Source organism: Micromonospora aurantiaca ATCC 27029 (assembly GCF_000145235.1).
GTDB classification, from domain to species: domain Bacteria; phylum Actinomycetota; class Actinomycetes; order Mycobacteriales; family Micromonosporaceae; genus Micromonospora; species Micromonospora aurantiaca.
On the sequence record NC_014391.1, the window covers coordinates 4373708 to 4489050 of the forward strand.

The following is a 115343-nucleotide window of genomic DNA, read 5'->3' on the forward strand; positions in this document are numbered from 1 at the left end:
CGTCCACCGACACCGGCACGTACCGGCCGGCGAAGCCGAGCCGCATCTCCTCGGTGCGTCCCGCGTGCGGCAGCGACGCGTGCATCAGCGTCGACCAGAACATGATCGCCTCGCCGGGCCGCATCACCATCGACACCGCCTTGGACTCGTCGGGCTTCCAGTCCGGGTCGATCTGCAGCTCGCGGTAGTCGTAGCCGAAGAACCCGCGGCGTACGCCGTCCTTGTCGGTGCTGTTGATGGAGGCCGGGTCGTAGTGCATGCGCTTGGTCTCGTCGTAGTACATCGTCCGGTGGGTGCCCGGGATGAACTGGAGGCACCCGGTCTCCTCGTTGGCCTCGGTGAAGGCCGTCCAGACGGTGATCGTGCCGCCGAAGTCCTTCGCGTCGCCGGGCCAGAGGATCTGCGGCTTGCCGGAGGCGTTGGCGAACGTGTCGGCCTGGTGCCAGTCGGTGCCCTCGTCGCCCGGGTACTTGGGGAAGAACTCCGACCGCCAGCACTGCACGTCCGGGCCGAGCACGCTGACGACGCGGTCGACGATCCGCGGGTGGCAGATGTGGTCGGCCAGGAACTCGTTGTCCAGGTGCCGGTCGTAGTTGGAGATGTTGGTGTTCCCGGAGAGCGCGGCCTCGTCCTGGTAGACCGCGTGCGAGCGGTCCAGCAGGCGCAGCCGTTCCCGCCGCCACCGCCGCTGCATCTCCTCGACCTCGTACACCGGGAACGGGCCAAAGTACCCGTTGCGGTGGAAGTCGGCCAGCTCCTCGTCGGTGAGCGTGTAGTCGTCCTCCATGTCATCCTCCTACCTGTTGCAGGGAATGGTGGCGTCGGGACGCGTCCACCACCTCGGCGAGGCACCCGACCGTGGGCTCCTCCATCTCGGCGCCGGTCAGCGCGATGCCGAACCGGTCGTTCACCATGGCCACGATCCGGGTGAGGGCCAGCGACGTGGCGCCCAGGTCGAACAGGTCGCCGTCCACCGGCACGTCGCGCCGCAGCACCTCGTCGGCGATGGCCTTCACCCCGGACACCGCGTCGTCGCCGGCCGGCTCGGCCTGCTCGGCCGGCTCGGCCAGACGGTCCAGGACCGCCACGTCGGCTTTGCCCTGCACGGTGAGCGGGATGTCGGCGACCACGTGGAAGCGGGACGGCCGCAGGTAGCCGGGCAGGTCCGCCACGGTCACGGCGAGGTCCGCCTCGGTGAGCGCGGACGGGTCCGCGCCGGGCGGGGGCGCGACGTAGGCGACCAGGCGTACGTCGCCCTCGCCGAAGTCCTGGGCGGTCACCAGCGCGGTGCCGACGCCGGGGTGCGCCAGGACCGCCGCCTCCACCTCGCCCGGCTCGATCCGGTAGCCGCGGACCTTCAACTGCCTGTCGACCCGGCCGAGGTAGACCAGGTCGCCGTCGGTCCGCACGGCCCGGTCCCCGGAGCGGTACCAGCGTTCACCGCCGGACTCGGCGAAGCGTTCGGCGGTCAGCTCCGGCTGGTGCAGGTAGCCCCGCGCCAGCCCGGCGCCCGCCACGTACAGCTCCCCCGGCGTGCCGTCCGGCACCGGCGCACCGGTCTCGTCGCGCAGCTCGATCCGTACGCCGGGCAGGGGCCGGCCGATCGGGCTCACCGACGGCCGGTCGAGGTCCGCCGCGACGATCCGGCGTTCGGTGGCGTGCACGGTCACCTCGGTGATGCCGTACATGTTGACCAGTTCCGGCCGGTCGTCGCCGCGCCGGGCGATCCACGGCGCCAGCACCCCGACGTCGAGCCGCTCGCCGCCGAACACCACCAGGCGCAGCTCGTCCGGGCCCTCGTCGGCCAGGTAGGCGGCGGCGAACTGGCGGAACGCCGACGGGGTCTGGTTGAGCACGGTGACCTGTTCGCGCCGCACCAGATCCAGCATCAGCGCCGGGGTCCGGGCGACGCTCCCCGGTACGACGACGAGCCGGCCGCCGGACAGCAGCGCCCCCCACAGCTCCCAGACGGAGAAGTCGAAGCCGATCGAGTGGAACAGCGTCCACGTGTCGTCGCCGCCGAAGCCGAAGCGCTCCGCGCCGTGCTCCAGCAGCGCCACGACGCTGCGGTGCGACACCTCCACGCCCTTCGGCGCCCCGGTGGAGCCCGACGTGTGGATGACGTACGCGGGGTCGTCCGGCCCGGCCTCACCGGCGGGCTCCCGTACCGCGTCCGCGCCGACGGCCCGGTCCGCCGGGCCGGCACCGGCCGCGGCCTCGGCGGCCGTGCCCTCGCCGTCCTCGTCGTCGGTGTCGTCGTCGTCCTCGCTGTCGTCGGCCCACAGCACCGGACCCGACCACTCCGCGAGCGAGTCGGCGGTCCGGGTCACCGCCACCGTCACCGGAACCCGGCTTCCGGCCAGCACGGCCGCGACCCGCGCGGCCGGATGCTCGGCGTCCACCGGCACGTAGGCGCCGCCCGCCTTCACCACCGCCAGGACGCACACGACCAGGTCGACCGAGCGGTCCACGCACACCCCGACGTGGACGCCGGGGCCGACCCCGTACCCGCGCAGCCGCTCGGCCAGCTCACCGGACAGGCGGTCCAGCTCGCTGTAGGACAGCCGGTGGTCGCCGCAGGTCACCGCGATCCGGTGCGGCTGTTCCGCCGCCCGCCGGGAGAAGATCGTGTGCAGGCAGTCAGTCACGGGCATCGGTCACCGCTCCGTCTTGGTGGCGTACATGCCCCAGTGCTGGGGCGTGAGCGACAGGTCGGACAGGCTGGACTGGACGAACATCCGTTCCCAGCCGCCGCCGCCCTTCTCCTCCGGGATCCACTGGCGGGTGAACACCTCGCGGGTGGCCGGGTCGCTCATCGCGCGGACGCCCATCAGCGTGTAGTACGAGCTGAGCGACTTCAGGTGGATGAAGTGGTGGATGCGGTCGGACCGGCCGAACGCCTCCTCGTACAGGTAGATGGTGGCGTGGCCGGCGAGCGCCCGGTTCCAGCTCTCGCACAGCGCCCGGGCGAACGCGCGCCCCTCGGCCCGGAACTCGTAGCGCAGCTCGCCGGTGCGGTGCATGAGGATGCCGCAGGTGGCGGAGTTGAGCTGGTCCTCGACCGGCACGTCGGTCTGGAGCTGCGCGGTGGGTACGGTGAATGTGGCGGCGCCCTCGGTGGTCCGCACCGAGTCCGGCGTCTCGTCCGACGTGCCGTACATGCCGAAGGCCGACGGGATGAGCACCGTCTCGTGCAGGTCGCCGTCGAGGAACATCCGGTCCCACGTGCCGCCGCCGCGCGCGGGGTCGATGCGCTGGCGCATGATGATGTCCCGCCAGCCGGCGTCGCGGCTGCCCATCTCGATCAGCGTCTCGTACGCGTGCAGCGACTTCAGGTGCATCAGCCAGTGGAGGCGGTCCTTCGTGCCGAAGGTCTCCTCGTAGACGAACACCGTGATGATGCCGGCGTAGTTGGTGTTGAGGTACTCCGACAGCTCCCGGGCGAACTGCCGGGCCTCGGAGCGGAACTCGGCACGCAACTGACCGACCCGTTCGACGATCACGCCGGCGTTGCCCGAGTGCAGGATCGCGGCCCGGTCGATCGTGGTCTGGGCCTGGGCGGTCGGCAACACGAACGGCGGACTCGATGTGGTGGTCATCGGAGACTCCTTCGCTTCGGCTGGTTCGGTGGGCGCCCGGACACGCTAGTCAGCATCGGACCAGCGGCTCTGCTCACTAATGGCCACCGGCGGACGGTGCCGGCGCAGGACGTCGGCCGCCCCGCGCATCAGCAGTTCGGCTATGACGTCGACGTGCCGCAGCCGCCAGTCGGCCAGTTCGGTGCCGCGCACGTACCTGTTGAAGGCGCCTATCGCCGGTCCGGTGTGGACCTGGAAGTTCGCCCGTTCGGTGGTGTCGCCGCGCAGCGCCACCTCCGTGGCGTGGGCGAAGTACCACTTGAACGCCAGTGCCATCCGCCGTCGCGGGCCGGCGCGCTCCACCTCCGCGGCCCGGCCGGTGTCCCGGTAGTGCCGCTCGGTCTCCCGCCACACCTGCGCGAACGGCCGGCGGAAGGTGGTCCGTTCCACGGCGTCGCGGATCGCGGCGGGCACCTCGTCCCAGGTGTCGTAGCGGTGGTAGAGCTGGAGCAGCTGGGTGGCCCGCGCCGCGAACATCGTGCCGCGGCGCAGCACCTGCACGCGGGAGCCGAACTCGAACGTGTCACCGGCCGGCGCGTACGCCGTGTCCTGGATCCCGGCGCCTGCCAGCAGGTCCTTGACCTCGGGTGACGTCCCGGCCTCGGGCGTGGCCTGGTTGATCGACCCGGTGACCACGAAGTCGGCGCCGAGCACGAACGCCGCGGCGACCGCCTCCGGGGTGCCCAGGCCGCCCGCGGCGCCGACCCGGATCCGTTCGTGGTAGCGGTGCCGGAGCATCTCCGCGTCGCGCAGCAGGGCGAGGTCCGGCACGAGGGTGAACGGGGACCGCGCGTCGGTGTGCCCGGCCGAGTCGGCCTCGGCGCACAGGTCGCCGCTCACCGGCAGCCGCGCCGCCGCGGCTGCCTCCCCGGCGGACAGCGCGCCCTCGGCCACGAGAGCGGCGAGCATCGCCGGCGGCGGCGGGGCCAGGAACGCGGCCGCGACCTCGGGCCGGGACACCTTCGCCACGACGTGCCGGACGGCGACCGGGGTGCCGTCGGCGCTCAGGTGCGCGCCGGCGAAGCGGAACCGCACCAGGGCCGCGGTGACCCCGGTGTACCCGGCCGCCTCGACGTAGCGGACGTCGTGCCGGACGTACAGCTCCGCCAGCGCCGACTCCAGCGCCGGGTTGTCCGGCATCGCCAGCAGGTTCATGCCGAAGCGGCCCGGACCGGGATCCGCCGTGAGCGAGCGCAGGACCGCCTCGACCTCGTCGCGGTCGAAGCCGCCCGCGCCGAAGAAGCCGAGCAGGCCCGCCTTGCCCAGGCGGGCGACCATCGCCACCGAGCTGATCCCGCGGTACATCGAGCCGGCGAGGTAGGACCACGTGACGCCGTAGTCGGCGCGGAACCGCTGACAGCCGAGCGCCGCCGGTCCCGGATCGCCGCCGTCCGGCACGGCCGGCGCCGCCGCGAGCACCGGACGGAACAGGTCCGTCAGCACACGGCCCGGACCCAGCTCGCGCACCGTGCGCACGCCGCGGCCGACCAGATACGCCATGGTCTCGCGCCACCGCACCGGGCGACGCAGCTGCACGGCGAGCAGGTCGGGCAGCAGCAGCGGGTCGTGCGGCCGGGCGGTCACGTTGGAGATCACCGGCACCCGCGGCGGCGCGAAGCGGACCTGCGACAGCACCTCGGCGAACTCGCCCGCCGCGGCGCGCATGTACCGCGAGTGGAACGCGGCGGCCACCGGAAGCGGGACGCATCGGCCCAGACCGGCGCCGGTGACCGCCCGCGCCGCCGCCGACAGCGACTCGCGCGGGCCGGAGAGCGTCACCTGGCCGTCGGCGTTGTCGTTGGCCACGTCCACGTCGTCGACACCGGCGTCGGCGAGTACCCCGGGCAGCCGGTCCAGCCGTTCACCGAGGACGGCGAGCATGCCGCCGCCGGCCGCCCGGGCCATGATCTCGCCGCGGCGGCACACCAGGCGCAGCGCCTCCTCGAAGTCCAGGCAGCCGGCCGCGAACAGCGCCGCGTACTCGCCGAGGCTGTGCCCGGCGAGGTAGTCCGGCGGCGGCTCCTCGTCGCGTGCCGCCAGGTAGGCCAGCGCGCCGACGACGAACAGCGCCGGCTGGGCGTACCGGGTGTCGCCGAGCAGGTCGTCGTCCCGGCACAGCCGGGTCACCGGTACGCCGATGATCCGGTCGGCGGCGGCGCACTCGTCCGGGAAGCGGTCGAACAGGTCACCGCCCATGCCCCGGCGCTGCGCGCCCTGCCCCGGGAACACCCAGGCGGACTTCGGTCGTAAGGACACGACTTGGACTGTCCGGCCCGCCGGACGGACGTGCTGCCCAGAGTTGAGCAGCACGTCCGGTCCGGCGCCGCTTAGGTTGCGGCGAACGCCGGCCTTCGGAGCGGGGAGCGCATGAACGAGCAGACCGCCATCCCGGACCGCGTGGAGATCGTCCTGGACGTCCTGTCGGGCGTGCTGCCGGCCGGGGTCACAGCGGACGCCGACACGGCCCTGGGCGACCTGGGACTCGGTTCCCTCGCCGCCGCGCGGCTGCTGCTGGAGGTCGGCGCCGCGTTCGGCACCGAGCTGCCGACCGACGCGCTGCGCCGCTGCGCCACCGCCCGGGAACTGGCCGAGCTGGCTGCCCACGCCGCGCCCGCCGGCGCAGGGCTGCGTCCCGACGTACGCCCCGAGCCCGGGCGGCGGCACGAACCGTTCCCGCTCACCCCGCTCCAGGAGGGGTACCTGCTGGCCAAGGCGACCGGTCTGCCCGGCTGCCACCTCTACCGCGAGTACGACCTCCCCGACCTGGACGTGGACCGCCTGCGCGCGGCGTGGGGGCGGCTCGTCGGGCACCACGAGGCGCTGCGGCTCGTGCTGACCCCCGACGGGCGCCAGCGGGTGGCCGAGCGGCCGCCGGACTGGACCATGCCGGTCGGCGACGACGCCGAGGACGTACGCCGGCGCCTCTCCCACCACTCCTACGGCCCGGCCGACGAGCCGTTGTGGACGGTCGAGGTGACCCGGACCCCGGACGGCGGCGGCGTGCTGCACCTCAGCGTCGACGCGGCGATCGTCGACGGCGCCGGGCTGGAGCTGCTCGTCGGGCAGCTCCGGGCGCTCCACGACGACCCCGGGCGCGAGCTGCCCGCCCCCGGCGCCGGCCTGCGGGACCTCGGCGTGGCCCTCGCCGCCCACCGCGACGGCGACGGCTACCGCGCCGGCCTGGAGTACTGGGCCGACGCGCTGCGCGACCTGCCGCCCGGACCCGCCCTGCCCACCTCCGGCGTGGAGCCCGGCCCGGTGCGGGTGCCGTACACGGCGGCGCTGACGCGACGCGAGTGGGCCGCGGTGACCGCGTACGCGGGCGATCTCGGCGTCTCACCGACCGCTGTGGTGCTCACCGCCTTCACCGAGGCACTGCGGCGGGCCGGCGCCGACGCGGCGTTCTCGCTCGTGCTGACCACGAACAGCCGGCTCTGGCTGCCCGCCGAGGCGGCGGGTGTGCCCGGGCCGTTCACCTCGACCACCGTGTTCGTCGCCGAGGCGACGACCGGGCGGCCGTTCGCCGAGGCCGCCCGGGCGGTCCACGACCGGCTGCGCCGCGACCTCGAGCACGCCGACGTGCCCGGTGTGGCCGCGCTCCGTGAGCTGCGGTCCCGCCGGCTGCCGGTCCCGGCGCAGCTGCCGGTGGTGTTCACCAGCCTGCTCGACGTGGGCGGGACCGGCGCCGACGGCCGGTACGCGGTCAGCCAGACCACTGGCGTCACGCTCGACGCGCAGATCGGCGAGCGCGACGGCGAACTGCGCGTGCGGTGGGACGTCGCGGAGGACGCCTTCGGCCCGGGCGTGGTCGCCGCGACCTTCGCCTGGTTCGTCAACACGCTGCGCTGGCTACGGCCCGTCCCCGACGACGCCGGCCGGCCCCTGAACGACCTCCAGCAGGCGTACTTCGTGGCCCGGACCACGGGCGGCACCGGCCCGTGGAGCGGCTGCCAGGTGGTGCACGCCTTCGCCGTCGACCGGCTCGACCTGCCCCGGCTGGAGGCGGCCTGGCTGGGTCTGCTCGCCGCGCACGAGCCGCTGCGGACCGTCGTCACCCCGGACGGACGGCTGGTCACCTGCGACGACGTGCCGGACCGGTGGCACATCCCGGTGACCGGGCCGGACGCACCGGGCGGCGTGCCGTCGCCCGACGCGGTGCAGCGGGACATGGTGGGCCGGGCCTTCCCGCTCGGCCGGCTCCCCCAGGGTGAGCTGCGCGTCCAGGTGGACGAGGCAGGCGGGGCCACCGTGCACGTGGCGCTGGACCTGCTGGTGGCCGACGGCCGCAGCATCCACCTGCTGCTGCGCGAGCTGATGCGCCGCTACGCCGAGCCGGGCACGCCGGTGGCCGGGCCGCCCCGCGCACCGCAGGCGGCACCGGACCCGCACGCCCGCCGGTACTGGCAGGACCGCCTGGCCGACCTTCCGCCCGGCCCGCCGATCGAGGCGCGCACCGGGCCACGGCGGCGGCGTACCGCCCGGGTGCCGGGCTGGACGCGGATCCGGCGGCTGGCCCGGGAACGCGGCCTCGCCCTCGACGCGCTGCTCATGGCCGCGCTCACCACAGCGATCGGCACCTGCCACCGCGACCGCTTCGCGGTGCCGCTGGTGCGCTGGACGTCCCGGTCCGAGCCGTTCCGGCCCGCCGAACTGACCGCGCTGAGCTGGCTGGCCGCCGGCGAACCGGGCGAGGGCCTGCTCGACCTCGCCGGGCGCTACGACCGGCAGATCACCGCCGACGCGGCGGCGGACGGCGCCTCCGGCCTGGCCGAGCTGCGGCGGCTGGTGCTGCGGCGGATGCGCGACGGCGGCGCCGGGTACCCGGTCGTGTGCACCGGGCTGCTCGAACTCGGCGACGTGCCGCTGCCGGACGGCGTGACAGCCGGCCCGTGGCTGACGTGCACGCCCGACGTGGCGCTGGACTGCATCGCGATCGACGAGGGCGACGACACGCTGCGGCTGTTCTGGGACGCCACCGAGGGTGCGATCGGCGACGACGACCTGGACCGGATCTTCGACGCGTACCGGTCGGCGCTGGCCGAACTGGCCGACCTCAGCGACGTCGTGTACGGGTGGAACGACACCGTCGTCGAGTTCCCGCACGCCGGGCCGGTGCACCTGCTGTTCGAGGCCCAGGCCCGAACCCGGCCCGAGGCGGTGGCCGTACGCGGGCGCGGCGGGACCACGTCCTTCGGTGAGCTGAACGCGGTGGCGAACCGGATCGCGGTCCGGCTGCGCGCCGCGGGCGTCGGCGCCGGGTCCGTGGTCGGGATCAGCGTCGCCCGGGGGCCGCTCATGGTCGCCGCCGTGCACGGCGTGCTCAAGGCCGGTGGCGCCTACCTGCCGGTGGAGCCGTCGCTGCCGCCGGCGCGCGCCGCGCTGATGCTCGCCGACGCGGACGCGGTCGCGCTCGTCACGACGAGCGACCTGGACCTGCCGGCGCCGGGACGGCCGGACGGGATCGCCGTGGTCCACGCCGACCGGGTGGGTTCCGCAGCGGTGCCGGATCCGGAGCCGTGCACCGGCGAGGACGACCTCGCGTACGTCATCTTCACCTCCGGCAGCACCGGCCGGCCCAAGGGTGTCGCGGTCACCCACCGGGCCGTGCACAACCTTCTGCACTGGGCGCGCCGGACGTTCCGCTTCGGACCGGAGGACACCGGGCTGTGCGTGACCTCGCTCGGCTTCGACCTGTCCGTGTTCGACATCCTCGGGCTGCTCGGCTACGGCGCCTCGATCTACGTCGCCGACTCCGAGCAGCAGAAGGACCCGGCGCTGCTGCTGGACGTCCTGCTGCGGGAGCCGGTCACGTTCTGGAACTCCGCGCCGACCACCCTGGCGCACGTCGTACCGCTGACCGCCGCGCACCGCGGCCGGCCCGGCACGACCGACCTGCGGCTGGTGTTCCTCAGCGGTGACCACACGCCGCTGTCCCTGCCCGACGAGCTGCGGGCCTGTTTCACCGCCGCCGAGATCGTCAACCTCGGCGGGGCGACCGAGGCCACCGTGTGGTCGAACTGGTACCGCGTCGGGACCGTCGAGCCCGGGTGGCGCAGCATCCCCTACGGCCGGCCGATCGACAACGCCCGCTACTACGTCCTGGACGACGACCGGCGCCCGTGCCGGCCCGGCGTCGAGGGCGACCTCTACATCGCCGGGGAGGTGCTCAGTGCCGGTTACCACAACCGGCCGGACCTCACCGAGGACCGGTTCGTGCCGTGCCCGTTCGGGCCGCCCGGCGACCGGATGTACCGCACGGGCGACCGGGCGGCGTTCCTGCCGGACGGCAACCTGACCTTCCTGGGCCGGGCCGATCACCAGGTGAAGATCCGCGGGTTCCGGGTCGAACTCGGCGAGATCGAGCACCGGCTGCGCGGCCATCCGGGCGTCAAGGACGCGGTGGTGGTGGCCCGTGAGGAGGGCGGCGAACGCAAGCTGGTGGCGTACCTGCTGTCCTCCGGTGGCGCCGCACCGGCCGTCCGCGACCTGCGGGCCTTCGCCGCCGAGACGCTGCCCGACTACATGGTGCCGAGCCACCTGGCCGTGCTGGAGCAGTTCCCCGCCACCGACAACGGCAAGCTGGACCGCGCCCGGCTGCCGTGGCCGCTGCCGCCGGTCGGGCCGCCGGTCGGGCCGCCGGACCCACCGGGACCGGCGGACGCTCCGCACGAGCCCGGTGTCCGTCAGGTGCTCACGGAACTGTTCGGCGAACTGCTCGGCGAGGCCGTCGACCCGGCGGCCGACCTGTGGGACCAGGGTGCCACGTCGTTCACCATGGTCCAGGTCTCGGCCCGGCTGCACGAGCGTCTCGGCACGCGGGTGCCGGTGGCGGCGCTGCTGGAGAACCCGACGATCGACGGCATCGCCGCGCACCTGTCGCCCGGCACGCCCGCGCCCGTACCCGCGGACCCGTCCCCGGCCGTCGCGCCGCCTCCGCGGACGGTCGACGTGCTCTCCCCCACCGAACGGTCCGCCTTCGCCGCGGCCCGGCTCGACCTGCGCGACGACGGCGAGGCCGTGCCGCTGCCCGGGGAACACCCCGCGCCACGGCGGTACCGGCGACGGGCCTCGCGCCGCGACTTCCTCGACCGGCCCGTGCCGCTGTCCACTGTGGCGGACCTGCTGAGCCTGCTGCGTCCACTGTCCGACGGCGACCGGACGCGGCGGCTGTACCCGTCGGCCGGCGACACCTACGGCGTGCAGGTCTACGTCCACGTGCCCGGCGACCGGGTCACCGGGCTGCCGGCCGGCGTCTACTACCACCACCCCGACGAACACACGCTGCGCCGCATCGGCGACGGATCGGCCCTGGACCGCACCGCGCACTTCGTCTACAACCGGCCGGTGTACGACCGGGCGGCGTTCCAGCTCCTCCTCGTCGGGCAGGCGCGGGCGATCCGCCCGCTCTACGGCGACGACGCCGACCGGTACCTCGCGCTGGAGGCCGGCTACCTCGGCCAGGTGCTGATGGGCGCCCAGGCCGACCACGGGCTGGGGCTGTGCCCGGTCGGCGCGGTCGCCGAGGCGCCGGTCCGCGCCGCGTTGCGGCTGGACGACGGCCACGTGTTCCAGCAGGCGTTCCTGTGCGGTCCGGTGACGCGCGACGACGAGGCCGAGACGCCCGGCACCCCCGCCGCCGGTCCGCCGTCCGTCGCCGGGCCGGGCGAGATCGCCGTGGTCGGGGTGGCCGGCCGCTACCCCGGCGCGGACGACGTCGGTGCGCTCTGGCGCAACCTCGACGCCGGCCACTGCGCGATCACTCCGCCCCCGCCCGGGCGGGGCTCCGGACCGGCCGGCGGCTACCTGTCCGGCCTGGAGACGTTCGACAGCATGGCCTTCGGGATCGCGCCGGCCGAGGCCGCCGTCCTCGACCCGCAGGTACGCGTACTGCTCGAAGTGGTGTGGGCGTGCCTGGAGGACGCCGGCCACACCCCGGCGTCCCTCGGCCGGGTCGGTGTCTTCGTCGGTGTGATGTGGCACGACCACCGCCTCGCCGGCACCGACCGGTGGCGCGACGGCGACCCGGCCCGGATCTCCGGCACCGGCTCCGAGATCGCCAACCGGATCTCCCACACCTTCGACTTCCGCGGCCCGAGCGTCGCCGTGGACACCTCCTGTTCCTCCGCGCTCACCGCCCTGCGCCAGGCGGCCGAGAGCCTCGACCGGGGCGACTGCGACGCCGCTGTGGTCGGCGCGGTCAACCTGCTGGCGCACCCGTACCACGTGGCGGTGCTGCGCGGGCTGGGCCTGGTCGCCGAGACGCCGCACCCGGCACTGGACGCCACCGCCGCCGGCTGGTCGCCCGGCGAGGGCGCCGGCGCCCTGCTGCTGCGCCGGCTCGGCGACGCGCGCCGGGACCGCGACCGCGTCGACGCCGTGGTGGAGAGCACCTGGGTGGGGCACAGCGGCGCGACGAGCCGCTTCGGCACGCCCGACGCGGCCACCCTCGCCGGGTCGCTCGCCGAGGCGGTGAGCCGGGCCGGGCTCACCCCCGCCGACATCGGATACGTCGAGTGCGCGGCCTCCGGCGCCGCCCTGTCCGACGCCGCCGAGATCGAGGCCGTGGGCCGGTTCCTGGCCGCCGCCGCGCCCGGTCCCGAGGGGGTACGCGTGCCGATCGGCACCCTCAAGCCGAACCTGGGCCACGCGGAGGCCGCATCCGGGCTCGCGCAGTTGACCAAGGTGCTCCTCCAGCTGCGGCACCGCCGGCTCGTACCGACCCTGCTGGCGGAGACGCCCCACCCGCTCGTCGACCTCGACGCGCTGCCGGTGCGGTTCGTGCGCCGGCCCGAGCCGTGGAACGGCGTCCCGCTGCGCGCGCTCGTCACCGCGGTCGGCGCCACCGGCACTGTGGGGCACGTGGTGCTGCGGTCCGACGAGGAGGAACGATGAGCAACCAGTGGATCAAGGGCCCGGCCGACCGGGACGCCCCGATGCTGCTGTACTGCGTCCCGCACGCCGGGGGCGGCGGCTCGTTCTTCCGGCCGTGGCGCGCCGCGCTGGAGCCGTACCTGGGCGTCTGCCCGGTCGTGCTGCCCGGCCGGGAGTCCCGCCTGCGGGAGCCGCCGTACACCAGCATCGACCACCTCGTGCCCCCGCTGGCCGCCGCGATCAGCGCGCACGCGGACCGCCCGTACGCGTTGTTCGGCCACAGCATGGGCGCGGTGGTCGCCTACGAGACCGCCCGGCGGCTGTCCGCCGGTCCGGGCGGCGGCCCGGCACGGCTGTTCGTCTCCGGCCGGCGCGCGCCGCACCTGCCCGCCCGCCGGCCGGACCGGCACACGCTCGGCGCGGACGAGTTCCTGCCCGCGGTCGCGGCGCTCGGTGGCACGCCGGACGAGGTGCTGCGCCGGCACGACCTGATGGCGTTGTTCCTGCCGGGGCTGCGCGCCGACTTCGCGGTCAACGAGACGTACCGGCAGTTGCCCGGCCCGCCGCTGCGCTGTCCCGTGTCGGCGTTCACCGGGGACGCCGACCCGGAGGTCGACGTGGTGGAGATGCGTTCCTGGGCCGACGTCACGTCGGCCGGCTTCAGCCTGCGGGTGTTCAGCGGCGGGCACTTCTACCTGGCCGGCCCGCCCGCCGAGCTGGCCGAGGCGCTGCTGGCCGATCTCGCCGTGCGGTCCTGAGGCGGTCCGGAGACGACGGAACGGGACGGGCCTCTCGGCCCGTCCCGTTCCCGTTTCTCCGCGCTCAGGCCGGCAGTGAGGCCACGACCTCCTGCGTCGCCTGGAGCAGGATCCGCGCCATCGTGCGCAGTTCCTCCTCGGTCATCACCAGCGGCGGCACGATCACGATGGTGTCGCTCGGCGCCGAGTGGATGATCATGCCGAGTTCCCGGCACCGCTCGGTGATGCGCGTCGCGACTCCCAGCTCCATCGGGAACGGCTCGCGCGTCTCCACGTCGGCCACCAGCTCGACGGCGGCCAGCAGGCCGCACTGCCGGACGTCGCCGACGTGCGCCACGCTGCGGAACTTGTCCAGCTCCTCGGCCAGGACCACGGCCTGCGCCTGGCCGTGCCGGATCAGGTCGTCCTTCTCGAACAGGTCAAGGCTCGCCAGCGCCACGGCGACGGCGAGCGGGTTGCCGGAGAACGTGTGCCCGGACAGCAGCATCTTGCCGTCACCGCGGAACGCGTCGAACACCTCCGCCGACGCCATCGTCGCCGTCAACGGCATGTACCCACCGGTCAGGCCCTTGCCGACGCAGAGGATGTCGGGCGACACGCCGTCGGCCTGGCAGGCGAACATCGGGCCGGTACGGCCGAAGCCCACACCCAGCTCGTCGGCGATGAGCAGGACGCCGTACCGGCGGGCGATCTCGGCGACCCGGGCCAGGTGACCGTCGCGCGCCACGATCATGCCGCTGACGTTCTGCACGCGCGGCTCCACGAGCACGGCGGCGACCTCGTCGCCCTCACGCTCCAGCACCTCCTCCAGCGTGTCCGCGCAGGCAAGGTTGCAGTTGTTGTTGCACAACCCGCAGCGGTACGCGTACGGCTGGGCGAACGAGCTGGTCTCGCGCAGCAGCGGCTGGTAGAAGTTCTTCAGGATCGTCATCTGGCCCACCGACAGCGCGCCGATGGTGTCGCCGTGGAAGGCCCCGCCCATGGACACGAACTTGTTGCGCTGCGGCGATCCCTTGAAGACCCAGTAGGAGTACGCCATCTTCATCGCCGTCTCCACGGCGCTGGAGCCGGACTCCAGGAACAGCACCTTGTCGATGCCCTCCGGGGCGAGCCGGACCAGCCGGTCGGCGAGTTCCGCCGCGCCCGGGTGGGTCATGCCGTAGAGCGTGGTGTGCGCGATCTTCGCCGCCTGCGCGGCCAGCGCCTCGTTCAGTTCCCGACGTTGGTGGCCGTGGATGTTCACGCCCAGCGAGGAGCCCGCGTCGAGATAGCGGTTGCCGTCGCTGTCCACCAGGTAGACACCCTCGCCGTGGGTGATCACCAGGGGCTTGGCGTTGAGGTAGGCGTCGGTGGGGGTGTACGGGTGCCACACGCGCTGCTGGTCCAGCGTGCGCAGGCGTTCGGTCTCCGTGGTTTCGAGGTCCATGCGTCGGCGCTCCGTCATCGAAGGGAACCAGGACAACAGCACGCAGTCCACCGGAAGAGGGCCGGTGACGTCTGCGCAGTAGTGCGCAGGGTGGCCGGTGCTCAACTCTGAGCAGAGGTGTCGCCATGGCCCGGAAATGCTCATCCGGAGCCGGCGCCGACCGGTGCGGCCGAACGCTGGAGAGGGGACGCCGACGTGACGACCTCCGAACAACCGGACCTGATGTCACCAGCCGCACGGGAGACGGCCTACGACACCTACGCCGCCCTCCGCGACACCAACCCGGTCTCCCGGGTCCGGATGCCCACCGGCCAGGACGTCTGGCTGGTCACCGGCTACGACGAGTGCACCAGCTTCCTCACCGACTACCACCGGTTCAAGACCAGTCCGACAGTGATGCCCGAGGGCATGGAGGCGCCGGCGCTGCCCGAGGCTGTGGTACGGCTGCTCGGCGGCAGCATGGGCAGCGTCGACCCGCCCGAGCACACGCGGCAGCGCCGGCTGGTGCAGCAGGCGTTCACGCCGCAGTACGTCGAACGGCTGCGCCCCGGCGTCCAGCAGATCACCGACCAGCTGGTCGACGGGCTGCTCGAACGCGAGGGACGGACCTTCGACCTGGTCGAGGACTTCGCGGTGCCGCTGCCGCTCACCGTCATGTCCGACATGCTCGGCATCCCCCGCGCCGACCGGGACCGGTTCCGGCTCTGGTCGGAGCTGCTGCTGTCGCTGGATCCGACCTCCGCGCAGTCCGCGCCACAGGGCATGAGCCCGGCCGAGGTGATGGCGGAGATCGAGGAGTTCGTGCGCTACCTGGACGCGCTGATCCAGCGCAAGCGCGCCGAGCCCGGCGACGACCTGATCTCCGGGATGGCCCTGGCCGAGGCCGACGGCGAGCGGATGAGCGACGACGAGCTGCTGAAGATGGTGGCGCTGCTCGTGGTCGGCGGTCTCGGCACCACGCAGCACCTGATCGGCAACATGGTCCTGGCGCTGTTCCGCAACCCCGAGCAGTTGCAGCTGCTGCGCGACAAGCCCGAGCTGGCGCCGGGCGCCGTCGAGGAGATGCTGCGCTACCACGGCCCGATCGAGATCAGCTTCCCGCGGTTCGCCGCCGAGGACACCGAGATCGGCGGCGTGCCGATCAGCCGCGGCGAGATGGTCATCGGGGTCCTCGCGGCCGCCGACCGCGATCCCGGCCGCTACCCGGAGCCGGACCGGCTCGACATCGAACGGACCGCCAACCGGCACCTCGCCTTCGGCCGGGGCGCCCACATGTGCCTGGGCGCGCCGCTGGCCCGCGTCGAGGGGCAGGTCGCCATCACCACGCTGCTCGCCCGGATGCCCGACCTGCGCCCGGCGGAGAGCCTCGACGAGACGCCCTGGCGGCCCGGGCTCACGCTGCGCGGGCTGACCGCGCTCACGGTCGAGTTCTGACCGGGCCGGCGCGACCGGCTCCCACTGCGGTTCGGCCGGCCGGCCGGTGAGCATCCGACCGAACCGCAGAGGGAGGAGACGACGTGGCGAACGCCATCGTCGCTGACGGGCTACGCAGACAGTTCGACAAGGTGACCGCGCTGGACGGCCTGGACCTGGTGGTGCCGGAGGGCACCATCACCGGGATCCTCGGGCCGAACGGCGCGGGCAAGAGCACCGCCGTCCGGTTGCTCACCACACTGCTCGCCCCGACCGGCGGCCGGGCCGAGGTGGCCGGGTTCGACGTGGTCACCCAGGCCGCCGAGGTACGCCGGGTGATCAGCCTGTCCGGGCAGCACGCCGCCGTCGACGAGAACCTCTCCGGGTTCGAGAACCTGGAGATGCTGGGCCGGCTGCTGCACCTGGGCGCCCGGCAGAGCCGGCAGCGGGCCGACGAGCTGCTGCAACGCTTCGACCTCGTGGACGCCGCCGGACGCCGGGCGAAGGAGTACTCCGGTGGCATGCGGCGGCGCCTCGACCTGGCCGCCGCGCTGATCCGTACCCCCCGGGTGCTGTTCCTGGACGAGCCGACCACCGGCCTGGACACCCGGAGCCGGACGGCGCTCTGGGACACCATCGGCGAGCTGGTCTCCGGCGGCATGACGCTGCTGCTGACCACGCAGTACCTCGAGGAGGCCGACCGGCTGGCCGACCAGATCGTGGTGATCGACCACGGCCGGGTGGTCGCCGGCGGCACGCCGGACGAGCTGAAGCGGCGGGTCTCCGGCACCAGCCTGGAGATCACGGTCGGACCGGACGCCGACCTGACCGCCGCGCAGACGGTACTCACCTCGCTCGGCACCGGTCCGGCCAGCGTCGACGAGACAGCCGGCCGGATCTCCGTGCCGGCCGGGGACGGGGTGGACACGCTCCTGGCCGGCGCGCGGCTGCTGCGCCAGGCCGGCATACCGGTCCGGGACGCCGCGCTGCGCACGGCGACGCTGGACGACGTCTTCCTCGCCCTCACCGGCGGCCCCGGCCGGGGCACCGGCGACGAGCCCGTCAAGGAGACCGTGGAGGAGAAGCAGTGAACGCCGTCGTACTGGCCTTCGGTGAGGGCGTCGTCGTCGCGAAGCGCAACCTGCGGATGATCCTGCGCGTACCCGAGATGCTGCTCAACGCCGCCATCGCGCCGGCGATGATGACGCTGCTGTTCGGCTTCATCGTCGGCGGCGCGATCGACGCGCAGGGGGTGCCGTACCGCGAGTACCTGCTCGGCGGCATCTTCGTGCAGGCGGTCCTCTTCGGTGCCGTCAACACCGGCACCGCGATCGCCGCCGACCTGCGCAACGGCATCGTCGACCGGCTGATGTCGATGCCCATCTCCCGGTCCGCGGTGCTCGTCGGCCGCACCACGAGCGACCTGGTGAACAGCGGGGTGGTCATCACCGTCACCGCGCTGCTCGGCCTGGTCGTCGGGTGGCGCAGCCGCACGTCGCTGCCCGAGGCGGCGCTGGGGTTTCTGATCCTGCTGGCGTTCGCGTACGCGCTGTCGTGGCTGATGGCAGTGGTGGGGCTGGCGTCCCGGGCGCCGGAGGCGGTCAGCAGCACCGGCTTCACCATCGCCATCCCGCTGGGCTTCCTGTCCAACGCATACGTGCCGATCGACTCCATGCCGGGCGTCCTGCAACCGGTCGCCGAGTGGAACCCGGTCTCGGCGATCGTCCAGGCGGTCCGGGTCCAGTTCGGCAACGTCGACCCGTCCACCGCGCCGGACGTCTGGCCGCTGCAACACCCGGTCGCCGCCTCCGGGCTGTGGATCGGCGCTCTGCTGGCCCTGTCGATCCCCCTGGCGATCGCCCAGTTCCGCAGGTCCGCCGGGCGCTGAGGCGCCTCGCAGACGACGACTCCGCCCGCGCCGTCGGCGTGCGGGCGGAGTCGTCGTCCGTGGGGGCCTACTCCACCAGGACGCGGTCCGGCGCGCGGCGGCGCAGCCGGCTGGAGCGTCGCAGCGACCGCAGCCACATCAGGGTGCCGCCGCCGTCGAGCAGGAACGACAGCATCGCCAGCGCGAGGACGTCCGCCCAGGTGAACTGGCCGGTCATCTCGTCACCGCGGAAGAAGCCGACGACCCGGACCAGGTAGAACCACAGCAGCGGGATCGTCGCGGTGAACAGGACGGCCAGGGCCACGACGCGGCCCAGCACCCAGACGACCGCGTAGATCCGGATGGTGCGCATCTCGCCGCGCCCCACCCCGGACTGGTCGATGAGCCGGCGGCGCAGCACCCGCCGGACGAGGTTGCGCAGGTAGGCGCCGGTGTCGGCCATCAGGCTCCGGGTGTCCAGCGCCGTCGTGATCAGGTAGTAGAAGTCGGTACGCAGGAACAGGAACGTCTGCCAGAGCAGCCGGATGAACGAGGTGAACAGCACGCCGGCCACCACCAGCCGTACCGGCTCCGGCAGGCCGAGGACGCCGACGTCGTTCAGCCACAGCGTGATGAACAGCAGTGCCGCGCCGATCACGTCGACGAGCGGCCCGACCAGCACCGCGACGAAACGTTCCCGCTTGGACGCCATCCACATCCCGGACAGGTCGGTCTGCGCGACGATGGCGTACATCTGGTTGCCGACAGTCATGCGGGCCGACGTGCCGGCGGCGCGCGCCCCCACGACGTGGGCCAGCTCGTGCAGCCACACGCCGATCACCGCGATGCCGAGGACGACCAGCAGGTAGGCCCAGAAGTGGGAGTGGAACATGAGGCTGGACGGCCCGGGCACCAGCCCCGGCCGGTCGACGGCCATCGCGACCGCGACTCCGACGATCACCCCGCAGACGGCGAGCACGGGCCGGCTCAGCAGGCGCCGCGCGGCCTGCGGGGACAGCCACGCCAGATGCCCGGGGCGTGGCGGCCGGGCCGGTTCGGCGTCCGGTGGCGGGTCGTGCGCGCCGGCCGGGGCGAGGAACCCCTCGTCGGCCAGCGCCTGGAGGAACGCGTCGGCGTCCGGTGACGCCTCGTGCGTCGCCTCGAAGCGGCGGACGGCCTCACCGACTGTGGCGCCGTCGCGCAGCCACTCCAGCAGGTCGAGGCCCTCGGCCGGGATGGACAGGTAGACCTGACGACTGTCGTCACCGATCACGGCGAAGTCACCGTCTCTGCGGGCGGTGTACGGCCGGACCAGGACCGGTGCGTCGAGGGCGAACTCGGTCACTGTGGGACCTCTCCTCTGACGGTGCGGGACTGGGCGCAGGGGCGGGGGTCCGGCAGCCGGACCCCCGCCCCCGTGTCACCGGGTTCAGTTCAGCGCGGGCGCGCACGGGGCGACGGTGCTGGCCTTGATGGACTCCAGCTTGCGCACCGGGAGCGACTTCTTGGGCGCGGTCTCCTTGGTCATGGGAACACCTCCTCTCCACCTCTCGTCGGGACGGGGGGCACCCGCCGGCCGGCTTCGGCGGGAGATCGTGTGCCGAGGGCGTCGTCGCCGGCGACGAATCGCGCGGCGAGGTCGACGAGGCTCTCCTCGGCGTGGAACAGCGACAGGTGGTCGCCGTGCTCGGCGACGTGCAGGACGGACCCGGCGATCCGGGCGGCCACGGCCCGCGACCCGGCGGGGTGCGCCGTGTGGTCGTCCTCGCTGGTGACGACGAGCGTGCGCGTGGTCAGCCCGGCGAGGTACGGGCGCAGGTCCGTGCCCATGATCGCGCCGTTGAGCCGGCAGTACCGGCGCAGCAGCTCCGGCGTCGCGTACGGGTACGTGACCAGGTGCGCCAGCCGTGGCGGGGCGACGCCGAGCATGGTGTTGGTGAGCACCGCGTGCACCGCCGCGGCCTGCTGCGGGCTGCGGGCGGCCATCGCCATCAGGGCCTGCAGGTTCTGCTGGTGGTCGGTTTTCGGGCTCTCGTCGCCGAGGTCGAAGTCGCCGTGCCAGAGGCTCAGCGACGACACCCGCTCCGGCGCCCGCGCGGCCGCGACGACCGCGAGCACCGCGCCGCCGCACAGGCCGATCAGGTGCGCGCGGCGCAGCCCGAACCGGTCCAGCACCGCGAGGAGGTCGTCGGCCTGGGCCACCACGCCGGTGTCGGCGGAGAATCCGTCCACGTCCGCGAACAGGCCCCGCGTCTCGGGGACGAGCACGTGGAAGTCGCGGGACAGCCGGCCGGCCCAGCCCTCGGCGAGCCGGGCGGGCATCCCGCACGCGGACACCATCAGCACCGGCGGCCGGTCCGGGTCGCCGGCGGCGTACGTGGGCAGCACCACCCCGTCGCCGGTACGCACGTCGGTGCGCCGGAAGCGGCAGGTGAAGTCCTGTTCGCGCGCCTCGGCGACCACGCGCGGCTCGTCCGCCGGCGGCGGTGCCGGGTTCGCGTCGAGGTCCAGCAGGTCGCTCACCACCCGCTCGAAGGGGCCGAGGTCGGCGGCGTCGGTCACCGGCGTCGGTGCCGGCACGTCCAGCCGGTCGCACAGCCGGGCCAGCGCGGCCGCGGTGGCCGGGTCGGCGCACCGCACCCGTACCGGTGGCGGCAGCACCCGCAGCAGCGGACCCGCCGCCAGCAGCGCGGCGGCCAGATCCCGCCCCGGCGTCACGCGCCTGCTCCGATCCACTCGTAGCTGCGGTGGTAGGCGCGGACGCCGGTGCAGGCGAGCAGTGTGCGCGCACCGGCCACCCGGTCCAGCACCTCGGCGTACCGCCCCGGGTCGATCCGCTTGTCCGCCACCGGCACCAGGCAGTCGGCGTTGTCGGCGAGGATCCGCTTGTACTCGTCGAACGTCAGCTCGCACCGGCCGGCGAGGTGCTCGCCGATGCGCATCCGGCCGACCTCGGCGGTGGACCGGCCGTCGACCAGGCCGCTGTAGAACTCGGCGGCGCAGCCCGAGCCGTACGAGTACATCCCGACGCGTACCGGGTCGTCGGGCCGCAGGTGGTCGATCAGGCTGGCCAGGGCCAGGTAGACCGAGCCGGAGCAGAGGTTGCCGACCAGCCGCGGGTACTCCAGGCCGGGCGCGACCCGGCGGGCGAAGTCCGCGTCGGCGTCGGGCAGCCGGTGCTCGCGGGCGAGCTTGCGGTGCGCCGCGCGGACGATGCCCGCGAACGGCGTGTGCATGGCCAGCCCGGCGAACGTGGTGGCGAAGTCGACGTCCGCCACCTTCTCCGCGTAGTGCGCGTAGGCGTTCGTCAGGCAGTCCAGGTAGGCGAACAGCGAGCGGTCGGCGTCGGCGACGTCGAACGTCGGGCCCGGCCGGGCCGAGTCGAACGTCTCGTAGCTGTGCGTCCCGAACGCCCCGAGGTCCACGTCGAGCACCCGCGGGTCGTCGCCGAGCAGCACCGCGGCGGCGCCGGTGCCCATCGCCGGCTCGGTGTACGAGGCGTTCTCGTTCACCAGTGACACGTCCGTCGCGATCACCAGCGCCTTGGCGCCCGGTGACAGGCCGGCGGCGAGGTAGCCGCAGGCGAGCTGGAGCGCCCCGGTCGCGGCGTAGCAGGCCTGTTTCACCTCCAGCATCCGGCAGCGGCGGCTCAGCCCGAGGTGCCGGTGCACGTACGAGGCGATTGACTTGCTCAGGTCCAGGCCGGACTCGCTGGAGGTCACCAGCAGTTCGATCCGGTCGCGGTCGGCCTCGTCCATCGCGTCGAGGATCGGCTTGGCGGCGTTCACCGCATGCGTGACCGGATCCTCGAACGGCAGCGCGACCGACTTCGCGGTCATCATCAGGTTGCCGAGGCGGGCCGCGTCCAGACCGCGCCCCTCGAACAGGACCGGCACCGCGACGGAGGCCACCCCGCAGTACACGTTCAGGGCCTCGATGCCCACGTTCATGCCGTCACCTCGCAGAGGTACGCGACCAGGTGGTCGATGTCGGGCAGGTCGCTGAAGCTGCCGAGGGGCTCGTCGACGCCGAGCCGCTCACGGAGGGCCAGGATGATCTCGACCCGGTCGATCGAGTCGGCGCCCAGGTCGCGCAGGTGCGCGTCCCCCGGGATCCGGTCGCCGGGGACCGCCGGCAGGATCTCGGCGATCACCTCGTGGACCACCCGCCGGACCGCTTCGTCGCTGGGGCTCACGTCGTTCCCTCCGTCCGGGTCTGCGAAAGGGCCACCGCGAGCGGCCGTCCGGTGTCGCGGTCGGCGAGCACCACCCGGACCGTCTCGTCGGCGCCGGGCACGTCGCCGCCCGGCCGCCGGGACACCCGCACCCGCAGCACCGCGCCCACGTCGGCGTTGCCGAGGTAGCTCATCCGCTGATCCAGCACGATCCGCCGGAGGAAGCCGGCGTCGGTGCCGCCGCGGTGCCGCCACAGCCGCAGCGACGCCCAGTCCACGATGGAGAAGTAGGACGCGAAGTAGAGCAGTCCCACCCCGTTGAGGTCGCGGCTCGGATCGACCGGGTAGTCCAGCGCCAGCCGGTCCAGCGGGTCGGACGGGTCGGGCTCGGCGCCGAGGGCGCGCAGTTCGGCGTACGCGCGCCGGGGCGAGTGCCGCGCGGGCAGCACGGGCAGGTGCCCGTGCCGGAACCCCGGTGGGGACGCGCTGCGCAGGTCGCCGTTGCCGCCGGACGGGCCGCGCACCACCCAGCGGTTGAAGTTCTGCGCGTACAGGCATCCCGGGTCGGGGTGGGCGTAGAACTCGTCCGGGTCGACGACGCGTCCCGGCCGGTCGCCGCGCCGGATCTCGTGCAGCGTCAGCACCGACTCGCTGCCGGAGGCGAAGGACCGCGAGTCCACCCGCAGCACGTCGCCGAAGGTCATGCCGCGCACGTGCAGGTCCGCGCCGCCGCGCAGGTGGATGTAGTGGAACGCCAGGTAGGTCGGCATCCCGTCGGCGTCGCGGGCGGTGTAGACGTTGGTGTCGCAGAGCGCGCTGACGGTGTCCCAGGTCCAGTCGCCGACCTGGCCGACGAACAGCGACCCCGGCCCGCACATGCCGGGCCGCACCACAGTCGTACGGGTCGTCGCGTCGGGACCGAGCAGTTCCAGCTCGGGAGTCAGGACGTTCACGACCCCTCCCCTCCGGCGCCGCGCAGGAAGTCGGTCAGGATCCGGTTGCACTCCCGAGGGCTGGTCAGATACGGGAAGTGGCCGGCGTCGGCGATCTCCTCGTAGCGGGCGCCCCTGATGCCCTGGTGCAGCAGCCGCGCCGTCTCCGACGGGATGACTGTGTCGTGCCGGCCCTGCACCACGAGCGCCGGCAGGTCCAGCTCGCCCAGCCGGTCGCGGAGGTCCGGCCGGGCCGCGAACACGTCGAGGTAACGCAGCCCGGTCTGGGGGTCCATGCTCTCGCAGCGCAGCAGCAGCGCCTCCACGGCGGCCCGCTCGTGCCGCAGCCGGTCCGCGCCGGACCCCTCGATCGTGCGGTCGAGGTCCTGGGCGGCCACGACGGCCAGCCGGTTGATCTCACCGACCCGGTTGCCGATCTTGTAGGAGCTGCCGAGCAGGATCAGCGAGGCGGTGTCCTCCGGATGATTCAGGGCGAACGTGAGCGCGACCAGGCCGCCGAACGACGCGCCTGCGACGTGGACCGGGCCGTCGACCCCGATCTCCCGCAGCACCCGCAGTTCGAGGGCGGCGATCCCGTCCAGGGTGAGGTCGGCCGAGGCGGTGCTCGCCCCGACGCCGGGGTGGTGGACGCTGATCACCTGGTACCGCCCGGCCAGCGCCTCGAACTGGCGCGCGAAGACGCCCGCGCCGATGTTGAACGGGTGCGCGAGCAGCAGCGGCGGGCCGTCGCCGGCGGTGAAGACCTCCACCTGGGCGCCGGCCACCGGCACCACCCGTCGGCGTACGGCCGGCTGGTGTTCCCGCAGCACGCTGCCGTTGTCGTCGGCCGGCGCCTGGTCGCGCAGCGCCTGCCGGACGTCCTCGGGCACCCGGTCGGCGGGCTGGTAGACCGCCCGGGCCGCCTCCCCGGCCGTGCGGACCCCGCCGGTGACCAGTTCGGGCATCTCTCCCGGTGCGGCGGCGAGCGCGGCGACGGCGGCCACCACCGCCTCGGCGTCGTCGGGCCCGAAGCCGACCGGCACTGCCAGCCGGACGGTGCCGGCGAGCGGCCCTCCGATCGCCAGGTGCGGCGCGCCCCGGACTCCGGCGCCGGCGTAGAGCCAGGCCAGCCCGGACATCGTGGGGTGCTCCTGACCGGCCAGGCCGGGCATCCGGGCGAGGTCGAGCAGGACACAGTGGGCGCCGTCGACGTCCACGACCGGCAGGCCGGCCGCCCGCAGGCCGTCGCGGAGCACCGCGACCGCGGCGACGCGCCGCCGGACCAGTTCCGTGACGCCCCGGCGGTCCGCGAGGGCGGCCCGCAGCGTCATCCGGGTGGCCCGGTCCACCTCGGAGCCGCGCCGCGCCACGTGCTCGCGCAGCCGCGCCGCCAGTTCCGGGTCGCGGGTGGCGACCAGGCCGCCCGCTGTGACGCCGAAGTCCTTGGACAGGCTGAGCGTCGCCGTGTCGGCGACGGCGAGCAGGTCCCGCACCACCGCCCAGGGATCCCCGCCGGGGCCGGCGAGCGCGACGGCGTTGTCGACGACGCGGCTGGCGTCCAGGACGAGCGGCACCCCGTGCGCGGCGGTGACGCGGCGCAGCTCCCGGAGGGCGTCGGGTTCGACGGGTACGCCACCGGCGGCGTTGTTGGCCGCCTCCGCCACCACGAACGACACCGACCCGGCGGGCCGGCGGGTCAGCTCCGCCGCGAACGCCTCGATCGTCTCCGGGTCGAGCCGGCCCACCCCAACGGCGACCGGTTCGTAGCCGAGGTCGGCGAGCGTCGACAGCCAGGTCGGGAAGGCCGCCGCGTGCAGCACGACGCCGCGCGGGCCGGGGTGGCAGCGGCACAGCAGTTCCTCGGCCGTCCGCCCGGACCGGGTCGGCACCACCTCGGGCATGGGCAGCCAGTCGTGCGCGGTGAGCTCCGGCGGGCCGGACCGTTCGGCGAGCAGCCGCGTCCGGGCGGCGACGAAGCCGTCCGCCCGCTCCGCCCAGGAGTCGGTGAGCAGGTCGAAGGGGACCAGCTCGGTCGGCAGGGCGAGCGCGTTGTACCCGTGCGCGGCCAGCAGATCCGTACGTCCCGGCCGCAGCGCCGGGTCCGGCGGCGGGCCCGCGTCCTCCGGCGGCGCGGCGTTGTGCGACGGCACGGCGGCGTCCGGCGGCACGATGGCGTGCGGCGGCGGTGCGGCGTTCAGCGGCGCGGGATCGGCGGGGGCGCCGTCCACGAGGTCTGGATTGGCGATCATCAGGATGATGTCGGTGACCGACGTACGGTCGCCGGTCGCCGGCTGGCACAGGTAGATCGGCGTGTTCTCGGGCCGGAACTTGTTCTTGAACTGGAAGTTGCCCGGCCCGAAGACGCCCACCGAGTGCAGCTCCGCCAGCGCGTCCGCCACCGCCGGGTCGGCGTTCGGCGACTCGGTGATGGCGACGCCGAAGCTCGCCCCGAAGCTGAACGACGTGCAGCCCTCGGCGGCGGTCACCTCGATGATCCGGACGATCGCCCACTCCAGGCCACCGGCGGGCATCTCGTCGGCGTAGAACTCCAGATCGAGCAGGTATCCCCGCTCGGACGGGATCCGGGTGACGATGACCGCGTTGACGAGAACGTCGTCCACACGGGTGAGGAAGACCCGGTGCCGGGGGTCGAGCGTGCCGCCGCCGATCTCCTCCCGGACCACGCCGACGTACGGGTTCACCATCTGCTTGCGGCGACCCCAGGAGTCGATCAGACCGACGATCTGCCGGTCGGTCTCCGGCGACGCGCCGGCCTGATACTCCTCGATCCGGCAGTCACCGGCCCGCTCGAACCGGTGCAGGAGGCTGCGCAGGCGCTGCATCCGGCCGCCCCGTACGGTGAACGAGGCCAGGTCCGTCAGGCGCTGCACCGCCCCGAACGGGGTCGCGGTGACCGGTTCCCCGGCGACCTCGGTCAGGTGGGCCAGGGACAGGAAGTTGGGCCGCAGGCCGTTGCGCCGTGCCCACGCGATCCACTCCGCGACGAGGTCGTGGAAGTGGTCGTGGTGCCCGACGAAGCTCCAGGCGAACACGTCGTCGCCGCGGACCGAGAAGTTGACGTAGCCGGCCCGCGCCGAGTCGACGAACGCGTACGGTGCGATGTCCCGTCCGGCCAGCCCGCCCTCCTTGGCGTGGCGGCGGTCGAGGTCGGCCAGGAGGTCACGCAGCGCCGGGCGGCCGGGCAGGGTCCGCTTGCGGACGACTACCGGCTCGCCGTCGACCTCGGCGCCGCTCTCGATCGTCCGGCCGGTGGCCCGTGGACCGGTGCCCGTCTCGGTCCGGACGCCGGTCCCGGCGGACCGCCCGGCCAGGAACGCGGTGAGGTCGGGCATCGTGGGGTGGTCGAACAGCAGGGTCTTAGGCAGCGCGCCGTAGCGCTGTTCCAGGGCGCCGACGACCCGCAGCATGTCGAACGAGGTGAGGCCGCTGTCGGCGAACGTCCGGCCGGGCTCGACGGCACGCTCCAGCACCCCGGTCACGATCTCCTCGACGCCGTCTCCGGCCGGTGTGACCGGGCGTGATGCCTGCGTACCGGCGGCCACGAGCGCCGCCACCGCCTCGACCGTGTCGTGCTCGTACAGGTCGGCGGCGGTGATCTCCACGTCGAACGTCGCCACCACCAGCCGGGCCAGCTCCATCCGGAAGATCGAGTCGAGGCCGAGGTCGGCGAACGCCCGGTCGGCGGTGATCTCCGTACGGTCGGCGCCGAGCACCCGCGCCACACAGTCCCGTACCGCCTCGGCCACCTCCGCGGGCGCGGGCCCCTGGGCGACGGCGGCGGCCGGCCGCTCGGGGGCGGCCGGTAGCGCGGCGGCGGGTGGCGCGGCAGCAGCGGGACCGGCTCCGGCCGGGTGGGCGGCCGGTCGGGCCGGGCGGGCGAGCACGCCCACCGGGGCCGCGCCGTTCGACGCGGGTCCGCCGTTCACCGCTCCCGCGTCGGCGGCCGTGCGCCGGACCGCGCCGTTCCTGCGCAACGCCGACGGATCACGCAGCACGATCCGGTCGGCGGCGGTGCGCCGGACCGGGGCGGGCGGCTCCGCCGGAACACGCGGGGCGGGCAGCTCGGCCGGGGCGGGCCGGGAGGGTGCGGCGGCGCGGGCCGGGCCCTCGTCGAACCAGAACGGCCGGGCCTCCAGCGGCGGGGCGGGGACGGAGATCCGGGCCGGCCGGTGGTCCCAGGTCGCCGCCCAGTCGACGTCGCCGCCGGCCAGCCAGGTCTCGGTCTCCGCATCGAGGCGGGGCGGCGCCTCGCCGCGCAGCACCGCCACCGCCTCGGCGGCGTCGGCGACCACCGCGGCGAACCGGTGGGCCAGGGCCTCCCGTCCCACCTGGAGCGTGTACGTGGCACGGGCCATGTCGGTGCTCTCCGCGAGGTGGTCCGCGACCCGGCGCCGGTACTCCGCCAGCGCCGCGGGACCGGACGCGGACAGCACCAGGCGCCAGGGGCCCGACGCCGGGGACGCCGGCAGCGGCGGCGGCGACTGCACGACCACGTGGGCGTTGGTGCCGCCGAAGCCGAACGAGCTGACCCCGGCGACCCGGTCGCCGGTCCACGGCACGTCGTGGTCCAGCACTGTGAACGGGGTGCCGTCCAGCCGCAGGTACGGGTTGCGCCGGTGCTGGTGCAGCGTGCGCGGCAGCCGTTCGTGCCGCAGGCTCAGCAGCACCTTGAGCAGCCCGGCGATGCCGGCCGCGGCCTCCAGGTGGCCGATGTTCGTCTTCACCGTCCCGACCGCGATCGTGGCGTCCACGCCCTCGAACGCCTTCTTCAGCCCTTCGATCTCGATCGGGTCGCCGAGCCGGGTGCCGGTGCCGTGGGCCTCGATGTAGCTGACGCTCGCCGGGTCGACGCCGCCGGCCCGGTACGCCCGGCTGACGACCTGCGCCTGCGCCTGCGGGTTCGGGGCGGTCAGCGACGGCCCGCGGCCGGCGTGGTTCACCGCGCTGCCCCGGATGACGGCGATCACCTGGTCCCCGTCGGCGACCGCCGCACGCAGCGGCTTGAGCAACACGACGCCGCAGCCCTCGCCGCGGCCGTACCCGTCGGCGGAGGCGTCGAACGTCTTGCACCGGCCGTCGGCGCTGAGCATGCCCGAGGACTGGAACGCCACGAACAGGCCGGGGCTCAGCAGCACGTTCACCCCACCGGCGAGCGCCGTCGCGCACTCCCCGGCCAGCAGCGCCCGTACCGCGCGGTGCACCGCGACGAGGGAGCTGGAGCAGGCGGTGTCGACGGCCTCGCTGGGGCCGCGCAGGTCCAGCAGGTAGGAGACCCGGTTGGCCAGGATGCAGTCGGCGAGGCCGCTGGCGGTGTGGGCCTCGACCGGCACGTCGTGCGCGCGGAGCAGGTCGTCGTAGTCGCAGGCGGACACGCCGACGAAGATCCCGGTGTCGGTGCCGGCGAGGTCCGCCGGCCGGTATCCCGCGTCGGCGACGGCCTGCCAGGCGGTCTGGAGGAACAACCGCTGCTGCGGGTCCATCAGCACGGCCTCGCGCGGCGCGATGCCGAACAGGTCGGCGTCGAACGAGCGTACGTCGTCGAGGAAACCGGCGCGGACACCGGCGGTGGCCGGGTCGCCGAGCAGGTCGGTGCGGTCGGCCGGGACCGCGCGGACGAGGTCGTCGCCGGCGGCGAGGTGCCGCCAGAAGGCGTCGAGGTCCGGCGAGCCGGGCAGTACCCCGGCCATTCCCACCACGGCGACCGCGTCGGCCGGCAGGTCCGCCGAGGGCTCGGCGGCCTCCGCCGCGGGCCGGGCCGCCGTGAGCCCGGCGTCCACGGTGGCCGGGGCCGGCCGGGCCGGGAGTACGGTGCGCAGGTACGCGCCGAAGGCGGCGAGCGTGGGGTGCTCGTAGAGGACTGTGGGCAGCAGGTCGACGCCGAAGCGCTCGTTCGTCTCGTTCACCAGCCCGGTCAGCGAGATGGAGTCGAAGCCCAGGTCGAGCAGTTGGATGTCCGGGTCGACCTCGTCCGGTTCGACGAGCAGGAACCCGGCGGCGAGCGCACGCAGCTCCGCGTCCAGGTCCAGCTCCGGGTCCGGAACACCGGCCGGGGCCTCCGGCGCGACGTCCGCCGGGCGCTGCACCGCCACCACCGGTTCGGTGCCCGACACGACGCGGTCGAACGCCCGTACCGCGTCGGCCGTCGGCAGCGGGGCACTCCCCCAGCGCCGCGCGAACAACCGGCGGGTGGCGTCGTCGACGGCCATCCCACCGTCGGCCCACAGCGGCCAGCAGACGGACACCGTGCCGGGCCGGCCTGCGGCGAACTCGTCCAGGAACGCGTTGGCGTACGCGTAGTCGACCTGCCCGAGGTTGCCGGTGCGTCCGGCGATCGACGAGCACAGCGCGAGGAACTCCAGCGGTTCCGTGCCGAGCGCGTCCACCAGGTGCCGCAGGCCGAACACCTTCGGGGCCAGCACCGCGTCGACGGCGGCGTCCGGCTTCGTCAGGGCGCGGGCGTCGTCGTGCACGCCCGCGGCGTGAATCACCCCGTCGATGCGCCCGTAGCGGCGGCGGATCTCGGCCACGGCGCTGCGCACGTCGGACTCGACAGTCACGTCCGCGCGGACGAACGCGAAGGCGTCGTCGGTCGGCGCGGTCCGGCCGACCAGCACCACCGCCGAGGGCGTACGGGTCGCGGCGAGGTGCGCGGCGAGGTGCCGGCCGACGGCGCCGGTGCCGCCGACCACGACGTACACGCCGCCGGTGCGCCGGACGGCCGGGCCGGGCCGGAACGGCACCATCCGGCGTACCTCACGGACGCCGCCGGTCCAGCGGATGTCGTCGACCCGCTGCTCCGGCGGCCCGGAGACGTGCCACAGGTCCGCCTCGGCGGTCACACCACCCCGGACCACCACCCCGGAGAAGCCGCTGTGCTCCAGCGCGAGCGTGCGCAGCGCCGCCGTCACGGCGGTGTACGCGGGCCGCTCGTCCGGGCAGCCGACGACGATCCGCAGCGGCGCGGCCGGATCCGGGGTGAGCACCTCGACGGCGGCCCGCAGGACGGTGTGCAGGCTCTCGCGCACCTCGTCGGCGAGCCCGCCGGCACGGGCCGGCAGGTGCACCACGATCACGTCCGGGTCGGCCTGGTCGTGGCGGCCGCCGAACGTCGGGCCCTCGCCGATCACCCGGATGCGGGCCGGCGGTCGCCCACCCTCCGGCGGCGGCTCGGCCCGCCACTGCGGCCGCAGGTACACGCACGGGTCGCTCTCGGGCACGCCGGTCTCCCGCGCCGCCACGTCCGGCACGACGCTCCCCGGCACGACAATCTGCGGCACCGCCGCCTCGGGCACGACGGTCTCCCGCACCGCCGCCTCGGGCGCGGCGGTCTCCGGCGCCGTCGCCTCCGGCACCGCCAGGCCCGGCAGCACGGCGGTCCGGCCGTCGGCGGTCAGGTCACCCTCCGGTACGGACGGCGGCGCCGGCCGTGCGGTACCGGTCGGCTCGGGCAGCCACAGCCGCTGCCTGTCGAACGGGTACGGCGGCAGCGGCACCCGTCCCGGCCGTACCGGCCACCGGCCCGCCCAGTCGACCGGGACGCCGCGTACCCACAGCTTCGCCGACTGGTCGAGCCGGCCGCGGCGCAGCAGGTCGGCGGCGATCTCGGCGCCGCCGTCGCCGTCGAACAGCGGATCGGTGCCGGCGGTTCCGGTAATGACCTCGCCGGCTCGCAGCCGGCGGACCAGCTCGTCGATGTCGGACACGACGACGGCGAGCCGGTTGTCGAACTCCGCCCGCCCGACCTGGGTGCTGTACGCGAGCTGGTCGAGGCGCGGGCGCGTCCGCTCGGCCAGGTCGGCGAGGTCGGCCGTGAGCGTCCGCAGCTGCTCCGGGGTCCGCGCCGACAGCACCACGACGTGCGGCCCCGGCTGGACGGGCGCGGGCGGCGGCGCGGGATGCTCCCGGACCACGAGGTGCGCGTTCGCGCCGCCCGCCCCGAACGAGCTGACCCCGGCGCGCCGCGGCGCGGTCCACGGCTGTGCGCTCGTCGGCAGGAGGAACGACCCGGACAGGTCGATGCGGGAGTTGACAGTGGACAGGTTCGCGCAGGGCGCGATCGTGCCGTGCGCGAGTTGCAGCAGCACCTTCGTCAGGCCGGCGATGCCGGCGGCGCCTTCGAGGTGACCGATGTTGGCCTTGACCGAGCCGACCGGGATCCGCCGGCCGTCCGGCAGCGCGTTACCGAGCGCCCGGCCGAGACCGGCGATCTCGATCGGGTCGCCGAGAGCCGTGCCGGTGCCGTGCGCCTCCAGATAGCCGACGTCGCCGGGTGTCACCCCGGCCGCGGCGAGCGCCCGGACCACCAGGTCGGCCTGCGCGGTGGGGTTGGGGACGGTGTAGCCGGCGGTCCTGCCGCCCGCGTTGACGAAGCCGCCCTCGATGACGCCCCAGATCCGGTCGCCGTCGCGCAGGGCCGCGGACAGGGGTTTGAGCAGTACCGCGCCGACGCCCTCGCCGGGCACGAACCCGTCGGCGCGCTCGTCGAAGACCTTGCAGGCGCCGTCGGCCGACAACATGGTCATCGACGACAGCGCGATCAGGTGCGCCGGGTGCAGGACCAGGTTGACGCCACCGGCGACGGCCGCCGAACACTCCCCGCGGCGCAGGCTCTCACAGGCCAGGTGGACCGCCGTCAACGAGGAGGAGCAGGCCGAGTCGACGGCGAAGCTCGGCCCGGTCAGGTCGAGCGTGTACGACACCCGGTTGGCGATCGACCAGTACGCCGAGTGCCCGTCGGTGTAGCGGCCCTCCGGCCAGCCCTGCGCGGCGGCGATGCGGCCGTACGAGCCGTACATGGTGCCGACGAAGACGCCGGTGTCGCGCGGCAGGGCTCCGCCGAGGGCGCCCGCGTCCTCCAGCATCAGCCAGACGGTCTCCAGGAACAGCCGCTCCTGCGGGTCCATCGCGGCCGCGTCCTTCGGCAGGATGCCGAAGAAGCCGGGGTCGAACCGGTCGACGTCGGTGAGGAACCCGGCCCACCGGCTGTACGTGTGCCCCGGCCGGCCGCGGCGCGGGTCGAAGTGCTCGCGCCAGTCCCACCGCTCCGGCGGCACCTCCGTGATCGAGGTGGTGCCGGTGACCAGGTTCTGCCAGAACCGCTCCAGGTCCGGCGCGCCCGGATAGCGGCCGGACAGGCCGACGACAGCTATCGCGTCCGCGTCGCCCCGGGCGGCGGAGGCCGAGGTGACCGAGGTGACCGAGGTGACCGGGGCGGCCGGGGCGGCCGGGAACGCCGGGACGGCCGGTCGCTCCGGTTCCGCCGGGTGGACCGGCGCCGGCACGGCGTCCACCGCCGCGACGCCGAGCGTGGCGGCGAGCGGGCCCGGCCGTTCCCGGGCCAGGTGGTCGGCGAGCTGCTCGATCGTCAGGTGCTCGAACAGCAGGGTGGCCGGCAGGTCGCCGAGGTCGGCCGAGAACCGGCGTACGAGGTGCTGGCTGACCAGCGAGTCGACGCCGAAGTTGTCGAACGTGACGTCGTCGTCGAGCTGGTCGGGGCGGTACTTGAGGACCTCCGCGAAGACCGCGCGGACGTAGTCCCGGGCGGCGCGGGCCGGCACCCGGTCCACCGGCGCCGCACCGGCCGTCGCCACGAGCACGCACTGCTCCTGCTCGTCGTCGGGGACACCGGGCATGCCGAGGATCCGGCCGGTCAGGCCCGCCTCGGCGAGCGCCGCGCGCCACCCGGCCGGCGACAGCAGCGGGGAGTGCGGCAGCCGCCGCCGGGCGTCGGTGAACCGCCACCAGCCCGGCAGGAGGCCGAACGTCGCGGTGAGGAAGTCGGAGGCGCGGGTGACCTCGTTGAGCAGCAGCACACCGCCGGGGCGCAGCAGGGATCGGGCATGGCGCAGGCTGTGGACCACGTCCGCGGTGGCGTGCAGCACGTTCGTGGCGAGCACGACGTCGTACGAGCCGGCCTCGAAGCCCTGCCCGGCCGGTTCCCGTTCGATGTCGAGGACGCCGAACCGCAGGCCCGGATGGCGTCCGCCGAAGCGGTCCTCGGCCTCGCGGAGGAACGCGGTCGACAGGTCGGTGAAGTCGTACCGGACGCCCGGGCAGGCGTCGAGGACGAACGCCGAGCCCGCGCCGGTGCCGGCGCCGATCTCCAGCACCCGGCCCGGGCGGCCGTCCGTCCGTCCGAGCGCAGCGGCGGCCTGCGCCGCCACCAGGCGGTGGTAGAAGTCCGCGGCCTGCTGCCCCTGGTAGACGGCGGCGACCAGGTCGGTGCTGCCGCCGGGGAAGAGCACCTCGGTCGGTGAGGTCCGGCCGTCCAGGACGCCGGGCAGGGCGTCGACGCACCGGGCCAGCAACGCGACGTGCGGGGCGAGGTCGGGGTGCCGGGCGAGCACGGCAGCGGTGGACAGGCCGGCCGGGGGCGCGGACACGGCCGCGGCGACGGCGGCCGCCAGCGGCCCGGAGGCCGGCACCTGACGGTCCCGGAGCCGGTCGCGCAGCAGGTCGCGGGCCAGCCCGTCGAGGGTACGGAAGGCCGCGCTGGACCGGTCCAGCGACGGGTCGGTGTCCCCGGCGGCGGTGCCGTCCGTCGAGGGTGGTGCCGCGAGCGCGGTGACGGCGTCGTCGGCGGGCGCCGACGGGTGGACGCCGAGTGCGGCGAGCCCGTCCCTCGTGCCCTTGAGGACAGCCACCTGTGGGTGCGGGCCGGCGAGGATCCGCTCCAGCGCCGCGACGCCCTCGGCCGGCTCGATGGAGCCGATGCCCAGCGTCGCGAACCGGGCCGCGTACCCGGGGTCGGCGACCACGCCGACGCTGCCCCACCAGCCCCAGTTGACCACGCGTACCGGTTGTCCCCGGCGGTGCAGCGCCAGCCCGTACGCGTCCTCGAACGTGCTCGCGGCGGCGTAGTTGGCCTGCCCCGGGGCCGGAGCGAACGACAGCGCCGAGGAGAACAGCGCGAGGAAGTCCAGCGGCTCGCCGGCCAGCGCGTCGGCGAGCACACCGACACCGGCGACCTTCGGCCGCAGCACCTCGGTGAACGCCGCCTCGTCCATCGCGGACAGGGCACGGTCACGGAGCACGACCGCGGCGTGGAACGCGCCGTCGACGGGCCCGAACCGCTGTCGAGCCTCGGCCACCGCGCGGCGGACCGCGACGGCGTCGGTGACGTCGGCACGCAGGTAGACGGCCTGTCCGCCCAGCGCCTCGATCTGCGCCACCAGGGACCGGATGCGCTCGTCCTCCGGGGACCGGCCGAGCCACACGAGCCGGGCACGGCGGGTCCGGGCGAGGTGACGGCTGACTTCGAACCCGATGCCGCCGGTGCCGCCGACGACGAGGTAGACACCGCCGTCGCGCAGCGGCGCCACGCCTGCCGGCCCGGCCACCGGCTCCAGTCGGCGGACCAGGCGGCGGTCACCACGCAGCGCGACGAGTCGGTCGGTGCCGTCCTCGCGGCGGATCGCGTCGGCCGGGGTGACGTCGCCGGGACCGGCGTCGACACAGGTGACCCGCCACTGCGGATACTCGGCCGCGATCGCGCTCGCCAGCCCGGCCAGGCCGGCGGCGTGCGGGTGGACCGGCTCGCCGGGCAGGCCGGCCACCCCGGACACGACGAATGTGAGCGTCAGCGGTCCCCGGTCCGCGCCCAGGTCGAGCAGGCGGCGCAGCAGGCGGAACGCCTCGGGCGTCGCGGAGTCGTCCTGCGGCGGGGCGGCCGGGTCGGCCGTGCGGGCGAGCACGTACACCGTGTCGTACCGGCCGGTGGGCAGCTCGCCGAGCGGCAGCGTGTCGTCGGCGCCGAGGGCGGCGGCGAGCGCGGCGTCGGCGGGGCCGTGCACGGCGAGGGCCCGCCCGGCAGGCGGTTGGCCGGAGGGCGCACCGGCCGGCCGCCAGGCCGGGACGTACAGCAGGTCCTCCGGCGGCGCCGTCACGACCGGCCGGCTCTCGGCCGATGCGGCGCCGGACGCCATGTAGGGGCGCAGCGTCACACCGTCGAGCCGGGCCCGGACGTCACCGGTCAGGTCGGTGAGGACCACGTCGAACCGTCCGCCGTCCCGGCGTACCACGTGGACGCGGGCGGTCGTCGGCAGCCGGTCCGCGACGAAGACCGACTCGACGGCGAACGGGACGAGCATCCGGTCGGCGGGATCGACCAGCCCGGCGACCGCCTGCAACGCCCCGTCGAGCAGCTGGACGTCGCTGTCGGGGCCGGTGGCGAGCATGCCGAGCGCCTCACCGGCGCCCAGCCGCAGCTCCGTCAGCACCCGGAAGGACGGCCCGTAGCGCAGACCGGCCCGGGCGAATCCCGCGTACAGGTCGTCGACCGGACGGCGGACGGGGCAGCGGGCCTCGACTGACGGCAGGTCCACCCGCTCCGGCGGTGCCGGGTCGGGGGCGCGGCGGGTGGCGACGGCGTGCGGTGTTCCCCCGACGGTGAGGGTGATCCGGTCGTCCCGGGTGACGACAGCCGTCACCGGCTCGGTGACCACGACGGGCCGCAGCCAGGTCACGTCGGCGGCGCGGGCGGTCCCGCCGGCGGTGGCCTGGTGCAGGAACGCCGCGCCGGGCAGGACCGGGACGCCGTGCAGCGTGTGGTCGGCCACCAGCGGGTCGGCCGGGGTGAGGGCCGTCTCCCGCCGGTCGCGGCCGGTCCAAAAACGGTCGCGGTCGAAGGGGTACGTGGGCAGCGGGATGCGACGCCCGGCCGGCATCGCCGTCCAGTCCACGTCCGCGCCGGCCACCCAGCGCTCGGCGAGGGCGACCAGGTCGGCCGGCGCGTCGGGCGCGGGCGGCCCGCCGGCGAGCTGCCGGACCAGGTCGGCGGTGTCGGCGGCGACGAACGCGGCCCGGACCGCCAGGTGCGCCCGGCCCCGCGCGAGGGTCGCGGCGACGTCGTGGACGTCGGCCGGTTCGGTACGCAGGCGCCGGGCCAGCCGGTCCGTCAGGTCGCGCAGCGCGGACGCGGTACGGGCCGAGACGGGTACCACCACCGGCCCGGTGCCGGTGCCCGCCGTCGCGGCCGGCGCCTCGGCCACCACGAGATGGCAGTTGGTGCCGCTGAAGCCGAACGAGCTGACGCCGGCGACCAGCCGGTCGTCGTGCCACCCGGTGAGTTCGCGCACCACCGGCAGCCCGGGGATCGCCTCGGTGGCGTGCGGGGTCGGTGGCAACTGCCGGTGCCGCAGGCTGAGCAGCACCTTGATCAGGCCGGCCACGCCGGCGGCCATCGTGGTGTGACCGATGTTCGCCTTGACCGAGCCGATCCGGCAGTGCGGGCCGACGACCTGGGCCAGCGCCTTGACCTCGATCGGGTCGCCGAGCGCGGTGCCGGTGCCGTGCGTCTCGACGTACCCGACCTCGACGCCCGCCCGGGCGTGGACCTCACGCAGCAGACGGACCTGGGAGACCGCGCTCGGCGCGGTGATGCCGTTGGTACGGCCGTCGCCGTTCACGCCGCCGGCGAGGATGACGCCGTGGACGTGGTCGCCGTCGGCGAGCGCCCGGTCCAGCCGCTTGAGGACGACCACGCCGACGCCCTCGCCGAGCACGATGCCGTCGGCGGCGGCGTCGAACGGCAGGCACCGGCCGGTCGGCGACAGCATCCCCGTCTGGCTGGTCCAGACCTGCATCTGCGGCGTGCACATCACCGCGACGCCGCCGGCCAGCGCCGTGTCGCAGTCGCCCGAGCGCAGGCTCTCGCAGGCCAGGTGCACCGCCGTCAACGACGACGAGCACGCGGTGTCGATCGCCATCGTGGGCCCGGTCAGGTCGAGCAGGTACGCGATCCGGGCCGGCAGGATCGAGCTGGCCCCGCCGAGGAACGCCTCGCTGCTGTCGCTGCGTCCGTGCCGCTCCAGCAGCCGGGGATAGTCGCCCGCGCCGCAGCCGACGAAGACGCCGCACCGCATCGGCCGCCCGGCGTACCCGGCGTTCTCCAGTGCCGCCCACGCCTGCTCCAGGAAGATCCGCTGCTGCGGGTCCATCGCCTCGGCTTCGAGCGGTGAGATGCGGAACAGCCCGGCGTCGAACGCGTCCACGTCGTCCAGCAGCGCCGCCCACCGGCTGCGGGTGCGGCCGGGTGCGGCCGGGTCCGGGTCGTAGAGTCCCGTCAGGTCCCAGCGGTCGGACGGCACCTCCCGGATGGCGGACCGGCCGGCGGCGAGGTTGTCCCAGAACGTGTCGAGGTCCGGGGCGCCCGGGAATCGTCCGGCCATCCCGATCACCGCGATCGCAGTCGACGGGTCCGCGCCCGGCGACGCCGCGTCCGAGGCCGGTGTCCCGGCCGGTGCGGATGACGACGCCGGTGCCGGTGTCGCCGCCGGTGCCGGCTCTCGGTGGGAAGGCGACGCGGGCGGTGGGCGGACGGCGAACGTCAGCGGCGGGGGCTCCGGGGCCGTGGCGGGGGCGGCCCCGGACGGCGGGGCAGTCCCGGGCGCCGCGCCGGGCGCGGTCAGGACCAGTGGCGGCGGGCCCGCGGCGGCCGGCGAGGCGACAGCCGGCGCGGTGACAGCGGCCGCAGCGGGCGCGGCCACCTCGGCGACGGCCGGCGTAGCGGCCTCGGTGACAGCGGGCGCGGGTGCGGCGGGCCCGGGCACCTTGGCCGGGACCGGTTCGTCCACGACGGACGGCTCCGGGGGCGCGGTGGCCTGGGCGCGCAGGGAGGCGGACTCGGCCAGGTTGCGCAGCACCGCCTGGGCGAGATCGGGCACTGTGGGGTGGTCGTACACGGCTGCCGAGTCCAGGTCGGTGCCGAACCGGCGGTTGAGGTCCCGCACCAGCTCGACGGCGCCGATGGAGTCCAGTCCCAGGTCGGCGAAGGTGCGGGACGGCAGCACCTCGTCCGGGCGCAGGTACAGCAGGGCGCCCACGATCTCCGTCACCGCGTCGCCCACCGCGCCGTCGTCCGGTCCGGGCTCCGGCTGCGCGGCCGGCGTCGCCCGGCTACGGAACTCGTCGACCTTGGTGAAGTGCTCCCGTACCAGGGCGGCGGACTCCGCGCCGAGGACGTTCCCGTGCATTCGGACCTCGCTGGCGATGACCTCGGGCAGCCGGTCGAGGATCCGGCCGGCGAGTTCGTTCTTGAGCGACCGGATCACCGCCGGTGGCTTGTCCGCCATGGACCGGGCCAGGTCCAGCGCGGCCGGAACGACTTCCTGCGGCGGCAGCACGGTCACGCCGGCTCCGCGCCGGCTCAGCTCGGCGCCGGTCATCGACCGTCCGGTCAGCATCATCTCGGCGGCCAGGGCGGGGCCGAGGCGTTGCTCCAGGATGTAGGTGGCGCCCATGCCCGGGGTGAAGCCGTAGCGGGTGAAGTTCGCGCTGTACACCGACGTGTCGCCGAGGACGACCACGTCGCCGTAGCAGGCGAACGCCAGTCCCCCGCCGGAGGCGTGCCCGGCGGCGGCGGTGACGACCGGCCGGGTGCAGCGCAGGATGCCCTCGTACACGAGCGCGGCGTCGGTGAACGTGCCCTCGCCCTCGGCCAGCGCCCGCAGGGCCTCGGGAGTGCCGCCCATGCTGAATACCGAGCCGTGGCCGGTGATCACCACCGCACGTACGTCGTCGCGCCGCTCGATCTCCGCGAACGTGTCCCCCAAAGCCGCGAGCAGCCCGTCGGTGAACATCGGCGCGCGCATCGACACCAGCGCGACGCCCTGGTCCAGGACACGGAACTCCAGGTCCGGCCCGTCCGGCACGACCACGTCGCCGTCGACGGCCGGTGGCGGGCTCGCGGCCACCGCGACGGCGTCGCCACCGCCGGTCCCGGCGCGGAGCGTGCCGGCGGAGCCGGCGCGAGCGGCGTCCCAGCCGCCGATCCAGCAGGGCTCCTCCGGCAGCGGGCAGGTCGGCAGCGGTACGCGGCGGGGATGCCCGTCCGGGTAGCAGGCGGACCAGTCGACCGCGCCGCCGCCGACCCAGTGCCGGGCCACCTCGTGCAGGTCACCGGCCCGGAAGGCCGCCACCGGATCGCCGGTGGCGGGCGCGCCGGTGGTCACCACGTCCCCGGTGTCCGCACCGCGGGCGAAGCGTTCCAGCGCGCTGCGCAGCGCGTCGGTGCCGGACGTCACGACGGCGATGCGGACCGCCTGCGGCGCCCGTCCCACCTGCGTCGTGTAGGCGATGTCGCGGACGCCCCGGTCCGCGGCGAGTTCGTCGAGGCGCGTCGCAACGCTCAGCCGGCCGATCGCCTCCACCCCGACCAGGTCCGCCAGCCGCGCCGGGTCGAGCCCGAGATCGCCGAGGGTCGCCGACGTTTCCAGCGCCTCCTCGGGTACGCCGAGAAGGTCGGCCACCGCCGCGGTCGGGCCGGTCGACTCCGGCAGGCCGGCCGCCATCGCGCCCGCGTACGCCCGCAGTGTCTCGGCGGTCGGCGCGGAGAGCACCACGAGCGCCGGCCCGTCCGGCGCGGGTGCGGCGGCGGGGGCGAACTCCTCGACCAGCACGTGCGCGTTGGTGCCCCCGGCGCCGAACGCGCTGACGCCGGCCCGCCGCGGTACGCCGGGCGGCGGAGTCCACGGCTCCAGCGTGCGCTGGACCCGCAGCGGCACGGCGGCGAAGTCGATGTGCGGGTTGAGTTCCTCGGCGTGCAGCGACGGCACGAGCGCGCGGTGCCGCAGTTGCAGCAGCACCTTCGTCAGGCCGGCTATCCCGGCGGCGCCCTCCAGGTGCCCGATGTTCGACTTGACCGAGCCGATCGCGCACGCCCCGGCCGGCAGGTCCGCACCGTCGAACGCCTGCCGGAGGCCCTCGACCTCGATCGGGTCGCCGAGCGCGGTGCCGGTGCCGTGGGCCTCGACGTAGCCCAGCGTGGCGGGGGCCCAGCCGGCCGAGTCCAGCGCGGCGCGGACGAGCGCGGCCTGGGAGCCGGGGCTCGGTACTGTCGCCCCGGCGGTACGTCCGGTGTGGTTCACCGACGTCGCGCGGATGACGCCGTACACGTGGTCGCCGTCGGCGAGCGCGCGCGACAGCGGCTTGAGCAGCACCGCGCCGACCCCCTCGCCGGGCACGTAGCCGGTGCCGTCCGCGCCGAACGCGCGGCACCGGCCGTCGGTGGACAACCACTGCCCCTGCGCGAGCTGGAGGTACTTCTGCGGGTGCACCGTCACGTTCACGCCGCCGGCCAGGGCGAGCGTGCACTCGCCCCGCCGGATGCTCTCGACCGCGAGGTGCACGGCCATCAGCGACGACGAGCAGGCGGTGTCGACGGCCAGGCTCGGCCCGGTCAGGTCGAAGGTGTGCGAGACGCGGTTGGCGATCGCGCAGTGCATCGCGGTCGGGGCGACGCCGTCGGTGGCCCCGCCGACGAGCTGGTAGTGGTTCCACATGACGCCCGCGTAGACGCCGACGACCTCGCCGCGCAGGGTCTCGGGCGGATGTCCGGCGTTCTCCAGGGCGTGCCAGCAGGTGGTGAGGAACAGCCGTTCCTGGGGGTCCATCCGCTCGGCGTCGCGCCGGGACACCCCGAAGAAGGTCGGCGCGAAGCGGTCGACGCCGTCGAGGAAGCCGCCCCACCGGCCGTACGTACGCCCGGGGGTGCCCTTCTCCGGGTCGAACAGCGCCGCGTGGTCCCAGCGGCCGGCGGGCACCTCGGTGATCGCGTCGACGCCGCCGGCCAGGTTGCGCCAGAACGCGTCCAGGTCGTCCGCGCCGGGGTAACGCCCGGCCACGCCGACCACCGCGACCGCGTCGTCGCCCGGCCCGCCCACGGCCGGCTCACCGACAGCCGGTCCGCCGTCGGACCCGGCAGCCGGGCGCGAGGCGGCGGTGGCCGCAGCCGCACCGGCGGCCGGCACGAGTTCCCGCAGCCGGTCCGCCTGCCCGTGCAGGACCAGCACCGCGTCGTACGGACCGCGCAGCACGTCGCGCAGGACGCCCAGCGCGGTGTCGGTGGGCATCGGCTCCTGGCCGGTGTGCTCGGTCGAGCGGCGCAGGGCGTCGGCGGGCGCGCGCATGCCGCCCTCGGCCCAGTACGGCCAGCCGATGACGACGGTCCGGCCGCGACCGCGCCGCTCGACGTGCCGCAGGCCCGCGTTGGCGTACGCGTAGGCGGCCTGACCGGGGTTGGCCACGTCGGCCGAAGCGGAGGAGAAGGCGACCAGGAAGTCGAGCGCGTCACCGGCGGTGGCGGCGTCGACGTGGCGCAGGCCGTCGAGTTTGGGGGCGGCGACGGCGGCGAGGTCGCCCGGATCGCCGCGGAAGAACAGCCCGTCCCGGGTGACGCCGGCGCAGTGCAGGACCCCGTCGATCCGGCCGAACCGCTCCCGTACACCGGTCACCGCCGCGTCCACAGCGGCGGCGTCGGTGACGTCGGCGATGGCCACGTGCACCTCGGCGCCCGCCGCGCGGCACCGGTCGACGAGCGCCGCCGCGGGCGCGGTACGCGACAGCAGGGCGATCCGGGCCCGGTGCCGCCGCGCGAGGTGCGTCGCGAGGACGGCGGCGAGACCACCGGATCCCCCGGTGATCAGATAGACGCCGCCGTCGCGGAACGGCTCCCCGCCCGTGGCCCCGGCGGCCGGGTCCACCTCGCGCCATCGCCGCACGAGACGCCGGCCGCCGACGTGGCGGACCTCCGGCTCGGCGTCGCCCGCGCGCAGCTCGGCGCGTACCGCGGTGGCGAGGTCGCGGGCGTGATCGACCTGGACGAACCGGCAGCGCAGGCCGGGGATCTCGGCGGTCACGGTACGGGCCAGCGCCGCGGTCGCCGCCTGCTCGGCGGTGGTCTCACCGGCGTGCACGACGAGCAGGTCGCGCGGTCCGGCGTCAACGAGGGCGGTGGCGGCGCGCCACAGGTCGGCGGCCGGGTCGTCGGTCAGCAGGACGACGGCGGGCGGCAGGTCAGGGGCGTCGCGGAGCCGGTCGACGGAGTCCACGTGGGCGGCGGCGAGCCCGGCGGGGAGCGCGCCGCCCACCACGAGCGCCTCCGGGGTACCGGTGCTCGGCGGCGCCGGGTCCGCGGGCACCCAGGCGTCGACGAAGGACAGCACCGTCGACTCGGGGGCGGCCGGAGCCGCGGCGGCCACCGGCGCGTCGGACGACTGAGGGACGGCCGGCGCGGCCGGGGCCTGCCCGGTGGACAGGTGCGCGGCGAGCGCGTCGATGGTGGTGTGCTCGAACAACAGCGTCGGGTAGAGCTTGCGGCCGACGAGCTGCTCGACCCGCTCGGTGAGCCGGAGCAGCGCGACCGAGTCGAAGCCGAGGTCGTAGAACCCGGTGCCGGTCGCCACCTCGGCGGGCGGCCGGCCGAGCATGTCCGCGACGGCGGCGCGCAGCGTGTCGGTGAAGCCGTTCGCGGCGCCCGGCGAGGACGCCGCGGGCTGCCCGGGCACCGTCGCCGGTGGCGCGGCGGCGGGCCGGACCGGCGCGGCGTCGGCCGACACGTCGGCGAGCAGCCGGCGTACCAGCCCGGATTCGCGGATGCGCTTGCAGGTGAGGCCGGTGAAGCCGGCCAGGAACCGGCCGTCCGCGTCGCGGATCGTGTAGTCGGTGGTGATCACGTCGCCGGACGGCGCGAGCCGTTCCGGGCGCGGCACGTGGACATGACACGTCGGCGGCAGCGGCTCGGGTGCCCGGAACTCCTGGACGAACATCGGCACGAACGGGTCGTCGGTCGGCATCCCGACCTGCCCGAACCCGGCCAGCGTCGAGGCGTCCAGCGAGGCCGGGTGCAGGTGGAACCCGGCGGCTGCGGCCCCCGGTTGCTGCTCGCGGGTCAGGTCGGCCAGGAGCGCGCCGCCGCCGATGTGCAGGGTGCCGCGGCAGCGCATCGCCGGGCCGTGGCGGATGTGCTCCCGTACCGCCCGCTGGTAGAGCACCTCCACGTCGTCGTGCCGGTCGGCGGCGGCCCGCAGCGCGGCCAGGTCGAGCGGCGGCGGGACCGGCTCGTCGGTGAGGCAGATCAGCCCGTGAGCGTTGTCGTGCCAGCCGGACACCGGGTCGTCACCGCGAAGCCAGCGGCTGCGGACGGTGAACGGACGCCCCGCGTCCTGTGGTTCGCCGATGGTGAGCACGACCTCGCGGTCGAAGCCGTCGGTGGTGACGATCGCCTCGGCGAGCACTGTGTCCCGTACGCAGAGCCGGCGGTGGTCCCAGCCGGCCGCGACGGCGGTGCGGTAGACGAGGTCGAAGAAGACGACGCCGGGAAGCACCGACACCTCGTGCAGCCGGTGGTTCCGCATGACGAAGTCGTCGTGGGTGAGCCGGAACCGGCTCTGGACGTCGGCCATCGGGAACCTGCCTCCGGTCTTCTGGTCAGTCGGTGGTGACGAGTTGCAGTCGCAGCAGGGACGCCGTGAGCGGCTCGCCCGTGTCCGGCCGGGCCGGGGGTGGCGCCCCGGCCGGGCCGTCGCCGTCGAGCCACAGCCGCCTGCGCCGGAACACCGGGCGGGGCAGCGGCGCCCGGCGTACCGGCCCCGGCGGCGCGCCACTGAGTACGAGGTGGGCGTTGGTGCCGCCGAGGCCGAACGAGCTGACGCCGGCGACGCGTTCCCGTCCGGCCGGCCAGCCGACCGGTTCCGTGGTGGGGTGCAGCGGTGAGCGGTCGAAGTCGAACCGCGGGTTCGGGGTGTCGCAGAACAGCGTCGGCGGGATCGTGCCGTGTTCCAGGGCGAGCGCCACCTTGAACAGCCCGGCCATGCCGGCGGCGCTGAGCAGGTGGCCCAGGTTCGACTTCACGCTGCCGATCTCGATCCGGCCGCCGGGCCGGTCGCCGAAGACGTCGTTGAGGGCACGCAGCTCGATCGGGTCGCCGATGAGCGTGCCGGTGCCGTGCGCCTCCAGCATCGTGATGTCGGCGGGGCGCCGGCCGGCGGCGGCCAGCGCCTGCCGGACCACGTCGGCCTGGGCGGCGGGGCTGGGGGTGGTGACGCCCATCGTGTGCCCGTCGTTGTTCACCGCCACGCCGTCGATCACGGCGTGGACGCGGTCGCCGTCGGCGAGCGCGGCCGCCAGCGGTTTGAGCAGCACCACGCCGCAGCCCTCGCCGGGCACGAAGCCGTCGGCGCGTTCGTCGAACGTCCAGCACCGGCCGGTCGGGGACAGCGCCCGCGCGGCGCTCAGGTCGAGGTACGTCTCCGGGTCCAGCAGCACCTCGACGCCGCCGACGACCGCCAGCTCCGACTCCCCCGCGAGCAGGCTGCGGCAGGCGACCTGCACCGCGACGAGCGACGACGAGCAGGCGCTGTCGACGACCAGGTTCGGGCCGCGCAGGTCGAAGTGGTGTGCGACGCGGGCGGCGATGAAGTTCTGGTCGGAGCGCAGGACGTCGGTGCGGATCGGGACGCGTCGGCCGTAGTCGGACAGCCGCGCCCCGGCCACGACGGCGACGCGCCGGCCGCGCAGTTCGTCCGGGGCGTACCCGGCCTCGGCCAGGCACTCCGCGGTGCCCTCCAGGAACATCCGGATCGCCGGGTCCAGGCAGCGCGCCTCGTCGTCGCTCATGTCGAAGTAGCCGGGGTCGAACCACTCGATGCCCTCGACGAAGCCGCCCCACTTGCTGATCGACCGTCCGAGGCCGGGCTCGGGCGAGTACCAGCGGCGGTGGTCCCACCGCTCGGCCGGCACCTCGGTGACCGCGCAGCGCCCGTGGAGCAGGTTGTCCCACAGCGTCACGACGTCGGTCGCTCCCGGGAACCGGCAGGCCATGCCGATCACCGCCACCCGCCGGTCCAGGTCCGGCCGCGCGCCGCCGCCCGCGACCACCGCCGCCTGCGCCGCCGTCGGCACAGGCTCATCAACGGGTACGGGCGCAGTCACGGGTACGGGCGCCGTCACCGCGTCGGGTGGAGTCACGGGTACGGGCGCAGCCACCGGCCCGGGCGAGTTCACCGCCTCGGGCGCAGTCGGCGGCTCGGGCTCGGGAGTCGCGGCCTGCACGCCGAGGTGGGCGGTGAGGCGCTCCAACGTGGGGTGCAGCAGCAGCGTCGCCGGGTCGAGATGGGTGCCGAGCCGCTCCTCGATGCGGATCAGCAGCTCGCCGAGGAGCACCGAGTCCACGCCCAGGTCGCCGAACTCGACGGTCGGGTCGAGGTCGCGCTCGGGAATGCCCAGCGCCGCCGAGAAGATGCCCACGAGCCAGCCCGGCGGGGCCGCCGGCCCACCCGGCGCCGCCGGGGCCGTGGCCGTGCCCGTCGTCAGGGCCTGCGCCGGGGCCGGAATCGAGGCTGAGGCCGACGCCGGGACCGAGGCCGGGGCTGGGACCGAGGCCGGGGCTGGGACCGAGGCCGGGGCTGGGACCGAGGCTGTCGCCGAGCCCGGGGCGGGCGTACCGGCAGCCGGAGCGCCTGCCACGACGGGGGGTGACGTCGGCGCCGGGCGGCGCGGGCGCAGCCGCAGCAGGGCGTCGGGGTCGGGGGCGTCGCCGAGCGGCGGGCACGGCAGCACCACCGCGCCGGCCGGCAGGGCGAGCACGCGGTCGACGACGCGTAGTCCGGCGGCGTCGTCCAGCGGGGCGAGACCGGCCGGCGCGCACGGGTTGGGGCGTCCGCTCGTGGACCCGGTCTGTGCCCACTGCGGCCAGTCCACCGAGCGGAACTCCGTACGGCCGGCGGCGATCCGCGCGCGGACCAGCTCGTCGACGGCGATGTTCGCGGCGGCGTAGTCGGAGACCCCGGCGGCCAGCCCGGTCACCGTGGCGCACACCGAGGAGAACACCAGGAAGAAGTCGAGCGGGTCGTCGGCGCACAGCGGCGCCAGGGTCTCGAAGCCGTCCAGCTTGGGCGCCATCACCGCGCGGACGTCCGCCAGGTCCTTGTGCAGGAACGCCGGGTTGCCCCGGCTCTCCACACCGGCGCAGTGCACGACGCCCCGCAGCGGGCCGAGTTCGGCGCGGACCTGCCGCAGGAACTCCTCGACGCCGGGGAACCCGCCGGCGTGCTGGAGCACGCGCACGCCGCGGGCGCGCAGGTCGTCCGCGACGCCGGTGTCCGCGTGGACGCCGACCAGGGCGATCGACCGGGCGCCGTGACCGGCCAGGTGCCGGGCGACGAGCGCACCGACGCCCCGGGTGCCGCCGGTCACCAGGTAGGCCCCGTCCGGGTCGCACCGCAGCGGCGCGTGGGGCGCCGGTACGAGGTCCAGGCGCGGCCGGTACCGCCGGCCGTCGGCGTACCGGACCTCGCCGTAGGCGTCGGCCCGTACCCATTCGGCGAGGATCCGGGTGGCGAGATCGGCGTCGTCGCCGGTCCGGTCGGTGTGCAGCACGGTGGCGGTGACGCGGGCGTACTCGGCGCCGAGGACCTTGACGAAGCCGGCCGTGCGGACGTCGTCGACGGCCGTCTCCAGGATCCGCAACGGCGTGGTGGGACGCTCGGCCAGCAGCCGCTGCACCATCCGTACCCGGGTCTCCCAGCCGGGCCCGCCGGGCAGGCCGACCAGCCCGCCGACGTCGGGCACGCGGGACAGCACGGCGGCGAGGTCCGCCACGTCGCGCACGGCCAGGCCGCCGAGACGGGCGACGAGATCGGGACTGCCGCCGACGCACAGCATCACCCCGGCCACCGGCGACGCGGCCGGCCCGGGATCGGGATCCGGCTCCCACCCCTTGACGTAGAGCGGCACCTCGGCGCCCGGTGCCGCCGCGACGGTCGGCGCCTGCGTGCCGGAGGACACACCGGCCGGTGTGTCCTCCGGCGCCCAGCACCGCATGCGGGCGAACGGGTACGCCGGCAGGTCCACGACAGTCCGGCCCGGCTCGTGGAGCGCGGCCCAGTCGACGGCGCCGCCGGCCACCCAGTGCCGGGCGAGGTCGGTCAGGCTCGCGCCGGCCGGCGGCACGGCGTCCGGGTCCGGCGCGGCGGGCGCGCGGCCGCGCAGCACGGCGGGATCGGTGCGGTAGGCGGTGAGACGCTCGCACAACGTCGCGACGTCCTCGACCACGACCGCCAGCCGCTGCCGCAGCGGCTCCCGGCCGACCTGGAGCGTGTAGGCGATGTCGGCGAGGGCCGGCCCGTCGTGCGCCAGCAGCGCGGCGGCGTGGTCGGCGGCCGAACCGGGGTGCTCCCCGGCGGCGATCCGCCGGACCGCGGCGACGAGGTCCGCCGTGCTCGGTCCGCGGTCCCGGCGCAGGTACGCGACGAGCCGCCGCACCACCTCGTCGAGGCGGTCCTCGTCGTAGGCGGACAGGACGACGAGCTGCGGGCCGGGCGGCGCGGCCGGGCGGGTGCGGGCGGGTGGCGCGGCGACGACCGCGTGGGCGATGGTCCCTCCGGCGCCGAACGAGCTGACGCCCGCGACCCGGGGGCCGGTCCACTCGGCCCGCTGCCGCTGCACCCGGAACGGCACGGCGTCCCAGGGGATGTTCGGGTTGAGTTCGTCGGCGTGCAGCGACGGCGCGAGCACGCCGTGCCGCAGTTGCAGGATGACCTTGGTGAGACCGGCGAGTCCGGCGGCGGCCTCGGTGTGCCCGATCGTCGACTTCACCGAGCCGATCGGGATGCTGCCGGGCGGCAGGTCGGTCCCGGCCGCGTCCCGGTACGCCCGGGTCAGGCCGTCGATCTCGACCGGGTCGCCGAGCGCCGTGCCGGCGCCGTGTGCCTCCACGTAGCCGATCTCGGCGGGTCCGGTACGGGCGTCGCGCAGCGCCCGCCGTACCACGTCGGCCTGCGCGACCGGGCTGGGCACGATGTAGCCGTTCGTCCGTCCGGCGTGGACGACGGCGGTGCCGCGGATCACGGCGTGCACCGGGTCACCGTCGTCCAGCGCCCGCCGCAGCGGCTTGAGGATCAGCGCGCCGACCCCCTCGGCCGGCACGAACCCGTCGCCGCCGGCGCCGAAGGTCCGGCTGCGCCTGTCGGTCGCGGTGAGCTTCATCCGGTGCTGCTGGATGAACTTGTTCGGGTGCAGCGACAGGCTGACGGCCCCGGCCACCGCCAGTTCGGCCTCGCCGCGCCGCAGGCTCTGCACCGCCAGGTCGAGCGCGACCAGCGCGGAGGAGCACATCGTGTCCACGGTGAGGCTCGGGCCGTGCAGGTCGAAGCAGTACGACACCCGGTTGGCGATGCCGCCGAGCGTCGCGCCGGAGTCCTGCGGGACGCCGCGCAGCGTCCGCTCCGCCCCGAACAGCGGGTACTCGTTCCACATCGCGCCCGCGTACACGGCGACCGAGGAGTGGTGCCGCTCCCGTAGCCGGGCGCGGGTGTATCCGGCGCTCTCCAGCGCGGCCCAGGTCACTTCGAGGAACAGCCGTTCCTGCGGGTCCATCAGGGCGGCGTCGCGGGGGGTGATGCCGAACAGCAGCGGGTCGAACCGGTCGACGTCGTCGAGGTACCCGCCGTCCATGAGGTGGGTCGGCCATCCCGGTCGCGCGCGCTCGGGCGGGTGCGGGGTGACGCAGTCGCGGCCGCCGGCGAGGTTGTCCCAGAACGCGTCGAGATCGGGCGAGCGCGGGTAGCGTCCCGCGACGCCGATCACCGCGATCTCCGTCTCGCGCTCCTCCTCCGGCTCCCGCTCCACGGCGACGGCCGGCGCCGGCACGACGTCCGCAGCGGGCGGTGCGGCGGACTCGGCAGGTGCGACGGACTCGGTGCGTGCGGCAGGTGCGGCGGACTCGGCAGGCTCGGCGGGCTCGGCGGGAGCCGCGCCGGCGGGAGCCGTGCGGCCGGCCGCCGCCAGCGCCGCGGCGACCTCTCCAAGGGTGGCGTGCTCGAAGAACAGCGTCCGCGACCGCTCGCCCAGGTCGTTCTCCAGCCGGGCGGTCAGTCGCGTCACGAGGAACGACGACAGGCCCAGCTCGGTCAGCGGCAGGAGCGGGTCGACGGACTCGGCGGGCAGGCCGGACACCTCGGCGTACACCTCGACCAGATAGGCCCGCAGCGACCCGGCCGGGTCGCGCGGCCGTGCGGCGGGCGGGGCCGGCGGCGCCGCACCGAAGGGGTAGCCGGGCAGCGGCACCCGCGGGCGTGGTCCCGGCCAGTACCGCCGCCAGTCGACCAGGCCGCCGCCGACCCAGTCCGCGGCGGCGTCGGCGTCGGTCGGCGCGGCGGCCGGCGCGAACGGCGCCCCGGCGACGCCGTGCAGCACCCCGTCGCGGGCCTCGCCGCGCAGGTAGGCGTCGAGTCCGCCGACCAGGTCCGCGACGCTCGCGCACCGCACGGCGAGCCGGTGCGGCAACGGCATCCGGCCGACCTGCGTGGTGTACGCCACGTCGGCGAGGTCGAGCGCCGGGTCCGCGGTGGAGACGTGCTCGCGCAGCCGGTGCGCGGACCGGCGTAGCCGCTCCGGATCGGCGGCGGAGAGGACAACGGCGTGGGCTGGATCGGTCTGTTGCGTCACGGCACCTGCCCGCCTGGGAAGGGTCGACGGCCGAGGATCCCGGCCGAGTCATCACGCTAGGCAGTCGTACCGGCTTCGCCTGCTCAACCTTGAGCAGGCCGGTTGCTTCCGGCGCCCGCTCAACCGTGAGCAGACACGCCGTCGGCCGCCCCCGTAGAAACGGGCCGGAACCGGCGATCTCACCTGAGGAGCGAACCGATGACCACGACGGTCGAGCCGTACCGCGCGCTGAACCAATCGTCGCTGCCGCTGGAGCGGGTGCTGCACACGCTCAACTCCGGCTTCATCCTGCACCGGGTCGGCCAGATGGCCTACGGGTTCGCCGCCGAGGGGCGCCAGTTCAGCGTGGACCTGCTGCAGTACATCAACACCTCGCAGGAGGGCGTGGCGACGTCGTTCGCCTTCGAGGAGGTGTTCGGCGGCCGGGACCGGATGCACTGGTTCATCCACCTGAAGTCCCCGCAGGATTACCGGATCCTGCTCAACATGGTCGACCACGACCTGGAGTTCCGCCGGATCTCCGACGAGGACCGGCTGCCGCACAAGGGCGGCGGCAACTGGGACCGCATCTTCGTCCACCGCAGCCTGCACGAGGACGTGCTCGTACCGCAGCACGGGATGGACCACGACGGCGACGACGCCGAGCCGGCGACCTTCGTGCCGCCCGCCTCGTCCCAGCTCAACCAGCCGCCGGAGCAGCAGATCAACTCGGCGACGGCCGGCGCGATCGTCATGCGGACCTCGGACGTCAAGTACGAGTTCCGCGAGGAGGGCCGGATGTACGCGGCCCACTGGCAGCACTTCGTCAACGAGCGGCTCGCCGGCCGGGTCACCGCGACGCTGTACGAGCAGACCTGGGGCCAGCAGGACCACCTGTTCCAGCTGATCCACCTGCGCAGCGTCGACGACTACCACGAGCTGCGCGAGCTGGAGCGCGGCAAGGAGATGGCCACCGAGGTGTTCGGCCGGCGCCGGCTGCACGAGTCCAAGGGCGGCGGCACCTGGGACCGGCTGTTCATCGAGGGCAGCATCCGCGACACGCTGCTGCTGCCGCAGGTGCCGAGCGGCGCGGCCTGAGCTCCGATGGCGTACCGCACGATCGAGCTCCGGCGCGAGCCCGGGCTGTTGCGCGTCACGCTGGCCCGGCCGGAGCGGCGCAACGGCATCGACGACGAGACGCTGCGCGAGCTGCACGCCGCACTCGACGAGGCCGAGGGCGACGCCGCCTGCCGGGCGGTGGTCCTGGCCGGGCGTGACGGCGTGTTCAGCACGGGCATGGACTTCCAGAGCGCCGCCGGTGACGGTGGCGCGTCCGACGGGGGCGCGGCGTTCTTCGCCCTGCTGGAACGCTTCACCACAGTGCCGCGGGTGGTGATCGCCCAGGTGGACGGGCAGGTCGCCGGTGGTGGTGTCGGGCTGGTCGCCGCCAGCGACTTCGTGCACGCCACCGCCCGCAGCACGTTCGCGCTGCCGGAGGCGCTGTGGGGGTTGCTGCCCTGCTGCGTGCTGCCGTTCCTGGTGCGGCGGGTCGGGTTCCAGAAGGCGTACGCCGCGACGTTGAGCACGCAGACGATCGCCGCGGCCGAGGCGTACCGGATCCATCTCGTCGACGAGGTCGCCGAGCGTCCCGAGACGGTGCTGCGGCAGCTGCTGTTCCGGCTCAACCGCCTCGACCCGGTGGTCGTCGGCGACGCCAAGCGGTACTTCCGGGCGTTCTCCGGCGTCGACGACCGGCTGCGCGACCACGCGGTCACCGAGTTCGGCCGGCTGATGTCGGCGCCCGCGGTGCGGCAGCGGATCACGGAGTTCGTCGCGCACGGCCGCTACCCCTGGGAACGGTGATCGCCGTGCGCGCGTGGGTCTTCCCGGGGCAGGGATCGCAGCATCCCGGCATGGGCGAGGGTCTCCTGGACCGTTTCCCCGCCGAGTGCGCCACCGCCGAGCGGCTCATCGGCGTGCCGCCGGCGCAGCTGTGCCGGGACGCCCGGGGCGAGTACCTCGGCCGCACCCGGTACGTGCAGCCGGCCGTGTTCCTGGTCAGCGTGCTGGCCGCCCGGGCCGCGCTGGCGGACGGCCGTCCGCCACCCGAGGTGGTGGCCGGGCACAGCCTCGGCGAGTACGCCGCGCTGCACCTCGCCGGCTGCCTGGACTTCGACAGCGCGCTGAGCCTGGTCGTCCGCCGTGGGCGGCTGATGGAGAGCGTGACCGGCGGCGGCATGGTGGCGGTGCTCGGCCTGCCGCTGTCGCGGGTGACGGAGCTGCTGGCCGGGATCCCGGACGTCGACCTCGCCAACCACAACCTGCCCGACCAGTTCGTGCTGGCCGGCAGCACGGCGGGCATCCGCGCGGTCGTCGACGCCGTGCCGCGGCTCGGTACGGGCCGGTGCGTGCCGCTGGCGGTCAGCGTGCCGGCGCACTCCCGGTTCATGGCCGGCGCCGCGGAGGCGTTCGCGGTGGCCCTGCGCGACGTCACGCCGGGCCCGCCGTCGATCCCGGTGGTGAGCAACGTGACCGGGGCGCCCCACGTCCCGGGCGAGATCCCGGGCACGCTGCTGCGGCACTTCGTCGAGCCGGTCCGGTGGTGGGACACGATGTGCCTGCTGGCCCGGTCGGGGGTGACCGAGCCGGTCGAGGTCGGTCCCGGTGAGGTGCTGACCAAGATGTGGCGCCGGGCCGCCGGGAGCCTGCCGGCACCCGCTCCCGGCGGGCCGCTCGCGCCCGCCGCGCCCGTCCCGCCGCCCGCGCCGGTCCCGCCGCCCCCGCCAGCGACGTCGGTCGCGCCCGCCGCGCCGGCCGCGCTTCCGGTGACTGCGCCGGCCGCGCCGGTGGCGCGAGGTCCCGCCCTCGGCCCACCGCCGGCCACCGCGTCGCGTCCGCGCCCGGCGGGCTCGCCCGGGCTGCGGTCCGACTACGGCATCCGGTACGCCTGCCTGGCCGGGTCGTCCCCGTTCGGCGTCACGTCGCCGGCGTTCCTGCGACGGCTGTCGGAGGCCGGACTGCTCGGCTTCTTCGGCGCCCAGGGTCTGGCGCCGCCGGAGATCAGGGCCGCGCTGGCCGAGCTTCGCGACGTCCGCCGGTACGGCATGGCCTGGCCGTCCGGTGGTGACGAGCGGGCGCTGTGCGACCTGTACCTCGCCCACGACGTCCGCCATGTGGAGGTCACCGGTCCGCTCGCCGTGGTGTCGCCGCAGCTCGTGCGGTTCCGCTACGGCGACGGTCCCCGGCAGGTCCTGGTCCGTGCCCCGGATCTGGCCACGGCGGTCCGGTTCCTGCGCCCCGCCGACCCGGCGACGGTACGGGCGCTGGCCGCCGCCGGGCACCTGGACGGCGGAGCAGCGGGCGCGGCGGCACGGGAGGCGGTCGCCACCGACGTGGCAGTCGAACGGGACGCCCATGCGCTGGTGCCGGCTCTGGTGGCCCTACGCGACCGGGAGGCGCCGGGGGCGCGGATCGGGGTGGCCGGGGTGGGCACCCCGGCGGCCGTCGCCGCCGCCTTCGCGCTCGGGGCCGACTTCGTCGTCACGACGACGGTGAACCAGTGCACCGCCGAGGCCGCCACGTCGGACGCGGCGAAGGATCTGCTCGCCGCGCTCGACGTCACCGACATCCGTGAGGCGCCCGATCCGGACCTGTTCGAGCTCGGCGCGCGGTCTCCGGTGGCGCACCGGGGCACCCTGTTCGCCGCTCGTGCCGAGGAGCTGTACCGGATGTTCCTGCGCTACGACCGGCTGGCCGACGTCGGCCCGCGGCGGCTCGCCGAGTTGGAGCGGACGCACTTCGGCCGCCCGCTGGACGACGTGCGCGCCGATCTCGGCGTCGCGGGGCGGGACGACCGGCGCGTGCTCGCGTCGGTCTGCGCCGCCTACTGCCGGGAGGCCACCGCCGCGGCCCTGCGCGGAACGCCGGGTCAGCGGCTGAACTACCGGGTGCCGGCCTCCACCGACGTCGGGGCGTTCAACCGGCTCGTCGCGGCGGAGCCGCTGGCCGACTGGCGCGCCCGGCACGCCGAGTCGGTCACCGAGCGGCTGCTCAGCGAGGCAAATTGACCTAAATCATTAAAAAGGCCAGCCGACTCCCATTCCGCTGACAATCACCCCCTACGAACCCAACCGAGGTCGCAAAATGCCTGGTCATTGCGCTGCGTAGACACCCGCCACCCAATTAGTTACGATGGCGGCGGGCATTAATACGGCTCAATCAAGCAGTATGCGCAACCCTCGCCCACACCCCCGAAAGGCCCCTTGCATGCATTTGCTTCACTGGATGAACGCGTCCCGAACATGGAAGAAACCAGACACCACAGATAGATGGACATCGTAGGTCGCGCCATGCCGCCGCCCAGATCAAGCGCTCCTGCCTGCGGAAATGCAGGTGAGTCGCCTCAGCGCCGGGCGCGCGGCATGCCGAGCACGACCGACGGGACGAACGGCCGGCACGGGCCGTATTGCAATTCCGACAGTTTGCCGACACCGGCTGAAGAAATACTTGCCGGCGTTGCGGCTGTACTGTCAACGATTGATAGCGTCACGCATTTCACCAGCGAATGATCAGGAACCTGACAACACGCCCGAGCCACGACATCGGGCGCCAGGAGGCCTCCTTGCGAATCGCCGGCGCCACCACCAGTTTGCGTAACGAGCTGCATCGGCTGATCCGGGACGACCCGACTTTCGCCGTCCGCACACACGTCCCGCGAGGCGGGGCCGCGTACAACTCCGGCGACCACGATCTGCGGATGTACCTCGTGGAGGTCGGCCAGTTCAAGACCATCGCGTCCTCCGCGGACGGCAAGCAGTGCCTGCTGTCGATCCACACACGGGGCGACATGTTCGGCGAGCTCGGCCTGCTCGGCGGGCCACGCCACGACACCGCCCGGGCCATGCGCGACAGTGTGATCAGGAGAGTCAACTCGGCGAAGCTGTTCGACCTGCTGAGCAGCGACGAACAGCTCAACTGGCACTTCACCCGGTTCCTCATGGCCAAGCTGCTCGACCAGCAGCAGGCCATCACCCAACTGGTCACCATGGACAGCGAACACCGGCTGGCCGCGACGCTGCTGCGACTCGCCCGCAAGGTGGGCCGGCGGCTCAACCTCGGCATGCAGATCGACGCGAAGATCACCCAGGAGGAGCTGGCCAGCATGGTCGGCACCACCCGGTCCCGCGTCGGGCTGTTCCTCAAGCACTTCCGCGCGGCGAAGCTGGTGGATCAGCTGCCCGGCGGATATCTCCTGATCAACGAGCCGGCGCTGACCCGGTACGTGGAGTGCGGACAGTACGAGCCCGCCCGGTGGGGCGCCGAGCCGATCCGGCCGGTGAACGGCGCACGCCTGCTGCGCGGCGACCGGGAACTGTCCGCATGAGCGCCGTCCTGGTCCTCCTGCACGGAGCCGCGCTGCTCGTGGCGCTGCTGCTCGTCGGCGGGACCGGACGAGCCGTGGCGCGGCTGTTGCGGCAGCCGCCGGTGATCGGGGAGATCGTCGCCGGTCTCCTCGTCGGCCCGGCCCTCGTCCTGTTCGCCGGTCACGACGGGCTGGCGGCGGTGCTGCCGGAGGACATACGCGCACTCCTGCGCCTGGTCGCCGAGGGTGCCCTGGTGCTCTTCCTGGTCGGCCTCGCGCGTGAGCTGCGGGTCGGGCCGGCGCGCGACGACCGCAGGCTGGCCTGGGTGACCGCCGGTGCGCTCGTCCCGGCGCTGGCCTGCGGGGTGCTCGTCGCACTGTGGGTCCAGTTCGTCGCCGGACCGGCCGTACGCGGCGACGCGCCGATGCCGGCCTTCGTGCTGGGCGTCGCGGTGACGCTGTCCATCACCGCCGTACCGGTGCTGGCGCGGCTGCTGACCGAGCGGGGCCTGACAGAGACGACGGCCGGGGCCCTCGCGCTGGCCGCCGCCGTGGTCGTCGACGTCGTCGGCTGGCTGCTGCTGTCCCTGGCCGTCGGGCTGGGCGCCGGAGACCCCGCGACCTTCGGCCGCGCGATGGCGGTCCTCGCCGGCGCGTTGCTGCTGGCCGGCGGGATCCGATGGGTGCTGCGCCGCGCCCGGGCGGCACTGTGGTGCGGCCGGTGGCCGGCCGCCAGTGCCGTGGTGCTCGGCGTGGTGGCTCTCGTGGTCGGCTTCGGCGTCCACCTCCTCGGGCTGACCGCGGTGTTCGGCGCGATCCTGGTCGGCCTGGCGGTGCCGCCCGGCGAGCCCTGGGACGCGCCGACCGCCGCCGTGTCGCGGCTCGGGCGGTCGCTGCTGCCGATCTTCTTCGTGAGCGCCGGGCTCACCGCGCTGACCGGCGCGGTCGCCAGCACGCCGTGGTCGCTGGTGGTCGTCGTGCTCGTCCTCGGACTCGCCGGGAAGATCGGCGGCGGCTATCTCGGCAGCCGGCTCGGCGGCTGCTCTCCCGCAGAGGCGACACGGATCGGCATCCTGCTCAACACGCGCGGGCTCACCGAGCTCATCGTGCTCCAGGTCGCGTTCCAGGCCGGCATCCTCAGCCCGCCGCTGTTCCTCGCCCTGCTCATCATGGCGCTGGTCACGACGCTTCTCACCGGCCCGCTGCTGTCGTTGGCGGACCGGTTCGTGCGGGCCGCCGACGCCGGTGACAGCGCCTCGGGCGCCGTGTCCGGCCCGTCAATGGTGAGCCCGCGATGACGGGTACGCGGTCAGGACGCCGCCATGTCGCGCAGCTTCAGCACCGAGCGCCAGTTGCGGGTCGTCCCGACCACACCGGTCTTCTTCTCCACGAAGGCGTTGCTGAGCTTGCTGCGCCCGTACCCGTCGGGAACGTGCACGAACACGTCGCGGCCGAGCAGCGTCAGCGTGCCGCTCTCGCCGGGCGGGGCGGCGAGCGCCGCCTGCTTGTCCGCGCCGGGGTCGCCGCTGAGCATGGTGACGAGCAGCTTCGTGTGGTCCGTCTGCACGTCGAGATACGGGTTGGCGGCGATCATCGCGTCGAGCTCGTCCAGGCTGCGCAGCAGCACCGGCACGTCGCGACCCCACCGCTGCTTGATGCCCCTGTCGATCTCGGCCAGGATCGCGACCTCGTCGGTCTCGGGGCAGCCGAACACGACGTTGCCGCTCTGGATGTACGTGGCCACGCCGTCGAAGCCGCAGGAGACGAAGACCTCTTTCAGCTCCGTCATCACCATCGAGCTACCGCCACCGATGTTCACCGCACGCAACAGAGCGACGTATCTCGTCATGACCCGGGATGGTAACCGGCCGGGCCGATCGCGGGCGCTCAACTCTGAGCAGACACGCCCGGCCCGCGGTCGTACAACGTCAGGGACCGCGGCGGTGAGGGATCCACGAAGAGGAGAGGCCCGAGGATGATCACCACGGCGGTCGGCATCGAGGATCTCCACGTCTACCCCGGCCGGGCGTACGTCGACGTGCCCAGCCTGTTCGAGGCGCGCGGCCTGGACCCGTCGCGGCTGCCGAACCTGATGATGCGCCGCCGGTCGGTGAGCCTGCCCTGCGAGGACCAGGTGACCCACGCGGTCAACGCCGCCCGGCCACTGGTCGACGCCCTGTCGCCAGAGCAGCGGGAGGCGATCGAGCTGGTGGTGGTGGCCACCGAGTCGGGGCTCGACTTCGGCAAGCCGATCAGCACCTATGTCCACGACCTCCTCGGCCTGCCGCCGCGCTGCCGGTCGTTCGAGGTCAAGCACGCCTGCTACGGCGGCACCGCCGCCCTGCAGAGCGCGGCGGCGATCATCGCCGCGAGCCCGGCGCCGGACGCGCGGGCGCTCGTGATCGCCACCGACATCGCCGGCGTCGCGGCGGCCGGCAGCTACTTCGAGCCGTCGGAGGGCGCCGGCGCGGTCGCGATGCTGGTCAGCCGTACGCCCGACGTGCTGCGGCTCGACCTGGGCGCCAGCGGGTACCACACCCAGGAGGTGATGGACACGCTGCGGCCCCGGCCGGACGTCGACGTGGTGAACTCCGACCTGTCCCTGCTCGCCTATCTCACCTGTCTGGAACGGTGCTTCGCCGCCTACCGGGACCGCGTCGAGGGCGCCGACATCGTCACCACGTTCGACCACCTCGTCTTCCACATCCCCTTCGCCGGGATGGTCAAGGGCGCCCACCGCACGCTGCTGCGCAAGACCAAGCGCATGGCGCCGGCCGACATCGACAGGGACTTCGCGGCGCGGGTGGCCCCGTCGCTGTCGTACACGAGCCAGATCGGCAATCTCTACTCCGGTTCGCTCTACCTCGCGCTGTGTTCGCTGATCGACCACGCCGACTTCACGGTGGCCCGCCGGATCGGCCTGTTCTCCTACGGCTCCGGCTGCGGGTCCGAGTTCTTCAGCGGCGTCGTCACCGAGCGCGCCGCCGGCCGGCTCGCGGCCCGCCCGCTCGCCCGCGCCGTCGAGGAACGCCGCCGGCTCACAGTCGCCGAGTTCGACGAATGGAGCCGGCACACCGCCGACCGCGCCTTCGGCGTCCGCGACGCCGTCCTGGACACCGGCCCCTACCGGTCCGTCCTGGACAGCCACGTGGCCGGCCGGGGCCTGCTGCTGCTCGACCGGATCGAAGACTTCCACCGCGTGTACCGGTGGAGTTGAGCGCGCCATCCGAGGGAGGACCCATGAGTGTGCCCACGTCCGCGGTCGTCGTACCCGACCTGCTCCGGCACCGCACCGGCCTGATGCCCGAGCAGGAGGCGATAAACGTCCGCGGCAAGACGGCGATCACCTACCGGGACTGGGACCGGCGCTCGAACGCCGTCGCCCGCGCGGTGCTCGACCGGCTCGGCGGCACCGGGCGGGGCGCCCGGGTGGCGCTGCTGTTCGGCGGCGACGACTGGATCGACTACGCCGTCGCCTACCTCGGCGTGCTCAAGGCCGGCGCCACCGCCGTACACGTGAACGACACGATGCCGGCGGTGGAGCTGCGCCGCCGGTTCGACCAGTGTGCGGTGGCCGGTGTGATCCGCGGCGCGGCGCTCCCGCCGTGGCGGGACGACGCCGGACGCTGGTCGGTGGTCGTCGCGGACCTCGACCAGGGCGACTCCGCCGCCGTCGACACCGGCGTCACCCCCGAGGACATCTCCGACATCCTCTACACCTCCGGCACCACCGGCCCGGCGAAGCCGTTCACCAACCCGCACGGCAACCTCACGTACGGGCGCGGGTCCGCCGCCCTCGGGCAGCTGGTCGACCCAGCACCGCTGCTCGCGCCGATGCCGCTGGGCACCACGTCGAGCGCGACGACTGTCGCGGTGCTGGCCACCACGACGCCGTCACCGCTGATCGTGTGCTCACCGGACGACCCGGAGGAGATCGCCCGCCTGCTCGCCACGCACGGCTGCGCGACCCTCATCCTCACCCCGTGGACCGCGATCCGGCTCGCCGCCATCCGCCCGCAGGACCGCTACGACCTCGGCTCGGTCAAGACCATCGGCAACGCATCGGCGATCATGCCGCCGCGCATCGCCCGCGACCTCCTCGCGGCCATGCCGAACGCCACCATCGCCAACGCCTACGCGCAGTCCGAGGCGGTGCCGGCGATCATCCTGGGCAACGTCGACCCGGACCGGCCGATGTGGCTGGGACGCCCCGGACGCGGCACCGAGATGCGCGTCGTCGACCAGCAGGGCGAGCCGCTGCCGCCGGGCGAACTCGGCGAGGTGTGGCTGCGCTGCGAGGCGCCCAAGCGGCTGTACCTCGACCAGGCGCTCAACGCCCGCGTGCACGCCGGCGGGTGGACCCGCACCCGCGACCTCGGACGCGCCACCGCCGACGGCGAGCTGTTCCTGTTCGACCGGATGACCGACGTCATCACCACCGACGGGAAGCTCGTGTCGTCGCTGGAGGTCGAGGCCGCACTCTACGACCACCCCTCGGTACGCGAGGCCACAGTCGTCGCGCTGCCCGACCCCGAGCACGGCGAGATCGTCGCCGCCGTCGTGGCGGCCGACCCGGCCCTGGACGACGCGACGCTCGCCGCGTTCCTCGCCGAGCGGCTGGAGCCGCACCAGGTCCCCGCCCGCATCCACCGCCTCGACGCGCTGCCCCGCGGCGGCACCGGCAAGGTGCTGAAGTACCAGTTGCGGCAACGCTTCGGCGGCTGACCGTCGCGGTTGCCGCCGGCGCACGGCCTCCGCCGCGTACCCTGTCAGAGCTGGTGGCGGCACGAGCCGGCTGCCTCCGACCACCCCGGCCACCGGGGGGCTCGGGCCTGCGCAAGGGCCACTGACAGACATCGAGGTGGGAGATGCCGCAGTTGAACCCGGTCGCGGCGCAGCGCGTGGAGGCCGTCGCCGTCGCGGCCCTCGCCGTCGTCGTGACCGTCGCGGCCGGGTACCCGTGGTGGTCGCTGCTCGCCCTCTTCCTCGTCTTCGACCTGTCCATGCTCGGCTACCTGCGCGGGCCGCGCGTCGGCGCCGTCTGCTACAACGTGGCGCACTCGTACACGCTGCCGGCGGCGCTCGGCGCGGTGGCAGTGGCAGCGGCCGCGTCCGGCGACCGGATCGACTGGCTGGGAGTCCTGGCCGTCGCGTGGGCGTTCCACATCGCCGTCGACCGCGCCCTGGGCTACGGCCTCAAGACGACCGAGGGGTTCGAGCACACCCACCTCGGCCTGATCGGAAAGGCCCGGCGTGCCGGATCGTCCACCGACGAACGCTGACGGTTCCGGTCACGGGCGCGTCGGCCGGCAGTTCGCGCTCGTCAGCCGCACCGAGTACTCGCGGTCGTCGGACGTGATCCCGGACGGCACGCCGTCGAAGTATGCCTCCACCTTCTCCCAGCCCCGGCGCTGCTCGTAGTGCAGGTGCGGGGCGCCGGAGTTCCCGGTGCTGCCGACCCGTCCGAGCTGGTCGCCCCGGGCCACCCGCTGACCGGCATGCACCGACGGCGGTTCGAGCAGGTGCAGGTACTGCGTCTCCCATTTGCCACCGTGGTCGATCTTGACCCAGTAGCCGCCGCCGCGCCCCCGCGGCCCGTCCGGATCCTGCGGGGTACGTCCGCCCAGCGAGCCGTTGATCCCCGCCACCGTGACGGTGCCGTCGGCGGAGGCGAGCACCGGCCGTCCCCACGCGTCCCCGGAAGTCGGGAAGAAGTCGACGTCGTAGTCGTCGTGCCCCGGATAGGTGGACAGCCGCCACGTCTCGCCGCAGGCCACCGGGAGCTGGAAGTCCGGTCGCGGGCCTGGTGGCCGTACCAGCGGCACCACGACCGCCGCACCGGCGGCGAGCGCCGCGAGGACGCCGACGATCAGCAGGACGCGCGGGGCGCGGCGGCGCGGGCGGCGGGAACCGTGGGGACGCTCGGTGGTCATCCGGGCCTCAGCCCAGCTCGATGACGGGCCGGGTCAGGATCTCGTCGGCGTATCCGTCGTCGGAGGCGACCCACCGGCCGAAATCCTCGTCGCGGTACGCGGTCGCGAGGGTGAGCCAGCCCAGGAAGAAGCCGCTCCCGCCACAGGTGGCACCGCCGCCGTCGCCACCGCAGACGACGGTGCGCTCGGTCGTCGCCTCGTGCCGGTAGGGGTCCTGCCCGATCGCCAGACCCCAGAGGTTCTCCTGCCGGTGCGGGCCGGTCCTGTGGTCGTACGGATAGCCGTCTCCGGGGCAGTCGTCGCCCCAGCGGAACAGGGTCGTCGCACCGGCGCCGCACGCCCACTCCCACTCGTCCGGAGTGGTCGTCCGCACGCCGAGGCTCCCGAGCCCGGCCATCGCCTCGTCGTACGAGACCTCGCGGATCGCCCGGGCGCGCACCACCTGCCCGGTCGTCCGGTCGAACTCCACAGTCAGCCCGTCACCCGACCGGAAGGTGCGCACCCCGCCGAACCGGTTCCCGACCGACGCGACCAGCTCCCGCACCCGAGGGTCGTCCGGCGCCAGCGGCACCTCGCACGGGTCGAACGCGTCCACCGCGACCAGCATCGCCGGCATGTCGACGTCGCGTACGGGCGACGTCATCGCGTCGACGTACTCGGTCAGCGACGGAAGGCCGAACTCGGCGGCGCTGTCGGCGTAGTCGGCGGCCTGGTGCGCAGCGGGCCGGAAGCGGGCCGCGTCGTAGCCGAGCGTCGGCCGGCCGCCGGGTACGAGAGCGAACCGCATCCCGCCCCGGTCGAACAGCGCAGTCCGGTGCGACCGCCCCGCGTACGCCGTGTCGCCCAGGCCGGTCACTGTCAGCTCGTGCCGCGCGGCGACGTCCTGGGCGAGCCGGCCGGCAGCGCCGTCGGAGAGATCGTTCCACTGGGCATGACTGAGATCGGCGTACGACACGGCGAAAGGATAGCCACGGGCTCCGACAGAGCCGGATCGACGCCGGTGCGACCGGTCGGCCCGCCTCCGGAGGCGGGCCGACGCGAGCTGTCCGGGTGCGCGACGGCACGCCGCGACCCGTCGACGAAGCGGTCAGGCTTCGTCGGCGTCCGTGCTGAGCGCGAGTTCGCGGCCGGCCTCGATGTCGGCGAGCAGCGTCGCCACGCGGGCCTTGGCCAGGCCGTATGAGTCGGAGCCGAGCACCTGGTGCAGCGGCGCTCTGCCGCCGACGGCCACCTCGACGATGGCGGCCGCGGCCTTGACCGGGTCGCCGAGCTGGGTGCCGGGCATGGCCAGGTGCGCCTCGGTCATCTCGCGGATCGCCTCGTAGCCGTCGGTGGTGCGCGCCGGCAGGCCGAGGGAGGACGTCCGAAGGAAGTCGGTACGCGTGTACCCGGGTTCCACGACGGTGACCTTGATGCCGAGGTGTGCGACCTCGGCCGCGAGCGAGTCCGACAGACCCTCCAGGGCGTACTTCGCGGAGCAGTAGAGGCCCCAGCCGGGGAACGCGGTCAGCCCCAGGATCGAGGACACGTTGACGATGTGGCCGCTGCCGGCGGCGCGCATGCCGGGCAGGGCCGCGCGGAGCACGTTCCAGACGCCGAAGACCTGCACCTCGAACATCGTCCGGACCTCGGCGTCGCCTGCCTCCTCGACCGCACCGAGGAAGCCGTACCCCGCGTTGTTGACCACGACGTCGATCCCGCCGAAACGGTCGGTGGTGGCCCGGACGGCCGCCGTCACCGCGGCCTCGTCGGTCAGGTCGAGTTCGAGGGGAAGCAGTCGCTCACTGTCGACCGGCCCGAGGGCCGCGACGAGCCGCTCGGCCGACCGGGTCGTCGCCGCGACGTCGTCACCCCGCTCCAGCAACTGCTTGACCAGTTCGAGGCCGATGCCGCGGGACGTGCCGGTGACGAACCACGTGGCCGGACCTGCGGTGGGGTAGGGCATGGGAACTCCCGGATCTCGGTGTCGTCGTGTCCCCGGCCGGGGACGCCACTCCATCGTGGGTACGAGGGTGGGCCGAGAACACAGCCGGACGAGCCCAGCGCTGCCTGGGAACGGCGTACCCACCCAGGCGGTGTCGCGGACGACGTTCGCGGCGGATCATCGGGTCATGGCAGGACACTCCGACCTCGGCCGATTCCTTCGTCAGTGCCGGGCCGACCTGACTCCGGAAGCGGTCGGCATCGCCGCCGTGGCGCAGGGACGCCGCGTCCGCGGACTGCGCCGCGAGGAGGTGGCCCTGCTCGCCGGCGTGAGCGTCGACTACTACACCCGGCTCGAACAGGGCCGGCACACCAGCCCTTCGGCCGCTGTCGTCGACGCCTTGGCCCGGGTCTTCCGGCTCGACGCCGCCGCCCGCGCCCACCTCGCCGACCTCGCGCGGCCGGCGAGGCGCAGCAGCCGGCAGATGCCCGCCCAACGGGTACGCCCGGCGATGCACCAGCTGCTCGCCTCGATGACCGAACACCCCGCGCTCATCCTCGGACGGCGCACGGACGTGCTCGCCTCGAACGCCCTGGGCCGTGCCCTCCTCACCGACTGGACACTGCTCCCGCCGCGGCACCGCAACTACATCCGGTGGGTCTTCCTCGACCCGGGCGCCCGCGACGCCTTCCTGGACTGGCCGGCGGTGGCCGCCGACGTGGTCGGCACCCTGCGCCTCTACGCCGGACGCAATCCCGACGATCCGCAGCTCAGCGAGCTCGTCGGCGAGCTGAGCATCAAGAGCCCGGAGTTCCGGGCCTGGTGGAACGGCCGCCACGTGCACGAACGCACGCACGGCACCAAGCGGATGCACCACCCCGCGGTCGGGCCGATCACCCTCCGCTACGAGGCCCTCGTCCTGCCCGGCGACCCGGACCAGACGCTGTTCCTCTACACCACCGATCCCGGCAGCCCGTCGTACGACAACCTGCGCCTGCTGGGATCGCTGGCCGCCCGGACCGCGCCGGCCCCCGGCAGAGCCTCGTCCACGCCGCTGCCCGACGCGAGCAGGACCGAACCGAACCCGTCCTGACGCCGGCCGCGCGTCGATCTCAGGCCCGCGAGGCGTCCGCGGTCCGAGGGACTCCGGCCAGCCGGTCGCGGCAGAAGTCCCGGAACGTCCGGGGTGGCCGGCCGGTCACGTCCGCGACGGTCGTCGTGACCCGGTCCTCCGAGCCCGCGGCGACGGCCGTGTCCAGGCCCGCGAGGAAGCGGGCGTAGTCGGGCGCGAGGCCGTGAGCCTCGTGGTACGCGGTGAGCGCGTCCTCGTCGACCGCACGGTGCCGGACCGGGCGGCCGAGGAAGTCGGTGAGCGTGGCGGCGACGTCGGCGTAGCTCAGCCGCTCGGGACCGGTGATGACGTGCTCGGTGTCGTGGGGCGCGGGATCCGTGAGGGCACGCACCGCCACCTCGGCGATGTCGGCCGGATCCACGAAGCCCACGCGGGCGTCGCCGGTGGCGCTGACGATCTCGCCACGCTCCCGGGCGCTCGCGGCGTGCGGATGGTCGCCGACGAAGTTCTCCATGAACCAGGACGGTCGCAGCACCGCCCACTCGGGGATCATCTCGCCGAGCTGGGCCTGCACCTCGCCCAGTCCCGGCGTGCCGGCCTCGATCGCCGACGAGCTGAGCAGGACGGCCCGCCGTACCCGGGCACGCCGGGCCAGGTCCAGGAACGGCAGCATGGTCGGCGCCGGGTCGGCGTCGCCGAGGGGCGCGATCAGGTAGAGCGCTGTCACACCGTCCAGCGCCGTGTCGTGCGTGCTGCGGTCGTACCAATCGAAGCGGACGCCCTCGGCGGACGCCCGGCGGCTGGCGACGCGGGCCCGGCGGCCGGCGGCGGCGAGTCTCGCGGCGACGAGCCGGCCCGTCGTTCCCGTGCCTCCGACGACGAGGATCATGCCCGCACCCCCTCGCCGAACAGTTCCCGCACGGCCAGCGGGGCGAACAGGGCGATGAAGCCCGGCATGTCCTTGGCGAGCAGACGGTCCAGGGCCTGGTGGAACACATCGGTGGCGGTACTCGGCACTGCTGTTCCTTCCTGTCGGCGGCCGCCAAGCGGTGATCTACGATAAGCGGACGGCCGGTCCGCTTCACCATAGCGGACTGGCGGTCCGTTTGCGAGAGGGGGCAGAAGTGCGGGCTGACGCGGCGCGGAATCGGGAGGCGGTGCTCGCCGCGGTCGATCGGCTGTTCGAGGCGGCGGACGACCCCGACCGGATCTCCATGGACGACGTCGCCGCTGCCGCCGGCGTGGGCAAGGGCACGCTGTTCCGCCACTTCGGCGACCGGCTGGGCCTCGTCCGCGCCCTCTACGGCACGCGCGGCGAACAGCTTCGGGCGTCACTCGCGGCGAGCCCGCCCGGCGACTCGCCGGCGGACCGCGCCCTGCACCTGCTGCGGGAACTGGTCCGGTTCAAGCGGGCCAACCGCGTCCTCACGCTGGCCCTGGAGAACGCGGGAAGCGGAAGCCCCTATCGCAACGAGTCGTACGAGCAGTGGCACGCGACGCTGACCGCCGTCGTGTCCGAGGCCCGGGGCCCCGAGTCGGCGGAGTTCCTCGCCCACGCCCTGCTGGCCGCGGTGCGCAGCGATCTCGTCGAGCACCTTCGCGACTGGCCCGACGAGCGCTGGGATGCCGGGCTCACCGCACTGACCCGGTCGGTGCTGGCCTCCGGGCGGTAGTTCCTCCCGACGGGTGCCAGGGTGGCGGGGCGTGAGTCGTGCCGCGCTCACGCCCCTGCCCTCACCTGGTCCGCTCGATCACGGCGGTGAGGCGGAGCCCGGCCGTCGACACCGTGCCACTCCCCCAGAACGACGCGGTCCCCGGGATGTTGGCCAGGGCGTCCAGGCTCGGATCGTTGCCCTCGACCTTCGGCCCGTACGCGACGCTCCATCGCCCGCCGGTGTAGCGCAGCAGCAGCGTGCCCGGGTACTCGACGTACGGCGGGATCGGGTTCGTGCCGCTGATCCAGACGTTGCCGTTCGCGTCGCCCGCGACCGCGTACACCCAGCCGGCCGATGCCGGTCCGGCCACCCGCTGCCACGTCCGGCCGTCCCAGTGCAGGATGACCGGCTTGGGGGCGGAGTCGTAGTCCTGGGTGCCGACCGCCCAGGCGTCGGTCGACGAGCGGGCCCACACGCCGGTGAGCCGGGCGCTCGGGATCGACGGCAGCGGCGCCACCCGCCACGACCCGCCGACGCGCTGCGCGATCATCGGTTCCGGGTAGGGCGCGTCGGCGACGTACCGTTCCCCGGCGGCGAACACGCCGCCGTCCGGGGTACGCGAGACCGCCCGCAGGACGCCGTTGAGTCCATCGGTTCCCGGCACCGCGACCCGGCCGAACTGACCGGTGTCACCCTCGACGACCAGCGGCCGGCCACCGTCGTGGCCGACGAACACGGCCCGCCCGCCGCCGGTGGCGGCCACGTCCAGCAGCTCCGCGGTCCCGGCCGGGGCGGGCCACGGCGCGTGCGCCGTCCAGGTCGTGCCGTCGAAGTGCCCGGCGTACGACTCGCCGAGGCGCCGGGAGCCCACCGTCCAGACGTCCCGGGCGCTCGCCGCGTCCACCTTGTACAGCAGATACGCCTGGTGCGGCAGCCGCCGTTCCGTCCACGTCCGCCCGTTCCACCGGAGCAGGGCGTACGGCTGGTCGATCGAGTACCCCGTGTAGGTCGACGCCTGGTAGCCGACGGACCAGGCGTTGTTCGGGCCGGTGGCGGCCACGTCGGTCAGCCGGCTCTCGTGGATCAGCGCAGGGATCGTCGCCGTCCACGTCGAAGGGGCCGCGGCTGCGACCGGCGTGACGGGCGGGAGCAGTACACCTGCCGTCAGAGTGGAGACCGTCGCTACCGACAGCCCGTACCGTGCCAGTGATCCCATGGTGGCCCTCTTCCCCGATCGGTGGTCGGACCTCAGCATCGCGTTCCGCGAAGCTGTGCGCGTGCCCGGCTGCTGTCCCGTAAGGGAGTGGTAAGAACGGTCCCTCCGAGGGGGAATCGACTGTGGCCGGAACGGTGCCGCCCGCCGTCAGGCAGCGCGGCGGGCGCGGCGACGGGCTCGGAGAAAGACGGCGTCGCCCCGCTCGTCGCCCCACCAGCCCCACGGAACGCCGGTCATGTACCGGCCGATCGACGCGAACACCGGCGCGGCCTCGGCGTCGCGGCCGGTGCGCACCAGCCCGTACGCCAGGAAGTTCGCGTCGTCGAGCCAGGCGGCGTGCCGGGTCGCCGGCTGGTGGAACCACCGGGACAGGGCGTTGTCGAGATCCGCCTGCATGACCGGATCCTGTCGCCACCGCTCGCCGATCTCGTCGGGGGTGCCGCCGTGGGGTTCGCGATCCTGCTCCCACAGCGCCCACTCCGCGGCGGCCCGAACCGGCAGCACGAGCAGTGGTGAGCCGGTAGGAGCCGTGGCGGCGACCGAGCGGGCGAAGCCGAACATCGCCTCGTGCGAGCCGCTCCACTTCCGGCAGTGGTAGGTCAGCCGGAGCACGTGGCCCAGATGGTGCCCGGGATCCCGCTTGGTCAGCTCACGCCACGCCTCCTCGACGTCCTCCAGTGGCGCACTCGTGTCGATCATGAGGTCCAGGCGGTGCGCCCACGGCGTGGGGTCGTCCGGCGCGAGCCGCATCGCGACATCATTCACCTGCCGGGCCAGGTCCAGCAGGCGGCTGAACTCGACCCACTGCTCCCGGCGTACGCCGGCGGCCCAGTCGCCGCCGCGCACCTCCCACGCCCGTGCCATCAGGGAACGGGCACGAACGAGCTGGGCATCCGGGTCCGCGGGCGCGCGCGACGCCCAGCGATCGGTCCAGGCGTCCGTGGTGTCGACCCGGCCGGTCGTACGGTCGATCCGCGATCCCAGCCCGCGAGCTGTCGATTCGGCGAGCACACGGACGTACCGGGCCCGGCGGTCGTAGTCGTTCCGGGTGGCGACCAGCGCCGTCCGGGCCGGCCCGATGTCGGAGCCGTACCGCGCCTGCGTGCACGCCTCGCGCAGCACGGCGTCGTCCTGCGCCGGGTTGGGGTCGATCTGGCGGGTGAGTACCCGCCACACGGTCGAGATCATGATCAGGGATGGTAGATGTCGCGGGCCCCGCCGGTGAGCCCGTCAGCCGGCTGCCGCCCCGGCGGGACGGAGCACCGCGTCGAGCCAGCGCAGCTGCCGCCGGACGTGGACGGCCTCCCCGCCCTCGTGGCCGTTGAACGGGTACGTGTGGATCTCCCGTAGCGGCGCTGTCGAGCCGGCGGCGGCGTACTGGTTGTAGGCGGCGAACCCGGTGCTCGGCGGGCAGACGTCGTCCCGCAGACCGATCCCGAAGTGCGCCGGGGCGGTGGCCCGCCGGGCGAAGGTCACGCCGTCGACGTAGGACAGCGTGCGCCGGACCGGCTCCTCCGCCTCGCGGTGCACCGCCAGGTAGCGGGCGATCTCGCCGTACGGGGAGGCCTCGGTCAGTTCGATGGCGCGCTGGATGTCGCACAGGAACGGGGCGGTGACCAGGAGCGCGGCGAGGCCGTCGACGAGGCCCGCCGCCGCGAGGGCGAGCCCGCCGCCCTGGCTGTTGCCCACCGCGGCGACGCGGGCCGGGTCCACCCCGGGCAGGACACGGACGGCGTCGATCGCGCGGACCGCGTCGGTGATGAGGCGGCGGTAGTGGTAGTCGTCCGGGGACAGGATCCCCCGCGTGGCGGGGCTGGGCCCGCCGGGCGCGTCGTGCGGGTCCGGGGTGTCGCCGCGGCTGTACAGGCCGGCCTGTCCCCGGTTGTCCACCAGCAGGTGGGCGTAGCCGGCCACCGGCCAGGTGAGCCGCTCGCCCGGCAGGCCCCGGCCGCGTCCGTAGCCGGGGTACTCCACCACTGCCGGCAGCGGCGCCGGTACGCCCGCGGGTCGGGTGTACCAGGCCCGGACCGGTTCGCCGGCGTACCCGGCGAACGTCACGTCCCACACGTCGACCAGCCGCAGGTCGGTGGGTTCGGGACGGACGTCGACGAGCACCGGGATGGCCGCGGCGGCGGTGAGGGTGGCGCGCCAGAACCGGTCGAAGTCGGCGGGCTCGACAACGGCCGGTGTGTAGCGGCGGAGCCGGTCGAGGGAGATATCAATCGACGCTCTTGACACGCTGATAACGATACCCATAAATTTCCGAAAGGCTTACGACGTATTACCGGAAAGTTCCGGCCGACGGTCAGGCGGGAGGACGAGCTTGGCAGCCCCGACCCCGCGCAGTCGTCGTACGCCCTGGCGGCGGGCCCTGCGCCGGGACTGGCAGCTCTACTCGCTCGCCGTCCTGCCGCTGCTGTTCTTCCTGACGTTCCGCTACCTGCCGATGCTCGGCAACGTGATCGCGTTCCGGCGCTTCCAGCCGGGCGGCAGCATCTTCGGCGAGTACTGGACCGGGCTGCGGTACTTCCGGCTGTTCTTCACCGACCCGACCTTCTGGAGCGTGTTCACCAACACGCTCGTGCTGGGCGCGCTGACCCTGCTGTTCTGCTTCCCGCTGCCGATCGTGCTCGCGCTGCTGCTCAACGAGGTGCGCAACCGTGCCCTCAAGCGGTTCGTCCAGTCGGTGTCCTACCTGCCGCACTTCCTGTCGATCGTGATCGTGGCCGCCATGGTCCTCCAGTTGCTGTCGGTGGACGGCACTGTGAACCAGATGGTGCGTGCCGTGGGCGGTGAGCCGGTCCCGTTCATGCAGCAGGCCGGATGGTTCCGGACGATCTACGTCTCCTCCGAGGTCTGGCAGACCGTCGGGTGGGGCACCATCCTCTACCTCGCCGCGCTCACCACCGTCGACGGCGACCTGTACGAGGCGGCCCGCATCGACGGCGCCAACCGGTGGCGGCAGACCTGGCACGTCACGCTGCCGGGGATCCGGCCGACGATGGTCACCCTGCTGATCCTCAACATCGGCACCTTCATGGCCGTCGGCTTCGAGAAGATCCTGCTGCTGTACAACCCGCTCACCTACCCGACGGCGGACGTGATCTCGACCTACCTGTACCGGGTGGGCATCGTCTCCGGGAACCTCAGCTACGCCGCCGCGATCGGCCTGTTCGAGTCCGTGATCGGGCTGACGCTGGTGCTGTCGGCGAACGCGATCTCCCGCCGCACGGTGGGGACGAGCCTGTGGTGAGCACGCGCGCCCGTACGCGGGCACCGGCGGTCCGCCCGCGTGGCCCCCGGCCGACAGCGGGCTACCGGGTCTTCCAGGTCGTCAACGCCGTCGTGCTGACCGGCGTCGTGGTGGTGACCCTGTATCCGTTCCTCACCATCGTGGCCCGCTCGCTCAGCGACAACGCGTACATCGTCGCGGGTGAGGTGAACCTGGTGCCGCGCGGGTTCAACCTCACCGCGTACCGCGTGGTGACGTCGGACCCGACGTTCTGGATCAGCTACCGCAACACCGTCTTCTACACGGTGGTCGCCACGCTCATCTCCGTCGTGCTGACCACCTGCTACGCGTACGTGCTGTCGAAGCGGCACCTGCGGGGCCGGACCGCGCTGGTCGGGATCGCCGTGTTCACCATGTTCTTCACCGGCGGGCTGATCCCCAACTACGTCCTGGTCACCAGCCTGGGACTGAAGAACACCGTGTGGGCGATCGCCCTGCCCAACGCCATAAACGTGTTCAACCTGCTGGTGATGAAGGCGTTCTTCGAGAGCCTGCCGGTCGAGCTGGAGGAGGCCGCCGCCGTCGACGGGCTGAACACGTACGGCACGCTGCTGCGGATCGTCCTGCCGCTGTCGAAGGCGATGGTCGCCACGATGGTGCTGTTCTACGCCGTCTCGTTCTGGAACTCGTGGTTCGCCGCGTTCCTCTACATGGACCGCCAGGACCTGCTCCCGGTGACCGTCTATCTGCGCAACCTCATCGCGGGCGCGACCGACGCCACGCAGACCGGCGGCGGCCTCGGCAGCGCCGGCGACGTCGTCCAGTCCGCCGCCACCATCCAGTCCGTGACCATCGTGCTGACGATCCTGCCGATCCTCGCGGTCTATCCCTTCATCCAGCGCTATTTCGTCTCCGGGATCATGCTCGGCGCCGTGAAGGGATAGCCCCCCCCGCACCACCACCCCACCACCGGAAGGAAGAATCCATGGCCAAGCTGTCCCGGCGCCAGGTGCTGCTCGCCAGCGGCGCGGCCGCCGTCGCCGCCCTGGCGGGTTGCGGCGACGACACCCCGGACAAGAAGGACCTCGACCGCAACCGTACGGGCGCGATGGAGAAGTACGGCATCGGTGACCAGTTCAAGGCCACCGAGCCGGTCACGTTCTCGATCCTCTACAACAACCACCCGAACTACCCGCTCAAGCCCGAGTGGCTGTTCTGGGCCGAGCTGGCCCGGCGGACGAACGTCAAGCTGGACCCGGTCGCCGTGCCGCTGAGCGACTACGAGCAGAAGCGCAGCGTGCTGGTCGGCTCCGGCGACGCCCCGCTGATCATCCCGAAGACCTACCACCCGCAGGAGAGCTCGTACGTCTCGTCCGGCGCCATCCTGCCGGTCAGCGACTACCTCGACCTGATGCCGCACTTCAAGGACAAGATCGAGCGGTGGGGACTCCAGCCGGAGATGGACACGCTGCGGCAGGAGGACGGGAAGTTCTACCTGCTGCCCGGCCTGCACGAGAAGCCCTGGCAGGACTACACGCTCGCGGTCCGCACCGACGTGCTGGAGCAGTTGAAGATTCCGTCCCCGACCACCTGGGACGAGGTGTACGCCATGCTCAAGGCGATGAAGGCGGCCCACCCGGACGTCATCCCGTTCTCCGACCGGTTCGGCAAGCCCAACCCGGCCGGCAACCTGCTGAACATGCTCGCCCTGGCACACGGCCTGCCCGGCGCCGGCTGGAACTACCAGCCGACGAGCTGGGACGCCGGTGCCGGGAAGTACGTCTTCACCGGCGCCTCGGACGGCTACCGGCAGGTGGTGGCGTATCTCCACAAGCTGGTCGCCGAGGGGTTGCTCGACCCGGAGACGTTCACCCAGACCGACGACCAGGCCCGGCAGAAGCTCGCCAGCGGCAAGTCGTTCGTGATCAGCACGAACGCGCAGACCCTGGTGAACGACTACCGCCCGGACATCGCGAAGATCAACCCGAACGCCCGGCTCGGCAAGATCCTCTTCCCGGTCGGGCCGGCCGGCCCGGTCAACGCGGCGAGCCGGCTGGAGAACGGCGTGATGATCTCCAGCAAGGCCCGGGAGGGCAAGAACTTCGTGGCCATGATGCAGTTCGTCGACTGGCTCTGGTACTCCGACGCCGGCCAGGAGTTCGCCAAGTGGGGCGTCGAGGGAACCACGTACACCAAGGACGCCTCGGGCAAGCGCAGCCTCGCCCCGGACGTCAACGTCATCGGGCTCAACCCCAAGGGCAGCAAGCACCTGCAGAAGGACTTCGGCTTCTACAACGGCGTCTTCGCCTACGGCGGCAAGCTCGACCTGGTGCAGTCGTTCTTCTCGCCCGAGGAGCTGGAGTTCCAGAAGGAGATGAACGCCCGCAAGCCCGCGCCCTGGGTGACTCCGCCGCCCGCGCCACTCAGCGATGAGGAGCGGGAGCAGACGACGCTGTGGGCAACCGCGCTGAAGGACCACGTCACCCAGAACACGCTGAAGTTCGCCCTCGGCCAGCGGCCGCTGAGCGAGTGGGACGCCTACGTCTCGGAACTGAAGGGCAAGAACGCGCAGGCCTACACCGACCTGGTCAACAAGGCGTACGAGCGGTACCGCAAGAGCCACGGCTGACCGGCGATGCGCGGCACCGTTCCCGAGCGGCCCATCGGCCGGCTGACCGACGCCTGGCGTACCTGCGTGGGCACCGGCCGGTTCGACCTGGCCCTGCGACGCGACTATCAGGACTCGCTGGCGCTGGTGCAGCGGGACATCGGCTTCCGGCACATCCGCGGGCACGGGCTGCTCAGCGACGGCGCCGGCGTGCACCGCCCCTACTCGTACCAGGGCGAGCGCCGGGTGCGGCACGCCTTCACCTACGTCGACCAGGTCGTCGACGCCTACCTCGCGATGGGCGTCCGGCCCTTCGTGGAGCTGGGGTTCATGCCCTCGGCGCTCGCCTCCGGCGACCAGACGGTGTTCTGGTGGCGGGGCAACGTGACGCCGCCCCGGTCGTACACCGAATGGGGTGACCTGGTCCGCGCCACGGTGGCCCACCTGGTCGACAGGTACGGCCTCGACGAGGTGCGCGGCTGGCCCGTCGAGGTGTGGAACGAGCCCAACCTGACGGCGTTCTGGCAGGGTGCCGACCAGGACGCCTACCACCGCCTGTACGAGGTGTCGGCGCACGCCGTCAAGGACGTCGACGCGGCGATCCAGGTCGGCGGCCCGGCCCTCTCCCCCGGCGCCGACGAGTGGCTCAAGCCGTTCGCCGAGTTCGTCACCGGTCGCGACGTGCCTGTCGACTTCGTCAGCCGGCACGCCTACACCTCCGGCCCGGCCCGGCACCTGCCGTTCGGCACCCGGCAGACGCTGGCCCCGGCCGCGGACCTGCTGGAGCAGTTCGCCGCGCCCCGCCGGCACCTGGCCGGCACCGCGCTGGCCGACCACCCGGTGCACATCACCGAGTTCAACTCCTCCTACCGGCCGGACAACCCGATCCACGACACGGCCTTCCACGCCGCCTACCTCGCCCCGGTGCTGGCCGGCGGCGGGGACCTGGTCGACTCCTTCTCCTACTGGACCTTCAGCGACGTGTTCGAGGAGGAGGGGGTGCCGACCGCGCCGCTGCACGGCGGCTTCGGCCTGCTCACCCACCGGCAGATCAAGAAACCCACCTACCACCTGTACGCCTTCATGGCTCGGCTCGGCGACGAGGTGCTCGCACGCGGACCGGACCACCTCGTCACCCGGCACCCCGACGGCCGGGTCGCGGTGCTGGCCTGGGCACCGGTCGACGTCACCGGCCGGGAACCGGCACCCGAGCGGCACACCCTGTCGCTGTCGGTCCCGATCGGCCCGCCGGGCACCGTGTCGGCGTTCCTGCTCCGCTCGTCGGTGAGCGAGGACGCCGGCAACGCCTGGGCGGCCTGGCGGGAGATGGGCAGCCCGCACTCGCCACGGCCCCGGCAGCTCGACGCGTTGCGGGAAGCCGCCGAGCCGGCCCGTACCCATCGCGCAGTGCCGGTCGCGGCCGGGCGGGCCGACCTCGACCTCGTCCTCACCCGGCACGAGGTGACCCTCGCCGAACTGACGCCGGTCGTGGACGAGACCCCGCCGTGGTGGGACGACAGGTTGCTCGACCCGCCCGGGGACCGGCAGTGACCGGCGCGACCAGCGGGCTGCGGGAGTTCGGCGACGGGCCGTTGTCGCGGGCCGCCGCGACGGTCCACATCCTGCTCGTGGTGGAACTGCTGCTCCTGGTGAGCACGCTGCCCGGCCTGGCCGTACTCGTGCTGCTCGACCGTGACAGCAGCAACCTCCCGCTGGTCGCCGCCGCCGCGCTGCCGCTCGGTCCGGCCGTCTCGGCCGCGCTGCACACGCTGCGGCACCAACGCCCCGACCTGACCGATCTCCGTCCCGCCGCCACGTTCCTCCGGGCCTACCGGGCCAACCTGCCGGGCGTGCTGCGCGTCTGGGCGCCGACGCTGCTGTGGCTCGCAGTCATCGCTGTCAACCTGGCGAACCTGCCCGCCGCCGCCGTCCCCGGCTGGTGGGCAGTGCCGCTCGTCGTGGTCGGGGCGGGGGTGATCCTGGTCGGGGTCAACGCGCTGGTGATCGTCTCACTGTTCACCTTCCGCACCCGCGACGTGCTCCGGCTCGCCGTCTACTACGTGGCGCGCAAGCCCGGCGTCACAGTCGGCAACGTCGTGCTGCTGGCCGCCGTCGCCTGCGTCACAGCGGTGTTCTCCGAGGCGGTACTCGCCCTGCTCGGCGCGCTCCTGGTGCTGGCGCTGCTGCGGATCGGTGACCCCATGATCGACGAGATCCGGGCGGAGTTCACCGCATGAGCGTCCCGGTCACCGGCCGGGCGTCTGCCGACGCCTGCGAGTCGGCCTGGCACGCCGCCTGGCTCCCGCCCGCGGCGTTCCGCGAACTCGGCTCCCGCGGGGTGCTGGTGCACGGCGACGGGCCCCTGGTCGACACGGTCCTCGACGAGGTGAGCCGGGCCTGCGGCCGGTACGGCGGACGGCTCTGGCACGGTCCACCGTGGCAGGTCGACGCCGACCTGGTGCTGGCCCTGCGCGGGGCCGGCCCGGTGCCGAACGCGGCAGCCGAGACGGCCCGGCTCGGCGCGACACCGGCGGTGAACGGCACCGGCGACGGCTCCCTCGGCGACGAGGGGTACCTGCTGGCGCGGGTGGACGGCGTGACAGTGGTCCTGGCCGACGCGCCGGCCGGCCTGCTGTACGGGATGTTCCACGTGGTCCGGCTCGGCGCGGCGGCCTTCGACGACGACCTCCCGGCTCGGCGGCACCGACCGGCACTGGACCGGCGGATGCTCGACCACTGGGACAACGTGGCCGTACACCCGGTGTCGGGCCAGGTCGAGCGGGGCTACGCCGGCGGCTCCCTGTTCTGGCGCGACGGCGCCGCCCGGCACGAGACCGCCCGGCTCCGCGACTACGCACGCCTGCTCGCCTCCTGCGGCGTCAACGCCGTCACGGTGAACAACGTCAACGTGCACGACACCGAGGCGCTACTGCTGACCGACCGGCTCGGCGACGTCGCGGAGATCGCCGGGGTGCTCCGCCCGTACGGCATCCGGGTGCATCTGTCGGTGACCTTCGCCGCCCCGGTGGTCCTCGGCGGCCTGCCCACAGCCGATCCGCTGGACGAGCGGGTACGGGCCTGGTGGGCCGCCGCCACCCGGCGGGTCTACCGGCGGATCCCCGACTTCGGCGGCTATCTGGTGAAGGCCGACTCCGAGGGCCGGCCCGGCCCGTTCGCGTACGGGCGCGACCACGCCGACGGCGCGAACCTGCTCGCCGACGCGCTCGCCCCGCACGGAGGCGTGGTGCGCTGGCGGGCGTTCGTCTACGACCACCACCAGGACTGGCGGGACCGGTCGACCGACCGGGCCCGGGCCGCGCACGACCACTTCGCGCCGCTGGACGGACGATTCGCCGACAACGTGATCCTCCAGGTGAAGTTCGGCCCGATCGACTTCCAGACACGCGAACCGGTGTCCCCGGTGCTCGCCGCGATGCCGGCCACCCGGCTGGCGGTGGAGGTGCAGGCGACGCAGGAGTACACCGGCCAGCAGCGGCACGTCTGCTACCTCGCGCCCTGGTGGAGTGAGGTGCTGCGGTTCCGGCCCCGGGGTGAGCCCGGCGGCACGATCGCCGACATCGCGGCCGGCCGGGCGGGCACCGGCGGCGGTCTGGTGGCAGTGGCCAACGTGGGCGACGACCCGTTCTGGACCGGGCACCCGCTGGCGCAGGCGAACCTGTACGCCTTCGGCCGGCTCGCCTGGGATCCGCTGCTGGATCCCGCCGCGATCCTCGACGAGTGGATCGACCTGACCTGGCTGCCGGTCACCACCGGCGATCCGGAAGCGGTACGGCGGACGATGCACGCGGTCATGGACGATTCCTGGCGCACCTACGAGCGCTACACCGCCCCGCTCGGCGTCGGTTTCATGGTGCGGCCCGGTCACCACTACGGCCCGGACGTGGACGGCTACGAGTACACCCCGTGGGGCACGTACCACTTCGCCGACCGCCACGGCGTCGGGGTGGACCGGACCCGGGCGACCGGGACCGGCTTCACCGGCCAGTACCCGCCGCCGTGGTCGGAGGTGTACGAGTCACGCGAGCGCTGCCCCGACGAACTGCTGCTGTTCTTCCATCACGTCCCGTACCGGCACGTGCTGCGCAGTGGCCGTACCGTGATCCAGCACATCTACGACACGCACTTCGCCGGGGTCGAGGAGGTGGCGGCGATGCGGGAACGGTGGCGGCTCGTCGCCGGGGCAGTCGACCCGGCCGTCCACGACCGGGTGGCCGAGCGCTTGGAGGAGCAGTTCCGCAGCGCCGTCGAGTGGCGGGACCAGATCAACACCTACTTCTTCCGCAAGTCCGGGGTGCCGGACGCGCACGGTCGCCGCATCCACTGAACCGGCGCGCTCACCACGGGTGCACGGTGCCGTCCGTCAACCGGTTCACAGGCAGGTAGGCCGGCGCGTACGGGTAGCGAGCCGCCGCTCGCTCGTCGATGTCCACACCGAGTCCCGGAGTCTCGGCCGGATGCAGGTAGCCGCCCTCGTAGTGGTAGCCGTGCGGGAACACCTCGTCCGTCGCCTCGGTGTGCCGCATGTACTCCTGCAGGCCGAAGTTGGGGATGGCGAGGTCCAGGTGCAGCGCGGCGGCCATGCAGACAGGGGACAGGTCGGTGGCCCCGTGCGAGCCGCTGCGGACGTGGTGCAGCGCGGCGAGGTCGAAGATGCGTCGCAGGTGGGTGATCCCGCCGGCGTGGACCACAGTGGTGCGCACGTAGTCGATGAGCTGTTCCCGGATGAGCTGGGCCGCGTCCCAGATGCTGCTGAAGACCTCGCCGACCGCGATCGGCGTGGTGGTGTGCGAGCGGATGAGCCGGAAACCCTCCTGCAGGTCCGCCGGTACGGGATCCTCCATCCAGGTCAGCGCGTACGGCTCCAGGCTCCTGCCGAGCCGCGCCGCCTCGATCGGGGTGAGCCGGTGGTGCACGTCGTGCAGCAGCCGGAGGGTGGGCCCGAACTCCTCGCGGACCCGGGCGAACACGCCCGGCACGTGGGCCAGGTAGGCCTCCGTCGACCAGCTCGCCTCGGTCGGCAGCGCAGCGTCGGCGGGCTCGTAGAACATCTTGTCCGCGCTGACGCCGTACGTCCGGGGCAGGCCGGGCACACCGCACTGCACCCGGACCGCGCGGTAGCCGAGGTCGACGAAGCGGGCGACCTCGGTCAGCACCTCGTCGACGGTCTCGCCGTTGGCGTGCCCGTACACGGTCACGCCCTCGCGGGACCGGCCACCGAGCAGCTGGTAGACCGGCAGCCCGGCGACCTTGCCCTTGATGTCCCACAGCGCGGTGTCCACGGCGGCGACGGCGCTCATCGTGACCGGCCCGCGCCGCCAGTACGACCCCTGGTAGAGGTACTGCCAGGTGTCCTCGATCCGGGCCGGGTCGCGCCCGATCAGCAGCGGCACGACGTGGTCACGCAGGTAGGACGCGACTGCGAGTTCCCGGCCGTTGAGGGTGGCGTCACCGACGCCGGTGACGCCGGCGTCGGTGACGACCTTCAGGGTCACGAAGTTCCGGCCGGGGCAGGTCACGATCACCCGGGCGTCGACGATCCTCATCCGGTCTCCCCTGCGGTCGGCGCGCCGGTCACCACAGGATTATCCATCATCGTCGATCTGTCGGGTGCCCCGGTGCCGGCCGGTCAGGCCGGTTCGGGAACGCCCCCGGGCTCACCGTCGTCGGGCATCGGCTCGACCGGCGCCTCGGGCAGTTCGCCGGGCGTGTCCGGGAGGAGTTCGCCGGGGTCGTCCGGCACGTCCTCACGAGGGTCGATCGGCGGGTACACCTCGGGATCGAGGTCGGGGTTGGTCATCGGCTCAGTATCCGACGCCTCAGCCGGGACCGCCCGTCGAGCACGACGACGGGCGGCGCCCGCCGGAGTGAGCGGCGGGCGGACGTGTCACCGCGAGCGCCGGCTCTCTCCCGGCCTCGATCCGCGCGCCGTCACGGGCTCTCACCGTCACCGGCCGAGGGCGCGGACGACCGGTCCGCCGGCTTGCGCAACCACAGCCACACCCCCGCCAGCAGGCACGCCGCGCCCCCGATCGCGACCGCCGACTCTGCCGGTTCGGAGAGATCGTCGAGGAACGGGAAGGTGTGGGAGGCCGCCATCGCCAGAAACCCGATCAGCAACAGCAGGCCGGCGGTGATCCGCTGGACAACCATGCGCTTCATTGGATCACGACGTCGACAGCAGCCCGCAGGCCGCTGCGCCGACCCGCCCCCCGGAACACCCGCTTCAGCGGGCTGGTGCCGGAACGTGGAGGCGGCCGTCGTGGACCTCGGCGATCTGGTCGACGGCGGTGAGGTGGGTGCGGTCGTGGGTGACCAGGACGGTGGCGGTGGCCTGCTGGTGGGTGAGGCGGGTGATCAGGTCGATGACGGCGGCGCCGCGTTCGTGGTCGAGGGCGCTGGTGGGTTCGTCGACGAGCAGGACCGTGGGGTTGTTCATCAGGGCGCGGGCGATGTTGACGCGTTGGCGCTGGCCGCCGGAGAGCTGGTGCGGCCGGCGGTCGGCCTGACCGGCGAGGCCGACCGCGTCGAGCAGTTCCACGGCGCGGGTACGGGCATCGGCCGGTGGGCGGCCGTCGATCTGGGCCATGACCTGGAGCTGCTCGGCGGCGGTGAGGGAGGGCAGCAGGTTGGGCTGCTGGAAGACGATGCCGATCTTGCGGCGGCGCAGGTCGGCGAGTTCGGCCCGAATGAGACCGGTAGTCGGGGTGCCGTCGACGGTGACGGTGCCGGTGTCGGGGGTGATGAGGGTCGCGGCGACCGCGAGGAGGCTGGACTTGCCGGAGCCGGAGGGGCCGATCACGGCGGTGAGGCTCCCCTTGGGCACGTCCAGGGTGACGCGGTCGAGGGCGGTCAGGCGGCCCTCGCCGTCGGGGTAGGTGAGGGTGATGTCGGTCAGGTTCAGGCTCATCGGGCGCTCCCCAGGGCGGTCAGCGGGTCGACGGAGGTGATGCGGCGGATGGCCAGGGCGGCTCCGAGGGCGCCGAGGACGACCATCACGGCCGCGGGAAGGAGGACGGTCACCGGGGTGAGGACGAACGGCACAGCTGACCCGGCGACGAGGGCGCCGAGCGCGGCGGCGATGCCGGTGCCGAGCAGGGTGCCGCCGGCGAGCAGGACGACGGCCTGCCCGATGGCGTCCTTGAGAAGGGTGGCGGTCGAGGCGCCGAGTGCCTTGAGCACTGCGACGTCGCCGCTGCGCTGGATCGTCCAGACGGTGAAGAACGCTCCGATGACGAGGGCGGAGATGGCGAACAGGAAGCCGCGCATCAGCTGGAGGGAGCCGTTCTCGGAGGTGTAGGAGCCGATCGCGGACAGCGAGTCGTCGACGGAGACCGTCTTGGTGCCCGCCTGCCGGTCGGTGGCCACCAGATCGGCCCCCGAGGTGGTGGTCAGGGCGACGACGGTGGCCGCCGGGCTGCCGCCGCCGGTGCCGGTGGGAGGCGCGATCTTCTGCCACACGTCCAAGCTGATCCACACCACAGGGGTGTGACTGAAGGAGGCGTCGCCGCGTACGGCCGCCACTGTCAGTCGCTGCCCGGCGAGGGTGACGGAGTCACCGGCCTTCACACCGAGGTCGTCGGCGGCCCTGGTGGACAGCACTGCCGAGCGGCCGTCGATCCGGCCGCTGCCGGGGGCCAGGTGGGAGCCGGGCCGGACGCCGAAGGCGGAGACCCCGGCGCTCCTGTTTCCGGCGGTGGCCCTCGTCGTGGCGATGCCCAGCGGTTCGGCGCCTGTCACTCCGGGCGCCTCGGCCCACTGCTGCCACTGCTTCTCGGTGACTGTGGAGTTGGAGTACGACACGCCCTGGCCCTCGCCGGGGGCCTGGAAGGCGATCCTGTCGGCGGGCAGGCCGGTGATGGCGGAGACGTTCTGCCGGCCCAGTCCGGCCGTCAACCCGGACAGCAGCCCGACCAGCAGGGTGATCAGCACGATGACGGTCCCCATCAGGGCGAAGCGTCCCTTGGCGAACTTCAGATCTCTCCAGGCGACAAACACGGCAGTGGCCTGTCCTTTCGGCGGTGGAAGCGGTACGACTCCACCATCGCGGCCGGCGCCCGTGTCCGCGTCTGGCGTAGGCGGGCACTTCGCGGGCCGAAGGACGGCGCACGGGTTCTAACTTTCGATAGAGGCCCCCGGGGCGCCGGCCTCGGCAACGTGGGACGCACTGTGAGCACCGCTGCCCCTGCCCTGACCCCGACCACCCGAGCCCTGGCCTGGTGCCTGCACCTGCTGATCATCGGCCTGCTCGTCCTGGCTGCCGGCCGGGCGGTGGCCGACGACCGGCCCCGCGCCGGATCGATCGTCGCTGCGTCGGTGGCGTGCGGCCTGGCGTACGCCATCGGGCCGCTCCTCCCCCGCATCCGCCGCTCGCGGTGGGCCGCCGCCTGGTGGCTGGCCGCCGTGGGCGCCGCGTGGCTGGTGTTGCTGAGCCTGTCCCCCGATGCGATCTGGGTGGCCTTCCCGCTGTACTTCCTCCAGCTCCACCTGCTGCCGCGCCGCGCCGGCCTGGCTGCCGTGATCGCCACCGCCGCGGCGGCCGTCGCCGGGTTCGGTGCTCACACCGGCTCCTTCACCGCGGCCACGGTGATCGGTCCCGCGCTCGGCGCCGCCGTCGCCGTCGGGGTGGTGTGGGGATACCAGGCCCTGTATCGGGAGAGCGAACAGCGCAGGCAGCTGATCGAGGAACTCACCGCCACCCGGGCCGACCTGGCCCGGGCCGAGCACACGGCCGGCGTACTCGCCGAACGCGAGCGTCTGGCCCGCGAGATCCACGACACTCTCGCCCAGGGCCTGTCCAGCATCCAACTGCTGCTGCGCGCCGCCGAGCGCGCCCTGCCCGGCCGGCCCGGTGCCGCCTCCGGCCACGTCGACGCGGCCCGCCAGGTCGCCGTGGACAACCTCGCCGAGGCCCGCCGCTTCGTCGCCGCACTCACCCCGCCCACCCTGGAAGGCACCACCCTGGCCGGCGCCCTGGAACGCCTGTGCACCACCACCAGTGCCCGCCACCGCATCGCCGCCCGCTTCCACCTCGTCGGCGCCCCCGTATCGCTGTCGACCGCCCACGAGGTGGCGCTCCTGCGTATCGCCCAGTCCGCCCTCGCGAACACGGTCCGCCACGCCCGGGCCACCACGGCCGAGGTCACCCTCAGATGTCTCGGCGACCGCATCGCCCTTCACGTCGTCGACAACGGGCAAGGCTTCGACCCCGACCGTCTGCCCGCCCCCGACGTCGACAGCGGCGGCTTCGGCCTGACGGCCATGCGCGCCCGCATGAACGCCCTCGGCGGCACCCTGGCCGTCGAGTCCGCGCCCGGCCACGGCACCGCCCTGACCGCCGAGCTTCCCCTCACCCCGCCCAGCAGGACCGAGCCCGAGGGCCGCCCGTGACCGACGACGTCCCCGTCCGCCTCCTCCTGGCCGACGACCACCCGGTCGTACGGGCCGGACTGCGCGCCGTGCTGGAAACCGAACCCGGCCTCGTCGTCGTGGCCGAAGCCGCCACCGCCGAGGAGGCCGTCACCCGTGCAGGCGAAGGCGACATCGACGTCGTGCTGATGGACCTGCAGTTCGGGAAGGGCATGGGCGGCGCCGAAGCCACCGCCCGGATCACCGCCCGCCCGGAAGCGCCGCGCGTGCTGATCGTCACCACCTACGACTCCGACGCCGACACACTGCCCGCCATCGAGGCCGGTGCCACCGGCTACCTCCTCAAGGACGCCCCACCCGAAGACCTGGCTGCCGCCGTCCGCACCGCCGCCGCCGGGCGCACCACGCTGGCGCCCACCGTCGCGAACCGGCTGATGAACCGGCTGCGCACGCCGGGCACCGCCCTGACCCGACGCGAGACCGAGGTTCTCGCCCTGGTCGCCGACGGCTTGTCCAACCACAGCATCGGCACCCGCCTGCACCTGACCGAAGGCACCGTCAAGTCCCACCTGGCCCGCATCTACGCCAAACTCGGCGTCGACTCACGCACCGCGGCCGTCGCCTCCGCCACCGAACTCGGCCTGATCCGCCGCTGATCCGAGCGCGTGCCCGGTCACGACGTCTCCGTCCTGACGCGAGGACGACAGCGGGACGCCGGGCGTGGTCACGTCGTCGCCGTCCGCCCGGGGCGTGGGCGGGTCGCACGCTGTGGCGAAGGTGACCGGCGCGCCGAACGCGGCCCGCCGGACGGCGCGGCGCAGCGCGGCGAGGACGGCCGGACCGGCGAGGACGATCGCCACGGCGGTGGTGATCGCGCGGCCGGTGTCCCAGCCGAAGGTGGAGGTGACGGCGGTGAACAGGGCGAGACGGTGCAGGTTCTCCAGTACGGGGGCGCCGGCGACGTAGGACAGCTGGGTGTCCGCGCCGACGCTGAACGGCCAGAACCACAGGTTCATCAGCAGGCCGTAGCCGTAGGCGGCGAGAACCCCGTACCCGGCCAGGACGGCGACCTCGGCCCGGCCGCGCAACCGGGCCGGGAGCAGGCCGGCGCCGAGGCCGATCCAGGAGGCGCAGAGCATCTGGAACGGCAGCCACGGCCCGACGCCGGCGGTGAGCAGGGCGGAGGCGAACAGCGACGTGGCGCCGAGCAGGAACCCGAACCCGGGTCCGAAGACCCGGCCGGCGAGGACGAGCAGGAAGAACACCGTCTCGATGCCCGCGGTCCCCGCGCCCAGGGGGCGCAGGGCGGCGTTGACGGCGGCGAGTACGCCGAGCATCGCCAGGGCTTTGCTGTCGATACCGCCGGAGGTGAGTTCGGCGAGGACGAGCGCCACGAGTACCGGCAGCATGACGATGAAGACCAGCGGCGCCTCGCCGGTGCGGGCGGTGGTCTCCGGGTGTGCGGGGACGAAGAAGGGCCAGGTGAAGGTGGCCAGCGCGGCGGCCGAGGCGAGGGTCAGCACCACAGCGGTACGCGGGGCGACCCGCAGGACACTCATGCCGGTGCCCCGGTCGCGTTGATCGCGGCGGCGACCTGTTCCACTGTCAGCCAGGGTGCGGGGGCGAGAACCTTGGCCACCTGCGGCGCGAACGCCGGCGAGGCCAGCATGACCTCTGCGGTGGTGCCGTCGGAGACGATCTCCCCCTCGGCCATCACGATCACCCGATCGGCGAGGGTCGCGACGAGTTCGACGTCGTGGGTGGCGACCACCACCGCCCGGCCGTCGCCGGCCAGCATCCGGACGACGGCGGTGAACTGCCGCTTGGCGTGGTAGTCCAGGCCGCGGGTCGGCTCGTCGAGCAGGACCACCGGCGGAGCGGCGGTGAGCTGCACGGCGAGCGCGAGGGCGAGCCGCTGTCCCTCGGACAGGTCCCGGGGGTGCCGGTCACCGGGCAGTCCGGGGACGAGCTGGTCCACCAGCGCCCGGCAGGTGCCGGCCGGCACGCCGGTCTCCCGGTCGGCCTGGGCGCACTCCGCGTCGACGGTCTCCAGGTAGAGCAGGTCGCCGGAGTTCTGCGGGACGAGGCCGACGTGCCGGCGGGCCTGACCGGCCGGCAGGGCCTTCGGGTCGACGGTGCCCTGCGGCCCGGTCACGGCCACGGTGCCGCCGTGGCGGGGGCCGCTGCCCTGCACCGCCCAGAGCAGGCTGGACTTGCCGGATCCGTTGCGGCCCATCAACGCGACGACCCGTCCGGCGCGCAGATCGAGGTCGACACCGGCCACCGCGACGGTCCCCGGATACCGTACGACGATCTTCCGCGCGGTCAGCGTGGGACCGGTGTCCGCTCCCGCCGGGACCGGCGGCGGGTCCACGCCGGCGAGCCGGTGCCGCAGGTCGGACGCCCGTCGGCGGGCGTCACGGACCGACAGCGGCAGCGGTGTCCAGCCGGCGAGGCGACCCAGCTCGATCAGGGGTGGCGCGATGTCGATGCGGGCCAGCGCGGTTGCCGGTGTCCCGTCGTGGACGCGGCCGTCGCCGGGCAGGTACAGCAGCCGGTCGGCGTACTGCAGCACGCGCTCCAGCCGGTGCTCGGCCAGGACCACTGTCACTCCGAGGTCGTGCACCAGCCGGGTGACGGTGGCGAGCACGTCCTCCGCGGCGGTGGGGTCCAGCGCGGAGGTGGGTTCGTCGAGCACCAGCACCCGGGGGTGCGCGGTGAGCACCGCGCCGATGGCGACCCGCTGTTGCTGCCCGCCGGACAGCGTCCGCAGCGGCCGGTCACGCAGGTCGGCGATGCCGAGCAGGTCCAGGGTCTCCTCCACCCGCTTGCGCATCACCGCGGGTGACAGGGCGAGCTGCTCCATCCCGTACGCCAGTTCCTCCTCGACGGTGTCGGTGACGAACCCGGCCAGCGGGTCCTGGCCGACCACGCCGACGACGTCGGCGAGATCGCGCGGCGGGTGCGTGCGGGTGTCCCTGCCGTCGACGGTGACGGCGCCGTGCAGGGTGCCGCCGGTGAAGTGCGGGACGAGGCCGTTGATCGCCCGCAGCAGCGTCGACTTTCCGGCGCCGGTACGGCCCGCGACCAGGCAGAGTTCACCCTCCTCGATGCGGAGCGTCACGTCCCGCAACGGCCGCGGGCCGCCCTCGGCGTAGTGGACGGTGACCCGGTCGAAAGTGATCATGGACGGTCTCCCGGTGTCGTCGCGGTCGCGGCGCGCTCTCCGTCTGCCGGCACGTCCGTGACGGGGAACGGCCGGTCCACCGCCGGCGGGCGTCCGGCACGTGCCGTCGGCGGTGGTGGCGGCGCCAGCCAGGCGGGTGCCGCCGCGACGCCCACGGCGAGAAGCATCAGCGGGGTCAGCTGGGGCCAGGTGAGCGGGCTGACCGGCGGGTAGAGGAGTTCCGGGTCCACTGAGCCGGCGAGCATGGTCAGTGCCGCGGCGGCCACCCCGCAGCCGGCCACGAGCAGCTCGGCCGGGCGCCAGCGGTCCGGTCGGTACCGGCTGCGGCGGACCCGGCGGCCGGCGAGCAGCATGCCGGTCACGGCGGCGGTCAGTCCGGCCAGGAGCATCGGCAGCCCCAGGTAGCCGGGTGCGGCGGTGTCGAGCAGCCCGTAGGTGCCGGCACACACGCCGACCAGCCCGCCGAGCACGAGCGCGCCGGTGACGGTTCGCTGCCCGGCGGGCACCGCCGCGGTGCGGCCGTAACCACGGGAGTCCATCGCCGCCGCGAGGGCCAGGGACCGGTCCAACGCGTCGGCCAGCACCGGCAGGGCGATCCCGCGCAGCGCCCGCATCCCCCGGCCGGACGCGCCGCGCAGCCGACGGGCCCGGCGGACCCGTAACACGCTCTCCACCAGCTGCGGGGCGACCGACAACGCGACCACGACGGCGGTGCCGACCGCGTACAGCGCTCCGGGTACGGCCTTGAGCAGCCGTTTCGGGTTGGCCAGGGCGTTCGCCGCGCCGAGGCAGATCAGCATCGCCGCCAGCCGCAGCCCGTCGTAGAAGCCACCGAGGATCTGCTCGACGGCGACCGGTCCGAACAGACGGATGCCCGCCGCCCACTCGGGCAGCGGGATCTCCGGCAGCCGGACCAGGATGTGCTCGCCCTGGCCGCCGCCGAGCACGATCCGGAACACGACGCGCATCGTGACGATCACCGCGCCGAGCCACACGTACATGCGGAACGCCAACGCCCACGGCGCGTCGCCCCGGCGGCGCACCACCACCAGACCGGCGACGGCGACGAGCAGGGCCAGCGGCAGCGGATTCGTGGTGTGGCTGGCCGCGGTGGCCAGGCCGAGCGCCCACAGCCACCATGCGCCCGGGTGCAGCCCTCGGGGTAGCCACCACACCGGCCACCGGCCCGGCAGCCGGCCGGCGTCAGCCGTCCGCGACCCGGTGCCCGTGGCGTCAGTCATCCGGGCCGGCGGCACGGCGTCGTCGGGCCGCGACCAGCGCGCCGGTGGCGAGCGCGGCGAGCAGCAGCACCCCGGCGATCGTGCCCAGTGGCAGGCCGTCGTCGTCACGGGACGCGGCGACATCTGTCACCACCGGCTCGTCGGAGGAGCCCTGCGGTGCCGTTCCGGTGGCGGCACCCGGCGTCGCCGCCAGGGTCGGCGTACCGGCCGTCGGTGACGCGCCGGCGGAGGCCGGCGGGCTGACGGAGGCCGGCGGGCCGGAGGTGCCGGCCGGCCGGGTGGGCTCGCCGGGCCGGCCACCGGCGACCGGCGGCGGTGCGACGGTTCCTCCCGCCGGTGGTGGCACCGCCGGCCCGCCGCCCGCGGGTGGCGGCGGCGGAGGGGGCGGTGGTGGTGGCGGCGGTGGAGGGGCGGGGCGTTTCGGCGCGACGCCGGGACGAGGCGCGTCATCGGCGTTGCGGTTGAGGGAGAACGACCAGCCCTCGAAGCTGCCGGCCGCCGGCTTGCGGTTGAGCACACCCTTGTCGCTGTACGTCCAGCTGCCGCCGTTCGGCGCGTGCCAGTACGACCAGTAGGCGCTCGCCGGCGGCGTGTCGACGCACTTCTCCGTCGCGGCCGACGGCTTGCCGTCGATCCGGCAGATGAACCCCTCACCCCAGCGCAGGGTTCCGGTGATCGGGAAGCCCGCGTTCTTGAGCGCCGCGAGGCCGCTGGCCTGGGCGCCCGGCGCGCAGCGCACCACCGTTCCGCCGCCGAGTTCGTTGAAGTCCACCACGACTGTCACCCCGGAGGCGTCCGGGCAGTATCCGGCCGACCCGGCGGCCACCGCAGGACCGCCCGGTCCGATCGTGGTGCCCGCGGTGACCAGGGCGACGGCCAGCGCACCGCGGGCGGCGCGGAGGCTCATCCCGCCCGCCGTCGGCCGAGCACGAGCAGTGTCACTCCGCCACCGATCAGCAGCAGCGCGATCAGCAGGTAGCTGCCGATCGCCGCGCCGGTGGTCGGCAGCCCGCCCAGCCCTGACGCGGCCGGGGTGGTGATCGGCGGAGCGGCGGTGGTCGGCGCCGCGGTCGTGGGCGCGGGTGTCGCCGGAGGACTGGTCACGCTCGGCGTCGGGCCGGCGCTGCCGGTCGGCGGAGGCGACGTGGTGAGCGTGGGAGACGCGGTGGGCGTGGCGGGCGCGGTGGGCGAGGCCGTGCCGGTCGGGGTGGGATTCGACGTGGGCGGCGGGTCGAGGCCGATCCGGCCCAGCGGAACCTGGGCCAGCCCGAGCAATGCCTGCGCGGTGGCCCGGCGCCACTGGTCCCGGTCGGTGTCGGTGATCCCGGCCGCGGCGGCAGTCGTGAACCCGTCGGTGTTGTAGGCGATCGCGCCGGCGTCGGCGGAGGCCGCCCCACCGTTGCCCGCGGTGAGCTGCAGCGCGGCCAGGGCCTTCGCCGCCCGGGCGGCCTCGTCGTCGCGGCCGGCGGCGGCGAGGGCCTGCCCGGCCAGGCCGGTGCTGTTGGAGTTCGCGCCGGTGGTCGGTCCCGAGCCGCCGAAGGAGCCGTCGGTGTGCTGCTGGGTGACCAGCCAGTCGGCGCCCTTGCGGGCGGCGTCGCCGGCGCCGGTGGCGCCGTCCTCGGCGGCGGCCAGCAACGCCTGCACGGCCATCGCTGTCGAGTCGACGTCGAGGGTGGCGCCGGGTTGGTCGTCGCAGGACGGCGAGGGTCCGTCGGCGGCGTCCGGGTAGAGCCGGAAGCCACCTGCCGCACACTGCTGCCGGATCAGGAAGTCCACAGTGTCCTGTGGCAGATCGCCACTGCGGGCCAGGCCGAGCACGGCGAAGGACTGGTCGAAGGTGTTGCTGGCGTCCGGGCCGCTGTCGGCGGTGGTACGGCTGGTGATCCGCCCCCGCTGGTGCCCGGCGTCGGCCGTGGCGATCAGCGACAGCGTTTCCGCCCGCAGGTCGTAGCCGCCGAAGTCGGTGGGGTCCGCGTCGGCGGCGGCCGCGGCGTAGAGCAGCTTGGCGGTGGCCCCGCCGTCGGTGAAGCCCTCGATGCCCCAGTCGTCGTAGCTGTTGTAGGACCGTACGTGTCTCGCGACCTGCGCGGTTGCCGCCTGCCGGGTCGGCGCGTCGACGCCGGTGGCGGACAGCGCGACCAGTCCGTCGATGGTCAGCCCCCAGTCCTCGGGGGCGAACGGGCCGGGCAGCGAACCGTCGGTGAACTCGCCGGCCAGCCAGGACGCGGCCTCGCGGGCGGCTGTGACGTGGGCCGGGGCGGGTGCCGCGACAACGGCCGGCGGGGCGCCGGTGATCGCGGCGAGAGCCGTCACCGTGGCCATACCGAGGCCGGTGGTGAGACGCCGGGACAGGGGCATCAGGGGTGCCTTTCGCAGAGCGGTCGGTGAAACCTCCGGAAAGCACCCCGAGAAACGGACACCCCGCTCCGCGTGCTGCGGTGAGCGGGGTGGTCGGACCTCGGCGGCCCGGACTTCACCCTGTAGACCTCGACAGTGGAAGCCGCTCGTCCCGGGCGGGGCATTCCGGCTCGCGAAAGGGGGACTCTCGCTCACGGTTGCGGGTCAGCGCCGGCTTCGAACCGGCTTCCCCCCGCGCGGGACGTATGCAGTTGTGTGCCCGGCGCACCGGGTGCCGACACCGTACCGCCCGGGCGCGCGACGACGCCAGAGCAGTTGCCGGCACCCGGTGCGCCGCCGGTCACACCTAGGGAGCGGCGATGCTCGGCGGGGCGCCGGCGCCGAAGGACCAGCCCTCGACACTGCCCGGCGCGGGGTTGTAGCCGGTCGCCCCCGACGTGCTGTAGGACCAGGAGCCGCCGCTGGACGCATGCCAGTACGACCAGTACGCCGTGGCCGGCGGGGTGTTGACGCACGGCTCGGTCGCGGCGGTGGGCTTGCCGTTGATCCGGCAGACGAAGGCCAGGCCCCAGCGGGCGGTGCCGGTGACTGTGAAGCCGGCGGCCTGAAGCGCGGCCAGGCCGGTGGCCGGATCGCCCGGCGCACAGGCGACCTGGACGCCGCCGCCGAGCGTGGCGAAGTCGACGACCACCGTGACTCCCGAGGTGCCCGCGCAGGCGGCGGCGTGCGCCGCCCGGGGCGCGGGTTCGACTGCGGTCAGCGCGACGCCGGCCACGACGGCGGCCAGGAGACCGGCCAGCCAGGTGCGGACTGTGGAACGATGACGGAACACGGATCCTCCTGTGATCGGGCGAGCGGCGAAGCGGTTCACGGGCAGGCGAGTGCCGGTGCGCCGGGGTCGGCGCCGACGGCGGACAGACGGGCGTACCCGATCCCGGTGAGACCGAGGACGGCCTGGGCGGTCGCCCGGGGTGCGGTGGCCGGGTCGAAGCCGCCGCCGTCGAAGTCGACAGCGCCCCTGTCGGCCGGCGCCCCGGCGCAGCCGACCTGGAGTCCGGCGAGGAATGCCCGGGCCCGCGCCCAGGCCGGCAGCCGGTGGCCGTCGCGCAGGGCCTGCGCGGCGAGGCCGGTGCTGTTGGCGTTCGGCGTGCCGCCCGCGTTGGCGAAGCCGCCGTCGGCACGCTGAACGGACACCAGCCAGCGCAGCCCGGCGGCGGCGTCGGCCGGACGGTCCGCGGCGCGCAGCGCCTGTGCCGCGAGCGCGGTGGCGTCCACGTCGGACGTGCAGACCGGTTGCGCGGGCAGCAGCGGGTAGCCGCCGTCCGGGCACCGGGTGCCGGCCAGCCAGGCGGCCGCCGCCGGTGGCGCTCCGCCCGCCGTACGGTCCAGCGCCAGCAGCGCGAAGGATTGGCTGAACGCGTTGCTGTAGTCGCCGTACGCGGACCGGTCGCTGAACCTGCCGGCCGGCGTCTGGAGCGAGCGCAGCCGGGCGATCAGGTCCACCCCGCCGACGTCGGCCGGGTCGCCGCCGCGCACCTGCACGGCGAGGGCGAGCTTGGCGGTCGCACCCGCGTACGCCTCGGAGACGCCGTCGCCGAGGTAGCCGTCGCGGATGTCCGGCCGGGTGACCCAGGCCAGCGCGTCGGCGCCGTGGTCGTCGGCGACGCCGGTGGCGGCGAAGGCGAACACGGCGTCGAGGGTCAGCCCCTGGTCGGGGTACGCGACACCGTCGAAGACCGCCTCGAAGCGTTCGCCGTCGACGAGTTGCCGGGCGAGCCAGCCGCCGGCGGCCTCCGGGCGGGTGAGGGCGGCGCGCTCGGGGGCGGCGACGGCGGGTGTGGTGAGGGTGAGAGCGGCGAGTACGCCGCAGAGGAGCGCGAGCAGGCGGTGCCGGCTTCGGCGGACGACCATCGGAAGCGCCTTTCCGGCCCGGCGGTCGCAAGCCCGGACGACCGCGGCAACGCCGCGTCGACCGGGACTCCGACCCGTGGGCCACGACGGGTGGGGAGCGGATGCACGCGTACGACGGGTATTCGGGCTCGCCGCCGCAGATTTCTCTGGGCGGCCTACCGTTGCGGGCCAGCGCCGGATTTCGACCGGTCTTCCCCCGCACGTACACGCGGTGGTTCAGTTGTCGCGACAGTCTGCTGTGGCCGGAGCGCCGATGTCAATGCGCCAGGATCCGGACACGTGCCGTGACGGCCGGCGGGACGCCCGGTGAAGACCGGGCGTCCTCGACCTCGTGGTCACTGTCAGCGGGGCCGGGAGCCGGTCATCGGCGGAACGGCCCGGTGACGCAGTAGGTGATGCCGCCGGAGGACGAGCCGGTCGTGCCGCGTTGCGACGAGAAGTACAGCCGGTCCCCCGCCGGGGTGAACGCCGGCCCGGTGATCTCCGAACCGCTCTGTCCGGTGATCCGCAGGAAGACCGAGATCTTGTCGTCGGGCGTGATCATGCAGATCTCCATGTTCCCGCCGTCCTCCGCGACGTACAGGTCACCGGCAGTGGACCCGGTGATGTTGTCGACCCCGGTCAGCGGAGGGGTGCCCGGACTGACCAGGTTGTCGTCGTAGGCGAGCTCGTACGTGCCGGCGGCCAGGTTGACCTGCCACACGCGGTTGTCGCCCTTCGTGGTGAACCAGACGGTGTCATCCGCGTAGTGACAGCCCTCGCCGCCGTTGAACGTCTTCGCGCCGGACACCTGCTGCCGGGTCGGGGTGGGCGAGCCGTCCGGGTCGGGCACCGTGGCCCAGGTGAACGTGCCGGAGGTCGCCGTACCGGCGCGGAAGACCTGGAGGGTTCCGGCGGAGAGGTCGCCCCAGGTGGTCGGCACGAACCGGTAGAACTTGCCGTCGGTCTCGTCCTCGGTCAGGTAGACGACCCGGCGGACCGGGTCGGCCGCGGCCGCCTCGTGCTTGAACCGGCCCAGCGCGGGACGCGCCACGGCGGTCCCGCCGAGGGGGTACGTCTCGAAGACCCGGCCCAGGGACACCTCCTCGCAGGAGAGCCAGGTGTTCCACGGCGTCTTCCCGCCGGCGCAGTTGTTGTTGGTGCCGGAGAGGATCCGCGACGCCCCGACCACGGCGCCGCTGGAGTTGAAGACGAGGCGTGAGGCACCGCCGCCCGCACCGGCTGACACCTCGGAGTTCGACACGTAGATCCAGCCGGTGCCGTTCGGGAACACGGCGCCACCGTCCGGAGCGTCGTGCCAGGTGTACGACGTCCCCGGCACCGTCCGACGGGATCGTGCGACGATCGAGCTGGTGAAGCCGGCCGGCAACTGGATGCCGTTGGCGTCGGCGGGCTGGAGCCCACCATAGGGGCCCGCCGCGTTCTGCGCCGGGGCTCCGTACGCCGCCGACCACGCGGTGAACGGCAGCGCGACAGCGCCCGCACCGACGACAGTGGCCCGCAGCATTGCTCGACGATCCATGGAACCTCCTCGGTAGGTTCCCCAGATCTGACCGGGCGGAGCTTACGCACATCGATCTGTTGGATGAACGTCGATGGACGCCTCGGTGCGCGGCGTCGTGTCACCGGCCGTCTCGTCCGTCGCCTGCCGGTGACGGGAGCGACTCGCGGTCGGCCCCCGCCACCGTTCGCATGGCTGGTCAGCCCTTGCGCCACTTCTGGTTGGCCGTGCCCCCGCAGTCCCAGAGCTGGAGCCTCGCGCCGTCGTTGCCGTTCCAGTCCTTGATGTCGACGCACTTGCCGGCCTGGAGGTTGACCAGGTCTCCGGCCGCGTTCAGGGTGAACTGCTGGGCGCCGGTGCCGTTGCAGGTGTAGAGCTGCACCGCCGCCCCGTTCGCGGTGGACCCGGCGTCGATGTCCATGCACTTGTTGTTCTGGCTCTTGAGCGCCGTGCCGCTGAACGTCCACTTCTGCGCGTTGGTGTTGTTGCAGTTCCACATCTGCAACGGCGCGCGGTCGACGAAGTTGGAGCTCGGCACGTCGATGCACTTGTTGTTCCAGTTGCTGACCACTGGCACCCCGGTGGTCGGGGTGCCGCCGCCACCGCCGGTGAACGGGCTGAGGATCAGTCCGGCCGAACGGGGATCGCCGTCGTGCACCAGCGACTCGAATCCACCGACGTCGTCGAAGGCGAACGCGTACGCCCGGCCGTCGGTCATGTTGGCGTGGATCAGGCGTGCGTACTGGTTGGTGGGGTTGCTGCGGTAGAAGTCGGCGGCGTTCGTGCTCGGCTGGGTGTCGACGGTGCCGAGCGTGCCTCGGTTGAGGGCGGCGCAGAGCGTACGCGAGATCGGGCCGACCACCTGGTCGTTCGGCGCGGGCAGGTCGCCGTCGCAGCCCCAGACGCTGGCCGAGGAGGGCCGGTTGAAGGAGGCGACCACCTGGCCGCTGCCGTTGGTGAAGGTCATGGTGTTGCCCGAGGTGCGGCCGTAGTACCGGATGGCCGGCTGGTCGGCGAAGGGCGCCACGGTCAGGGTCTTCGTGGTGTACGCGTTCCACGCGGACGCGATGTACGAGTCCAGGTAGGTGGTGCTGAGCAGGCCGGCCCCGGCCGCCTTGCCCGGAGCCAGGACGCGCAGGACGGTCCCGTCGGAGCGGGTGTGGACGGTGCCGGCCCAGCCCGGCTGCGCCCGGATCCCGTCGATGACCGCGTTGCGTCCGTTGGCCACCACGTCGCCGGTGCGCTTGGTGACGCCGTTGGCGCCGGTCACGGTGACCGCGTGCGGGATCGCGAACATGTCGACCTGGGAGCTGTTGAGCCACAGCCCGGAGTCGTTGTAGGTGAACTCGCTCCAGTCGAAGAGGATGTCTCGGTTCGCGTCACCGGCCGCCCAGGGCGCGGGCTGCACCAGTCCGTCCGGGGTGAGGAAGAACTTGAGCTTCTGCCCGAGGGAGAAGTAGGCCCGGCCGGAGAAGCCGCGGGGGAACTGGATCGTGGTGCTGCCGCCGTTGCCGGGGCCCGGTATCGAGACGTCCGGCGCGGGCGACGGCGGGAGCTGCCCGCCGGTCCACGGTACGAATCCGCCGCCGGAGGTGACGTAGCCGAGCCGGCCGGAGGACAGCTGGACGCCGATGACGTAGAGGTGGACCGGGTCGCTGCGGCCGGTGGTGTTGGTGACGGTGACCGGCAGCAACGCCGGTCCGACCGCCTGGGCGGGCGTAGCGACGACGGCGCCGGTGAGCCCGGCGAGCAGGGCGGACGCGGCGGCGAGCAGCCTTCTTCGGAGACGCATGGGGACACCTCGCGGGAGACAGGGGGACGGGAGAGCGCTCTCTCAGCAGGGTCCAATTGTTAATATTGTTTGTCAATAGGTGGTTGCCTATGGATCAGGGCCACGGCGAAGGTCACCGGTTGATTAAGATCCACTACGGAACAGTCGACTGTGGATTGGGTAGGTAGGTACATGAAACGCATGCTTTCGGCGCTGACGGCGCTGGTGACCGTCGCGGCGGGCCTGACTGTCGGCGCCCCCGCCGCCCAGGCGGCCGGCTCCTGCTCGGGGACCATCACCTACAGCCAGGTGCAGTCGTCCGGGCTCGGTGAACTGGTGATCTACTACAACAGCAGCAACGGGGGCACCAACAGCGCCTGCTTCTACCACCGCGGCGCGGCGTACGGGAGGTCGGCGCCGACCTTCGTGCAGATCTACCGCTGCGCGGAGCGGTCGGGCGAGGGCGCGCACTGCACCCGGTCGGGCGGCGCGGACACCAATTCCGGTGACTTCAGCTATTACGCCGGCCCGGTCGCCGTCACCGGTACGGCGAACTACTGCGTCGAGGCGGTCGGCTACATCGGATGGGCCGGTGAGCGCCACCAGATCTACAGCCGCCGCCAGGGCTGCTGAACCCGCTCCCCTCCCCGGACCGGGGCCGGCGCACGATGAGCGCCGGCTCCCCGGCCGGGCCGGGTCAGGGTCGGCGGCGACCCGGCCGAGGAAGGCCGAGACCCCGGCGTACGGCCCGTGGTCGCGGTGGCAGTCGTAGCGCTCCGCCCCGTCCGTCACCGCAGGGCCCACCGCCGCAGGGGCGGGCGCCCGGGAGCGCCCGCCGGGCCGGCAGTTACCAGCACCACTCGATCCACAGGCGGCGTGCGCCGGACACCAGGCGGAGTGCAGTCGTGCGACGGATGGTCATCGTCCTCATAGGAACCTCCGATGTGATGCACCTCGGGGCTGGCCCAGAGCGTAATTCCGGTCGATGGAAATAAGAAGGGTTCTCGCGATTCGCGGCGGGCTGATCGCACCGCCACGCCGAACGCCGCCGTCGCGGCGCCGGCCATTCCGCTGCCGAGCAGGCGTACGACGGTCAGCGCGACAGCATCCGGCGGACCCGGCGGCCCACCGCTTGCTTGACCTGGTCGCGCAGTGGCTGCGCGCGGCGTGCCGTGAGCTTCTGCTGCAGCGTCCGGTTCTCGTCCCGCAGCCATTGGATGCGCGTCAGCAGTTCCTCGGCCGTGTAGGCGGAGGCCGGCCGGACCGCCGGCGGGTAGACGGTTCGGCGGACCTGCTCGTCGAAGCGGGTGGCGCTGTCCCCGTCGGCGAACGACAGGCCGAGGTCGTGCTTGGCGAGGAACGCGGTGATCCGCGCGAAGCGCTCCTTGTGGCCCTCGTTCAGGGCCGTGTAGTCGGCTTCCTCGTAGAGTCGGGCGGCGTCGACGTCGGCCAGCACGTCGCGCATCAACCGGTGCGGGATGTCGAAGTAGCGGGCCAGTTCCAGGGTGCGCGAGTCGTGTGCGAGGAGATACCCGGGAGTGCCGGAGATCAGCGCCGTGATGGTGCCGTGGATCCGGGTGCCGAAGGCGAAGTCGAATCCGGAGAGATACTCCATCCAGGGCCACGGGTCCATGAACATCCGCACCTTGTCCTCGACGAAGAGCGGGTGTGAGGTGTGGATCGGCATGTCGTCGGTCTTGCCGCGCAACTTCGGTGCGTCGCCGTAGAGCAGGGTGCCGAGGGTGTACAGGCCCTGCGCCACGTAGCGCAGATTCGGGTAGCGCTGGTGGTGGTGCTGGACGATCGGGGCCAACGCGCGGACGTACGGCGAGATGACGAACGCGAGCCGATCCTCGGTGTCCAGGGTGGCCTTCGCCTTCTCGACCCGGAGGCTGTCGCCGTGCAGGAACATCGACGGACAGCCGATCTGCTCGACGGCGGAGAACCCCAGCGTACGCAGGTAGTTCTCGCTGATCTCGCCGCGTACGCCGATGCTGTGCGATCGGTCCAGCACCGCCCGGCAGAACGCCTTCACCGGCTCGTCGATCGGGCGCAGGTACTCCCGGTCGCCGTCCACGTCGGTCTGCGCCCCGACCCCGAGCACCACCACCGGGATCTTGAGCCGCTCGATCAGCCGGGTCATCGACGTCAACCGGTTCACGTAGTCGTGGCGGAACGCGTTCGCCAGCGGGATCACGAAGACGTCGTACTTCTCGTTGATCTCGTCGGCATCGCGCGGGTCCGTCCGGAACCGCGACGGGGTGATCTCCGCCGTCGAGGTGGACAGCAGCTTGTGCGCGGCGTGGCTGAAGACCAGGTTGCCGCTGTTCTTGCCGATCCAGTCCCGCTCGTAGGTCTCCTCGGCGGTGACGACGTCGAACGGGCCCTTGCGGGCTCGCAGCAGGATCCGCTGGTGCATCCGGGGTGTCCACCCTTCGTCCCGGACGCCACGGCGCCCGGCGAGGCCGAAGCGGCGCGACCGGCCGGGCACGGCCCCGTTCCGTGCAGGAACCGAAATCCTACGCCCTGACACGGAGAGGTGCCGTCAGACCTACACCGGGTCGGGTCAGGCGGCGTGGACCGCTGTGGTGTCCGCTGCGGGCCGGCCGTAGCGGCGACGCAGTCGGGCCTCGGCGCGGGGGTTGCGATTGGCGAGGTTCAGGTCGCCGCCGTAGTGCGCCAGAACCCGTGGGTTCATCACCCGGTACCACAGCGGCGGAACGAGAGCGAGCAACACCATCGAGGCGTAGCCTCCGGGCAGTCGCGGCGAGACGTCGAAGCTGCGCAGCGTCTGGTAGCGGCGCAGCGGGTTGGCGTGGTGGTCACTGTGGCGTTGCAGTTGAAAGAGGAACACGTTGGTGACGACGCGGTCGCTGTTCCAGCTGTGCCGTGGGTCGACCTTCTCGAAGCGGCCGGTGGCGGTGCGCCGGCGGCACAATCCGTAGTGCTCGAGGTAGTTGACCGCTTCCAGCAGCGAGAAGCCGACGATCGCCTGCAGGAACAGGAAGGGCACGAGCCGCCAGCCGAACACAGCGATCAGCAGGGCGAAGAGCACGACGGTCATGAGCCCGGCGTTGAGCAGGTTGTTACGCAGCGTCCACGGGCTCTTGTGCCGCAGCCGGAAGCGGCCGATCTCCAGCCGCCACGCCGAGATGAGGCTGCCCCAGACCGTACGCGGCCAGAACGAGTAGAAGCTCTCCCCCAGCCTGGCGCTGGCCGGGTCCTCCGGTGTGGCGACACGGACATGGTGCCCGCGGTTGTGCTCGACGTAGAAGTGGCCGTACCCGGTGGGCGCGAGGGCGATCTTCGACAACCACCGCTCGACCGTTTCGCGCTTGTGGCCGAGCTCGTGTGCGGTGTTGATGGCCAGTCCGTTGACGATCCCGATGGTGGCGACCAGGCCGGCGGCGCCGGCGGCACCGAGGCCGCCACGCGTCCAGACCCACGCTCCGAGCAGCAGGGCGGCGTACTGCACCGGCAGGAACAGGAACGTGATCCAGCGGTAGTAGCGGACCTCCTGCAACCGCCGGGCGATGTCGTCGGGCGGGTTCTCTCCGTCGTCACCGAGCAGCACGTCGATGATCGGGATGAGTCCGAAGACCACCGCCGGGGTGAGCCACCAGGCAGCGGGTCCGGCGCCGGCCTGCCACAACGCGTACGCCAGAAACGGCAGCACCGGCACGAGGAGAGCCAGTGGCCACAGGTGCTTCTTGCCGTCACGCCAGCCGGCGGCTGGAGCATCGATCGAGGTCTGCATGTACCGCCTCCGGAGTGTCGAGCGCTGCGTCGACTGTCACACGGATAACCACGCTTGACAATATCCGGCTCTGCGTCAATTGAGTAGACACGCAAGGCATGTGTGTCTACTCGATAGACTCGACGCACCATGGCCGCCCCTCCGCCTTATCGCCACACCGCGCGCCGGCACCTGCGTGACACGGTCATCACGGCCGGCCGCGACCTGGCGATCGACCGCGGCTGGGACGCGGTACGAATGGCCGACGTGGCGGCCCGCGTGGGCGTGAGCAGGCAGACGCTCTACAACGAGTTCACCAACAAGGCCGGACTGGGCGAAGCCATCGCACACCGCGAGATCGACCGGTTCATGGACGGTGTGCGGGAGGCGTTGTCCGCCCACGGCGGCGACGTGCGAGCCGCCGTCCATGCCGCAGTCACGTTCGTGTTGACGCAGGCCGGCACCGACCCGCTGGTCAAAGCCGTCCTCAACAGTGCCCGGGGCACCGACGCCCTGCTCCCCTACCTGACCACCCGCGCCGACCTGGCCCTGGCCGCCGCCGTCACGGTGCTGAGGGAGTGGGCGGACACGCACCTGCCCCGGGTGCCTCCCGATGAAGTCGCCGTCGGCGCCGAATCCCTCGCGCGACTGGTCGTCAGCCACATCGTGCTGCCGACGGCGCCCGTCGACAACACCGCCGACACCCTCGCCGAACTGGCACAACGCTTCCTGGACCCGCCGCGCGCGTGAACGAGCGCATCAGCTGGGATGCGGGCGTCGGCCGGGTGCGTACAGCGGCGGACGACCGGACGTGCCCGAGGGCCTCCTCGGCCGGGTCCGGCCGCCACGGCGGGGCGGGGCGGGGCGGCGGTCGCCACCCCGCCCGGACGCGACTCGCCCCCTTCAGGTCACCGGGCCCGCCGGTCGATCGGCGCCGAAGTACTCGGGCCGGCTCACCCATGCCTCACTGACGAACATGACGCCGGGCCGGTGGGCCAGGATGTCGCGCAGGCCGACGGCGACCGGCTCGGCCCGCTCGAGCGGCAGCACGGCGATCACCATGACGAGTCCGGCCCGGTCGTTGAAGAGCAGCCGGCCCTCGTGGGTGCCGTGGTGGCCGAAGCCGGAGACCCCGCTGAGGCTGGTCCAACCGCTCACGCCGGAGGCGTGCAGCAGCGTCCGGACGGCGTCGACGTCGTCGGCGCGGGTCACGACCTCCACCTTGACCATGCGCGTCAGTCCGAGCTCGTTCATACGCTGTACTCCTTCTCTGGGCCGAGGGCCGGGAGCGGCGTGGTGCGCCGGGATCCGCCCGGGTCACTCCATTCGCCGGTACGGGGGTCGATGACGGTCAGGGACATCCAGCCGCCGTCGATCAGCTGGCGCAGGGCCGGGTTGCGGCCGAGCACGGTGTCGACGAGGTGGTGCGGGGCGTGGACCACGGCGAGCAGCCGCAGCGGGTCGTGCGCCGGCCGTGTCCCGTCGTCGACGGACTGCAGCGGCAGCCCGGCACGCAGGTCGCCACCGGATCCGGAGAGGACGCCGAGCGCGTCGCCGAGGACGGTGTGCACGGTCTTGGTGCCGGCACCGAGGCGGTGCGGATCCACCGTGGAGAAGTAGTACTGGAGGTTGATCCAGGACGCCACGACGAGCGGGCCCGTCATGATCGTCTCCAGCGCGACCGCGTCCGGATCCGCGGTCCAGTCGTAGGAGTGCAGGAACGTGCGGCAGCCGAGATCGCGCCCGGCGCTCAGCTCGCGCGGCGCGGCGATGAACGCGGCGTTGCCGGCCAGCGCCCACTCCGGCCGCACCTGGGCCCAGTCCGAGGCGCGGCCGGGCAGGTGGCGGGAGCCCGGCCGGCCGGGCAGCCGGGTGGCCCGTTCCGCGCGCAGACCCGCTCCCGCCTCGGCGAGCCGGCGCGTCAGGTCGTCGACGTGCGGGCGCAGCCGGACGGGGACGGTGTCGACATCGAACAGGCGCACCTCGTCGGTGACGGTGTCGTGCTCGCCGGCCAGGACGTGGGTGTCGGCGGGCAGGTGGATCCCCCGGGCGACCAGCGCCTCGCGGATCTCGGGCCGGTTGAGCAGCGCGGCGACCAGCCGGGCGCTGACCCCGCCCCGGTTGCCGCCGCAGGCGCCGCAGTCGAGCGCGGCCGCGTAGGGGTTGTTGGTGCTGGTGGCCCCGTGCCCGCAGAGCAGCACCAGCGGGGCGAAGCCGGTCGTCAGCCCGACGGTGCGCAGCGTCGCCTCCGCGTAGTAGACCTGCTCGTCGAGGGTCAGGGCGGCGGCGAGGTCGGCCACCGTCGGCGCGGTGTCGTCGGCGGGTGGCGCGAACCGGCCCGGCGCCACGGCGCGCACCGCCAGGGCGGCGGTGGCGAGCACGCCGGCGACCTCCACGAAGGCGAACGCGCCGACCGGGTCGGCCTTGGCCGAGGCGAACGCCCGGCGCCACGCCTGCCGGGCCCGCCGGCGGCGTACCCGCGTGGCGTCGGCGGTCTCCCCGACGGTGGCCACCGGTCGCATGAGCACCGGGCAGCGGTCCCGGCCCCGGGCGGCATCGGCCGCCACGGTGCGCACGGGTAGGCCGAAGAAGCCGGCGAAGCCGTAGGTGTCCACCGGCCCGGCCGCCTCCAGGTGCCGGCGCAGGCCCTCGCTGCGCACGTCGATGCAGAACACCGCCTGGGCGAGCGGGGTGACGCGGGCGGCGCGGCGTGGGCGCGGCCGCGCCCCGTGGTCCAGCCGGTTCCGCAGCCGACGCCGGTATGCGTGCTCCGCGGCGGCGAGCCACACCTCGGCCTGCCGCGCCGGGGACAGCTCGGCCACCACGTCGCGCACCACCGCCACCGTCTCCTCGGGCAGCAGCGCCAGGGCCGGCGCGTCGACGCCGAGCGCCGCGACCAGCCGGGCGAGAGCCGCCGGCTCGTCCGTCCCCGGCGCACCGGCGGCCGGTACGGTCCCCGCCGTCCCGGCGGTGGGCGTCGACACGGCGGTCGGCGTCGCGGCGGTGGGGGTCGTCGCGGCGGTCACCGCTTGGAGCGTCGGCGGGACGCCGAGGTGGCGGTGGGTGGCGGTGCCGGCCAGCGCCAGCTCGTAGCTGAGCCGGACCGCGAGCAGGTCCAGCGGGGTCAGGTCCGGTCGCTCACCGGGACGCGTCTGAGACCAGCGGGCGTAGCCGGCCCAGCCCGGCAACCGGAGCAGGGACCGGGTGAGATACGCCGGCCAGGCCGCCGGCGCCACGCCGAGGGCGCGCAGGAGCAGGGCGACTGCCCGCTCGGGCTCGGCGGGCAGCGCGGCGACGAGTGCCCGCAGGCCGCTGACGCCCGCGCGGTCGACGCCGGCCACCCGCCGCCAGCGCGCCCAGCAGCTCTCGTCGGCCGGGCCGGGAACCGGCCAGCGGGCGGCCGGACGGCCGCAGTGCGCCGCGCACCAGCCGGCCACCAGCTCGTCGACGTCGGCGCCGATCCGGGTACCCAGGACCCGGTCGAGCAACTCGGCCAGGGTGAGCGGGTCCGGGTCGGCCTCGACGGCGGGCCGGGTCACCGCGAGCCGGCGCCGCGCCACGGCGAGCAGGTCGGGTGGCGGGGGCGGTCCGTCGTGCACCGGGTGGGCCAGTGCAGCGACCTGGAGGTCCGCGGCCATGATCGACCGTCCGCCGAGCGTGACCGGCGCCGAGGCCGCCGGGGGGAGCACCGCGGTCAGGTCGGCCGGCTCGATCTCGCCGTCGCGCAGCCGCCGCCGGTACTCGTCGGCCGGCAGGTGGGTCCGCGCGCCGCCGAGCGCCCGCAGCTCGGCAGTGGCCCGCGCGAACGGCACCCGCTCCCGGCCGGCGAGCGGGTTGACCGCCACGAACGTGTCCAGCGGCCAGACCGCGGCGACGTGGTCACCGGCAGCGGCCAGCGCGGCGACGACCCGGGCGGCGTCCGACCGGTCGGACGCGTCGCGGCGGCGTACGGCGGTCACGGCCCAGGCGGCCGGCTCCCCCGCCGCCACGCCGGCGGACCGGCGCCACCACGCGCCGGCGCCGTCACGCCAGGCCCACCACCACAGCGCGGCGCCGTGCCGGCGCACCAGGAACGCGCCGGCGACGGCCACCAGGGCCAGCGTGACCGCCGCGACGCCCACCCCGGCGTCCGTCACCGAGGTCGGCAGCCCCAGCCACCGGGCGACGGCCCGACCGGCGACCAGGTAGCCGCCGGCCAGCGCGCCCGCCGCGAGGGTGATCGCGACAGCGGTCCGCGCCGGCACCTCGCGGTCCGCGAGCGCCGACCGCACCGCGGTCAGCGCGGCCGCACCGGCCAGGACGGCGCTGAGCAGGCCGCTCGGGCTGGCGCCGAGCGACAGCTCGGTGAGCGCCACGGCGGCGAGCACCGCCGCGCCGGCCAGCGCCACGGTCCGGGTCCGGGGCGGGCCGACCGGGCGGGGCGCGGCCGCGGTCCGCGCCTGGGCCTGGAGCGCGCCGCCGGCGGACAGGAACGCGTACGCCTTGTAGACCGCGTGCCCGACCAGGTGCACGGCGGCCAGGCCGAACGCGCCGAGCCCGCACTGGGCGAGCATGAAGCCCATCTGCGCGACAGTGGACCGGGCGAGGGTGCCCTTGACGTCGGTGCGCACCGCGGCGAACACCGTCCCGGACACCGCGGTCACGAGGCCGGTCAGCACCATCGCCGGCATCACGCCGGGTGTGGCGACCACCACCGGCGCCAGTGTGATCATCAGGAAGCCGGCGATGTTGACCATGCCTGCGTGCAGGAAGGCGGAGACCGGGGTCGGGGCGTCCAGGGTGTACGGCAGCCAGCGGTGCGCCGGCACCTGGGCCGATCGCACCGCGCCGGCCACCAGCAGCAGCCCGCCGACGGCGGCCAGGAGCCAGCCGGGCCGGTCGCCGGCGGCCGCCCGGACCGCGTCCAGGTCGGCGTCGCCCGTCGGCGCGACCAGCAGCGCCAGGCCGGCGACCAGGGCCACGTCGCCGACGAGGAACACCGCCCGGGTACGGCGCACCGCCGCCCGTACCCGGGGCTGCTCCCGGTAGTAGCCGATGAGCCCGATGAGCAGGTGCCCGGCCGCGATCCAGCCGACGGCCAGTTGCACGAGGCTGGGCGCGGTGGTCATCACCAGGGTCGCCGTGGTGGCCGCCGCGATCCGGGCCTGCAGGGCGCGGGCGCCCGGCTCGCCGTCGAGATAGCGGCGCGCGTAGCCGGCGACGACGGCGGCGAGCCCGCAGACGAGGAGCGCGAACAGCGCAGTGAACCGGTCGAGCCGGATCCCCACGGAGAACGCCGGCCCGGGTGGGTCGAGCCGGAGCAGGAGCGCCGGGACCACCGGGTCGTACGCGACCCGGGCCAGCAGCACGGCGGCCGCGGCGGCGGTGAGAGCGAGCAGCGCCCCCACCACCCGGGCGGCTCGACGGGGATCGGGTACCGCCAGCGCGCACAGCGCCGCCGATGCGGGCCCGGCCAGGACTCCCAGAACCAGTGCGACGGACATCGTCACCTCCTCAGACACGCGCACTGTATTACACGATTCCTAATTCGTGTATCGTGAGACGCACGACAGTGGCTCGGCACGAGGAGGAGCGATGGACGCGACCGGATCCCCGTCGCAGGTGTGGCAGACCAGCCCGAGCTTCGCCCTCGCCCGGCTACGCGCCGGGCACCACCGGTTCCGGGCCGGCGGCCTTCCCGTCCCGTCGGCCGGCGCGACACCGGTGGCCGCGGTCCTGTCGTGCGCCGACCCGCAGCCCGAGGCCGTGACCGTGTTCGGCGGCGTCGACGTCTACGCGGTCCGCACCGCCGGCCTGCAGGTCGGCCCGGCCGCGCTGGGCAGTCTGGAGTACGCGGTCGCGCGCCTCGGCGCACCCCTGCTGGTCGTGCTGGGCCACGCCTCCTGCTCCCTGGCGGGCGGCAGCGGGCCGGACCGGGTACGCGCCACGCTCACCGCCCTGCGCCGCCGGTCCCCCCTGCTCGACCAGGCCGTCCGCTCCGGCCGCTGCGGCATCCACGGCATGATCTGGCACGACGCGGACCGCCTCCTCAACGAGGTGCGGCCCGCGCTGCCACCGCCGGCCCGGCGGGCCTGCCGCCTGCGGCCACCGAACAACGCGTCGATGCGGTCGCACTGAGTGGGGCAACGCCTCATCAGGGGTTGCACACCGGGCACGCACCGGGGTCCGCGGCGCCGCCCACGGGCCGGCGCGAGCGGTACGCGCACCTGCCGCATCCCGAGACCAGCAGCGCGTGGTGGGCGGTGGGCGTGCCGCAGTCGCGGCAGGGCAGTCCCGGCTCGGTGCCGACCAGGCCGAATCCCGGCGCCGCACAGGCGGGACAGGGCGTGGCGAGACGCCGGGCCAACCGGTCGGCGGCGGCGGCGATGACCCGCATCCGGGTCGGATTGACGTGGGCCCGCAGGTCCGCGCCGAGCACGGCGGTGCCGTCGGCGGAGTCGAGGGCGGCCCGCCGGACGGCGACGAGGACGTCGGCGAGCCGGCGGAGTCCCTTGACCGGCCGACCGGGCCCGGCCGCGGGCCGGACGACGACCGCGTGGTGCGGGAACCCGGCCCGGCGCAGGAACGCGAGCACGGCGCCGCGGTCCCGACCGTCGGTGACCACCTGGCCGTGGTTGGTCTCGACGCTCAGAGCGCTCTCCACCAGGGTCAGACCCGACCGGTCGTCGACGAGCGCCACGTACTCCACGTCGGCAGGAGTCCAGGGAGCCGCCGGGTACGGGCCGAACGCCCCTTCGCTGGCCAGCCCGACCACGGACCCGGTCGCGGCCATCCCGAGCCGGGCCTTGCGCACCACGGTCTCCCGCGCCGAGCCGACCCGCCGCACCTCGCCGGTGAACGTACCGAGCGCGTCGGTGTCCACCGGCGCCACCCGCACACTCATCCCGAGCCGTCGTCGCAGCAGCGGACGCAGCGCCCACTGTTTGCCGTGCATGGTGGCCAGGCAGGCCACCACGCCATGGAACGGTGACGCCTCCACACCACCGATCCTACCCGAGATAAGAAGTAGGATTCCGGAATTCGGTTACGTATCGGAGCGGTCGCCCGGGCTGTGGTGTCATCGTGGTGACGTAGCGGTACCGGTCGCCGGCGGCGCCCGGGTGGTCGAGGTCGATCGGGATCCACTGGGCGTCGGCCGCCCCGCAGGTCCGGAAGAGGCCGGCGTAGCAGTCGCCGTTGTTGCAGTCCGGAGTGCCGGCGTCGGATCCTCGGCCCGCACCGGCGCGGCGGCGGTGACGATGCCGATCCGGGTCCGGCCGGGGCCACCGGCCAGCCGCACGATGTCCTCGTAGATCTCCCGGTTGTCATCGGCGAGCGCGCCGCCACAGCGACACCTGACATCGCATCCGGGTCCAGCCACGCCCGGCGGAAGGGGGTCCGCCGGTGTCGTCCGGTCTCCACGTGGGCCTGCCCCTGCAGGCACCGGCGCCGGCACAGCGGGCCACCACCGTCGCCTCCGCGGCTGTGGCCTGCCGATGCCACCGCTCCACCGGCAGGCGGCGGCTGGGCCCGTCCGCAGGCACCAGCCAGTGCACGTCTCCGGCGGGGTCGCGTAGCGCGGAGGCGAATCCGTCCCCGTTCACGCACGTACCACCATGTCGCGACGCACGGCCTCGACCTGGCGGGCGAACCGGCCGTCCGGGACCGCCGACGCCACGGCGTGCGCGTCGGACCAGTCGTCCACGTCCCGCAGCACGGGCAGCGGCACGGGGCGTAACCCGCGTCCGGTCAGCGCGGACCATGTCGATCGGCCCGTGACCGGCGTCGACATCGGCACCGCCCGTAGCATCACGGCCTGCCGGGGGTCGCGCAGCCCGAGCGCCCACCAGCCGCCGTCGTGGGCGAAGCCGAGCGCCGCGTCGGCATCTTCGAGCCGGCGCACGGCGGCGGCCAGCGCCGCCGGGGTCAGTTGCGGAGTGTCCATCCCGATCTGCAGCACCCAGCGGCCGGGGAACATCTCGGCGACGTCGAGGTGGGCGTGCGCGAGCCGGTCGGCGAGGTCCGTGCCGCGCTGCGGCAGAACCGACCAACCGGCAAGGGCGGCGGTCAGCTCCACGCCGTCCACGGCTTCCGCGAGATGTCCGGCCAACGCCAGAACCGGCGTCACCCCTGGTGTCCCCCGGACGGCGTCCAGGGTGTCGAGCAGCGCGGCGGCGGCCAGCAGGGCGGCCTGGACGGGAGTCACCGGCGGGCACAGCCGGGTCTTCACCAGACCGGGCACGGGCGCCTTGGCCATCACCAGTACGACGGTCACCGCGACTTCCGGACGGTACGCAACACGGCGGCGAAGTCTCGGGTGGCCCGCAGGGTGCCCCGTACCGAGCCGGAGACCTTGGAACGGGTGCCGGCAGCGCGCGGTGCGTAGGTGACGTCCACCTCGTGGATGCGCCAGCCCGCCGCGGCGGCTCGGATCAACAGCTCCAGCGGATAGCCGAAGGCCCGGTCGGTGACCCCAAGGGCGAGCAGCGCCTCCCGGCGCGCCACCCGCATCGGGCTGAGGTCGCGCAGCGGCATGCCCCGGTGCCGCAGCAGCGCGGCGACCAGCGCCGTGCCCGCCCGGGCGTGCCAGGGCCACACCCCGTCGCCGACCGGTCGGCGACGGCCGACGGCCAGATCAGCGACCCCGTCGGCGACGAGGGCGACCAGAGCGGGTAACTCCCGGGGAGCGAAGGAGCCGTCGGCGTCCAGCACGCAGACCAGTTCCGTGCCGGCGGCCTCGACCCCGGTGTGCACGGCCGCTCCGTACCCGCGCCGTGGTTCGTGCACCACCCGGGCCCCGTGCCGGGCGGCCACCTCGGGTGAGCCGTCGCGCGACCCGTTGTCAACGACGATCGCCCGGTACCCGGGCGGCAACGCGGTCAGCACGGCGGGCAGAGCAGCGGCCTCGTCCAGGCACGGCAGCACCACGTCGATCTGTGTCGGCATACCGCCGACGCTAGGGCCGCCCGACGGCGGTGCGCGCTCGATTCAACCTTACGGAACACTTACCGTGCCGACACTCCTTACCGTCCGGTGACGTACCGGCGAAGCGGCTGACAGCGGAGGAACCGAGCCGTACCGTCCGGTCGACATGAGACTCGGTGCCACCGTTTCCCGCTCGTCCGTCCACCACCGCCTCCCGGATCGACACCGGGGGGACCTGCTGGTGCTGGGCGTCGAGGCGACGCTGCTGGTCACCGCCGTGGCGGTGGGCGCGATGCTCAACCGCGCCGGAGTGGGCCTGCACGCCGACGCCGCGCCGCTCTACGCCACCTGGAGACCGCACCTGGGCTGGGGCACGCCGGCCGCGTTGGCGATCGCCGTCGCGGTGGTCGGCCCCGGAACGCAGTGGGCCCGCACCGCCCGGTGGGGCCCTCTGCTGTCCGTCGGCTACCTGGCGGCGGTCGGCTGGACGCTCGCCCTGGCGCTGGTGGACGGCTGGTCGGCGGGGCTGACGACACGGCTCACCGCGCAGGCGGAGTATCTGCACGAGGTACCCCGGGTCACCGACGTCGGGCGGATGCTGGCCGGTTTCGCGGACCGCATCCTGGACTTCCAGCCGGACTCGTGGTCCACCCACACGGCCGGCCATCCACCAGGTGCCCTGCTGGTGTTCGTCGCACTCGACCGGGTCGGCCTGGGCGGTGGCACGGCCGCGGCGATGGCCTGCGTCCTGGTCGGGGCGAGCGTCGTGGTGTCCGTGCCGATCGTCCTACGGGCACTGGGCGCCGGAGGGGCCGCCCGCACGTCGTTGCCGTTCCTGGTGCTGCTGCCCGGAGCGGTCTGGGCGGGTGCCTCCGCCGACGGTCTCTTCACCGGGGTAGTGGCCGCCGGCCTCGCGCTGCTGGCCGTGCGGGGAACCGCGACCGCGTTGGCGGGCGGCGTGCTGCTCGGCTTCGCGCTGTACCTGTCCTACGGCTTCGTGCTCGTCGCGCCCCTGGCTCTCGTCGTGCTCGCGCTGCGTCCAGGAGGCCGGGTTGCCGCGCTGCTCGCCGGTGCGACCGGGGTGGCCACTGTGGCGACGGTGTTCACCGTCGCGGGTTTCCACTGGTGGCAGGGGTACGACCGGGTGGTCGAGCGCTACTACCAAGGCTGGGCGGCCGACCGTCCGTACGCCTACTGGGTCTGGGCGAACCTGGCGGCGCTGCTGCTCTCTGCCGGTCCGGTCGTCGGACCGGCACTGCGCCGCACTCTGCACGCGGCCCGGGCCTGGCGAGGGTGGGACGGTTCCCCGGCACCGGCCGCTTGGACGCCCGGCACCGGCAGACCAGCACCTGGCGGTGACCCGCTGACCCACGTCGCGGTGCGGAACCGGCGGCTCGGCGCGCTCGCGCGACGGGTCGGGACACTGGGGCCGACCGTTCTGCTACCGGCCGCCGCGGTGCTGGCGGTGCTCGCCGCCGACCTGTCGGGCATGAGCAAGGCGGAGGTCGAGCGGATCTGGCTACCGTTCACGGTCTGGCTGCTCGTCGCCGTGGCGCACCTACCCGCCGCGACGCACCGCTGGTGGCTGGCCGGGCAGGCGCTCACCGCCCTCGCCGTCAATCACCTCGTGTTCACCGTCTCGTGAGCCGCCCTGCCGCCGGTGGCGGGCCGGGGCGGGCCGCTCAGACCGACACGGCGGCGCGTTCCCGCAGCGGATCCGTGGCGAAGGCGGCCACCCCGTCGGCGAAGCTGACCCGTGCGGTGTATCCGAGCAGGTCACGTGCGCGGCGAGGGTCGGCGACCACGTGCCGCACGTCGGCCGGCCGGGCACCGCCGACGACCACCGGCGCCGGACCGTCCATCGCCGCCGCCAAGGCGGTGGCGAGATCACCGACTGTGTGCGGCCGGCCGGAGCAGACGTTCACCGGCACCAGGCCGTCCGGAGCCGGAGCGGTCAGCGCCAGCACGTTGGCGCGCGCCACGTCGGAGACGTGCACGAAGTCGCGCTGCTGCAAGCCGTCCTCGTAGAGGCGCGGCGGCCGGCCGTGGGCCAGCGCCGACCGGAAGATCGACGCGACTCCGGCGTACGGCGTGTCGCGGGGCATCCGGGGGCCGTACACGTTGTGGTAGCGCAGTGCCCAGACCCCCGCCCCGGTCTGCCGGCTCCACGCGGCGGCCAGGTTCTCCTGGGCCAGTTTGCTGGCCGCGTAGGTGCTGCGCGGTTCGAGCGGGGCGTCCTCCGGCACGAGCGCGCTGGCGAGTGCGCCGGCGCAGACCGGGCAGGTGGGGTCGTACCGGCCGACGGCGACATCGGCGGCGCGGCGCGGGGCCGGCCGGACGACGCCGTGCCGGGCGCACGTGTATCGCCCTTCGCCGTAGACGACCATGGAACTCGCCAGCACCAGGCGAGACACGCCGGCCCGGTGCATCGCTGCCAGCAGCACCGCCGTGCCGTAGTCGTTGTGGCTGACGTAGTCGGGCGCGTCCGACGGGTCCAGCCCGTGCCCGACCATCGCCGCCTGGTGACACACGGCGTCGACGCCCGCCAGCAGATCGTCGAGCAGGTGCGCATCGCGGATGTCGCCGACAACCGGTTCATGGCGGCGGAACCACTCGGGCGGCTCACTCCCGTGCGCCTGGGGCAACAGCGCGTCCAGGCACACCACCTGATGGCCTTGCGCGACGAGCAGGTCCGCGACCTGCGATCCGATGAACCCGGCGGCGCCGGTGACGAGTACCCGCATTGCGTCACGCTAGGTCAGCGGAGAAGCCGCCGGGGCTCGTTCGGCTCCGACGTCAGCACTTCGTAAGGGGACGGCCGGTAAGCCTTCGGTAATGCGGCAAAGCCCGCCCGAGGGCGCCGTTGCCGGTTAGCGTCCTGCACGAAGCCCGTCGCGTCCGGTCCGACGGCCTCGCCGACTGGAGGAACCGTGCCAGCCGACCCGCCGTCCGACGAACCACCTGCCGCCTACCCGGCGCGGCTGTGGCGTACGTTGGACCGGCATCGCCCGCCCGGAGCCGACGCCGCCGCCGACGCGTGGCGCAGTCCGGTGCGTGGTCCCTGGCTGACGTCCGTGTTCGGCGTCGTCCTGCTCGCCACGCTTCCGTTGGTGATCATCACCGGTTTCCTGGACTGGATCGCGTACGGTCCCCGGCTCGGCCAGGCATTTCCCAGCGACGTGGGCTGGCTGCACCCTCCCGTCTTCGACTGGCCGACCCGTCCCGCCTGGCTGTTCCGGCTCACCCAGGGACTGCACGTGACGCTCGGCATCGTGCTGCTACCGGTGGTCGTGGCGAAACTCTGGTCAGTGGTACCCAAGCTGTTCGACTGGCCGCCGGCCCGGTCCGTGGCCCAGGTGCTCGAACGGCTCTCCCTACTGCTCCTGGTGGGCGGAATCCTCTTCGAGACGGCCACCGGCCTGCTCAACATCCAGTACGCCTACCTGTTCGGATTCGACTTCTACACCGCGCACTGGTACGGCGCCTGGATCTTCACCGCCGCCCTCGTCGCGCACGTGCTGATCAAGCTTCCTCGTACGATCTCCGCGCTGCGCGGCCCGCGCTTCATGCGTACGACGGCGGAGGAGACAGTGCCGGAGCCGCCGGATCCGGACGGGCTGGTGGCCCGCCGGCCCGGCCCGGCGACGATGAGCCGGCGTGGCGTCCTCGCCCTGACCGGGGGCGGCGCGTTGTTGCTGGCTGCGCTGACCGTCGGGCAGGGCCTGGACGGGGTGCTGCGCCGTACCGCGCTGCTGCTACCACGGGGCCGGCAGCACGACGACGGACCCAACGGTTTCCCGGTCAACCGGACCGCCGCCGCGGCCGGTGTCCGACCCGACGACACCGGTGCTCAGTGGCGGCTGACGGTGCGCGCCGGCAGCCGCACGGTGGAGGTGGACCGCGACGGCCTGCTCGCGATGACGCAGCACACCGCGGACCTGCCGATCGCCTGCGTGGAGGGCTGGTCGACGACGCAGACCTGGACGGGGGTGCGGCTACGGGACCTCGCGGCGCTGGTCGGCGCAGCCGGCAGCGCCGTGGCGCGGGTCGAGTCGCTGGAACGGGGCGGTCTGTTCCGTCAGGCCCGGTTACAGGTCAACCAGGTCCGCCACCCCGACTCGCTGCTCGCCCTGAGAGTCAACGGCGTGGACCTCTCGGCCGACCACGGCTACCCCGCCCGGGTCGTCGTGCCGGCGCTGCCGGGCGTGCACTGCACGAAGTGGGTCCGCGACATCACCTTCGAGGACCAGCCTGATGACTGAGTTCCGGCGTGGCTACGGCGCCGCGCCCTGGCACCTGCTGCTCCTGCTGGGCTGCTTCGCGGTGACCGGCTGGATTGCTCTGCGGCTGGCCGGAGAACCGGCCGCCGGCCGGATGCTGCTCTGGTTCGTCGGCGCGGTCGTCGCCCACGACCTGCTCCTGTTCCCCTTCTACGCGCTGGTCGACCGGGCGCTGCGCGCCGCGGTGTGCGGCCCCGGGCGCCGATCGGCGCTGAATCACGTGCGGGTGCCCGCGCTCGCCTCCGGACTGCTGCTGCTCGTCTATCTTCCCGGCATCCTCGGGCTCGGCGGCGACACGTACACGGCGGCGACCGGCCTGACCCCGCAGCCGCTGCTGGCCCGCTGGCTGCTGGCCAGCGCAGCGATCTTCGCGGTCAGCGCGGCGCTCTACGCGCTGCGGCACCGTCGTGGCACGCTGCGTCCGCAGCGACGCCGGACTCCAGGACGAGCAGCCCGTCGACCACCGGCGGAGACGTGAGAATCAGGTGATCCTGCGCGGCCAGGGGCCGGTCCGACATCCGCTCATGTCCGGTCCTCGTAGCGCTTCCCTGCCCGGTGCGGACGCCTTGACCGCCGGCGTTCTCGCCCTCGCCGCCTGCGGCGCCGCGCCGCGGGTATCGGCCGCTCGGCGTGGTCAGAGGCCGGCGGCGGCGTCGTACCGGCGCCGCAGGTCGGCCATCTCCGACGGGGGCAACGCCTCCCTGAGTGCCAGGACCTCGTACTTGTCGGGGAACATCTCCCGTAGCCGGTCGACGAACCTGACGTCGGCGGTCGCCTCGACCACCTTGATGCCGGGAGGCTGGGTGGTCATGTCCATGATCACCGGGCCGACGAGTTTGACCGCCCCGTCCCAGTGGCGCTTCTGTTCGGCGACGCCGCAGAGGTGGAAGCCGTAGACCGTCCGGACGTCGGCCAGGGTGGCGGCCCCGGTGGGCTCGTGGCCGTAGACATGGACTCCGCAGACGACCGCCGGCGCGGCCTGCTCTCCGGCCGGCACCTGCGGGGCGGTGTGCCCGGCGTGCTGGTGATGTGCCGGGTCCGCCTGCTCGAGGGTCGTACGCATCCGGGCCAGGATCTGCCGGCGGAGATCTGCCGGGTCCGTCCTCGGGGTGGTCGAGGTGACCACGGCGGCCACACCGATCGACGCGGCCAGCAGGCACACCTCGATCCACACGACGCGGCTCCGGTACCAGCCGCCGGCGCCTACCCGGGAAGTCATGATCGTTCTTCACCTCGTCGCGGTTCCTGATGGTGGCGGAGGGCACCGACGGTGGGGTGGCGCGTGCCGCGCCACCCCACCGCAGATGCTGTTACCGAGCGGTGCAGGTGAGGGTGGGTGTGGAGTTGGTGCCGTTCCAGGAGGCGTTGAAGCCGAAGCTGGTGGAGCCGTTGGCGCTCAGGGAACCGTTGTAACCGACGTTCGACGCGGTGACCGACGAACCGCTCGAGGTGACCGTCGCGTTCCAGGCGTTGGTGATGCTCTGGCCGTTGGGCCAGGTCCATGCCACCGTCCATCCGGAGATGGCGGCGTTGCCGGCCCGGACGGTGACCTCGGCGCCGAATCCACCGGACCACTCGTTGGTCTTGCGGTAGGTGGCGGTGCAGGCACCGTTTCCGGCCGGCGGCGGCGTGGTGGGCGGCGGAGTCGTCGGCGGCGGGGTGGTGGGCGGCGGCGTGGTGGGCGGCGGGGTCGTCGGCGGCGGGTTGCCGCCGCCGCCGAAGATCACGTCACTGCAGAGGTAGTACGGCTGGTCGAGGTGGGACGCCTGCCAGATGGTGTAGACGACGTGCCGCCCGGTGCGGTTGCCCGCGTTCACCTGCGCCTCGTAGAGCCCGGTGGTCGGGTAGCTGCCGGTGCGGAGTACCAGCTCGAGGCTGTTCCAGGTGAGGGGCTGGGTGGTCGGGTCGAAACCCTGCTTCGTGATGTAGATCAACATGTAGTCGGCGCCGTGCTTGGCGCCGTCGGTCAGTGTGAGGGTGAAGTTGTTCGGCATCGGCTTCGCGGTCCACGCGCCGACCGCGTCGAGCGAGGCGTACAGGCCGCCCTGGGTGCGACCGCCGCTGCACAGCTGTCCGTCCGGCACGGCGGCCTGGTGGTTGCCGCCGACGTTCTCGCGGTACAGGCCGTTCCAGTTCCACATCGTGTTCGGGTTGGCCTGCCACGCCTGCCAGCACATCGGGTCGGTCTGGGCCATGGTGGGGTTGAGGTGATCGGAACCCCAGCGCTCCCAGCATCCGTAGTTGCGTGTCGGCGGGTTGGTGACCGATCCGTGCGCCGAGGCCGGATCGGCCTGGTTGACGACGACCATCGTGAACGAGGCGAGGAGAACTGCGACCGCGCCCAGTCCCAGACGGCGTCCTGTCCGTGAGATTTTCATGATGCTCCAGTGGATGCGCCGGCGCCCAGTGGCCCTCGCTGGGTGCCCACCCCGGAGAAGGTGACGCCGATCGATTCAAGCCGTCCCAGGGGTGGACGGCACTGCTGCCCAGCAGCGCATGGCGACTCCCAGCCACGATGTTAGTAAAGACGGCTGTCAATGTAAATCGATACCGGCGTATCGGGTCAGACGACGGTCACGATGACTTTCCCGAGGGCACGGCCCTCTCCGACGTGGGCCAACGCCTCGGGCACCTCATCGAGTGTGAAGGAACGGTCGATGTGGATGGTGAGGTCACCCGTGGCGCAGAGGTCGGCCACCGGTTCGAAATGCGTCGGCCCTTCCTTGACGGCGAGCACACCCAGGCGGCGGTGGGTGAGCCGGCCGGCCGCGGCACCGATCGTCAGTACGCGGAGCAGCGCCGGGACGGAGCCGCCGACGCACCGGTAACGGCCGCCGGGGGCCAGTGCCCGGCGGTAGTCGAACACCGACCGGTGCGCGACCAGGTCGAGGATGAGGTCGTACGGGCCGCTGCGGGTGAAGTCCTGGCTGCGGTAGTCGATCACCTCGTCCGCGCCGACCGATCGCATGAAGTCGAGCTTGCCGGCGTTGTCGACGCCGGTCACCTCGGCGCCGAACTGTTTGGCAACCTGAATGGCGAATGAGCCCGATCCGCCGCCGGCACCGTTGATCAAAACCCGTTTTCCGGCTGCCGCGCCTTGAGTCCCTTGCCATGCGATGGCACCCGCCTGCGGAATCGCTGAGGCCTCGGCGTAGGTCAGGGCGGCGGGCTTATGGGCCAGAACCGACTCGGGAGCGATCGCGTACTCGGCGAAGCCGCCCTTGAGCATGAGGTTGTCACCGTACACCGCGTCACCGGGCCGGAACCGGGTGACCGCCGGGCCGACCGCATCGACCCGGCCTGCGATGTCCGAACCGAGTGTCCGGCGTGCCGGTGAGCGCAGCCCACCGATGCGCGAATACAGCGGCGAGCCGCGCAGGGTCTCCCAGTCGCTCAGGTTGACCGAGGTCGCTGCGATCTTGACGAGCACCTGCCGGCCGGTGGGAGACGGCTTGGAGACGTCCTCGATCCGTAGCACATCCGGCGACCCGTACCGGTCGTACACAACCGCTCTCATCCACGCACCCCTAGCCCTTCACCCAGGCGCTCCGGCCGCACTATGCCCACGGCCGGCAGGCAACGGCCTCTTGGTAGCAGACAGAGACAAGGAACCAACCGCCTCCGAGTGGGGGACGTTGCGCACGGATCAGAGCGTCGCCAGCACCCCGGCCAGAACGACCAGGCAGCAACCGATCTCGATCATCCCGACCTGCACAGGGCGGAGCCGGCGTGCCGGCAGCAGCGCGGCCCGGAGCAGGAGCAGCAGGAAGACCGGACCGAGCAGCACATCCACCAGCCAGACCACGGCGGCCAGGGCGAGCACGTGGTATCCGACGGAGAGACGGAGGAAGCGGCTGTCACCGCGTTGCCGGATCATCGTCTTGACATAGAGGACAGTGCCGAACAAGTAGAGCAGGAGCACTGCGAAGGCCGGGGTGACCCGGGTGACGGACACACCGGCGATGGTCGCCGCGACGAAGACCAGCAGGCAGCTCTGCGCCACCGAGGCCAAGTCGTTGAGCAGGGCCCGTTCCCGGCGACGCCAGGCGTATCCGGCGTTGACCGCCAGCAGCGCGGCGTAGCCCGGGGCGTACCAGAGGACAGCGGGCCGGGCGAGCGCCACGGTCGCCGCGAGCGGCGCCGCCAGCAGGCCGTACGCCAGCAGCTGGGGGGTGAAGCGGCTCGGCCGACGGCTCTTGATCGCCTGGAAGGCGTAATACGACAGCAGGTAGCCGGTCAGCCAGGCGCCGAGCAGCGGCAGGTGCGGCCAGCGCGGGCCGGCCAAGGCCACCCCCACGGTGTACGGCAGCAGGAGCATCGCCCACGCGCCGTGCTGGGGTGGGACGAACTGCCGCACGCGGCGGCGGCGCATTACCGGGCGGTCGGCTACGACAGCGGTGTTCATGGTGGTCACCGGACCTCGAACAGGCCACGGGCGCCGCGCTCGGCGTCGACCATGGCGTGGCTGACGAACGGGTAGTGCCCGGCTGCGGGGAAGACCGTCTCCACGAAGCCGCCGCCGGCCGGGGTGAGGGACAGCACCTGGGCTCCGCCGGGGTCGGTCGGCCGGTTCTCCCAGTGCCCCTCCCGGTAGACGGTGTCGAACTGGGCGCCGACGATGTGGAACGAGCTGTCTCGGTTGGGGCCGGCGTCGAGCAGCCAGACTCGGACCCGTTCACCGGCCCGGGCGGGTAGTGGACGGTGCGCGTACTGGGCGGGGTAGCCGTTGAAGACGACGGCGTCGGGGCGCTCCGCCTGCATCG

General features: G+C 73.8%; 77 protein-coding genes and 2 riboswitches (2 of these 79 running past the window's edge). Of the genes, 29 read left to right on the top strand and 48 right to left on the bottom strand.

What is annotated here, in order from left to right; all coding sequences use genetic code 11:
* The 4 genes in view from MICAU_RS19295 to fabD are tightly spaced (at most 45 nt apart) and all read right to left on the bottom strand, a layout consistent with a single transcriptional unit that may run on beyond the window.
* Positions 1 to 787 carry the 5' portion of a chlorinating enzyme gene (locus MICAU_RS19295; RefSeq protein ID WP_013287027.1) on the bottom strand. 179 nt of this gene lie to the left of the window's left edge, so the window shows 787 of its 966 coding nt (coding positions 1-787); the start codon lies at positions 785 to 787; its stop codon lies beyond the left edge, outside the window.
* Between the two features lies 1 nt (position 788).
* Positions 789 to 2654, bottom strand: coding sequence for a non-ribosomal peptide synthetase (locus tag MICAU_RS19300; protein WP_013287028.1), 1866 nt, complete (start codon positions 2652 to 2654; stop codon positions 789 to 791).
* A 3-nt stretch (positions 2655 to 2657) separates the two neighbouring features.
* Positions 2658 to 3599, bottom strand: a complete 942-nt coding sequence (locus MICAU_RS19305) for a DUF6039 family protein (protein ID WP_013287029.1) — start codon at positions 3597 to 3599, stop codon at positions 2658 to 2660.
* Between the two features lie 45 nt (positions 3600 to 3644).
* Complete coding sequence (gene fabD, locus MICAU_RS19310) at positions 3645 to 5894, bottom strand: ACP S-malonyltransferase (protein WP_244879627.1); 2250 nt, start codon at positions 5892 to 5894, stop codon at positions 3645 to 3647.
* Between the two features lie 111 nt (positions 5895 to 6005).
* Between fabD and MICAU_RS19315 the strand changes: the two genes are divergently transcribed.
* Entirely contained in the window at positions 6006 to 12530 is a 6525-nt protein-coding gene (locus MICAU_RS19315) for a non-ribosomal peptide synthetase (protein ID WP_013287031.1), read from the top strand.
* Positions 12527 to 13267 carry a thioesterase II family protein gene (locus tag MICAU_RS19320; protein WP_013287032.1) on the top strand — a complete coding sequence of 247 codons (741 nt, stop codon included), beginning with the start codon at positions 12527 to 12529 and terminating at the stop codon, positions 13265 to 13267. The genes MICAU_RS19315 and MICAU_RS19320 overlap by 4 nt, the downstream gene beginning before the upstream one ends.
* Before the next feature lie 64 nt (positions 13268 to 13331).
* Here MICAU_RS19320 and bioA read toward each other — a convergent pair whose 3' ends face one another.
* Positions 13332 to 14693 carry an adenosylmethionine--8-amino-7-oxononanoate transaminase gene (gene bioA, locus MICAU_RS19325; protein ID WP_013287033.1) on the bottom strand — a complete coding sequence of 454 codons (1362 nt, stop codon included), beginning with the start codon at positions 14691 to 14693 and terminating at the stop codon, positions 13332 to 13334.
* A gap of 195 nt (positions 14694 to 14888) precedes the next feature.
* Between bioA and MICAU_RS19330 the strand changes: the two genes are divergently transcribed.
* From MICAU_RS19330 to MICAU_RS19340, 3 genes are all read left to right on the top strand, one after another.
* Positions 14889 to 16127, top strand: a complete 1239-nt coding sequence (locus tag MICAU_RS19330; RefSeq protein WP_013287034.1) for a cytochrome P450 family protein — start codon at positions 14889 to 14891, stop codon at positions 16125 to 16127.
* Positions 16128 to 16210: 83 nt separating this feature from the next.
* The gene (locus MICAU_RS19335) at positions 16211 to 17197 is read left to right on the top strand and encodes a daunorubicin resistance protein DrrA family ABC transporter ATP-binding protein (protein ID WP_013287035.1); all 987 of its coding nucleotides are present in this window, start codon (positions 16211 to 16213) and stop codon (positions 17195 to 17197) included.
* Positions 17194 to 17994, top strand: a complete 801-nt coding sequence (locus MICAU_RS19340; protein ID WP_013287036.1) for an ABC transporter permease — start codon at positions 17194 to 17196, stop codon at positions 17992 to 17994. Before MICAU_RS19335 ends, MICAU_RS19340 begins: the two co-directional genes overlap by 4 nt.
* A 67-nt stretch (positions 17995 to 18061) precedes the next feature.
* Here the strand turns inward: MICAU_RS19340 and MICAU_RS19345 are convergent, their stop codons facing one another.
* From MICAU_RS19345 to MICAU_RS19375, 7 genes are all read right to left on the bottom strand, one after another.
* The gene (locus tag MICAU_RS19345; protein WP_013287037.1) at positions 18062 to 19318 is read right to left on the bottom strand and encodes a hypothetical protein; all 1257 of its coding nucleotides are present in this window, start codon (positions 19316 to 19318) and stop codon (positions 18062 to 18064) included.
* A 179-nt stretch (positions 19319 to 19497) separates the two neighbouring features.
* Positions 19498 to 20691 carry an alpha/beta fold hydrolase gene (locus MICAU_RS19350; protein WP_013287039.1) on the bottom strand — a complete coding sequence of 398 codons (1194 nt, stop codon included), beginning with the start codon at positions 20689 to 20691 and terminating at the stop codon, positions 19498 to 19500.
* Positions 20688 to 21923, bottom strand: coding sequence for a hydroxymethylglutaryl-CoA synthase family protein (locus tag MICAU_RS19355; RefSeq protein ID WP_013287040.1), 1236 nt, complete (start codon positions 21921 to 21923; stop codon positions 20688 to 20690). Before MICAU_RS19355 ends, MICAU_RS19350 begins: the two co-directional genes overlap by 4 nt.
* A complete protein-coding gene (locus MICAU_RS19360) occupies positions 21920 to 22168 on the bottom strand; it encodes an acyl carrier protein (RefSeq protein ID WP_013287041.1) in 249 nt (82 codons plus the stop codon). Before MICAU_RS19360 ends, MICAU_RS19355 begins: the two co-directional genes overlap by 4 nt.
* Complete coding sequence (locus MICAU_RS19365; protein ID WP_013287042.1) at positions 22165 to 23100, bottom strand: LnmK family bifunctional acyltransferase/decarboxylase; 936 nt, start codon at positions 23098 to 23100, stop codon at positions 22165 to 22167. Before MICAU_RS19365 ends, MICAU_RS19360 begins: the two co-directional genes overlap by 4 nt.
* Positions 23097 to 43280, bottom strand: a complete 20184-nt coding sequence (locus MICAU_RS19370; RefSeq protein WP_013287043.1) for an SDR family NAD(P)-dependent oxidoreductase — start codon at positions 43278 to 43280, stop codon at positions 23097 to 23099. Before MICAU_RS19370 ends, MICAU_RS19365 begins: the two co-directional genes overlap by 4 nt.
* A 25-nt stretch (positions 43281 to 43305) precedes the next feature.
* Positions 43306 to 49323 (bottom strand): SDR family NAD(P)-dependent oxidoreductase, encoded by a 6018-nt coding sequence (locus tag MICAU_RS19375; RefSeq protein ID WP_013287044.1) that lies wholly within the window; start codon positions 49321 to 49323, stop codon positions 43306 to 43308.
* Positions 49324 to 49521: 198 nt separating this feature from the next.
* Between MICAU_RS19375 and MICAU_RS19380 the strand changes: the two genes are divergently transcribed.
* The 5 genes from MICAU_RS19380 to MICAU_RS19400 all read left to right on the top strand — a co-directional run bounded on the left by MICAU_RS19380 (position 49522) and on the right by MICAU_RS19400 (position 55962).
* On the top strand, positions 49522 to 50400 hold the full coding sequence (locus MICAU_RS19380; RefSeq protein ID WP_013287045.1) for a DUF6039 family protein: 879 nt from the start codon (positions 49522 to 49524) through the stop codon (positions 50398 to 50400).
* 6 nt (positions 50401 to 50406) lie between these two features.
* Positions 50407 to 51165, top strand: a complete 759-nt coding sequence (locus MICAU_RS19385) for an enoyl-CoA hydratase-related protein (RefSeq protein ID WP_013287046.1) — start codon at positions 50407 to 50409, stop codon at positions 51163 to 51165.
* A gap of 5 nt (positions 51166 to 51170) precedes the next feature.
* Positions 51171 to 53369 carry an acyltransferase domain-containing protein gene (locus tag MICAU_RS19390; RefSeq protein WP_280512909.1) on the top strand — a complete coding sequence of 733 codons (2199 nt, stop codon included), beginning with the start codon at positions 51171 to 51173 and terminating at the stop codon, positions 53367 to 53369.
* Positions 53370 to 53866: 497 nt separating this feature from the next.
* The gene (locus tag MICAU_RS19395) at positions 53867 to 54685 is read left to right on the top strand and encodes a Crp/Fnr family transcriptional regulator (RefSeq protein WP_255367944.1); all 819 of its coding nucleotides are present in this window, start codon (positions 53867 to 53869) and stop codon (positions 54683 to 54685) included.
* Positions 54682 to 55962: a cation:proton antiporter gene (locus MICAU_RS19400; protein WP_013287049.1), complete on the top strand. Its 1281-nt coding sequence runs from the start codon at positions 54682 to 54684 to the stop codon at positions 55960 to 55962. The genes MICAU_RS19395 and MICAU_RS19400 overlap by 4 nt, the downstream gene beginning before the upstream one ends.
* A gap of 11 nt (positions 55963 to 55973) precedes the next feature.
* Here MICAU_RS19400 and MICAU_RS19405 read toward each other — a convergent pair whose 3' ends face one another.
* A complete protein-coding gene (locus MICAU_RS19405) occupies positions 55974 to 56513 on the bottom strand; it encodes a DUF1697 domain-containing protein (protein ID WP_013287050.1) in 540 nt (179 codons plus the stop codon).
* Between the two features lie 126 nt (positions 56514 to 56639).
* On the opposite strand from MICAU_RS19405, the gene MICAU_RS19410 reads away from it, so the two are divergent.
* The 3 genes from MICAU_RS19410 to MICAU_RS19420 all read left to right on the top strand — a co-directional run bounded on the left by MICAU_RS19410 (position 56640) and on the right by MICAU_RS19420 (position 59946).
* Complete coding sequence (locus MICAU_RS19410) at positions 56640 to 57881, top strand: hydroxymethylglutaryl-CoA synthase family protein (protein ID WP_013287051.1); 1242 nt, start codon at positions 56640 to 56642, stop codon at positions 57879 to 57881.
* A 23-nt stretch (positions 57882 to 57904) separates the two neighbouring features.
* Positions 57905 to 59389, top strand: coding sequence for a class I adenylate-forming enzyme family protein (locus MICAU_RS19415; RefSeq protein WP_013287052.1), 1485 nt, complete (start codon positions 57905 to 57907; stop codon positions 59387 to 59389).
* A 143-nt stretch (positions 59390 to 59532) separates the two neighbouring features.
* Positions 59533 to 59946, top strand: coding sequence for a DUF4260 domain-containing protein (locus tag MICAU_RS19420; RefSeq protein ID WP_013287053.1), 414 nt, complete (start codon positions 59533 to 59535; stop codon positions 59944 to 59946).
* A 9-nt stretch (positions 59947 to 59955) separates the two neighbouring features.
* On the opposite strand, the gene MICAU_RS19425 is transcribed toward MICAU_RS19420, so the two are convergent.
* The 3 genes from MICAU_RS19425 to MICAU_RS19435 form a co-directional block, all read right to left on the bottom strand.
* The gene (locus tag MICAU_RS19425; RefSeq protein ID WP_013287054.1) at positions 59956 to 60597 is read right to left on the bottom strand and encodes a M23 family metallopeptidase; all 642 of its coding nucleotides are present in this window, start codon (positions 60595 to 60597) and stop codon (positions 59956 to 59958) included.
* A gap of 7 nt (positions 60598 to 60604) precedes the next feature.
* Complete coding sequence (locus MICAU_RS19430; protein WP_013287055.1) at positions 60605 to 61552, bottom strand: hypothetical protein; 948 nt, start codon at positions 61550 to 61552, stop codon at positions 60605 to 60607.
* Between the two features lie 132 nt (positions 61553 to 61684).
* The gene (locus MICAU_RS19435; protein ID WP_013287056.1) at positions 61685 to 62542 is read right to left on the bottom strand and encodes an SDR family NAD(P)-dependent oxidoreductase; all 858 of its coding nucleotides are present in this window, start codon (positions 62540 to 62542) and stop codon (positions 61685 to 61687) included.
* Positions 62543 to 62708: 166 nt separating this feature from the next.
* Between MICAU_RS19435 and MICAU_RS19440 the strand changes: the two genes are divergently transcribed.
* Positions 62709 to 63614, top strand: coding sequence for a helix-turn-helix transcriptional regulator (locus MICAU_RS19440; protein ID WP_013287057.1), 906 nt, complete (start codon positions 62709 to 62711; stop codon positions 63612 to 63614).
* Between the two features lie 19 nt (positions 63615 to 63633).
* Here MICAU_RS19440 and MICAU_RS19445 read toward each other — a convergent pair whose 3' ends face one another.
* Together MICAU_RS19445 and MICAU_RS33495 are read right to left on the bottom strand one after the other, a co-directional pair.
* Positions 63634 to 64482, bottom strand: a complete 849-nt coding sequence (locus MICAU_RS19445; protein WP_013287058.1) for a Rossmann-fold NAD(P)-binding domain-containing protein — start codon at positions 64480 to 64482, stop codon at positions 63634 to 63636.
* Positions 64479 to 64610 (bottom strand): hypothetical protein, encoded by a 132-nt coding sequence (locus MICAU_RS33495; protein ID WP_013287059.1) that lies wholly within the window; start codon positions 64608 to 64610, stop codon positions 64479 to 64481. Before MICAU_RS33495 ends, MICAU_RS19445 begins: the two co-directional genes overlap by 4 nt.
* Before the next feature lie 107 nt (positions 64611 to 64717).
* Between MICAU_RS33495 and MICAU_RS19450 the strand changes: the two genes are divergently transcribed.
* Complete coding sequence (locus MICAU_RS19450) at positions 64718 to 65266, top strand: TetR/AcrR family transcriptional regulator (protein ID WP_013287060.1); 549 nt, start codon at positions 64718 to 64720, stop codon at positions 65264 to 65266.
* Positions 65267 to 65327: 61 nt separating this feature from the next.
* Here the strand turns inward: MICAU_RS19450 and MICAU_RS19455 are convergent, their stop codons facing one another.
* The 3 genes from MICAU_RS19455 to MICAU_RS19465 form a co-directional block, all read right to left on the bottom strand.
* Positions 65328 to 66464 carry an NHL repeat-containing protein gene (locus MICAU_RS19455; RefSeq protein ID WP_013287061.1) on the bottom strand — a complete coding sequence of 379 codons (1137 nt, stop codon included), beginning with the start codon at positions 66462 to 66464 and terminating at the stop codon, positions 65328 to 65330.
* A gap of 147 nt (positions 66465 to 66611) precedes the next feature.
* Complete coding sequence (locus MICAU_RS19460; protein ID WP_013287062.1) at positions 66612 to 67652, bottom strand: DUF4034 domain-containing protein; 1041 nt, start codon at positions 67650 to 67652, stop codon at positions 66612 to 66614.
* Between the two features lie 42 nt (positions 67653 to 67694).
* Positions 67695 to 68720 carry an acetylxylan esterase gene (locus tag MICAU_RS19465; RefSeq protein ID WP_013287063.1) on the bottom strand — a complete coding sequence of 342 codons (1026 nt, stop codon included), beginning with the start codon at positions 68718 to 68720 and terminating at the stop codon, positions 67695 to 67697.
* 67 nt (positions 68721 to 68787) lie between these two features.
* Between MICAU_RS19465 and MICAU_RS19470 the strand changes: the two genes are divergently transcribed.
* The 6 genes from MICAU_RS19470 to MICAU_RS19495 are packed head-to-tail and all read left to right on the top strand — an operon-like array spanning position 68788 to position 76649.
* Positions 68788 to 69717 carry an ABC transporter permease gene (locus tag MICAU_RS19470; RefSeq protein ID WP_013287064.1) on the top strand — a complete coding sequence of 310 codons (930 nt, stop codon included), beginning with the start codon at positions 68788 to 68790 and terminating at the stop codon, positions 69715 to 69717.
* The gene (locus tag MICAU_RS19475) at positions 69714 to 70640 is read left to right on the top strand and encodes a carbohydrate ABC transporter permease (RefSeq protein WP_230650141.1); all 927 of its coding nucleotides are present in this window, start codon (positions 69714 to 69716) and stop codon (positions 70638 to 70640) included. The genes MICAU_RS19470 and MICAU_RS19475 overlap by 4 nt, the downstream gene beginning before the upstream one ends.
* Positions 70641 to 70681: 41 nt before the next feature.
* A complete protein-coding gene (locus tag MICAU_RS19480; protein WP_013287066.1) occupies positions 70682 to 72325 on the top strand; it encodes an ABC transporter substrate-binding protein in 1644 nt (547 codons plus the stop codon).
* Positions 72326 to 72331: 6 nt separating this feature from the next.
* Positions 72332 to 73855 (top strand): GH39 family glycosyl hydrolase, encoded by a 1524-nt coding sequence (locus tag MICAU_RS19485; protein ID WP_013287067.1) that lies wholly within the window; start codon positions 72332 to 72334, stop codon positions 73853 to 73855.
* The gene (locus MICAU_RS19490; protein ID WP_013287068.1) at positions 73852 to 74541 is read left to right on the top strand and encodes a YesL family protein; all 690 of its coding nucleotides are present in this window, start codon (positions 73852 to 73854) and stop codon (positions 74539 to 74541) included. Before MICAU_RS19485 ends, MICAU_RS19490 begins: the two co-directional genes overlap by 4 nt.
* Positions 74538 to 76649, top strand: a complete 2112-nt coding sequence (locus tag MICAU_RS19495) for an alpha-glucuronidase (RefSeq protein ID WP_013287069.1) — start codon at positions 74538 to 74540, stop codon at positions 76647 to 76649. Before MICAU_RS19490 ends, MICAU_RS19495 begins: the two co-directional genes overlap by 4 nt.
* Positions 76650 to 76659: 10 nt before the next feature.
* Here MICAU_RS19495 and manD read toward each other — a convergent pair whose 3' ends face one another.
* From manD to MICAU_RS19515, 5 genes are all read right to left on the bottom strand, one after another.
* Complete coding sequence (gene manD, locus MICAU_RS19500) at positions 76660 to 77868, bottom strand: D-mannonate dehydratase ManD (RefSeq protein ID WP_013287070.1); 1209 nt, start codon at positions 77866 to 77868, stop codon at positions 76660 to 76662.
* A gap of 83 nt (positions 77869 to 77951) precedes the next feature.
* Entirely contained in the window at positions 77952 to 78122 is a 171-nt protein-coding gene (locus MICAU_RS32735; protein WP_013287071.1) for a hypothetical protein, read from the bottom strand.
* Between the two features lie 131 nt (positions 78123 to 78253).
* On the bottom strand, positions 78254 to 78475 hold the full coding sequence (locus MICAU_RS19505; RefSeq protein WP_225319635.1) for a hypothetical protein: 222 nt from the start codon (positions 78473 to 78475) through the stop codon (positions 78254 to 78256).
* Positions 78476 to 78548: 73 nt separating this feature from the next.
* Entirely contained in the window at positions 78549 to 79232 is a 684-nt protein-coding gene (locus MICAU_RS19510; RefSeq protein ID WP_013287073.1) for an ABC transporter ATP-binding protein, read from the bottom strand.
* Positions 79229 to 80269 (bottom strand): ABC transporter permease, encoded by a 1041-nt coding sequence (locus MICAU_RS19515; protein WP_222948030.1) that lies wholly within the window; start codon positions 80267 to 80269, stop codon positions 79229 to 79231. Before MICAU_RS19515 ends, MICAU_RS19510 begins: the two co-directional genes overlap by 4 nt.
* A gap of 222 nt (positions 80270 to 80491) precedes the next feature.
* Between MICAU_RS19515 and MICAU_RS19520 the strand changes: the two genes are divergently transcribed.
* Both MICAU_RS19520 and MICAU_RS19525 read left to right on the top strand, forming a co-directional pair.
* Positions 80492 to 81712 carry a sensor histidine kinase gene (locus MICAU_RS19520; RefSeq protein ID WP_013287075.1) on the top strand — a complete coding sequence of 407 codons (1221 nt, stop codon included), beginning with the start codon at positions 80492 to 80494 and terminating at the stop codon, positions 81710 to 81712.
* Positions 81709 to 82347 carry a response regulator gene (locus tag MICAU_RS19525; protein WP_013287076.1) on the top strand — a complete coding sequence of 213 codons (639 nt, stop codon included), beginning with the start codon at positions 81709 to 81711 and terminating at the stop codon, positions 82345 to 82347. The genes MICAU_RS19520 and MICAU_RS19525 overlap by 4 nt, the downstream gene beginning before the upstream one ends.
* Here MICAU_RS19525 and MICAU_RS19530 read toward each other — a convergent pair.
* The 9 genes from MICAU_RS19530 to MICAU_RS19570 form a co-directional block, all read right to left on the bottom strand.
* Positions 82294 to 83250, bottom strand: coding sequence for an ECF transporter S component (locus MICAU_RS19530; RefSeq protein ID WP_013287077.1), 957 nt, complete (start codon positions 83248 to 83250; stop codon positions 82294 to 82296). The genes MICAU_RS19525 and MICAU_RS19530 overlap by 54 nt on opposite strands.
* On the bottom strand, positions 83247 to 84878 hold the full coding sequence (locus MICAU_RS19535; RefSeq protein WP_013287078.1) for an ABC transporter ATP-binding protein: 1632 nt from the start codon (positions 84876 to 84878) through the stop codon (positions 83247 to 83249). The genes MICAU_RS19530 and MICAU_RS19535 overlap by 4 nt, the downstream gene beginning before the upstream one ends.
* On the bottom strand, positions 84875 to 86119 hold the full coding sequence (locus tag MICAU_RS19540; protein ID WP_013287079.1) for a CbiQ family ECF transporter T component: 1245 nt from the start codon (positions 86117 to 86119) through the stop codon (positions 84875 to 84877). The genes MICAU_RS19535 and MICAU_RS19540 overlap by 4 nt, the downstream gene beginning before the upstream one ends.
* On the bottom strand, positions 86112 to 87026 hold the full coding sequence (locus tag MICAU_RS19545; protein WP_013287080.1) for an SCO2322-related protein: 915 nt from the start codon (positions 87024 to 87026) through the stop codon (positions 86112 to 86114). Before MICAU_RS19545 ends, MICAU_RS19540 begins: the two co-directional genes overlap by 8 nt.
* Complete coding sequence (locus tag MICAU_RS19550; protein WP_013287081.1) at positions 87023 to 88477, bottom strand: prenyltransferase/squalene oxidase repeat-containing protein; 1455 nt, start codon at positions 88475 to 88477, stop codon at positions 87023 to 87025. Before MICAU_RS19550 ends, MICAU_RS19545 begins: the two co-directional genes overlap by 4 nt.
* A gap of 158 nt (positions 88478 to 88635) precedes the next feature.
* Positions 88636 to 88709, bottom strand: a riboswitch (cobalamin riboswitch).
* Between the two features lie 114 nt (positions 88710 to 88823).
* Positions 88824 to 89309: an SCO2322-related protein gene (locus tag MICAU_RS19555; protein ID WP_013287082.1), complete on the bottom strand. Its 486-nt coding sequence runs from the start codon at positions 89307 to 89309 to the stop codon at positions 88824 to 88826.
* Positions 89310 to 89344: 35 nt separating this feature from the next.
* Positions 89345 to 90388, bottom strand: a complete 1044-nt coding sequence (locus tag MICAU_RS19560) for a peptidase (RefSeq protein WP_013287083.1) — start codon at positions 90386 to 90388, stop codon at positions 89345 to 89347.
* 96 nt (positions 90389 to 90484) lie between these two features.
* Positions 90485 to 90608, bottom strand: a riboswitch (cobalamin riboswitch).
* 141 nt (positions 90609 to 90749) lie between these two features.
* Positions 90750 to 91910 carry an alkaline phosphatase PhoX gene (locus tag MICAU_RS19565; protein ID WP_013287084.1) on the bottom strand — a complete coding sequence of 387 codons (1161 nt, stop codon included), beginning with the start codon at positions 91908 to 91910 and terminating at the stop codon, positions 90750 to 90752.
* A 178-nt stretch (positions 91911 to 92088) separates the two neighbouring features.
* Positions 92089 to 93681, bottom strand: coding sequence for a beta-1,3-glucanase family protein (locus tag MICAU_RS19570; protein WP_013287085.1), 1593 nt, complete (start codon positions 93679 to 93681; stop codon positions 92089 to 92091).
* 171 nt (positions 93682 to 93852) lie between these two features.
* Here MICAU_RS19570 and MICAU_RS19575 point away from each other — a divergent pair, with 171 nt between their 5' ends.
* Positions 93853 to 94293, top strand: a complete 441-nt coding sequence (locus tag MICAU_RS19575; RefSeq protein WP_013287086.1) for a hypothetical protein — start codon at positions 93853 to 93855, stop codon at positions 94291 to 94293.
* A gap of 460 nt (positions 94294 to 94753) precedes the next feature.
* Here MICAU_RS19575 and MICAU_RS19580 read toward each other — a convergent pair whose 3' ends face one another.
* Together MICAU_RS19580 and MICAU_RS19585 are read right to left on the bottom strand one after the other, a co-directional pair.
* Positions 94754 to 96079 carry a polysaccharide pyruvyl transferase family protein gene (locus MICAU_RS19580; protein ID WP_013287087.1) on the bottom strand — a complete coding sequence of 442 codons (1326 nt, stop codon included), beginning with the start codon at positions 96077 to 96079 and terminating at the stop codon, positions 94754 to 94756.
* A 147-nt stretch (positions 96080 to 96226) separates the two neighbouring features.
* The gene (locus MICAU_RS19585) at positions 96227 to 97417 is read right to left on the bottom strand and encodes an alkane 1-monooxygenase (protein ID WP_013287088.1); all 1191 of its coding nucleotides are present in this window, start codon (positions 97415 to 97417) and stop codon (positions 96227 to 96229) included.
* Positions 97418 to 97546: 129 nt separating this feature from the next.
* On the opposite strand from MICAU_RS19585, the gene MICAU_RS19590 reads away from it, so the two are divergent.
* Positions 97547 to 98146, top strand: coding sequence for a TetR/AcrR family transcriptional regulator (locus tag MICAU_RS19590; RefSeq protein WP_013287089.1), 600 nt, complete (start codon positions 97547 to 97549; stop codon positions 98144 to 98146).
* A 153-nt stretch (positions 98147 to 98299) separates the two neighbouring features.
* Here the strand turns inward: MICAU_RS19590 and MICAU_RS19595 are convergent, their stop codons facing one another.
* Positions 98300 to 98650, bottom strand: coding sequence for a DUF190 domain-containing protein (locus tag MICAU_RS19595; protein WP_013287090.1), 351 nt, complete (start codon positions 98648 to 98650; stop codon positions 98300 to 98302).
* Positions 98647 to 102879, bottom strand: a complete 4233-nt coding sequence (locus MICAU_RS19600) for a putative inorganic carbon transporter subunit DabA (RefSeq protein WP_013287091.1) — start codon at positions 102877 to 102879, stop codon at positions 98647 to 98649. The genes MICAU_RS19595 and MICAU_RS19600 overlap by 4 nt, the downstream gene beginning before the upstream one ends.
* A 91-nt stretch (positions 102880 to 102970) precedes the next feature.
* On the opposite strand from MICAU_RS19600, the gene MICAU_RS19605 reads away from it, so the two are divergent.
* Positions 102971 to 103513 (top strand): carbonic anhydrase, encoded by a 543-nt coding sequence (locus tag MICAU_RS19605; RefSeq protein WP_013287092.1) that lies wholly within the window; start codon positions 102971 to 102973, stop codon positions 103511 to 103513.
* A gap of 16 nt (positions 103514 to 103529) precedes the next feature.
* Here MICAU_RS19605 and MICAU_RS19610 read toward each other — a convergent pair whose 3' ends face one another.
* From MICAU_RS19610 to MICAU_RS19620, 3 genes are all read right to left on the bottom strand, one after another.
* Entirely contained in the window at positions 103530 to 104375 is an 846-nt protein-coding gene (locus tag MICAU_RS19610; RefSeq protein WP_013287093.1) for a DUF6671 family protein, read from the bottom strand.
* 600 nt (positions 104376 to 104975) lie between these two features.
* Positions 104976 to 105650 (bottom strand): TIGR04282 family arsenosugar biosynthesis glycosyltransferase, encoded by a 675-nt coding sequence (locus MICAU_RS19615; RefSeq protein WP_013287094.1) that lies wholly within the window; start codon positions 105648 to 105650, stop codon positions 104976 to 104978.
* The gene (locus tag MICAU_RS19620) at positions 105647 to 106321 is read right to left on the bottom strand and encodes a glycosyltransferase family 2 protein (RefSeq protein WP_013287095.1); all 675 of its coding nucleotides are present in this window, start codon (positions 106319 to 106321) and stop codon (positions 105647 to 105649) included. The genes MICAU_RS19615 and MICAU_RS19620 overlap by 4 nt, the downstream gene beginning before the upstream one ends.
* A 145-nt stretch (positions 106322 to 106466) precedes the next feature.
* Here MICAU_RS19620 and MICAU_RS19625 point away from each other — a divergent pair, with 145 nt between their 5' ends.
* Positions 106467 to 107945 (top strand): hypothetical protein, encoded by a 1479-nt coding sequence (locus MICAU_RS19625; RefSeq protein ID WP_041799048.1) that lies wholly within the window; start codon positions 106467 to 106469, stop codon positions 107943 to 107945.
* A 37-nt stretch (positions 107946 to 107982) separates the two neighbouring features.
* Here MICAU_RS19625 and MICAU_RS19630 read toward each other — a convergent pair whose 3' ends face one another.
* The gene (locus tag MICAU_RS19630; protein WP_013287097.1) at positions 107983 to 109044 is read right to left on the bottom strand and encodes an NAD-dependent epimerase/dehydratase family protein; all 1062 of its coding nucleotides are present in this window, start codon (positions 109042 to 109044) and stop codon (positions 107983 to 107985) included.
* A gap of 186 nt (positions 109045 to 109230) precedes the next feature.
* Here MICAU_RS19630 and MICAU_RS19635 point away from each other — a divergent pair, with 186 nt between their 5' ends.
* Entirely contained in the window at positions 109231 to 110562 is a 1332-nt protein-coding gene (locus MICAU_RS19635; RefSeq protein WP_013287098.1) for a molybdopterin-dependent oxidoreductase, read from the top strand.
* On the top strand, positions 110555 to 111058 hold the full coding sequence (locus tag MICAU_RS19640; protein WP_013287099.1) for a hypothetical protein: 504 nt from the start codon (positions 110555 to 110557) through the stop codon (positions 111056 to 111058). The genes MICAU_RS19635 and MICAU_RS19640 overlap by 8 nt, the downstream gene beginning before the upstream one ends.
* A 156-nt stretch (positions 111059 to 111214) precedes the next feature.
* Here MICAU_RS19640 and MICAU_RS19645 read toward each other — a convergent pair whose 3' ends face one another.
* From MICAU_RS19645 to MICAU_RS19665, 5 genes are all read right to left on the bottom strand, one after another.
* Positions 111215 to 111799, bottom strand: coding sequence for a hypothetical protein (locus tag MICAU_RS19645; protein WP_013287100.1), 585 nt, complete (start codon positions 111797 to 111799; stop codon positions 111215 to 111217).
* Positions 111800 to 111890: 91 nt separating this feature from the next.
* Positions 111891 to 112958 (bottom strand): lytic polysaccharide monooxygenase auxiliary activity family 9 protein, encoded by a 1068-nt coding sequence (locus MICAU_RS19650; protein ID WP_013287101.1) that lies wholly within the window; start codon positions 112956 to 112958, stop codon positions 111891 to 111893.
* A gap of 185 nt (positions 112959 to 113143) precedes the next feature.
* Entirely contained in the window at positions 113144 to 114085 is a 942-nt protein-coding gene (locus MICAU_RS19655; protein WP_244879628.1) for an NAD(P)-dependent alcohol dehydrogenase, read from the bottom strand.
* 141 nt (positions 114086 to 114226) lie between these two features.
* Positions 114227 to 114985: a YwiC-like family protein gene (locus tag MICAU_RS19660; RefSeq protein WP_013287103.1), complete on the bottom strand. Its 759-nt coding sequence runs from the start codon at positions 114983 to 114985 to the stop codon at positions 114227 to 114229.
* Positions 114986 to 114990: 5 nt separating this feature from the next.
* Positions 114991 to 115343: the end of a multicopper oxidase domain-containing protein gene (locus MICAU_RS19665; RefSeq protein ID WP_236619268.1), read on the bottom strand. 949 nt of this gene lie beyond the right edge of the window; only the last 353 of its 1302 coding nucleotides appear in the window; its start codon lies off the right edge, out of view; the stop codon is at positions 114991 to 114993.

What these genes read in the sequence shown, in the direction of transcription:
- MICAU_RS19650 (WP_013287101.1), bottom strand. Translation starts at nt 112,958, where the DNA reads ATGAAAATCTCACGGACAGGACGCCGTCTGGGACTGGGCGCGGTCGCA.
- MICAU_RS19445 (WP_013287058.1), bottom strand. Translation starts at nt 64,482, where the DNA reads ATGATCCTCGTCGTCGGAGGCACGGGAACGACGGGCCGGCTCGTCGCC.
- MICAU_RS19575 (WP_013287086.1), top strand. Translation starts at nt 93,853, where the DNA reads ATGAAACGCATGCTTTCGGCGCTGACGGCGCTGGTGACCGTCGCGGCG.
- MICAU_RS19640 (WP_013287099.1), top strand. Translation starts at nt 110,555, where the DNA reads ATGACTGAGTTCCGGCGTGGCTACGGCGCCGCGCCCTGGCACCTGCTG.
- MICAU_RS19510 (WP_013287073.1), bottom strand. Translation starts at nt 79,232, where the DNA reads ATGAGCCTGAACCTGACCGACATCACCCTCACCTACCCCGACGGCGAG.
- MICAU_RS19410 (WP_013287051.1), top strand. Translation starts at nt 56,640, where the DNA reads ATGATCACCACGGCGGTCGGCATCGAGGATCTCCACGTCTACCCCGGC.
- MICAU_RS19405 (WP_013287050.1), bottom strand. Translation starts at nt 56,513, where the DNA reads ATGACGAGATACGTCGCTCTGTTGCGTGCGGTGAACATCGGTGGCGGT.
- MICAU_RS19440 (WP_013287057.1), top strand. Translation starts at nt 62,709, where the DNA reads ATGGCAGGACACTCCGACCTCGGCCGATTCCTTCGTCAGTGCCGGGCC.
- bioA (WP_013287033.1), bottom strand. Translation starts at nt 14,693, where the DNA reads ATGGACCTCGAAACCACGGAGACCGAACGCCTGCGCACGCTGGACCAG.
- MICAU_RS19455 (WP_013287061.1), bottom strand. Translation starts at nt 66,464, where the DNA reads ATGGGATCACTGGCACGGTACGGGCTGTCGGTAGCGACGGTCTCCACT.
- MICAU_RS19585 (WP_013287088.1), bottom strand. Translation starts at nt 97,417, where the DNA reads ATGCAGACCTCGATCGATGCTCCAGCCGCCGGCTGGCGTGACGGCAAG.
- MICAU_RS19570 (WP_013287085.1), bottom strand. Translation starts at nt 93,681, where the DNA reads ATGCGTCTCCGAAGAAGGCTGCTCGCCGCCGCGTCCGCCCTGCTCGCC.
- MICAU_RS19660 (WP_013287103.1), bottom strand. Translation starts at nt 114,985, where the DNA reads ATGAACACCGCTGTCGTAGCCGACCGCCCGGTAATGCGCCGCCGCCGC.
- MICAU_RS19485 (WP_013287067.1), top strand. Translation starts at nt 72,332, where the DNA reads ATGCGCGGCACCGTTCCCGAGCGGCCCATCGGCCGGCTGACCGACGCC.
- manD (WP_013287070.1), bottom strand. Translation starts at nt 77,868, where the DNA reads ATGAGGATCGTCGACGCCCGGGTGATCGTGACCTGCCCCGGCCGGAAC.
- MICAU_RS19415 (WP_013287052.1), top strand. Translation starts at nt 57,905, where the DNA reads ATGAGTGTGCCCACGTCCGCGGTCGTCGTACCCGACCTGCTCCGGCAC.
- MICAU_RS19600 (WP_013287091.1), bottom strand. Translation starts at nt 102,879, where the DNA reads ATGTCCGTCGCACTGGTTCTGGGAGTCCTGGCCGGGCCCGCATCGGCG.
- MICAU_RS19315 (WP_013287031.1), top strand. Translation starts at nt 6,006, where the DNA reads ATGAACGAGCAGACCGCCATCCCGGACCGCGTGGAGATCGTCCTGGAC.
- MICAU_RS19425 (WP_013287054.1), bottom strand. Translation starts at nt 60,597, where the DNA reads ATGACCACCGAGCGTCCCCACGGTTCCCGCCGCCCGCGCCGCCGCGCC.
- MICAU_RS19620 (WP_013287095.1), bottom strand. Translation starts at nt 106,321, where the DNA reads ATGCCGACACAGATCGACGTGGTGCTGCCGTGCCTGGACGAGGCCGCT.
- MICAU_RS19395 (WP_255367944.1), top strand. Translation starts at nt 53,867, where the DNA reads ATGATCAGGAACCTGACAACACGCCCGAGCCACGACATCGGGCGCCAG.
- MICAU_RS19515 (WP_222948030.1), bottom strand. Translation starts at nt 80,269, where the DNA reads ATGGGGACCGTCATCGTGCTGATCACCCTGCTGGTCGGGCTGCTGTCC.
- MICAU_RS19320 (WP_013287032.1), top strand. Translation starts at nt 12,527, where the DNA reads ATGAGCAACCAGTGGATCAAGGGCCCGGCCGACCGGGACGCCCCGATG.
- MICAU_RS19305 (WP_013287029.1), bottom strand. Translation starts at nt 3,599, where the DNA reads ATGACCACCACATCGAGTCCGCCGTTCGTGTTGCCGACCGCCCAGGCC.
- MICAU_RS19460 (WP_013287062.1), bottom strand. Translation starts at nt 67,652, where the DNA reads ATGATCTCGACCGTGTGGCGGGTACTCACCCGCCAGATCGACCCCAAC.
- MICAU_RS19590 (WP_013287089.1), top strand. Translation starts at nt 97,547, where the DNA reads ATGGCCGCCCCTCCGCCTTATCGCCACACCGCGCGCCGGCACCTGCGT.
- MICAU_RS19355 (WP_013287040.1), bottom strand. Translation starts at nt 21,923, where the DNA reads ATGAACGTGGGCATCGAGGCCCTGAACGTGTACTGCGGGGTGGCCTCC.
- MICAU_RS32735 (WP_013287071.1), bottom strand. Translation starts at nt 78,122, where the DNA reads ATGACCAACCCCGACCTCGATCCCGAGGTGTACCCGCCGATCGACCCT.
- MICAU_RS19465 (WP_013287063.1), bottom strand. Translation starts at nt 68,720, where the DNA reads ATGGGTATCGTTATCAGCGTGTCAAGAGCGTCGATTGATATCTCCCTC.
- MICAU_RS19380 (WP_013287045.1), top strand. Translation starts at nt 49,522, where the DNA reads ATGACCACGACGGTCGAGCCGTACCGCGCGCTGAACCAATCGTCGCTG.
- MICAU_RS19400 (WP_013287049.1), top strand. Translation starts at nt 54,682, where the DNA reads ATGAGCGCCGTCCTGGTCCTCCTGCACGGAGCCGCGCTGCTCGTGGCG.
- MICAU_RS19625 (WP_041799048.1), top strand. Translation starts at nt 106,467, where the DNA reads ATGAGACTCGGTGCCACCGTTTCCCGCTCGTCCGTCCACCACCGCCTC.
- MICAU_RS19630 (WP_013287097.1), bottom strand. Translation starts at nt 109,044, where the DNA reads ATGCGGGTACTCGTCACCGGCGCCGCCGGGTTCATCGGATCGCAGGTC.
- MICAU_RS19535 (WP_013287078.1), bottom strand. Translation starts at nt 84,878, where the DNA reads ATGATCACTTTCGACCGGGTCACCGTCCACTACGCCGAGGGCGGCCCG.
- MICAU_RS19505 (WP_225319635.1), bottom strand. Translation starts at nt 78,475, where the DNA reads ATGGTTGTCCAGCGGATCACCGCCGGCCTGCTGTTGCTGATCGGGTTT.
- MICAU_RS19420 (WP_013287053.1), top strand. Translation starts at nt 59,533, where the DNA reads ATGCCGCAGTTGAACCCGGTCGCGGCGCAGCGCGTGGAGGCCGTCGCC.
- MICAU_RS19530 (WP_013287077.1), bottom strand. Translation starts at nt 83,250, where the DNA reads ATGAGTGTCCTGCGGGTCGCCCCGCGTACCGCTGTGGTGCTGACCCTC.
- MICAU_RS19540 (WP_013287079.1), bottom strand. Translation starts at nt 86,119, where the DNA reads ATGACTGACGCCACGGGCACCGGGTCGCGGACGGCTGACGCCGGCCGG.
- MICAU_RS19435 (WP_013287056.1), bottom strand. Translation starts at nt 62,542, where the DNA reads ATGCCCTACCCCACCGCAGGTCCGGCCACGTGGTTCGTCACCGGCACG.
- MICAU_RS19370 (WP_013287043.1), bottom strand. Translation starts at nt 43,280, where the DNA reads ATGGCCGACGTCCAGAGCCGGTTCCGGCTCACCCACGACGACTTCGTC.
- MICAU_RS19560 (WP_013287083.1), bottom strand. Translation starts at nt 90,388, where the DNA reads ATGGTCGTCCGCCGAAGCCGGCACCGCCTGCTCGCGCTCCTCTGCGGC.
- MICAU_RS19480 (WP_013287066.1), top strand. Translation starts at nt 70,682, where the DNA reads ATGGCCAAGCTGTCCCGGCGCCAGGTGCTGCTCGCCAGCGGCGCGGCC.
- MICAU_RS19605 (WP_013287092.1), top strand. Translation starts at nt 102,971, where the DNA reads ATGGACGCGACCGGATCCCCGTCGCAGGTGTGGCAGACCAGCCCGAGC.
- MICAU_RS19595 (WP_013287090.1), bottom strand. Translation starts at nt 98,650, where the DNA reads ATGAACGAGCTCGGACTGACGCGCATGGTCAAGGTGGAGGTCGTGACC.
- MICAU_RS19495 (WP_013287069.1), top strand. Translation starts at nt 74,538, where the DNA reads ATGAGCGTCCCGGTCACCGGCCGGGCGTCTGCCGACGCCTGCGAGTCG.
- MICAU_RS19565 (WP_013287084.1), bottom strand. Translation starts at nt 91,910, where the DNA reads ATGGATCGTCGAGCAATGCTGCGGGCCACTGTCGTCGGTGCGGGCGCT.
- MICAU_RS19545 (WP_013287080.1), bottom strand. Translation starts at nt 87,026, where the DNA reads ATGAGCCTCCGCGCCGCCCGCGGTGCGCTGGCCGTCGCCCTGGTCACC.
- MICAU_RS19385 (WP_013287046.1), top strand. Translation starts at nt 50,407, where the DNA reads ATGGCGTACCGCACGATCGAGCTCCGGCGCGAGCCCGGGCTGTTGCGC.
- MICAU_RS19550 (WP_013287081.1), bottom strand. Translation starts at nt 88,477, where the DNA reads ATGCCCCTGTCCCGGCGTCTCACCACCGGCCTCGGTATGGCCACGGTG.
- MICAU_RS19645 (WP_013287100.1), bottom strand. Translation starts at nt 111,799, where the DNA reads ATGACTTCCCGGGTAGGCGCCGGCGGCTGGTACCGGAGCCGCGTCGTG.
- MICAU_RS19300 (WP_013287028.1), bottom strand. Translation starts at nt 2,654, where the DNA reads ATGCCCGTGACTGACTGCCTGCACACGATCTTCTCCCGGCGGGCGGCG.
- MICAU_RS19580 (WP_013287087.1), bottom strand. Translation starts at nt 96,079, where the DNA reads ATGCACCAGCGGATCCTGCTGCGAGCCCGCAAGGGCCCGTTCGACGTC.